The following is a 94,469-nucleotide window of genomic DNA, read 5'->3' on the forward strand; positions in this document are numbered from 1 at the left end:
AGTCGGTGATCTTGTTGCCGAGCACCGCGCCCAGCGCCGAGACGCCCACGGCACCGCCCAGGGACCGGAAGAAGGTCACCGTGGAGCTGGCGGCGCCCAGGTCGCCCGCCTCCACCTGGTTCTGCGTGCACAGCACCAGGTTCTGCATCATCATGCCGATGCCGAGGCCCATCAGCGCCATGAAGATCGCTATGTGCCAGTACTCGGTGTCATAGCGGATGGTGCCCAGCAGGCCGAGCCCGGCCGTCACCAGCACACCGCCGGCGAGCAGCCAGCCCTTCCAGCGGCCGGTGCGGGTGATGACCTGGCCGGAGACGGTCGAGGAGACGAACAGGCCCGCGATCATCGGGATGGTCATGACGCCGGACATCGTCGGCGACTTGTCCCGGGCCAGCTGGAAGTACTGGCTGAAGAAGACGGTGCCGGCGAACATCGCGACACCGACGAACAGCGAGGCCAGCGAGGCCAGCGTGATGGTGCGGTTGCGGAACAGCCGCAGCGGGATGATCGGCTCGCTCGCCTTGGCCTCGACCAGGACGAACAGGGCGAGCAGCGCCAGGGAACCGCCGACCATGGCGTAGGTCTGCCAGGACAGCCAGTCGTACTTGTCACCGGCGAAGGTCACCCAGACGAGCAGCAGGCAGACGGCGGCCGTGATGAAGAAGGCGCCGGCCCAGTCGACCTTGACCTTCCGCTTCACCACGGGCAGGTGCAGGGTCTTCTGCAGCACGATCAGGGCGATCACGGCGAAGGGCACGCCGACGTAGAAGCACCAGCGCCAGCCGAGCCAGTCGGTGTCGGTGATGACACCGCCGACCAGGGGGCCACCGACCATCGCGGTGGCGAAGACGGCGCCGAGGTAGCCGTTGTACCGGCCGCGCTCACGCGGCGAGATCATCGCCGCCATGATGATCTGGGCCAGGGCGGACAGACCGCCCATGCCGATGCCCTGGACGGCGCGGAACGTGATCAGCATGCCGGGGTTCTGCGACATGCCCGCCGCGGCCGACCCCAGGACGAAGACGACCAGCGCGATCTGGATCAGCAGCTTCTTGGAGAACAGGTCCGCCAGCTTGCCCCACAGCGGGGTGGTGGCGGTCATCGTCAGCAGGGACGCGGTCACGACCCAGGTGTAGGCGCTCTGGCCGCCACCGAGGTCGCCGATGATGCGGGGCAGGGCGTTGGAGACGATCGTCGACGACAGGATCGCGACGAACATGCCGAGCAGCAGGCCGGTGAGGGCCTCCATGATCTGCCGGTGTGTCATCGGAGCGTCGCCGGAGGAGCCGTGGGAGCCTCCCCCGTGCTTGGCATGAGCCCGCACACCGGCTGGTGTGGTCGTTGCCATGGGCTTCCTTTACTTACGTGCTTGCGGGTGTACGGGTGGTCCGTTCGAAAGCGGGCGGTGCCGAGCGGGCCGCGGGACGGCAGTCGAAGCTCTCCCGCAGCCGCGCCATCAGCTCCGTGAGCCGGCCGACCTCCTCGTCGGTCCAGTCGCCCAGGCGCTCGGCGAGGACCTCGGTGGTCCGCCGGGACAGCTCGTCGAGCTGCGCGTGGCCCTCGGGCGTGAGGCGCAGGATGCGCGAGCGCTTGTCCGCCGGGTCGGGGGAGCGTTCGATCCAGCCCCGGTCGACGACGTGCGCGACGTGGCGGCTGGTGACCGACATGTCCACCGCGAGCAGCTCGGCGAGCTTGCTCATGCGCATGTCGCCGTGCCGGCCCAGCAGCGTCAGTACGGCCGCCGAGCCGCCGGGGCACTCGGCCGGCATGATCCGGCCCAGCTCCCGCTTCACGGCGCCGAAGGCGCTGAACTGGCGCACCAGCTCTTCGTACTGCGCCCTCCCGGCCATGACACCACCCGCTTTCGTTGCTTAGGGCAACCATAGGAGCGGTTGGTTGCTGCAGGCAAATAAAAAGGGTCGCTGCGGGATCAAAACTTGGCAAAGGCAAGTATTGCGAGAGTAAATGTGCAGGTGGCGAGCCCGGACGGACAGGTCACGCGGCATCGAACGGAACGTCAGCCCCCACTTGGGGAGCCCCAGACGTTTTCGCTAGGGTCTCGGGCCATGGCTACCAACCAGGCCCCGCAGGGCAATCACGACCCCGCCGGCAACACCCAGATGTTCCGCGCCTTCGTGGACGAGGCGCCGCAGGGGCGCCAGGCCGCGACCACTTCCGGCGGACCGCGCATCGGCCTCGTCGTCGGCGTCGTCGTCGCGCTGGCGATCATCGCGGGCGTAGCCTGGCTGGCCATGTCGTAACCCGCACCCGCAGGGACGGCGCAAGGGGCCGTGTCGGGGGGCACATGAGCCGAAACGCACGCGCACCCGCAGGGACGGCGCAAGGGGCCGTGTCGGGGGGTGTCCGCCCGCAGCTGGTTGGCGCGTCAACGAACAGTCAGTCGGCACGCAAGTCGATCGCGCCGTTCCGAGGACGGACACCCCCCGGCGCGGCCCCGACCCACCACCCGGCGATAGGCGCAGGCGAACGGCGCGGTCACGAACGACCGCGCCCCAGCCCTCCGCTTCAGTGGGACCAGCCCGGGATCAGTCCGAGATCAGGCCTTCCCGCAACTGCGCCAGCGTCCGCGTCAGCAGCCGGGAGACGTGCATCTGCGAGATGCCGACCTCCTCGCCGATCTGCGACTGCGTCATGTTCGCGAAGAACCGCAGCATGATGATCCGCCGTTCCCGCGGCGGCAGCTTCGCCAGCAGCGGCTTCAGGGACTCCCGGTACTCCACGCCCTCCAGCGCCGTGTCCTCGTACCCCAGCCGGTCCGCCAGCGACCCCTCGCCGCCGTCGTCCTCCGGCGCGGGCGAGTCCAGCGAGGACGCCGTGTACGCGTTCCCCACCGCGAGCCCGTCGACCACGTCCTCCTCGGACACCCCGAGCACGGAGGCGAGTTCGGTGACCGTGGGCGAGCGGTCCAGCTTCTGCGAGAGCTCGTCACTCGCCTTCGTCAGCGCGAGCCGCAGCTCCTGCAGTCTGCGCGGCACCCGCACCGACCACGAGGTGTCCCGGAAGAACCGCTTGATCTCCCCGACCACCGTCGGCATCGCGAACGTCGGGAACTCGACGCCCCGTTCGCAGTCGAACCGGTCGATCGCCTTGATCAGCCCGATCGTGCCGACCTGGACGATGTCCTCCATCGGCTCGTTCCGCGACCGGAAACGCGCGGCCGCGTACCGCACCAGCGGCAGGTTCAGCTCGATCAGCGTGTCACGGACGTACGCACGCTCGGGGCTGTCCTCGTCGAGCGCCGCCAGCCGCAGGAACAGGGAGCGGGACAGGGTGCGGGTGTCGATGGCGCCCGCGGCCGGAAGAGCCGGGACGGGCTCGGCCACCAGGGCCGGAGCCTCGTCGATGGGGCCGAGTGAGTCGAGAGCATGGGGAGCTGTGTCGCTCTCCGCGAGCGTGAGCACCTTCGAGCTGCCCTGTTCTGCGGACATGCCACCCCCTTTGGGTCGCGGGACGGTCGCGGCGGGCGCTCCCGTCTGAGGAACGCAGCCTTCACCTGAATACCGGAGCCGAAGCTCCGGCAAACGCGCTTCCCGCAGAATGTCACATGTCGGCAACACGCTGTAGTGACTTGTCGACATGTGAGACGCGAATCAGCCCTGCAAACACCGGGCCTGACGGGGTGTCGGCCCCGAACTGTCGGCAACCGCCCTGATGAGCGATTCCCTCCCGCCGGTGACCTCTCGCTCGCGTTTGCGGTTACGCGTCGATCCTGTTCGCAGACCGCAACCGCTGGAAGCTACGCGCGAGTAGGCGCGAGACGTGCATCTGCGAGACGCCGAGCTCCGCACTGATCTGGGACTGCGTGAGGTTGCTGTAGTACCGCAGCAGCAGGATCCGCTGCTCCCGCTCCGGCAGCTGCACGAGCAGGTGCCGCACGAGGTCGCGGTGCTCCACGCCGTCCAGCGCCGGGTCCTCGTAGCCGAGCCGGTCCAGCAGCCCCGGCATCCCGTCGCCCTCCTGCGCGGCCTCCAGGGAGGTCGCGTGGTACGAGCGCCCGGCCTCGATGCAGGAGAGCACCTCGTCCTCGCCGATGCGCAGCCGCTCGGCGATCTCCGCGGTCGTCGGGGACCGGCCGAAGGAGGTCGTGAGGTCCTCCGTCGCGCTGTTCACCTGCACCCACAGCTCGTGCAGCCGGCGCGGCACGTGGACCGTGCGGACGTTGTCGCGGAAGTACCTCTTGATCTCGCCCACGACCGTCGGCATCGCGAACGTCGGGAACTGCACGCCCCGGTCCGGGTCGAAACGGTCGATGGCGTTGATCAGCCCGATCGTGCCGACCTGGACGACGTCCTCCATCGGCTCGTTGCGGGAGCGGAAACGGGCGGCCGCGTAGCGCACGAGCGGGAGGTTCGCCTCGATGAGCGCCCCCCGCACGCGGTCGTGCTCCGGCGTGCCCGGCTGGAGTTCCTTCAGCTGGGCGAAGAGGACCTGGGTCAGCGCCCGGGTGTCGGCGCCCCGGCTTCGCTGGGGGGTGGGTTCCGGGGCCTGCGCCTGAGGGGCCGGCCCTTGCGGGACGGGTGCCTGGGGAGCGGGCGCCTGAGGGGACGGTGCCTGAGGTGCGGTACTGGCCAGCACGGTCAACTCCACCTCGTCATCGTCAACTCATCGGTCAACTCGTCCATCAAAAGCGGTCATAGCATCACAAGACATGTGCACTGTGTGCAAGCACCCAATCACTCCGTGTTGAGGGATGAAAGCCCGCAAAACTGAACAGCGGCACGCGAGAGCCCCCCGTCGCGACGACGGGGGGCTCGGGGCGGCTCGGTGCGGGCGGGTCAGAACGCGTAGTCGGCGATCACCCAGGTGGCGAACTCCCGCCACAGCGCGCCACCGGCCTGGTGGTCGGGGTGCTCGACGTAGCGTCGCAGCGATTCGGCGTCCTCGAAGGCGGAGTTGATGGCGAAGTCGTACGCGATGGGGCGGTCGCTGATGTTCCAGCCGAGCTCCCAGTGGCGGATCTCGGGGATCGTGCCGTCGAGGGCCCGGAAGGCCTCGACCCCGTTCACGACCCGGGGGTCGTCGCGCTCGACGCCTTCGTGGAGCTTGAAGAGGACCAGGTGGCGGATCATCACTTTCCTCCCTTGGCGACCCAGGTCGCGAAGTCGCCGAGGGCCCCGGCGGCGTCCGAGATGCCCTGGAACCCTATGAGCACGTAGTCGGCCGCCGTCTCCGGGTCCGTGATGATCACGTACAGCGCGAAGACCACGAGGGCGTAGACGGCGACCTTCTTCGCGTTCACCGCCATCGCGGCCTCCCCTGTCACTGATGTCCCATGCAGCGCACATGATCGCACGAAGGCGCGCACACCCCGAAGGGGCGGAACGCACGAAGGGCCCCGTCTCGCGACGGGGCCCTTCTTCAGCGGTAGCGGAGGGATTTGAACCCTCGGTGACTTGCGCCACACTCGCTTTCGAGGCGAGCTCCTTCGGCCGCTCGGACACGCTACCGAGGGAGACCTTACAGCAAGGTGCCGCGTGCTTCGAAATCGGTTTGCGGCGACCTCCGGGCGGGCGTTCAGCGGTCGCGGAAGAACTGCGTGAGCAGCAGGGCGCACTCGTCCGCGAGCACGCCCTCGATCACCTCGGGGCGGTGGTTGAGCCGGCGGTCGCGCAGCAGGTCCCACAGCGAGCCGGCGGCACCGGCCTTGTCGTCGCGGGCGCCGTACACGAGCCGGTCGACGCGGGACTGCTGGATGGCGCCCGCGCACATCGTGCAGGGCTCCAGCGTGACGACGAGGGTGCAGCCGGCCAGCCGCCACCGCCCGAGGGCGGCCGCGGCCCGCCGGAGGGCGAGGACCTCCGCGTGAGCGGTGGGGTCGCCGCCGGCCTCGCGCTCGTTGTGCCCGGCCGCGATCACGGTCGTGCCGTCCGGCGCCAGGACGACGGCGCCGACCGGGACGTCCCCGCCCCGGACGGCCTCGGCGGCCTGGTCCAGGGCGAGGCGCATGGCGGGCCGCCAGGGGTCCCGTACGGGATCGGGTACCGGGTCCGGCGGCCGTGCGTCGGGGCGAGCGGTCAGCGGACCGTCTCCAGGGTCTCCGAGGCGCCCAGCGACTCGGCGATCTCGGTGACGGCGTCGGTGGTCATGGAGCGCAGCTCCTTCTCGCTCACGCCGAGGTCGTCGAGGACCGCGGCGTCGCCGACCGGGCCGTGCGGCACGGCGTCGGCGGAGCCGGCCGCCCCGTCGGCTTCGCCGTCGGCCTCCTCGTCGTCGGACTCGCCGTCCTCGGTGCCGTCGAGGTCGAGGGCGTCGAGGTCGTCCGAGTCGTCGGCGCCCGGGTCCCGGCCGAGCAGCTCGTCGGTGAGCAGGATCTCGCCGTAGCTGCTGCGGGCAGCGGCGGCGGCGTCCGAGACGTAGATACGAGGGTCTTCCTCGCCGTCCACGCGGACGACGCCGAACCAGGCGTCCTCCTGCTCGATGAGCACGAGCACCGTGTCCTCGTCGGGGGAGGCTTCACGGGCCAGGTCGGCCAGATCCGACAGGGTTTCCACATCGTCGAGCTCTGTGTCGCTCGCTTCCCACCCGTCTTCGGTGCGCGCGAGCAGTGCGGCGAAGTACACCGTGACTCTCCCACTGGTCTGAGGCGTGCCGGTTGGGGGTCCCCCCGGCGGAGGTTGCGGGCGGGAGTGCTCGTCCGAGCCCCGCCCACTCGGAATCGTGGCAGAAACAAGGCGTCCAGGGGGCGTCTTCGGCTCCCTGTGTCCGGCAGTTTCGATCGCACGCCCGTTGCCGCCACCTGCGGATCGTACGCGGCTTTCCCCCGCCTGAGGTGCGGTCGGCCGCGAAGAACGTCCGCGCGGTTCGTGATCTTCGCCGGCCCGTCGCCGGGCCGTGGTCGTCCGTTCCCTACCAGCGGAACGTGCGCATGCGCATCGCGTGCCGCAGCCGGGCCGTCTTGGCACGGCGCGGCTGCACGCGGTCGCGCAGGGCGCGGGCCTCCGCCAGGTCGCGCAGGAACCGGGCGCGGCGCCTGCGGCGCTCGGCGTCCGACTCGTCCGTCTCGTTCATCCGGTCGGTCTCCGGCATCCGATAGGTCTCCGGCATCCGGTCGGTCTCCGGCATCCGGTCGGTTGCCGGGTCCGTCACCGGCCGCACGCGCGGTGACGGAGTGTCTCGGGTATCCCGGTCGGGCATCTGGTTCACCACCCCCAGTCCGTCCCTCCCACCTTCCCCCGGACGGGCGGTTTGACGCCAGCGAGCGGGTGACGGGGCCGCGGGCGCCTTGCCGTGCGGCCGGGGTCACCCTGCCCGGTTAATGTTGTGGCCATGCGTCTCCACGTCGTCGACCACCCTCTGGTCGCCCACAAGCTCACCACCCTGCGCGACCGGCGCACCGACTCCGCGACGTTCCGGCGTCTCGCCGACGAGCTGGTCACCCTGCTCGCCTACGAGGCCACGCGGGACGTGCGCACCGAGCAGGTCGACCTCCAGACGCCGGTCGCCTCGACCACGGGCGTCAAGCTGTCGCACCCGCGCCCGCTGGTGGTGCCGATCCTGCGGGCCGGCCTGGGCATGCTCGACGGCATGGTCCGGCTGCTGCCGACCGCCGAGGTGGGCTTCCTCGGCATGATCCGCAACGAGGAGACGCTGGAGGCGTCCACGTACGCCACGCGGATGCCGGAGGACCTGTCGGGGCGTCAGGTGTACGTGCTGGACCCGATGCTCGCCACCGGCGGCACGCTGGTCGCGGCGATCCGGGAGCTGATCCGGCGCGGCGCCGACGACGTGACGGCCGTGGTGCTGCTGGCGGCGCCCGAGGGCGTGGAGATCATGGAGCGCGAGCTGGCGGGCACGCCGGTGACGGTCGTGACCGCCTCGGTGGACGAGCACCTGAACGACCAGGGCTACATCGTCCCCGGCCTCGGCGACGCGGGGGACCGCATGTACGGGGCGGCCGAGTAGCCCGTACGGGTTTGCCCGGGCCCTGCCGCCGGTGAGCCGGTGGCAGGGCCTCAGCAGTTCTTCAGCAGTTCTTCTTCGACTTGGGCGCCGGCTCGGGTCTGGCCATGTCGGTCAGGGCCCGGTCGGCGTCCGGCTTCTTCGCCAGTTCCTTGAAGGCGTCGCCGATGACGAGGTCGAGGGCGGTGCCCTTGCGGGTGGCGTCCGTGCGGCGTTCGGCACCGGGGAGCTGTGTGCCGAGCACCGGCAGCGTGGTGTCGAGGGCGGCCGAGGGGCCGAGCAGGACGCCGGTGCCCTTGACCTTCTTGTCGTACTGCTTGGTCGCGTTGCCCACGTCGCCGATCTTGAAGCCGCGCTTCTTCAGCTCGTCGGCGGTCTTCTTGGCCAGGCCGCTGCGGGTGGTGGCGTTGAGGACGTTGACGGTGATCGTGCGCGGCTGGGGCACGGTCCGGGCGACGGGCACGGCGCCGGCCTTGGTCGTCGGCTCGCACTCGGTGCCGCCGCCGGCCGCCGAGGCCTTACGGCCGCCGCCGGTGAAGACGTCGATGAGCTGCAGGGTGCCCCAGCCGCCCACGCCGAGCACCAGGACGGAGGCCACGCCGACGGCGACGAGCCTGCCGTGCCGCCGGGGCCGCCGCATCCGGGGGTACTTGTTGCCCGTGATGCGGTACTTGCCGCCCATGCCGGGGGGAGTCAGCATGCTCATGAGCGCAGCGTAGTGCGCCCGGGCGACGATGCCTACTAGATGATCATTCGACATCGCCCAGTGGAACCCGAAAGGGCCAACGCGCCCCCGGACCGGGAGCGCGGCGGCCTCCGCAGCGGGGGGTCAGTCGAGTTCGAGCACGCGCGCGTGCAGCACCTGGCGCTGCTGGAGCGCCGCGCGCACCGCGCGGTGCAGGCCGTCCTCCAGGTAGAGGTCGCCCTGCCACTTCACGACGTGCGCGAAGAGGTCGCCGTAGAAGGTCGAGTCCTCGGCGAGGAGCGTCTCGAGGTCGAGCTGCTGTTTCGTCGTGACGAGCTGATCGAGGCGGACCGGGCGCGGCGCGACGTCCGCCCACTGCCGGGTGCTTTCCCGGCCGTGGTCGGGGTACGGCCGGCCGTTTCCGATGCGCTTGAAGATCACACGGAAAGCCTACCGGTCAAGACCTTCCGGGCGCAGCCATGGCGCCGGAGTGCGACGCTGAAAAAAACCCCACAAGGCGGTATGAACCGGGAACAGGGGCGTCAACATGCCGGATCACGAGACCATGCCGTCCACTCCCGCCCCCGAGGTGTCCGCCCGCGCCGCCGCCCTGCCGCAGGAGGCCCTGAAGATCGCTTCCGGCTACGCCTTCTCCGGCCCCGCCCTGGAGCTGGGCGCCCTGCTCTGGGACGGACGGTGCCTGCCGGACGCGCAGATCCGCGTGCCGCTGTCGACGCTCAACCGGCACGGCCTGGTCGCGGGCGCCACCGGCACCGGCAAGACCAAGACGCTCCAGCTGATCGCCGAGCAGCTGTCCGCCCAGGGCGTGCCCGTCTTCCTCGCCGACGTCAAGGGCGATCTGTCCGGCATCGCCGCGCCGGGCCGTGCGGACGCCCGGGTCGAGGACCGTGCGGGCGAGGTGGGCCAGCGGTGGGCGCCGGCCGGGTGCCCCGCCGAGTACTACGCCCTCGGCGGCGTCGGCCGGGGCATTCCCGTCCGGGCCACGGTCACCGGCTTCGGTCCGGTGCTGCTGTCCAAGGTGCTGCGGCTGAACCGGACCCAGGAGCAGTCCCTCGCGCTGATCTTCCACTACGCCGACGGCAAGGGCCTGGAGCTGATCGACCTCAAGGACCTGCGGGCGGTGGTCGCGTACCTGACCTCGGACGAGGGCCGGCAGGAGCTGAAGACCATCGGCGGCCTGTCCGCGGCCACGGCCGGGGTGATCCTGCGCTCCCTGACCGCGTTCGAGGCGCAGGGCGCGTCCGGGTTCTTCGGCGAGCCGGAGTTCGACACGGGTGAGCTGCTGCGCACGGACGGGGACGGGCGGGGCGTGGTCTCGGTCCTGGAGCTGAGCGCCGTGCAGGACAGGCCGCAGCTGTTCTCCACGTTCCTGATGTGGCTGCTGGCCGACCTCTTCCACGACCTGCCCGAACTGGGCGACGTGGACAAGCCCCGCCTGGTCTTCTTCCTCGACGAGGCGCATCTGCTGTTCGACGACGCCTCCGAGGCGTTCCTGGAGTCGATCACGCAGACGGTGCGCCTGATTCGCTCGAAAGGGGTCGGGGTCTTCTTCGTGACGCAGACCCCGAAGGACGTGCCCGCGGACGTCCTCGCCCAGCTCGGCAACCGCGTCCAGCACGCCCTGCGCGCCTTCACCCCCGACGACCAGAAGGCCCTGAACGCCACGGTGAAGACCTTCCCGAAGTCGCCCTACGACCTCGAGGAGGTGCTGACCGGCCTCGGGACGGGCGAGGCGGTGGTGACCGTGCTCAGCGAGAAGGGCGCGCCGACCCCGGTCGCCGCGACGCGGCTGCGCGCGCCCGGGTCGCTGATGGGCCCGGTCGGCCAGGAGGCGCTGGACCGGGCCGTCCGGGAGTCGCCGCTGTACGCGCGGTACGCGCAGGCCGTGGACCGGGAGTCGGCGTACGAGCGGCTGGAGCGGGACGCGCAGGAGGGGCGCCCGCAGGAGGAGCGCGGCCGGGGAGCCAAGGGGCCCGACGAGATGCGGGACACCGCGCCCGCGCGGCGGGGCGGGGAGGAACCGTCGATGGTCGAGCAGGTGGTCGGGAGCGGGATCTTCAAGTCCCTGGCCCGCTCGGTCGGGACGCAGGTCGGCCGCGAGATCACCCGGTCGCTGTTCGGCACGGCACGCCGCTCGGGCCGCCGCCGACACTGACCCCCGCCCTGTCCGTCGCCCGCGGCGGCGACCGCCCGTCCGGACCCGTGCGCCTGACCCCACGAGCTGCCTGCCGCCCCCCGGGGCTGCCCCAGTGCCGCGGGTGCGGCCGTTGCCTGCCACGGCAACGGTTGTGAGTCGGGCCACCCCGCCCGTTCTCCGTGCGGACGGCGGCGGAGGCGCCGGTCGGTCGGGGGCCTCCGCCACCGGGGGTGGGTCAGTCGCGCTTGCGTCCCTCCGGGGGCCGGGGCGGTTCGGGCCTCGTGGTGCGGGAGTCCGGCTTGGGGGCGCTGCGGGCGGCCTCGGCGCGCAGCAGGGCGCGCAGGACCGCGTAGGGGTCTTGGAGCATGGCGGTGCCGTTCCTTCTGGTTGCGTACGGGCTGGTGGACCGGGGGCCGGTCCGTTCAGCAGCGCAGAACCCAGGAACGCGGGGGGCGCGGGGCGTGCGGCGCGTGCGGCGGCCAGGGCGCGGCGGGCCGGGCCGTGCGCGCGGGCCGGGAGGCGGCAGGGGCCGGGGCCGGGCGCGGGGCGGCCTCCGTGCGCCGGGTGGTGCGTGCCGAGGGGCGCAGGACGGTGTCGAGGACGTCGGCCTCGGCGGTCGTGCTCTCCCCGGCGACGGTGACGGCCACCGGCCCATCGGGACCCGTGGCGTGAGTGCCCGGCAGGAACAGGGCCAGCAGCAGGACGAGCACCCGCGGCCAGACGCGCCGGCGCGGGCCGCGGGGGACCGGCTGCGGTACGGGGGTCACGGGAGGTCACTCCCCGCCGGGCGCGTGCCGTTCATCCCGTCCACCGCGGGATCTACCCGCTCGGCCCAGTGCGTCCTCCCCGCCACGGGAACCCGGCTCGTCCTGCGGGTCGTGCGGGTCGTGCGGGCCGTGCGGGTCGGGAGGCCAGGCGTCCCCGGACGGCGCGCGCCGCCCGTGTCCCGCCGGCGCCTCGGGGTCACGGGGCCAGCGGCCGGAGGGGCCGGGCGCGTGGTGCCGGTCGGCGTCGGGCTCCGGATCGTCGGGGGAGCCGCCCGGTGGCTCGGTCATGCTCCATGCTCGGACCGCGCCACGGCCGTCCGCCATCCGGGCCGGTCCGGGAGACTGACGGGGTGTCCGGGCCGGGGAACCCGCCGGCCCGGCCGGGCCCGACGGCGTACCGCTACGAACCCGGCGGCTTCGTCGCCTTGCCCGCCTTCGCCGCCGCCTTCATCTCCTGCTTGTACGCCCGCACCTTCGTCAGCGACTCGGGACCGGTGATGTCGGCGACCGAGCGGAAGGAGTCCGCCTCGCCGTAGGAGCCCGCCGCCTCGCGCCAGCCCGTGGGGCGCACCCCGAGCTGCTTGCCGAGCAGGGCGAGGAAGATCTGGGCCTTCTGCTTGCCGAACCCGGGCAGCCCGGCCAGCCGCTTCAGCAGCTCCTGTCCGGAGCCGGCGTCCTTCCAGACGGCCTCGGCGTCACCGTCGTAGTGCTCGACGAGGTACTGGCACAGCTGCTGGATGCGCTTGGCCATGGAACCGGGGTAGCGGTGCACGGCCGGTTTCTGCGAGAGCAGCGCGGCGAAGGCCTCCGGCTCCTGCGCGGCGATCTCGTGCGCGTCGAGATCGCCGGTGCCGAGCCGCTGCGCGATCGTCGCCGGGCCCTTGAACGCCCACTCCATCGGGACCTGCTGGTCCAGCAGCATCCCGACCAGCGCGGCGAGCGGGCTGCGGCCGAGCAGCGCGTCGGCCTCGGGGTCCTGGGCGAGGTGAAGGGTGACGTCCATGCCCCGATCATCCCCCGGTGCGCGCCCGGCCGCGTCCGGAGCCGGTTCAGGGGCGCCAGTACCCGAGCGCGTGCACCCGCTGCTTGGGCAGCCCCAGTTCCTTGCGGACGTACGCGGCGAGCGTCCGGGTCGTCGCCGTGTCGCAGGCGATCCACACGTACGGGTCGGATGTCCCGGCGAGCAGCTCCGGCAGCTCCGACCTGACCCGGTCGACCAGGTGGGCGCCGGCGTCCTGGCGCGGCACCGTGCGCAGCTCGTGCCGGCCGGGGTCGGTGCGGAACGGCAGGTCGTCGTCGCCGCCCTCGAACCAGACGGTGGCCGGGGCGGAACCCAGGGCGTCGAGCAGGGAGTTGATGGCGGGCAGGGAGGCGGGGTCGCCCACGGCGAAGACGTGCGAGGGAGCCGGGGAGGGCTGCTCGAACCCGGTGCCCTGGACGGTGGCCTCGATGGTGTCGCCGGGCTTCGCCGCCCGGGCCCAGTCGCTGGCGCACCCCTCGTGCAGGGCGAACTCCAGGGCGAAGGTGCCGCTCTCGGGGTCGGGGTCCACCAGGGTGTAGGCGCGCTGGTGGGGCTTGCCCCCGTTGTCGAACCAGAGGCGCACCCACATGGTCGGGTGCACTCCGGTCGCGGCGAGCAGACCGCCGTCGGTGAAGCGCAGCCGCCGGTACTCCGGCGTGACGTCCTCGCCGTCCGTCACGGTGAACCGGAAATCCTTCGCGCGCAGCAGTTTGAGGACCGCGCCCTCCCAACCCCGCCCCTGCCCCATCGCGTGTTCACCCTTCACGTACGATTCCGCCACATTGACTTAGGCAAGCCTAACCTAAAGGTAAGTGAGGGCACAGCGTGGTCACCGAGATCTACCGTGACGCCTGGGGCATTCCGCATGTGCGCGCGGGCAGCGCGGCCGAACTCGCCCACGCGCAGGGCCGCGTCACCGCCCGCGACCGGGCCTGGCAGCTGGAGGTCGAGCGCCACCGGGCGCGGGGCACCTCGGCGTCCTTCCTGGGCGAGGGCGCCCTGCCCTGGGACCGGTTCGCCAGACGCGCCAGACTCGACGACACGGCCAGACGGTGCTTCGCGGACCTGGAGGGACGGGACCCGGAGACGGCGGCCTGGGTGCGGGCGTACGTCGACGGGGTCAACGCCGGTCTGGCGGAGCGCACCGGCGCCCCCGAGTTCGCCCGCACCGACCTCGCCCCCGGCCGCTGGGAGCCCTGGACGCCGCTCGGCGTCTGGCTCGCCACCCACATCCTGTTCGCCGGGTTCCCGGCCAAGCTGTGGCGCGAGCAGGTCGTGACCCACCTCGGTGCCGACGCGGTCGGGCTGTTCGCCACCGACGGCCCGGGCACCGCCGGCAGCAACGGCTGGCTGGTCGGCGGGGAGCGGACCGCCACCGGACAGGCCGTCATCGCCGGCGACCCGCACCGCTTCATCGAGGAACCCGGCGTCTACCAGCAGATCCGCCTGTCCTGCCCGGAGTTCGACGTCGTCGGCCTCGCGGTCCCCGGGGTCCCGGGCATCGCCCACTTCGGGCACACCGGCACGGTCGCCTGGGCCATCACCAACGCCATGGCCGACTACCAGGACCTGTACCGGGAACGGCTGCGGCGCACCGGCGCCGGGGTGGAGGCCCTCGGGCCGGACGGCACCTGGCACCGGGCGTCCCGGCACACCGAGGTCGTGGAGGTCGCCGGTGAGGAGCCGGTCGAGGTCGAGGTGGTCGAGACCGCTCGCGGGCCGGTGATCATCGGCGGCCCCGAAGGGCTCGACGGGGAACCGGCCGACCCGTCGGGGCCGCCCGTGGCCATCAGCCTGCGCTACCCGCCGCGCGTCACCTCCGACCTCGGCTTCGGCGCCCTGCTGCCGCTGCTGCGCGCCCGCCGCGTCGCCGACGTGGACCGCGCCCTGGACCTGTGGGCCGAGCCGGTCAACGTCGTCCAGGCCGCCGACACCGAGGGCGGTGTGCTGCACCGCGTGGCCGGACGGGTGCCGCTGCGTGCCGAGGCCGGCCGCGTGCGCCCGGTGCCCGCCTGGGAACCCGGTCACGACTGGCACGGCTGGCACGAGTCACCACGGGCCGGGCTCACCGAAGGCGTCGCCGTGATGGCCAACCAGCGGGGCCCCGCCGGACCCCTCGGCGTCGAGTTCGCCCCGCCCCACCGCCACGACCGCATCGCCGCGCTGCTGGCCGCGAAGGACCGCTGGTCGGCCGCCGACATGCCCGCCGTCCACGTGGACACCCACCTCGGCTCCGCCGCCCCGCTGCTGGACCTCCTCCGCTCCCTCGACGCCCTCACCCCCGACGGGGCCGCGCTGCGCGACCGGCTCCTCGCCTGGGACCGCCGGATGGACGCCGGCAGCGCGGACGCGGCCCTGTACGCGGCCGTCCGCTCGGCGCTCGTACGGCGGCTGGCGGCCCACCCGGCGTTCGCCGCGCTCACCGTGCCGCCGGCGTACCCGGAGGTCTTCCGGCCGTGGCTCGCCCTGCTCCCGCGCATCGGCTTCGCGCTCGAACACCTGCTGACCGCCGACGAGCTGTACGGCGTCGACCGCCCGGCGGCCGTCCGGGAGGCCGTGGAGGAGGTGGCCCTGCGGCCGCCCACCGGCGTCTGGGGGGACACCCACCGGCTCGCCCCCTGGCGGGCCCTGGAACCGGAGCGGCCCGTCGAGGAGCCGGGGCTGTCCGGCGACCACGACTGCGTGCTGTGCACCTCCGGCGTACCGGGCCTGACCGACCTCGCCGCCCGGGGCCCGGCCGCCCGTTACGTCTGGGACCTGGCCCGGCGCGAGGACAGCCGCTGGGTGGTCCCGCTCGGCGCGTCCGGTGTCCCCGGCTCGCCCCACCACCGCGACCAGCTCCCCCTGTGGCTCGGGGGAGACCTCGTCCCGGTCGTCACCGACTGGGACAAGCTGACGAAGGAGACCGATGTCTGACCCCTACGCCTCCCGCACACCCGTCCACGAGCAGGTGACGGACGGTCTCGGCACCGTCCGGATCCTGCCGCTGGACCCGCTGGCCGACGCCGGCGTGATCCACCGCTGGGTGAGCGAGGACCGGGCCGCCTTCTGGGGCATGACCGGCCTGACCGAACGACAGGTCGCCGAGATCTACGCCCACATGGAGACGCTCCCCGCCCACCACGCCTTCCTGGTCGTCCGGGACGGCGAGCCGGTCGCGGTCCTGCAGACCTACGAGCCGGAGGCCGACCGCGTCGGCGAGTGCTACGACGTCCGCCCCGGCGACATCGGCGTCCACCTGCTGCTCGCCCCCACCGGTCCCGGCGGCGCACAGCCCGGCTGGACCTCGCGCCTGGTGACCGTGATCGCCGCGTACGTGCTGCTGGGCCTGGACCGCCGGCGGGTCGTCGTCGACCCGGACGTGGCCAACGAGAAGGCGGTGGCGCGTTTCCTCAAGCAGGGCTTCACGCCGGGGCCGGTCGTCGTCCTGCCGGAGGTCGATTTGCCGGACGTGTACCTGCCGGAGAAGAAGGCCCAGCTCGCCTTCCTGGACCGGGAGATACTCTTCCCCGCGTGACGCCCGACGAGCTCATCGCGCACTACGGCCTCGAACCGATCCCCCGCGAGGGCGGCCTCTTCCGCCAGACCTGGGCCGGGCCGCAGCGTCCCGACGGCAGGCCGGAGGGCACGGCGATCGTCGCCCTGCTCACCGCGGACGACTTCTCCGCCCTCCACCGCCTGCCCACGGACGAGATCTGGCACCACTACCTGGGCGATCCCCTGGAGCTCCTGCTGCTCGCACCGGACGGCGGCACCCGCACGGCCGTCCTGGGGCCGGACGTCCTGGACGGCCAGCACGTCCAGTTCACGGTCCCGGCGGGCACCTGGATGGGCGGCAGGGTCCGCGCGGGCGGCTCGTGGACGCTCTTCGGCTGCACACTGGCCCCCGGCTTCACCTTCGAGGGCTACGAACACGGGGACGCGGCCGGGCTGACGGCGCGTTACCCGGCGGTTGCCGCCGGGATCGCGGCTCTGTCCCGCCCTCTGTAGGAGCGGGGTCCCGCCCCCTGCCGGAGCGGATGGGCGGGGCACGGATCGCGAACCTCGCGTGAGCAGAGCGCCGGTTCCGCCCGTACATAACCGGAAGCCGTCACCCGACCCCGACCCCGGAGAAGCACGTGGAGCACCGGCGGAACGCGGAGCGCACGGTCGGACGCCCCCGGCGGGTCCGGGCCCTGGTGCTGCTCGGCACCGTGCTGGCCCTGCTCCTCCTCGGCGCCGGTCCCGCCTCGGCCCACGCCGCCCTCAGCGGCACCGACCCCGACGACGGGTCCGTCGTGCAACGGGCGCCCCGCCACGTCACCCTGACCTTCACCGAGTCCGTCGGCCTGCTCGACGACTCCTTCCGGGTCTTCGGGCCCGACCAGCACCGCGTCCACACCGGGGGCGCCACCCACGCCGGCGGCCGGTCCGAGACGGCCCGGGTCTCCCTGCCCGCCGAACTCGCCCAGGGCACCTACACGGTGGCCTGGCGGGTCGTGTCCGCCGACAGCCACCCCGTCTCGGGCGCCTTCAGCTTCTCGGTGGGCAAGCCGTCCGCGACCACCGCCCCGGTCGACACCGGGCCCGCCGAGGACCCCCTCACCGGCCGCCTGTACGACGCCGCCCGCTACCTCGCCTACCTCGCCGCCGCCCTGCTCGTCGGCACCGCCGCGTTCGTGCTGCTGTGCCGGCCGGCGAACCCCGCCGCCCTGCGCCGTCCGGCGCAGGGCGCCTGGTGGGCGCTGCTCGGCGCCACGGCCGTCCTGCTCCTGCTGCGCGCCCCCTACGAGGCGGGCACCGGCCCGGCCGCCGCCTTCGGCACCGAGGCCCTCGGCCGCACCCTGGCCGGCCGCCCCGGCCGGGCCCTGCTCGCCCGGCTGGCCGTGCTGCTGCTCGCGGCGGCCTTCGCGCTGTGGCTGTCCCGGCGCCGCGCCGGCGGCCGCCGTCCGCTGCACCGGGACCCCGTCCCGCTCGCGGGGGCCGCGGTGCTGGCCGTCGGGCTCGCCCTGACGTGGGCGGCGGCCGAGCACGCCTCCGCCGGGATCCAGGTGCCGCTCGCGATGACGTCGTCCGTGGCGCACCTGCTCGCGACGGGCGTGTGGCTGGGCGGTCTGGTCGCGCTGCTGCTGGTCTCGCGCCGCGGCTCGGGCGAGGACCTGACGCCGATCGTGCCCCGCTTCTCGCGCATCGCCTTCGCCTCGGTGGCCGTACTGGCCGTCACCGGCCTCTACCAGTCCTGGCGCGGCCTCGGCTCCCTGTCCGCGATGAGCACCACCCCGTACGGCCGCCTGCTGCTGGCGAAACTGGCGGGGGTGGGTGCGCTGCTCCTGGTCGCCCGCCACGCCCGCCGCTGGACGGCCCGGATCGCGGCTCCGGCGCCCGCCGTCCGGGCCGCCGTCCCGGAGCGAATCCCGCAGCCGGTCGGCGTGGCGGCGGGGCGGCCGGGCCGTGACGGCGGTCCGGAGCCGGAAGGTCCCCCCACCACGCCGGCCCCGGCCGCCGCACACGCCACTCACGGCCCCGGCACGGCGCACAGCCGCCTCGACGGCCTCGGCAGATCGGGCGGGACCGGCGGGACCGGCGGGACCGGCCGCTCCGACACGGCGGACGGACCCGCAGACCAGGGCGGTTCCGGCGGCCCCGCAGGCCCCGGCCATGTCGGTGGACCCGGCGGTTCCGGTGGCCCCGGCGGCTCGGAAGGCCCCGACGGCTCGGAAGGCCCCGACGGCTCGGAAGGCCCCGAGGGCCCGGAAGGCTTCGGCGGCCCCGGCGGCCCCGGCGGCCCCGACGATCACGACGCCCGGCGGCGAGGTCTGCGGCGGTCCGTGCTCGCCGAGGTCGCCGTCGCGGCCGTGGTGCTGCTGATCACCACCGTGCTCACCGGGACGCTGCCCGGTCGCGCCCAGGCCGAGGCGGCGCGGCAGGCCCCGGTCGGCGCGCTGCCGCCCACCGCGGAGGTCGTCGTGCCCTTCGACACCGGCCGGGACGGCGTGACCGGCCGCGGCAACGTCTACGTCACGCTCGACCCGGCCCGGGTCGGCGAGAACGGCGTGACGGCCGTGGTCCACGGCTCCGACACCGGTCTGGTCGTCGTCCCCGAGGTCCGCATCACCTTCACCCTCCCCGCCCGCGAGGTGGGCCCCATCGACGCCGAGGTCAGGGACCGGGGCGGCTACTGGGGGACCAACTCCGTCAACCTGCCGCTCGCCGGGACCTGGACGATGAGGACGACCGTGCGGGTGTCGGACGTGGACCAGGTGACGGTGGAGAAGAAGGTGCGGATCGAGCCCTAGGCACCCGTCCCGCCGCCGTCGGCGCGGTGCCGTCGAGCAGCCCGGTCATGGTCTGCGCGGCGCGCACGGCGGCGTCGCCGCAGCAGTTGTTGAACAGCACGTGGACCCGGTCCGCCCGCTCGGCCAGCGCGCGCACCCGGGGCAGCCACTCGGCGAGTTCGTCCTCGCCGTACGCGTACCGGAACCGGTCCTCCTTGCTGCCGGTGCCCCAGGCGGTGCTGCGGCCGTGGAAGCGGACCACGGCCAGCCGGGAGGAGGACACCGGCGTCACGGGCGGCACGGAGGAGGGCAGCGTCTGCGTCATGTCGACGGCGACCGCGGCCATGCCGTACCGGGCCAGCAGCGCCACCGTGTCCTCGGCCCGCTCCGGCTCCCACCAGGACGGGTGCCGGAACTCCACGGCGAGCGGCCAGCCCCCGGTCCGGGCGGCGCACTCCGCGAGGAACGCCTCGGCGCGCTGCCCGGGGCGGAACCACGGCGGGAACTGGAACAGCACGCTCCCGAGCCGTCCGGCCCGCCGCAGCGGTTCGACACCGGCGGCGAAGCGGGCCCACACCTCGTCGAGCACCCGGGGATCGCGGGGGTCGGCCGGCAGCCCGCCGGGCATCACGGCCGGCCGGGTGGGGTGCCCGGTCAGCAGCGAGAACGCCTTCACGTCGAACACGAACCCGTCCGGGGTGCGCTCGGCCCACAGCAGGCTGTTCCGCTCGCTCGGCAGCGCGTAGTACGAGGAGTCGACCTCGACGACCGGGAACCGCTCGGCGTAGTGCCGTAACCGCCCCTCGGCGTCCCGGCGTCCGGCCGGGTACCAGCCGCTGGCGACCAGGGCCTTGTCGGTCCAGGAGCACGTGCCCACGAGGATCTCACCCATGGGTGGGCGGTTACCCGCGCCCGGCGCCGGCAGGCTCGCGCCCCTTCTGGCCGTGGAGCGGTGAGGGCCCTCCCGATCGGGGTAAACAGGTCATAACCGCGCATTTCCGGGGATACGACCGAGCCCCGGTGAGAGCGAGATGACCGATCATGGAGCAGCCCGTCACCCTCGGCCGGGCCACCACGTCGCCGTCCGGACCGGCACCCGAAGCCGTCGACGCCCTCGTCGGCGAGGCCCTCACGGCCCGCGTCACCCTCGACGAGGACGGCATGGTGACCGGCTGGAACGCCGGCGCCGAAGAGCTGCTCGGGTATCCGGCCGGACAGGTGACCGGACGCCGTGCCGCGGACCTGCTCGCCGAGCCGATCCCGCTGCGCGGCGGCATGCCCGCCCTGGCCGGGCTGCCGCGCTGGAACGGCGACGTCGCCCTGCGCCACCGCGACGGCCGGACGCTGACCGTCAGGATCCTCGCCCACCACCGGCCCCCCGGCTCCGGCGCCCCCGCCTGGCTGGTCGTCTCCGCCCTCCCGGGCCCCGGACCCGGCACCGGCCTGGAGGAGCAGCTGGTGGCCTGGAGCTTCGCCCAGTCCCCGTGCTGCGCCATGGCGCTCTACGACACCCGGCTGAGACTGCGGCGGGCCAACGCCGACATGGAACGCGCCACGGCCCTCACCGAGGAGGAGATGCGGGGCCTGCGGGTGTCCGAGATCATCGACGACGACTCCGGCGAGCGGGCGGAACGCGCCATGGCCCGGATCCTCGCGACCGGTGAGCCCGAGTACGAGGAGAACTTCCTGCGGGCCCCCGGCGAACGCCACGAGCACGCCTGGTCGGTCTTCATGTCGGCCCTGCGCGACCCGCGGGACGCCGCCGTCCGGGGCGTCTGCCTCGCCGCGCACGACATGACGGAGCAATTTTGGGCCCGCAAGCGCCTGCAGCTGATCGCCGAGGCGGGGCGGCGCATCGGCACCACGCTCGACGTGACCCGTACCGCCCAGGAGCTGGCGGACGTGACCGTCCCGGAGCTCGCCGACTTCGTCAGCGTCGACCTGCTGGCCACGCTGGAGGACCTGCCCGAACCGCCCGGGCGGACCGTCCCCGCGGAGGGCCCGCTGCTGCTGCGGCGGACCGCGCTGCGCTCGCGGATCCCCGGGGCGCCGGAGGCGGTCGTGGCCGCGGGCGCCGTGGACGCCTACCCCGCCGGTTCGGCACCCTACGAGAGCCTGCGCACCGGACAGCCGGTGCTGCACGCCCCGGACGACCCGGCGTTCGCCGCGTGGCTCGCCCGCGACGCGGCCCGCTCCGCGCGCTACCGGGCGTTCGGCATCCACTCGGTGATGAGCGTGCCGCTCGTCGCCCGCGGCACCACCCTGGGCGTGGCGTACTTCGTGCGCCACCACAACACCGAGGTCTTCCGCCACGACGACCTGGTGCTGGCCGGGGAGCTGACGGCCCGCGCCGCCGTCAGCATCGACAACGCCCGCCGCTACACGCGCGAGCGGGCCACCGCCGTCACGCTCCAGCGCAGCCTGCTGCCGCAGCGGCTGCCCAGGCAGGCCGCGGTCGAGGTCGCCTCCCGCTATCTGCCGGCCGGCGGGCACGCCGGGGTCGGCGGCGACTGGTTCGACGTCATCCCGCTGTCCGGGGCGCGGGTGGCCCTGGTCGTCGGCGACGTCGTCGGCCACGGGCTGCACGCCAGCGCGACCATGGGGCGGCTGCGCACGGCGGTGCGCACCCTGGCCGACATCGACCTGCCCTGCGACGAACTGCTGACCCACCTGGACGACCTGGTGGCACGCCTGAACACGGAGGACGAGGGAGGCGAGACGGGCGGGCCCGCGCCCCCGCCCGCCTTCGCCGGAGCCCCGGACCCCGCGTCCCAGACCTCCGCCGACGTCGGCGCCACCTGCCTGTACGCCGTCTACGACCCGGTCTCCCGGCGCTGCTGCTTCTCCGCCGCCGGGCACCCCCGGCCCGCCGTGGTGAGCCCCGACGGTGCCGTGGAGCTCATCGCCCTGGCGGCCGGCCCGCCGCTGGGCGTGGGCGGGCTGCCGTACGAGGCCACCCAGGTGGAGCTGCCCGAGGGCAGCCTGCTCGCGCTGTACACCAACGGGCTGATCGAGACCGGCGACCACGACCTCGACGCCGGGGCCGACCGGCTGCGCCGGGCCCTCGCCCGGCCGGCGGCCTCGCTGGACGCCCTGTGCGACGCGGTCCTCGCCGACCTGCTGCCGCCGCGCCCGGCGGACGACGTGGCCCTGCTCCTGGCCCGCACGCGGGCGCTGCACGGCGACCGGGTGGCCACCTGGTCGGTGCCGTCCGACCCGTCCGCCGTCGCGCAGGCCCGCAAGGACGTCGTGGCGCAGCTGGAGCGATGGGGGCTGTCCGAGGCGGTGTTCGTCACCGAACTGGTCGCCAGCGAACTCGTCACCAACGCCATCCGGCACGCCGAACCGCCGGTCCGGCTCCGGCTGATCCACGACACGAACCTGATCTGCGAGGTCTCCGACGGCGGCAGCACCGCCCCCCACCTGCGCCGCGCCCGCAGCTACGACGAGGGCGGCCGGGGCCTGCTCCTGGTGGCGCAGCTGACCGAGCGCTGGGGTACCCGGCAGACCGCGACCGGCAAGACCATCTGGGCGGAGCAGCTCCTGTCCCACTCCTGAGGAACCACCCGCCCCGCCCCCGTGCCAAGGCAAGGAGCGCCGACGACGGATGCAGACCTTCCTCCCCTACGCGGACTTCGAGGAGACGGCCCTCGCCCTGGACCGCCGCAGGCTCGGCAAGCAGCGGGTCGAGGCACTCCAGGTGCTGCGCGGCCTGGTCGTCCCGGACTACGGCTGGCGCAACCACCCCGCGGTGCGGATGTGGGTCGGCTACGAGGAGGCCCTGGTCCGCTACGGCCTGGAGATCTGCCGGGTCTGGCGGGAGCGGGGACACCAGGACACCTGCGCCGCTACGATGGTGGCCGATCTCGCGGCGGCCCGCCCGCACGCCCCGATCCGCGACCAGTCCGCTCTGGCAGCCGAGGGCGAACTTCCGCCCTGGCTGGGCGACGGCCCGTTCCACCGCAGCCACCGCTCGGCCCTGGTCCGCAAGGACCCGGAGACCTACGCGGCGCTCTTCCCGGGCGTCCCGGACGACCTGCCGTACGTCTGGCCCGACTCGGACCGCCGGCCGTAGACGTCCGTCACGGGCGCGGGAGCGGTGGAGCCGGGGCGGCGCACTGCGCCGGCGGTGCTAGGCGGCCCGGCGGCGCTTGGCCGGGGCGGGCTGCGGCGCCTCCTCGGGCAGGAACATGTCGTCCTCCCCGAAGTCGGGGGCCTGGAAGGGGTCCGTCGCCGGCGGCGGGGACGCTGCGGCGGAGCGGCTGGGGTGCCCTTCCACGGCGGAGAACAGCGAAGTCGATTCGATGAGAGGTCTCTTTTCCTGAGCGGGCCCGCGAGGGGCCCGTGCGTGCCGTGTCCCGGCACGGAGGACTACAGCTTGGTCATCTTGGCGTAGGGGCTCGGGATCCGCACGGGCGCGGAACCGAAGTCCACGAGCGCCGCGATTCCGTCCTCGATGCCGATGACCCGGCCGAGGCCGTACATGTCGTGGGTGACCTGGTCTCCCACGGCGAAGTGCTTGGGGGCCGGTGCGACCGGGGCCTTGAAGGGGCTGGTCGGCAGATGGCGCTTCGGAGCTGAAGGCTTAGTCATTGCCCCCAGTATGCGGCCAACGGCGCTCGGCGCACCGCCCCTGCCTGTTCCGGATCTCCCGAGGACGACGACACGGACACACCACGCAGCACGTCGAAGGGCCCCACCGCGAACGGTGGGGCCCTTCGACATCGTGCCCGGTGAGGCACTGGCGGAGGATACGAGATTCGAACTCGTGAGGGGTTGCCCCCAACACGCTTTCCAAGCGTGCGCCCTAGGCCTCTAGGCGAATCCTCCGCCGGAAACATTACATGACCGAGAGGAGTGCTCGCGAACTCGTTCCCTGCCCCCGACATCAGGTAGCCTTGGCGCAGCCCCTCACGCGGCGCTATCTGACTGAACTCCCCCAGGGCCGGAAGGCAGCAAGGGTAGGTCGGCTCTGGCGGGTGCGTGGGGGGCGTCTGCGTTCCGCGGCGGCCCGGGCTTCCTCCGGGCTCTCCGCCCCGCCCCCGGCTTCGTCTCCGGGTCGGGGCCCGATGTCACCGGCCGCCTATAACCTCGTAGGCGTGTCGTCTCTCGCTCTGTACCGCCGCTACCGCCCGGAGACCTTCGCCGAGGTCATCGGGCAGGAGCATGTCACCGACCCGTTGCAGCAGGCGCTGCGCAACAACCGGGTCAACCACGCGTACCTGTTCAGCGGGCCGCGCGGCTGTGGCAAGACGACCAGCGCGCGCATCCTCGCCCGCTGCCTGAACTGCGAGCAGGGCCCCACGCCCACCCCGTGCGGCGAGTGCCACTCCTGCCAGGACCTCGCGCGCAACGGCCCCGGCTCCATCGACGTCATCGAGATCGACGCCGCTTCCCACGGAGGCGTGGACGACGCCCGTGACCTGCGGGAGAAGGCCTTCTTCGGGCCGGCCCGCAGCCGGTACAAGATCTACATCATCGACGAGGCCCACATGGTCACGTCGGCCGGCTTCAACGCGCTGCTGAAGGTCGTCGAGGAGCCCCCGGAGCACCTCAAGTTCATCTTCGCCACGACCGAGCCCGAGAAGGTCATCGGGACGATCCGCTCCCGGACCCACCACTACCCCTTCCGGCTCGTCCCGCCCGGCACCCTGCGGGAGTACCTCGGCGAGGTCTGCCAGAAGGAGGGCATCCCGGTCGAGGACGGCGTGCTCCCGCTCGTGGTGCGGTCCGGCGCCGGATCCGTGCGGGACTCGATGTCCGTGATGGACCAGCTGCTCGCCGGTGCCGCCTCGGACGGTGTGACATACGCCATGGCCACCTCCCTCCTGGGGTACACCGAGGGCTCGCTGCTCGACTCCGTCGTCGAGGCGTTCGCCACCGGAGACGGGGCCGCCGCCTTCGAGGTCGTCGACCGGGTGATCGAGGGCGGCAACGACCCGCGCCGGTTCGTCGCCGACCTGCTGGAGCGGCTGCGCGACCTCGTGATCCTGGCCGCCGTGCCGGACGCCGCCGAGAAGGGGCTGATCGACGCCCCGGCCGACGTCGTCGAGCGCATGCAGGCCCAGGCGGGCACCTTCGGGCCCGCCGAGCTGAGCCGCGCCGCCGACCTGGTCAACGCGGGCCTCACGGAGATGCGCGGCGCCCACTCGCCCCGTCTCCAGCTCGAACTGATCTGCGCCCGCGTGCTGCTCCCCGCCGCCTACGGCGACGAACGGTCCGTCATGGCCCGCCTGGACCGCGTCGAGCGCGGCGTGAGCTTCTCCGCGGCTCCCGCGGGGGGCGTGCCCATGGGATACGCCCCCGGGCCGCAGGCCCATGCGCAGCCCGCCGCGCCGGTGCCGCCCGGTGGCGGTCCTGCCGCGGCCCGCGCGGCGGTCCGGACGCCCGGCGGCCCCGGCGCCCCCGCCGACCAGGGCAGCGGCGGTCCGGCGGCCCCGGCCCCGAACGGCCCGGGCAACCCCGAGGGCCACGCCCCGGCCGCGCCCGCCGACACCCCCTCCGCCCCCGCGTCCGGCCATGGCGGGGGGGCCGCGCAACCCGCGCAACCCGCGCCGCCACCGCAGGCCCCGGCACCCTCCGCGCCCGCCCCCACTCCCGCTCCCGGCGCGTGGCCCACGGCCGCGTCCGCCGGTGGCGGCCGCCGCCCCGGCGGCTGGCCCACCGCCACCCCGGGCACCCCCGCCTCCGGCGCCCCGGCCACGGGCCCTGCCGGGTCGAGCACCCCCGCGCCGAGCACCCCCACGCCCGCGCCGCAGCCGCAGTCCACGTCTCCTGCGCCGGCCGCGCCCCAGGCGGCTCCCGCCGCGCCTCCCGCCGCGCCTCCCGCCGGGGGGCTCGACCCGCGCATGCTGTGGCCGAACATCCTGGAGGCCGTCAAGAACCGCCGCCGCTTCACCTGGATCCTGCTCAGCCAGAACGCCCAGGTCACCGGCTTCGACGGCACGACCCTCCAGCTCGGCTTCGTGAACGCGGGCGCCCGGGACAACTTCCTCAGCAGCGGCAGCGAGGACGTGCTGCGCCAGGCACTGGGCGAGCAGTTCAACGTGCAGTGGAAGATCGAGGCGATCGTCGACCCCTCGGGCGGCTCCGCGCCCCCGGCCCCCGGTGGCCCGGCGGGCTTCGGCGGCGGCCCGGGTGCGGCCCCGGCCCCGGGAGGTTACGGCGGCTCCGCCACGGCCACCGGCTCCAGCACCTACGGCGGCGGCTCCGGCGGCGGTGGCGCCACGGCGACGGCCCAGCGCCCCGCCCCCGCGCAGACGGCCGCCCCGGCAACCCCCGCCCGGCAGTCCGCTCCCGCGCCCTCCGCGCCGGTCCCCCAGCCGTCCGCCCCCCAGCGGCGCCACGTCTCCGTCGAGGAGGACATCCCCGAGGACGACGACCCGGACCTGGACGAGTCGGCCCTCTCGGGCCAGGAGCTGATCGTCAGGGAGCTGGGGGCGACCGTGGTGGAGGAGTTCACCAACGAATAGCGGGCGTCGCTTCCGGCAGGGCCCCCGCCGGCGTGCCGTTCGTAGGATCCTCCAAGCCCGTTCGTCCCGGGCTTCGGAAGCCCGCACAAAGGAGAACCGGCGGCTGCCGTTAGGCTGACCCCGTGAAGGTCCTCGTCATCGGCAGCGGCGCCCGCGAACACGCCCTGTGCCACTCCCTGTCCCACGACCCCGACGTCACGGCGCTGTACTGCGCCCCCGGCAACGCCGGCATCGCCGAGGTCGCCGAGCTGCACCAGGTCGACGCCCTGGACGGCGCCGCCGTCACCGCGCTGGCCACCCGGCTCGGCGCGGAGCTCGTGGTCGTCGGCCCGGAGGCGCCGCTCGTCGCCGGTGTCGCCGACGCCGTGCGCGCGGCGGGCATCCCGGTGTTCGGCCCCTCCGGCGAGGCCGCGCAGCTGGAAGGCTCCAAGGCCTTCGCGAAGGACGTCATGGCGGCGGCCGGAGTGCCCACGGCCCGGTCGTACGTCTGCACGACGGCGGAGGAGGCCGAGACCGCCCTCGACGCCTTCGGCGCCCCCTACGTCGTCAAGGACGACGGCCTCGCCGCCGGCAAGGGCGTCGTCGTCACCGACGACCTGCGCACCGCCCGGGAGCACGCCGCCGCCTGTGAGCGCGTGGTCATCGAGGAGTACCTCGACGGCCCCGAGGTCTCCCTGTTCGCCGTCACCGACGGCGAGACGGTCGTCCCGCTCCAGCCCGCCCAGGACTTCAAGCGCGCCCTGAACGGCGACGAGGGTCCCAACACCGGCGGCATGGGGGCGTACTCGCCGCTGCCCTGGGCCGATCCGAAGCTGGTCGACGAGGTGCTGCAGACCGTGCTGCAGCCGACCGTGGACGAGATGCGGCGGCGCGGCACGCCGTTCTCCGGGCTGCTCTACGCCGGTCTCGCGATCACCTCGCGCGGTGTGCGCGTCATCGAGTTCAACGCCCGCTTCGGCGACCCGGAGACCCAGGTCGTGCTGGCCCGGCTGAGGACGCCGCTGGCCGGTCTGCTGCTGGCCGCGGCCACCGGCACCCTCGCCGACCTGGAGCCGCTGCGCTGGAGCGACGACGCGGCCGTGACCGTGGTCGTCGCCTCGCACAACTACCCGGGCACTCCCCGCACCGGCGACCCGATCACCGGACTGGACGAGGTCGCCGCCCAGGACGCCCCGCACGCGTACGTGCTGCACGCCGGCACCAGGCAGGAGGGCGACGCCGTCGTCAGCGCGGGCGGCCGGGTGCTGTCCGTCACGGCCACCGGCAAGGACCTCACGGAGGCCCGCGACCGCGCCTACACGGCCGTGGCGCGCATCCGCCTCGACGGTTCCCAGCACCGTACGGACATCGCCGCGAAGGCGGCCGGCGCGTGACCGCCCAGCGGCCGGCGTGCTGACCGCCACCGGCCGCGTCCCAGCCGGGCGGACACCGCCCGTCCGATCGCGATGAACCCCGCAGGCCCCGGATCCGTCTCAGGATCCGGGGCCTGACGTGTACCGGAAGGTGTCGGCGCGGGGTGACCCGATCGTTGTGCCGTCCGTCATCAGCTCTCCCCAAAGCCATTCCATCGAGTGACCGATGCCGTATCCGGCTGACGGGGGGAGGAGCCCCAACTATGGTGCCGCGCAAGCGTTCCGGCACTTGGCCCACCGGCATTGCGATGTCAGTGACGGGTGCCACAGTGGGGGAGTGAGCAAGGGAAGCGTCAGGTCTACGGGGAGGGGGTGAGGTCGGTCGTGACCGGAATGGGTGTGGAGGCAGGGGCGCAGGCCGCACGGGCGCGGGCACTGGTCGTGCTGCGCATGCGCAGCCGTGCGCTGGCCGTCGCCCTGCTGCCCGCCGCCGTCGCCGTGATCCTGCTGGCGGGCGCCGCGGGCGACCGTCTGGAGGGTCCCGGGTGGGACGCGGCCCGCTGGGCCCTGACGCCGGTCGCGGCGCTCGTCCTGCTCGCCGCCGGCGGGATCGCCCTGGTGGTGGCCCGCGCCCGGCCCGCCCTGAGCCCCACCGTCCCGATCGCCGAGGAGGCTGCCCCCGACCTGTACCGGATGGTGCGCGACCTGGCCGACCGCCTCGACGTCCCGGCGCCCTCCGCCATAGCGCTCACCCCGGACTGCGACAGCTGGCTCGAGGACCGGACGCATCCGGCCCACGGCCCGCCGCCGGCCGAGGAGCACGAGGACATAGCGGGCTCCGGACGGCACGCCCACCGCAGGCAGCCGGTCGCCCCGGTCCTGGTCATCGGCTCCCCGTTCCTGTGGTGGATGCGCGTCGGCGAACTGCGCGCGGTCCTCGCCCCGGTCGTCGCCGGTACGGGCCCCTCGGCCCACCCGGACATAGCGGCCGCCCGTCGCTTCGTCCGCGGCCTGGACGCCGCCGTCGCCGTGGCCTCGGCGCCCCGGCGCGACCCGGTGACCCGGGCCGTGCTCGCGGGGGTCGGCTGGGTGGCCCGGGCTCTGCTGCGCAGTTGCCGCGGACACGCCGCCGAGATGGAGCGGGGCGTGGCGGCGGCCGCCGCGGAGCGTGCACAGGCTGTGGACTACGGGCTGCGGATCGTCGCCCAGGAGCAGGTCGGCCTGGCGTACGCGGGCTGGGACCGGTTGCTGACCCGGGTCGCGCTGCCGGCCTGGCGGATGGGCCGCTGGCCGTCCCGGCTGGACGCCGGTGTGGTCGCGGCGCTCACGGAGCTGTCCCGGCGGGACCGCCTGGCCGAGGGTTTCGCGTCCCGGCTCGGCGAGCGCCCCGCCTGCGACCTGCTCGAGGAGCCGGGCACGGTCGACGAGGCCGCCTCCCTGCTCGCCGCCCGTCTCTTCCACGGCGGCCCGCCCGGATCCGGGCCCGACTGGTCCCCCGTGGCCTGGAGCGAGTACCCGGAGGAGGTCGTGGACCGCAAGTGGCGTCTCGACGCCGCCCGGCTGCACCGGGTCCTGGACGCCATGGGCGTCCGCCCGGCCACCGGTGACACACCCCCGGCCTCCGCGGCTCCGACCCTGTCCCGGGTGCTCGACCACCTCACCGAGCCGGACCCCGCCTGGCCCCCCGGCCCGCCGTGCACGATCACGGCCCCGGGGTACAGTCCGGCCGCTCCCGGAACCGCCCCCGCCACCCCGGCCCCCGCAGCCCCCGAGGCGGGCAGCGGCGCCACGCCGGGGGCCGGCGCCACCGGGCCGGTCCCCGGGTTCACCGGCACCGCGACCGGCAGCCCTGCCGGGACCCCCCGGTCCGGGGACACCGGCGCGACGGCCTTCGCCGACGACGAGGACCTCGCCGACACCACCCCCCGCAGCGCCGCCCTCGCCGCCCGGCTCAGCGCCGAACTGGCCCGCGAGGAGGCACCGCCCGCGCACGCGGCGTCCGCCGGAACCGGCCCGGCGACCACCACCGCGTCCCCGGCGACCGCCACCGCGGCCCCGGGGCCCGACCCCGCGGCCCTCTGGGACGACCGGGCCCTGCCCCTCTTCCCGCTCCAGCCGCCGCGCACGGCCCGCGAGCTGCTCGCCGATCACCTCACGGCGATGGTCTGCTGCGCCGCGATGGACAGCGCGGGTGCCACACCGGGCCTGGACTGGCTGGACGGCCCGACCCTGCTCGTCGAGGGCGAGCGCACGGCGGATCTGGCCCCCAAGGTCCTCACCCTGATCGAGGACGGCAACGCGGTCCCGCTGCGCACCTGGCTCGCCGAGCTGGGGATACGCCCGGAGAAGCCGGTCCGGCTCGGCTGAAGGGCCGGATCCGCCGCGGAGCAGCACCTTCCGCTTCTGGCCAATTCACAACGAACAGTGACGGAACCCGTGCGTCATGTGATGTGCTGGGAGCGTTCACGCGCATGGCAAGGGCGGGTGGAATACGACAAGCACATAAGCGCGCGGGGGCCGCACGCGCCTCACCCGGCCGCGGTCACCGCGGGACCGCAGGGACGGCACGGACCGCCCGGACGGCACGGACGGTACGGACCGCAGGGACGGCCCGCGACGGCACCGGGCCGGTCACCGGCACGGGAACCGCACGCCCGCCACGCGCGCACCGCGCCGCACGACAGGCACCACGTGCACCACCCGCACAGCACCAGAGAGCGCACACCGGCACGCACGATCACGGGGGCCAAGGGGAGGGGAAGCCACCATGGGTTCGGAGCAGACTCGGCGCTGGGAGTCGGGAGCACTGGCGCACGGCGTGACGGATCCCTTCGGGCAGGGTCCGGTGCCCTGGCTGCGCGGCAGCGTGACGTACTTCGACGACACCGGCCAGGTCGTCCCCTGGTACGTCGACCAGGACGCGGCCCCCGGGCGGGCGAAGGGGACCCGCTCCGGCGGCGGCCCCCGCGCGGCCGACGACGTGCGCCTCCAGATCAAGGGCTTCACCTCCACCGGCGCGGTCGCGCCCGGCGAGGCCATCGACTTCCACATCACCGTCGACCCGCCACAGGAGTTCGGCGTCGACATCTACCGCATCGGCCACTACGGCGGTGACGGCGCCGCGAAGATCACCACCAGCCCGCGCCTGTCCGGCATCGTGCAGCCCCCGCCGCTCACCGCCGACCGCACCGTCTCCTGCCACCACTGGTGGCTGTCCTGGCGCCTGCAGGTCCCCTCGTACTGGAACGTCGGGGCGTACGTGGCGGTCCTCACCACCGCCGACGGCTACCGCTCGCACGTGCCCTTCACCGTCCGGCACAACCAGCCCGCCGACCTGCTGCTCGTGCTGCCCGACGTCACCTGGCAGGCGTACAACCTCTATCCGGAGGACGGTCGCACCGGCGCGAGCCTCTACCACGCCTGGGACGGCGAGGGCCGGCTGCTGGGGGAGTCGCAGGCCGCCACCACGGTCTCCTTCGACCGCCCCTACGCGGGCGCCGGCCTCCCCCTGCACGTGGGCCACGCCTACGACGTCATCCGCTGGGCCGAGCGCTACGGCTACGACCTCGCCTACGCCCACGCCTCCGACCTGCACGCGGGCCGTGTCGATCCGGCCCGCTACCGCGGACTGGTCTTCCCCGGGCACGACGAGTACTGGTCGGCCGACATGCGCCGCACCGTCGAGGCCGCCCGCGACGCCGGCACCTCACTGGTGTTCCTGTCCGCCAACTCCCTGTACTGGCAGGTGGAACTGGGTCCCTCGCCCTCCGGCGTCCCCGACCGCCTGCTCACCTGCCGCAAGCGCAGGGGCCCGGGCAAGCCGGTGCTGTGGCGGGAGGTCGACCGGGCCGAGCAGCAGCTCCTGGGCATCCAGTACGCCGGGCCCGTGCCCGAGCCGCACCCGCTGATCGTGCGCAACGCCGGGCACTGGCTGTGGGAGGCGACCGGCGCCCACGAGGGCGACGAGATCGACGGTCTGGTGGCGGGCGAGGCCGACCGCTACTTCCCGCGCACCCCGCTGCCCGAGCACGAGGAGCGGATCCTGCTGGCCCACTCCCCGTACACCGACAAGGAGGGCACGCTCCGCCACCAGGAGACCTCCCTGTACCGCGCGCCCTCCGGGGCCTGGGTCTTCGCAGCAGGAACGTTCGCCTGGTCCCCGGCCCTGGACCGCCCGGGCCACGTCGACGAGCGGGTCCAGCGGGCGACCGCGAATCTCCTGGACCGCATCTGCAAACGCGACTGACCCCGTGTCCGTGACCGGCCTCCCATACGGGAGAATCGAGCCACTTGGACATCACCACGGGGAGGAACCGTGTCCGGATTCGTCGAAAAGCCCGAGCCGATCGAGGTTCCGGGTCTGGTGCATCTGCACACCGGCAAGGTGCGCGAGCTGTACCGGAACGAGGCGGGCGACCTCGTGATGGTCGCCAGCGACCGCATCTCCGCCTACGACTGGGTGCTGCCGACCGAGATCCCCGACAAGGGCCGGGTCCTCACCCAGCTGTCCCTGTGGTGGTTCGACCGGCTCTCCGACCTGGTCCCGAACCACGTCCTGAGCACGGACCTGCCCGCGGGCGCCCCCGCCGACTGGGAGGGCCGCACGCTCGTCTGCAGGAACCTCGAGATGATCCCCGTGGAGTGCGTGGCCCGCGGCTACCTCACCGGCTCGGGCCTCGCCGAGTACAACGAGACCCGCACGGTCTGCGGCCTCGCCCTGCCGGAGGGCCTGACCGACGGCAGCGAACTGCCCGCCCCGATCTTCACCCCGGCCACCAAGGCCGAGGTCGGCGAGCACGACGAGAACGTCTCCTACGAGGAGGTGGCCCGCCAGGTCGGCGCCGACACCGCGGCCCGGCTGCGCCAGGCGACCCTCGCGGTCTACTCCCGCGGCCGGGACATCGCCCGGGAACGCGGCATCATCCTGGCGGACACCAAGTTCGAGTTCGGCTTCGACGGCGACACCCTGGTCCTCGCCGACGAGGTCCTCACCGCGGACTCCTCCCGCTTCTGGCCGGCCGACCGGTGGGAGCCGGGCCGGGCGCAGCCGTCGTACGACAAGCAGTTCGTGCGCGACTGGCTGACCTCGGCGGAGTCGGGCTGGGACCGCAGGAGCGAGCAGCCGCCGCCCGCCCTGCCCCAGCAGGTCGTCGACGCCACCCGCGCCAAGTATGTCGAGGCGTACGAGCGCCTGACCGGCACGAGCTGGACGTGAGGCAGTAGCGCACGAAGAAGCCCCCCGGCCGGAACCGGGGGGCTTCTCACTGGAGCGAACGACGAGGTTCGAACTCGCGACCTCAACCTTGGCAAGGTTGCGCTCTACCAACTGAGCTACGTTCGCATGCGCCGTGGCGCGGGAACCACTATACCCAACCTCGCTCCCGCGCGAGCCGCACCGCCGCGTGCCGGTTCTCTGCCCCGAGCTTGGAGACGGCCGACGACAGGTAGTTCCGCACGGTCCCCTGGGACAGCGCGGCCCGCTCGGCGATCTCCGCGACGGGCGCCCCGTCGGCGGCGAGTTCCAGCACCTCGGCCTCCCGCACGGTCAGCGGCGAGTCCCCGGCGGCGATCGCGTCGGCGGCCAACTCCGGGTCGACGTAACGGTTCCCGGCGTGCACGGTGCGGATGATCTCGGCGAGCCGCTGCGCGCTGACCGTCTTCGGCACGAACCCCCGCACCCCCGCCTCCAGCGCCCGCTTCAAGTGCCCGGGCCTGCCGTGGCTGGTGACGATGAGGACCTTGCAGCCGGGCAGGTCGGTGCGCAGGGATGTGGCGACCTTCACACCGTCGGCACCGGGCATCTGCAGGTCGAGCACCGCCACGTCGGGCCGGTGCGCCCGGGCCATCGCCAGGGCCTCGGGCCCGGTGGCCGCCTCGGCGACGACCATGAGGTCCTCCTCCAGCGACAGCAGCGTGGCGAGCGCGCCCCGGATCAGGTGCTCGTCGTCGGCGAGCAGCAGCCGCACCGTCGTCCCCCCGTCCTTCATCGTGTGATCTCACCCACGCTCGCGTGGGCGTCGGTCGTCCCGGCGGGAGCGGCGGTCGCGGGCAGGGGGATCTCCGCGGTCAGCCGGAAGCGCCCCTTGTCCACCGGCCCGGCCTCCAGCGTCCCGTCGATGCCGGCCAGCCGCTCCCGCAGTCCGGCCAGTCCGGAACCGGCCGGGCCGGACAGGTCCTGCCTGGCCGCGGCGACCCCGTCGTTCTCCACCGACAGCACCACACGCCCCCGCGTCGTCGACAGCCGTACCCGGCACCAGCTTGCGTCCCCGTGCCGCAGGACGTTCGTCGCGGCCTCCCGGACGACCCAGCCCAGAGCGGACTGCACCCCGGCCGGCAGCCCCGCCGGGACCGGCCCGGTGACCGTGCAGTCGATGCCGGCCGCCGTGAGCACGCCCTGCGCCCCGGCCAGTTCCGACCCGAGGTCGGCCTCGCGGTAGCCGCGCACGACCTCCCGCACCTCCCGCTGCGACTCGTGCGCGAGCCGCTGCACCTCGACCATCTGCGCCACGGCCTCGGGCCGCCCGCGCTGGGCGAGCTGCACGGCCAGTTCGCTCTTGAGCGCGATGACGGCGAGGTTGCGCCCCATGACGTCGTGCAGGTCCCGCCCGAACCGGAGCCGCTCCTCGGCGACGGCGAGCCGGGCCCTGGTCTCGCGGGCCTCGTCGAGTTCGTACACGGCGTCGAGCAGCCAGACCGAGAACACGGCCGTGAAGGCGATGAACATGCCGCCGGCCAGCACGATCAGTGCCGTGAAGAGGGCCGTGAGCGGGGAGGCGCCGATGGCGAAGGTGACGATCCAGGTGCCCGCGGCGAAGGCGGCCGCGATGCCGAAGGCGCGCCGCCGGTCGCGGACGCCGAGCGCGATGATGCCGGGACCGAAGATCAGGATGACCCCGAAGACCCCGCCCGCGGCGGTGTCGAAGCCCTCGCCCTCCGGTCCGTGTTCGGCGAGGGCGATCGCGGCGGCGGCGATCACGGCGGTGACGGCGGCCAGCGTCCACAGCAGCCCGGTGGGCTGGGGCCGGCGACCGCGCGTCCAGTCCACCGCCGCCGAGACGGTCACGAAGCAGAGGGTGGCGTGCACGCCCACCACCAGCATGACGGCGGTGCCCAGCCGTGGCCCCAGCGGGGCGACGGAGGTCAGCCCGACGGAGAAGAACTCCATCACCGCGAAGAAGTGGAACGACCACCGGGTGTACGTCTCGACCTTCTCCGGCGTGGTCTTCCGCCGCCACCACCTGCCCGGCCCGCGCATCAGTCAGCCCTTCCCGGTTCGCCTAGCGCCGCGGTTCCCAGCGGAACCTCCGGCGTACAGCAAACACGGCGACGGCGGTCCAGGCCACCGCGACCGCGACCGCGCCGAGCGCCTCAGAGCCGGACAGATCGCCGGTCCAGCCCCCGCGCACCAGGGTGACGACGGGCGTCAGCGGCAGCAGTTCGCAGACGGAGGCCACCTTGTCCGGCAGCAGTTCCAGCGGGACGAACATCCCGGAGCCGACCATCGAGACCATCATCAGCGGCATCGGCGTCACCTGGGCGCTCTCACCGGTCCGTGTGAAGCTCGCGGTGGCCGCGGCCAGGGCGGCACACAGCACCAGCCCCAGCAGCAGGCCCAGGACGGCCAGCTGGGGCGCGGAGGGCGCGGCCACGTCCAGCAGCACGGTGCAGGCCGCCGCCAGCAGCAGGCTCTGCGCGAGCCCGGTGAGCACGGCCGGCAGGGCCGCCCCGGCGAGGATCTCGCCGTCCCGCAGCTCACCGGTGCGCAGCCGCTTGAGGACGAGTTCCTCCCGCCGCACGACGAACGTGCCGACGAGGACGGAGTAGACGGCGAACAGCAGGGAGAAGCCGATCGCGGCGGGCAGCACGAAGGTGCCCGTGTCGAGCCCGGCCTCGGCGAGGTCCATCTCCCTGGCCGCCTGCGAGGCGCTGACCGGCAGCACGAGCGGCACGAACAGCGCGGCGACGAGGGCGCCCCGGGTCCGGCCGAGCAGGGTGAGCTCGGCGCGGGCGAGGGCCGTCATCCGGCTGAGCGGGGTCGTCGCCGCCGTCGCGGGGCGGGGGGTGGTGCCGGTGGCGCTCATGCCGCGTACTCCTTCGTCGTCGTGCCCGCGGCGTGGTCCGCGGAGGCCTGCCGGGCGATCCCGAGGAACGCCTCCTCCAGGGAGGCCGAGCGCACGTCCAGGCGGCGCAGTTCGACGCGGGCCCGCGCGGCCCACGTCAGCAGTTCGGTGGCCGTGCGCTGCAGTTCGTGGGTGCGCAGCCGGACCATCCGGCCGTCGGTCTCGTGGCCGCTCACACCCAGCTCGGCCAGCGGCGGCAGGTCGCCGACGAAGTAGCCGTCGGGCAGTTCGAAGGAGATCCGCGAAGGCTCCGCCGCGGTCACCTCGGCGGGGGTGCCGGTGGTGGCGATGCGTCCCTCGTGCATGATCGCCAGCCGGTCGGCGAGGTTCTCGGCCTCCTCGAGGTAGTGCGTGGTGAGCAGCACGGTCGTGCCTCCGTCGCGCAGGGCGGCGACCAACTCCCAGGTGTCGCGGCGGCCTTCGGCGTCCAGGCCGGTGGTCGGCTCGTCCAGGAAGAGCACCTCCGGGTCACCGAGCAGCGCGAGCGCCAGGTCCAGCCGGCGGCGCTGGCCGCCGGACAGCTGCTTGACCCGGGTGCCGGCCCTGGACTCAAGACCGACCAGCGCCAGCACCTCGGCCGGCGGCCGGGCCCCGCTCACGCACCCCGCCCACATCCGCGCGGTCTCGGCGACGGTCAGCTCGGACGGGAAGCCGCCCTCCTGCAGCATCACGCCGGTGCGCGGCCGTACGGCGGCCCGGTCGGTGTGCGGGTCGTGCCCGAGGACCCGGACGCGGCCCGAGGCCGGCGCCGCGAGTCCCTCCAGCAGCTCGACGGTGGACGTCTTGCCCGCGCCGTTGGTGCCCAGCAGCGCGAAGATCTCGCCGCGCCGGACGGAGAAGCTGATCCCGCGGACCGCCTCGAACCCGCCCCCGTACACACGCCGCAGGTCGGTGACCTCGATCACGTGCTCGTGTCCGTTGGTTTCCATGCCTTCAGCGTTCCGCCCGTACGGGGCCGCGAGCAGTGCGCGCTGTCATCACTCGGCATGACAAATGTCAGAGCGGTGCGGGGACACGAAAAGACCCCGGTCCAGAAGGACCGGGGTCTCATTCCCGAGCGGACGACGAGGCTCGAACTCGCGACCTCAACCTTGGCAAGGTTGCGCTCTACCAACTGAGCTACGTCCGCATGTGCTCCCGACCGGCTTTCACCGATCGGTGCGGGCACCAGCCTACCTGATCCACAACAGTGGCCGGTACGGCGGTGCAGAGCGGGTGACAGGAATCGCACACTGCGCCTTCCCCCTGGAAGGGGGATGTTCTACTACTGAACTACACCCGCATGTCTCCGTGAGCTGGGCCTTTGCGGCCTTGCCCCTCGGCGTGCTCCAGACTCTAGCTGATCAGCAGGGGTGCTGCGCAAGTCGGTTGCCGCGAGGGGCCGGTGAGCGGCCGTCGGCCCGGCCCGGACGGACCGTCACTGGGCGGCGGTGAACGCCTCGTAGACCTTCTTGGGGATGCGGCCGCGCGCGGGGACCTCCATCTTGTGGGCCTGCGCCCAGGCGCGCACGGCCGAGGGGTCCGGCGCGACCTCCGTCTGCCGGTACGCCCGGCCCGAGCGGGAACGCGTACGGCCGGCCTCGACGTAGGGCGCGAGCGCCTTTCGCAGTTCGCCGGCGTGGACCTCGCTCAGGTCGATCTCGTACGACGTGCCGTCCAGTCCGAAGGCGATCGTTTCCGCCGCTTCGGAGCCGTCGATGTCGTCGAAGAGGGTGACCACGACCTTCTGAGCCACGAATATCGGTCCCTTCTTGCGGCACTTTGCCAATTCATTTGTACAGTGCCCGGCAATACTTGGCGAAGCCCGACTAAATCCCTTCTGCGTGTCCGTACGCAATGGGTTTCGGGTGTCGATCCGGAATCTTTCCCGAAACTTTCGTGTGCGCGGGCGCCGATGCCGGATCGTGATGGCTGTCACGTAGATTCCTACAAGTCAACGCGCGTAGAAATTTTGTGCGGGTAGTCTGAAGGAACCTGCTCAGCACCACACACCGGGAGTGCCAGTGGCACGCGTCGTAGTCGACGTCATGCTCAAGCCGGAGATCCTCGACCCCCAGGGCCAGGCGGTCCAGCGCGCACTGCCGCGGCTGGGTTTCGAAGGGATCTCGGACGTCCGCCAGGGAAAGCGTTTCGAACTGGAAGTTGACGGGCCGGTCGACGAGGCCGCCCTCGCCCGCATTCACGATCTTGCGGAGTCCTTCCTCGCGAACACCGTGATCGAGGACTTCACCGTCCGGGTCGAGGATGTCGCGGAGGCCGTGAAGTGACCGCTCGTATCGGCGTCGTCACTTTTCCGGGGAGCCTGGACGACCGGGACACACAGCGCGCGATCCGCCTGGCGGGGGCCGAGCCGGTCGCCCTGTGGCACAAGGACAAGGACCTCAAGCAGGTCGACGCCGTGGTGCTGTGCGGCGGTTTCTCGTACGGCGACTACCTGCGGGCCGGCGCCATCGCCCGTTTCTCGCCGGTGATGGACCCGCTGCTGGAGCAGGCGAAGGCCGGCCTGCCGGTCCTCGGCATCTGCAACGGCTTCCAGATCCTCACCGAGGCCCACCTGCTGCCCGGCACGATGCTGCGCAACGACCACCTGCACTTCATCTGCCGCGACCAGAAGCTGCGGGTGGAGAACGCCGGGACCGCCTGGACCACCGACTACACGGCCGGCCAGGAGATCCACATCCCGCTGAAGAACAACGACGGGCAGTACGTCGCCGACACGTACACGCTCGACAAGCTGGAGGCCGAGGGCCGGGTCGCCTTCCGGTACCTCGACTTCAACCCGAACGGCTCCCAGCGGGACATCGCCGGCGTCACCAACGAGGCCGGCAACGTGGTCGGTCTGATGCCGCACCCGGAGCACGCCGTGGAGCCGCTCATCGGCACCGGCCGCACCGACGGCCTCCCCTTCTTCACCTCGATCCTCAAGAAGCTGGTCAACGCATGAGCCGGACGCCTCTGGACACGGTCGAGCACGCGGCCGCGACCCCCGACGTCGAGCTGCCCTGGGCCGAACTCGGCCTGAAGAAGGACGAGTACGAGCGCGTGGTCGAGATCCTCGGCCGCCGGCCCACCGGGGCCGAGCTCGCCATGTACTCGGTCATGTGGTCCGAGCACTGCTCGTACAAGTCCTCCAAGGTGCACCTGCGCCAGTTCGGCGAGAAGGCGCCCGAGAACGACGCCATGCTCGTCGGCATCGGCGAGAACGCCGGTGTGGTCGACGTCGGCCAGGGCTACGCGGTCACCTTCAAGGTCGAGTCGCACAACCACCCGTCGTACGTCGAGCCCTACCAGGGCGCGGCCACCGGTGTGGGCGGCATCGTCCGCGACATCATCGCCATGGGCGCCCGCCCGGTCGCGGTCGTCGACCCGCTGCGCTTCGGTGCCGCCGACCACCCCGACACCAAGCGCGTCCTGCCGGGCGTCGTCGCGGGCATCGGCGGCTACGGCAACTGCCTGGGCCTGCCCAACATCGGCGGCGAGGTCGTCTTCGACGCCTGCTACCAGGGCAACCCGCTGGTCAACGCCGGTGCCATCGGCGTCATGCGGCACGAGGACATCCACCTCGCCAAGGCGTCCGGCGCGGGCAACAAGGTCATCCTGTACGGGGCCCGGACCGGCGGCGACGGCATCGGCGGCGCGTCCATCCTGGCCTCCGAGACCTTCGACGACGCCAAGCCCTCCAAGCGCCCCGCCGTCCAGGTCGGCGACCCCTTCCAGGAGAAGCTCCTCATCGAGTGCACCCTGGAGGCGTTCAAGGAGAAGCTGGTCGTCGGCATCCAGGACCTCGGCGCCGCCGGACTGTCCTGCGCCACCAGCGAGCTGGCCTCCAACGGCTCCGGCGGCATGCGCGTCACCCTGGACGACGTGCCCCTGCGCGACTCCACGCTCTCGCCCGAGGAGATCCTCATGAGCGAGTCGCAGGAGCGCATGTGCGCGGTCGTCGAGCCGGAGAAGGTCGACCGCTTCCTGGAGATCTGCGCGAAGTGGGACGTCATCGCCACCGTCATCGGTGAGGTGACCGACGGCGACCGCCTGGAGATCTACTGGCACGGCGGCAAGATCGTCGACGTGGACCCGCGCACGGTCGCACACGAGGGCCCGGTCTACGAGCGCCCCTACGCCCGTCCCGACTGGCAGGACGCGCTCCAGGCCGACGACGCGAACAAGCTGCCGCGTCCGGAGACCTCCGAGGAGCTGAAGGACCAGGTCCTGAAGCTGGTCTCCTCCCCGAACCAGGCCTCCAAGTCCTGGATCACCAGCCAGTACGACCACTTCGTGCAGGGCAACACCGTCCTCGCCCAGCCCGAGGACTCCGGCATGATCCGGATCGACGAGGAGACCGGCCTCGGTGTGGCCCTCGCCACGGACGGCAACGGCCGGTACGCCAAGCTCGACCCGTACCACGGCGCCCAGCTGGCCCTGGCGGAGGCGTACCGCAACGTCGCCACCACCGGCGCCAGGCCGCTCGCCGTCTCCGACTGCCTGAACTTCGGCTCGCCCGAGGACCCGGCGGTCATGTGGCAGTTCGCGGAGGCCGTGCGCGGACTGGCCGACGGCTGCCAGCAGTTGGGCACCCCGGTGACCGGCGGCAACGTCTCCCTCTACAACCAGACGGGCGAGGCCGCGATCCACCCGACGCCGGTCGTCGCGGTCCTCGGCGTGATCGACGACGTGGCCCGCCGCACCCCGGTCGCCTTCCAGGAGGAGGGCCAGCTGCTCTATCTCCTCGGCGACACGCGGGAGGAGTTCGGCGGCTCGGCCTGGTCCCAGGTCGTCCACGACCACCTCGGCGGCCTGCCGCCCAAGGTCGACCTGGAGCGTGAGCGCCTGCTGGCCGAGATCCTCATCTCCGCCTCCCGCGACGGCATGATCGACTCCGCGCACGACCTGTCCGACGGCGGTCTGGTCCAGGCGGTCGTCGAGTCGGCGCTGCTGGGCGGCAAGGGCGCGCGCCTGATCGTCCCGGACGGCCTGGACGCGTTCACCTTCCTGTTCTCCGAGTCGGCGGGCCGCGCGGTCGTGGCCGTGCCGCGCTCGGAGGAGGTCCGCTTCAACGACATGTGCGGCGCACGCGGCCTGCCGGCCACCCGCATCGGCGTCGTCGACGGCGACACGGTGGACGTCCAGGGCGAGTTCGCCCTCACCCTGGCCGAACTCCGCGAGGCCCACGAGACGACGATCCCGTCCCTCCTGGCCTGACCCGCCCCCCGAAGCCCCCACCCGGACGCCCGGGCGGGGGCTTCGGCCTGTCCGCCCGCCCTCTTGTGCGAGATTACGTACTTCCGTAATATCGAAGGGTGGATCTGGAACAGCGCGTCGCCGCCCTCGAAAGCCGTCTCGCCGCCCTGGAAGGTGCCGAGCGCACCGGCCCCCGCCTCGACGGAAGTGACTTCTGGGCCCTCAACGGGCTGAAGGAGCAGCTCTCCGGGGCGGACATCGCCGACGGAGGGGTTCTCTACACGGGCTCGGTGCGACTGCCGACGGGCGAGGAGTACGCCTGGCAGATGACGGCCCTGACCGGTGACCTGCTGGACGGCGACGGGTCGGCGGAAGCCGAGTCGTTCGCGGCGCTCGGCCACCCCGTCCGGCTCCGGCTGCTGCGCGAGATCCTCGGCGGCCGGCGCACCGCGGCCGAACTCGCCGAACTGGACGGCGTCGGCACGACCGGCCAGATCTACCACCACCTGCGCCAGCTCACCGGAACCGGCTGGCTGCACACGACGGGGCGGGGCCGCCACGAAGTGCCGCCGGGGCGGGTCGTCCCGCTGCTGGTCGCACTGGCGACGGCCCGGCCGTAGCGCCGACAGGGGGACGCGATGTCCGTACGCAAACTCGGCATGACGGCTTTCCGCAGCCTGCACCTGGCCTTCTTCGGGCTGGTGATCGCCCATGTCTGCTTCGGCTGGGACCACTCGATCCGGTGGGACTTCCTTCCCCTGGTGCTCGCGTACGCCGTCGTCACCGTGACCAACCGGTGGGGCGGCGCCCCCGACAGCGCGCGGGTGGCGCCGGAGCCCGTCGAGGTGGCCCCGCCCGTCACCGGTCGCTGGTCCGCGCTGAACAGCCCGGCCGACCGGACCCCGAGCCACGGCGTCCACGCGCACGGCCAGACGTACGCCATCGACGTCCTGGCCGAGCCCGCGCCGGGTGCCCGCCCCGGCTTCCGGTGGCTGTGGCCGCTCGCCCGCCGCCCCGAGGACTTCCCGGCCTTCGGCGCGCCCGTCCTGGCGGTCGCCGACGCCACCGTCGTGAGGGCCGTCGACCACCGGCGCGACCACCTCAGCCGCACGTCCCTGCCCGGGCTGCTGTACCTGATGCTGGTCGAGGGCTCGGTGCGCGAACTGGCCGGTACCGGGCACATCCTCGGCAACCACGTCGTGCTCGACCTGGGCGACGGCACCTACGCCGCCTACGCCCACCTCGAGCGCGGCTCCGTGACCGTCCGCGAGGGCGACCGCGTGCGGGCCGGGCAGGCCGTCGCCCGCTGCGGCAACTCGGGCAACTCCTCCGAGCCGCACCTGCACTTCCAGCTGATGGACGGCCCCGACCCGGACGCCGCCCGGGGTGTCCCCTTCAGCTGGCGCGGCATCGGCGTCCCCCGGAACAAGGAGGCCTTCGAGGTGCCCGAGGACGTGCCCGTCCTAGGCTGAGCCCCATGCCTCCGGCCAAGAAGCGCACCCGCAGTTACGACCCCGTCAAGATCCGCGCAGCCGTGCTCGGCCAGTTCGGGAACGTGCGGCAGGCCGTCCGGAGCCTCACCCCGGAGCAGCTAGCGCTGCCGACCCGGCTCGGCGACTGGACCGTGCGGGAGCTGGCGGCCCACGTGACCATGGCCGTGGAGACGGTCAGCCGCAACCTCGACCGCGAGGCGCCGGCCCGTGCGGAACTCGGTCTGCTCGACTGGCCCGCCGCCACCGCCGGCCGGGCCGCCGACATCGACGACGGCACCCGGCGGCTCGCGGCGGCCCACCCGGACCTGGACGCGCTGTACGCCGAGTCCGCGGAACGCCTGGCGAGGAAGCTCGCGGACGCCCCCGGCAGCCGCGTCCTCGCCACCCGCACGGGCGCCATGACCCTCGACGACTACCTGGTCACCCGCACGGTCGAACTCGTCGTCCACACCGACGACCTCAACGCCGCCGTCCCCGGCCTCGGCATTCCCGTCGAACGCCAGGCCCTGGGGGCCTGTACGCGCCTGCTGGCCGACGCGCTCGCCGCCAAGGCCGCGGGCGGCTCGACGGAGGTGCGGGTGCCGCCCTTCGCGGTGGTGCAGTGCGTGGCGGGCCCGCGGCACACCCGAGGCACCCCGCCCAACGTCGTCGAGACGGACCCCCTGACCTGGATCCGGCTCGCGACCGGGCGGCTGGACTGGGCCGCGGCGCTCAAGGAAGCGCAGGTCAGCGCCAGCGGCGAGCGCGCCGATCTGGCCCCGCACCTGCCCCTGATGGGGTGACGCCCCGGCCCGTCCGGGACGCGCGCGTCATCACAAGGGGAACCGATCCCCCCGGGTGTTCCGTCGAAGTGACATGGACAAGCAGAAGCAGCGCATGACCCTGACGGCCGCCGCCATGCTCGTCCCGCTCCTGGCGGCGTGCGGCAGCGAGAAGGCGGACGGCGGCAGCGGCTCGGCCGGTGCCGGGCGGCAGCAGGTCACCGGCGTGCGGTGGAGCGTGGACAGCGTCACCGCGGCCGGCCGGACCCACAAGGCCCCCACCGGCGCCCACGTGACCTTCGACAAGGGCCGCGCCGAAGGCAGCTTCGGCTGCAACGACTTCAGCGCGAAGGCCGAGGTCGACGGCGACCGCATCCGGCTCGGCAAGACCATGGCCACCCAGATGGCCTGCGCGGACCAGCCCATGGCCTTCGAGGCGACGCTGGCCCGCACCCTGTCCGGCCGGGAGCTGGAGACCGGGGGCGACAGCGGCCACCTCACCCTCACCACCGACGAGGGCGCCACCGTCCGGCTGAGCAAGGCGAAGGACGCCCCGCTGGCCGGCACCCGCTGGACCATCACGACCCCGGACCTCGACGGCCGCGCCCACCTCACCTTCGACGACGAGAAGGGCACCGTCTCCGGCAGCCTCGGCTGCAACAAGGTCAACGCCAAGGCCACCGTGCGCGACGGCCATATCACCCTGGGCCGTCCGGCCACCACCCGAATGATGTGCGAAGACTCACTCATGACCGGCGAGAAGACCCTGCTGCGCCTTTTCGAGGCGCGGCTGACGTACGCGGTCGATCAGCAAACCCTCACGCTGACCAGCGAGAACGGCACGACGGTCCGGGCCGGCGCCGCCCGGTGACCCACCAGGAAGTCCGGTTTCCCCAATTCGGACCAACGGTCGACCTCGCCTACACTCGGTGGCGTGCCACGTGGTGACGGACGACTCAACCACGACCTGCTCCCCGGCGAGAAGGGCCCCCAGGACGCTTGCGGCGTCTTCGGTGTCTGGGCTCCGGGCGAAGAGGTCGCCAAGCTCACGTACTTCGGGCTCTACGCCCTCCAGCATCGAGGCCAGGAATCCGCGGGAATCGCGGTCAGCAACGGCTCACAGATCCTCGTCTTCAAGGACATGGGCCTGGTCTCGCAAGTCTTCGACGAGACCTCCCTCGGTTCGCTCCAGGGTCACATCGCGGTCGGACACGCCCGCTACTCGACCACCGGTGCCTCCGTCTGGGAGAACGCCCAGCCGACGTTCCGTGCCACCGGGCACGGCTCCATCGCGCTCGGCCACAACGGCAATCTCGTCAACACCGCCCAGCTCGCCGAGATGGTCGCCGACCTGCCCAAGCAGGAGGGCGGCCGCGCCCCGCGCGTCGCGGCGACCAACGACACCGATCTGCTCACCGCGCTCCTCGCGGCCCAGACGGACGAGGACGGCAAGCCGCTGACCATCGAGGAGGCCGCGCACAGCGTCCTCCCGCAGGTCCGGGGCGCCTTCTCCCTCGTCTTCATGGACGAGCACACCCTGTACGCGGCCCGCGACCCGCAGGGCATCCGCCCGCTGGTCCTCGGCCGCCTGGAGCGCGGCTGGGTCGTCGCCTCCGAGTCCGCAGCCCTCGACATCTGCGGCGCCTCCTACGTCCGCGAGATCGAACCGGGCGAGTTCGTCGCCATCGACGAGAACGGCCTGCGCACCTCTCGATTCGCGGAAGCGAAGCCCAAGGGCTGCGTCTTCGAGTACGTCTACCTCGCCCGCCCGGACACCGACATCGCCGGCCGGAACGTGTACCTCTCCCGCGTGGAGATGGGCCGCAAGCTGGCGAAGGAGGCCCCGGTCGAGGCGGACCTGGTCATAGCGACCCCGGAGTCCGGCACGCCCGCCGCCATCGGATACGCGGAGGCCTCCGGCATCCCGTTCGGCGCCGGCCTGGTGAAGAACGCCTACGTGGGCCGGACCTTCATCCAGCCCTCGCAGACCATCCGCCAGCTGGGCATCCGCCTGAAGCTGAACCCGCTGAAGGAAGTCATCAAGGGCAAGCGCCTGGTCGTCGTCGACGACTCGATCGTGCGCGGCAACACCCAGCGGGCCCTGGTCCGCATGCTCCGTGAGGCGGGCGCCGCCGAGGTCCACATCCGGATCTCCTCGCCGCCCGTGAAGTGGCCCTGCTTCTTCGGCATCGACTTCGCCACCCGCGCCGAGCTCATCGCCAACGGCATGACGATCGACGAGATCGGCACCTCCCTGGGGGCCGACTCCCTGGCCTACATCTCCATCGACGGCATGATCGAGGCGACCACCATCGCCAAGCCGAACCTGTGCCGTGCCTGCTTCGACGGCGAGTACCCGATGGAGCTCCCCGACCCGGAGCTGCTCGGCAAGCAGCTGCTGGAGACGGAGCTGGCCGCCGGCCCGGCCGCCACGGCCGCAGCCGACGCGATCCGCCGCCCGTAGAGGCCCGTAACACCCGCCGTACGACACGAAGGTTCTCCCAGCCATGTCCGAGAAACCCCTTGCCGAAGGCGGCGCCAGCTACGCAGCCGCGGGCGTCGACATCGAAGCCGGCGACCACGCCGTCGAGCTGATGAAGGAGTGGGTGAAGAAGGCGCAGCGCCCCGAGGTCCTCGGCGGCCTCGGCGGTTTCGCCGGCCTCTTCGACGCCTCCGCCCTGAAGAACTACGAGCGCCCGCTGCTCGCCTCCGCCACGGACGGTGTCGGCACCAAGGTCGACATCGCCCGACAGCTGGGCATCTACGACACCATCGGCCACGACCTGGTCGCGATGGTCATGGACGACATCGTGGTGTGCGGCGCCGAGCCGCTGTTCATGACCGACTACATCTGCGTCGGCAAGGTCCACCCCGAGCGCGTCGCCGCGATCGTCAAGGGCATCGCCGAGGGCTGCGTGCTGGCCGGGTGCGCCCTGGTCGGCGGCGAGACGGCCGAGCACCCGGGCCTGCTGGGCGAGGACGACTTCGACGTCGCCGGCGCCGGCACGGGCGTCGTGGAGGCCGACCGGCTGCTGGGCGCGGATCGCATCCGTACGGGTGACGCGGTGATCGCCATGGCGTCCTCCGGTCTTCACTCCAACGGGTACTCCCTCGTCCGCCACGTCCTGCTGAACCAGGCGGGCCTGGCGCTGGACGCGCACATCGAGGAACTCGGCCGCACCCTCGGCGAGGAGCTGCTGGAGCCGACGAAGATCTACTCGCTGGACTGCCTGGCCCTGATGCGCACCACGGAGGTGCACGCCTTCAGCCACGTCACCGGCGGTGGGCTCGCGGCCAACCTGGCCCGTGTGATCCCCGACGGGCTGCACGCGATCGTCGACCGCTCCACCTGGACGCCGGCCCCGATCTTCGACCTCGTCGGCCGGACGGGCCGGGTCGAGCGCCTGGAGCTGGAGAAGACGCTGAACATGGGCGTGGGCATGATCGCGATCGTGCCCCAGGAGTCCGTGGACGTGGCCCTGGCGACCCTGGCCGACCGCGGTGTGGACGCCTGGGTGGCCGGAGAGATCACGGAACGGGGCGAGCACCCCACGGGTGCCGCCCTGATCGGTGACTACGCGAACTGAGGCACGGGGCCATCACCCGCACGCAGCACAGAACCCGGTCGGTGACCGACGGTCACCGACCGGGTGAGTGCTCAGTGCAAGGTCAAGCGCCGCGACGATGCTGCGAGGACTGGCCGTCCTCGTCCTCGTCGTCGTCCTCGTAGAGGTCGGCGTACCGTGCGTACAGGTCGTCGTCATCATCGTCTTCGAACGGCTCGCCGTTAGGCGGCTGCGGATTCGAAGGCGATGCACCCAGCTCCTCGGCCAGGCGTGAGAGATCAGTCCCGCCGCTGTTGTACTTCAGCTGGCGGGCGACCTTCGTCTGCTTGGCCTTGGCCCGGCCGCGCCCCATGGCTCGACCCCCTCAACGACGGGGCTCGACGGCCCCAGAGTCTTGACACGCGTTCATGGTCCGGCACGGACTCTCCACAGAGAGACCGGTCCGTAGGGCTTCCACGGTACCTGAGCCCGCGCCCATACGGTACGTCGCCCGCATGACGTGCCCGCGCCCAGGACCTTCGAGGCGCCCCGTCCTCGCTGGTCAACCGCGATTTTAACCACTTATCGGCGGTCGACCCGCCGGGAGAAGTGAGAGTTCTCTCTAACTGCCCTCCGGCGGGTACCGGTCAAACGTACGAGACCCCGGGGCCGGGCCGGGCGGGTCAGCCCGCCCGGCGTGCCGCGGCCGCGTCCTGCATGCGCTGCTCGGCGATCCGGTCGGCCGCGGCGGCCGGCGGGATGCCGTCCTCCTTCGCACGTGCGAATATGGCCAGCGTGGTGTCGAAGATCTTCGACGCCTTCGCCTTGCACCGGTCGAAGTCGAAGCCGTGCAGCTCGTCGGCGACCTGGATGACGCCGCCCGCGTTCACCACGTAGTCCGGCGCGTAGAGGATGCCGCGGTCGGCGAGGTCCTTCTCCACGCCCGGGTGGGCGAGCTGGTTGTTGGCCGCGCCGCAGACCACCGTGGCGGTGAGCGCGGGCACCGTGTCGTCGTTCAGGGCCCCGCCGAGCGCGCAGGGGGCGTAGATGTCCAGGCCCTCGGCGCGGATCAGGGTGGCGGTGTCGGCCACGGCCGTGACGCCCGTCGGGTGGGCGGCGAGGATGCGGCCCACGGCCTCCTCGCGCACGTCCGTGATGACGACCTCGGCGCCCTCGGCCCGCAGGTGCTCCACCAGGTGGTGGCCGACCTTGCCGACGCCGGCGATGCCGACCTTGCGGCCCCGCAGCGAGGGGTCGCCCCACAGGTGCTGCGCGGAGGCGCGCATGCCCTGGTAGACGCCGTAGGCGGTCAGGACGGAGGAGTCGCCCGCGCCGCCGTTCTCCGGCGAGCGGCCCGTCGTCCAGCGGCACTCGCGGGCCACGACGTCCATGTCGGCCACGTAGGTGCCGACGTCGCAGGCGGTGACGTACCGGCCGCCGAGCGAGGCGACGAACCGGCCGTAGGCGAGGAGCAGCTCCTCGGTCTTGATCTTCTCCGGGTCACCGATGATCACGGCCTTGCCGCCGCCGTGGTCGAGACCGGCCATGGCGTTCTTGTACGACATCCCCCGGGCGAGGTTCAGCGCGTCGGCGACGGCCTCGGCCTCGTTCGTGTAGGGGTAGAAGCGCGTACCGCCGAGCGCGGGGCCCAGGGCGGTGGAGTGCAGGGCGATGACGGCCTTGAGGCCGCTCGCGCGGTCCTGGCAGAGCACGACCTGCTCATGTCCTCCCTGGTCCGAGTGGAACAGGGTGTGCAGTACATCAGCAGGTGCGCCGGTTACGTCGGTCACTGTGGTGACTCCTGAGTAAGTTGCGGCGGGCGGAGGCGGCCCCCGTGCGGGTGGCGGGGACTGTTGAGCACGAGATTAGAGCCTGGCGGCCCTGCCGGGCGCACCGTGCTCAGGATCACCTCCGAGCGGAGTACACCCGTGCGACGATTTGCATGGATTTACCGTGCGACCGCGCGTGGGCCCGGCAGGTTTTCGCGGCGGCGCGCGGGGGAGGGAGCAGGCGTGCCCAAGGTGACCTCGGTGATCGTCCCGTACGCGACCTATCTGCGCGTGTACGAGCCGCTGGCCGCCTTTCCCGAGCCCGAGCGCAGCCACTGGGCGCGGTACGCCCGTCGCGGCGACCGTCCCTCCTACCAGGACGAACTCCGCCGTGCGCTGGCCGACTTGGCGCCCACGCCGCCCGTGCCCGTGCCGGTGCACGAGAGCGAGGACGCCTTCGTGCTCGACATCGACGGGGTGGTCTGCGTGTGCCCCTGGCGCACCCGGCTGCGCGGCTGGCAGGCCCTGGACGATCTCTCCGGCGAGCTGCCGCCCCCGGTCCTGGACGCGGTCCTGCCGCCCCTCCTGCGCGACCAGGCGGCCCAGGACTACGAGCGCTGGCTGACCGACCACCCGGACGCCCGGCCGTGGATCCGCACGGCGACCTGGCAGGTGCCCATCAACTGGTTCGTCCTGGTCTCCGACGAGGAGCGGGAGTACGACCAGGGCGCCGCCGCGGACAGCCCGCCCGTCCTGCGCTACCGCACCCCGATGGTCCAGGCCCGGCGGCGGGTGGCCCGAGGTCTGCGCGCCCTGCGCGAGGCGATGGACGAGGGGCCGCTGATCGACGGGCTGGTGGACGTCGGGCGGTGGCTCGAGGAGTTCCACCCGCGTTCGCTGGTGGAACTGGACTACGGCGGCCTCGTGCACGCCCTGCCGGCCGGGGCGCTGGAGGAGGACCACTCGGCGGCGGACGTGGCCGAGGGCATCGCCGCGCTGCGCCGGGGCGACGGCACGGCCGCCGGCGAGGCCTACGCCCGGCTCGTGGAGCGGTGGCGTTCCGTACGGGATCTCCGGTCCGCCAACTGACCCCTGACCTCGCCGTCGGCACGTACCGCTCGCGGTTGGTCACGAACTGACGTTTGACGAACCGCCCGATTTGGGGTTTCGTCCTCGCACCGAGTTCCTGAAGCGGGCCGAGCGTTTCCTGAGGCTTCGTCAACAAGGGACGTAGGACCCGATCCGGGCAGACCTCGCAAGTAGGCCAAGCGTGACGGACTGCACGTACGAGGCCCTTGCGCCGCTTGCCCCTCCTCATGCCAAAATAGGACAAGGAGTCCGGGGAGGGCTCCTCCGTCCTGTAGTGCTGCACTATGGGTGGAATCTCAGCATTGCACGCTTTGGGGGGTCTGGTGCCTTCCTGATCACCGCGTGACTGATCGTCACAGCGGTGTGACTGTCCGCTATGGCATGGTCCATCGGCTTCCGTCGCTGATGAACACCTGGAGGGGCAATTCCATCGGTTTGGCCGACGCGGCTGGACAGATGGTGTAGTTGTAGTGCCGAGGACAAGCCGTTCGTCCTATAACCGACTCGACTCGCGTCCGCCATTTCGGGCAACGCGGGTCAAGGTGCAGAATTTAGAGGAAAGAACCGAGAAGGTTCGGTTCTCCCGAGGAGGCCGCTCATGACCGCTCGCACCCCTGATGCCGAGCCGCTGCTGACCCCGGCTGAGGTCGCCACCATGTTCCGCGTCGACCCCAAGACGGTCACGCGGTGGGCGAAGGCCGGCAAGCTCACGTCGATCCGCACGCTCGGCGGGCATCGGCGCTACCGCGAGGCCGAGGTCCGCGCTCTGCTCGCGGGCATCCCGCAGCAGCGCAGCGAGGCCTGAACAACTGAATACCGGTCGAATCGGTCCGTCCCCCAACTGGCCGTGACGTCCGGGCCCACAGCTCCAAGCGACGCGGGGTGCTGCCCCAACAGCCCCCACGCCCACGCCAGTCAGAGCAGCACTACAGGCATATGACAGGGTGCGTCGTCGATCGCGCTGGACTCCGCCGGGTCCAGCGCGATCTTTTTTGTGCCCTCCTGCCGGTCCGCCGGCCTGCCGGTGAGCGGCCTTGTCGGAGTCTGGGGGGCGGGTGAAGCGCGGGCGCCGGATCCCCTTCGGGCGGGAGTCTCGTGAGGGGTGCAATTGCACATATTAAATTGACCGGTTGTAGGAGGGGCGTAAGTACCGCACTTCTCCCGGAACATGCGGTGACTCCCGTCACATACCGCACGGCTTGTTGGCTCGCCGCTCGGTGCGGTAGAGGGACGCGCGGCCCCAGCGGCCGCCGCCGGCACGGGCGTTGGGCGGCCGGGGGTCAGGCGGGTGCGGGGCTCTCGTCCTCCCGGGCCGGCGGCGGCTCGGGTGCGGTGGCCCCCGGGGCGGACTCCATCGCCAGCCGCAGCAGGCGATGGCAGATCGGGCAGTGCCGGGTGAGGTGCCGGTACGACGACGCGGCCGCCAGGTGTGCGCGGAGCAGCGCCCGCGTCTCGTGCCTAGCCGATGCCGCCATACGCCACCTCCGGGGAGCCGTGCAGGGAACGGCCCCTGGTTCCGGAGTACCGGCCGGTTGAGGGAGCGTCAAGACGGCGCGAGAGGCCCGGGGGCCCGTAGATGACGGGGCGTCGGCCAGGTGGCCCGGTTCCGGCGCCAGGGTGCATCCCGGGCCGTCGCCGGTTCGGCGGAGACGACGAGAGGCCCGGATCCGAAGATCCGGGCCTCTCTCACTGCGGTCCTGACGGGATTTGAACCCGCGGCCTCCACCTTGACAGGGTGGCGAGCACTCCAAACTGCTCCACAGGACCAGGTTTCGCTGCGCGATTCTTGCGTTGCGCTGCGAGAAGAGACTGTACAGGAGGGTGAGCCGCGGGTCGAACTCACCCTGCGTGTGCACGTCGTTACGGCACCGCCGCGTCGATCGCCTTCACGATCCGCTTGTCGGAGACGGGGTATGCCGTGCCCAGCGCGTGGGCGAAGTAGCTGACCCTGAGCTCCTCGATCATCCAGCGGATGTCCAGGACCGCCGACGGGACCGGCCGGCCCTGCGGCATCTGCTCCAGGAGCCAGGCGTACTCGTCCTGCATCTCGCGGACCTTCTCCATGCGCGTGGTGTCGCGCTGAACGTTCGTCGGCATCTGCTGCAGACGCCGGTCGGCGGCCACGAGATAGCGCATCAGGTCCGGCAGCCGGCGCAGACCGGCCTCCGTCACGAACCCGGGCTTCACGAGCGCGTCCAGCTGCTTCCGCACGTCCTGGAGGTTCGGCAGCAACGCGGGGCTGCGCACGGCCTTCAGCCGGCGTTCGCAGGCCTGCCAGGCGGCGAGGACCTGCTGCACCTGACCCACCGTGCGGACCGTCGTGTCGACGATCTCGGCACGCACCTTGTCGTACAGCTTCCGGTGGGACTCCTCGTCCCAGGCCGGTCCGCCGAGGTCGCCGATCAGCTTGTCGGCGGCCGCCATGGCGCAGTCGTCGAACAGGGCCTGGATCGAGCCGTGCGGGTTGGCCGACAGGGCCAGCTTCTGCGCGTTCGTCAGCCTCTCCGAGGCGAACTTCGCCGGGTTGACCGGGATGTTGCGCAGGATGAGCCGGCGCGTGCCCTTCCACATGGCCTCCGCCTGCTCGGCCTCGGTGTCGAAGAGGCGTACGGAGACGGTGTCGCCGTCGTCGACCAGCGCCGGGTAGGCCTTCACCGGCTGGCCGGCCCGGCGCGTCTCGAAGACGCGGGTGAGCGTGCCGATCGTCCAGTCGGTGAGGCCCTCGCGCTCCAGGGACTCGCCGCCCTGCCGCTCGGCCGTGGCCGCCGCGGCCTGCGAGAGGGCCTTGCGGGCCTTGGGCTTCAGCCGGAGCTTCAACGCCTCCAGGTCCTTGTCCTCGGCCAGTTTGCGGCGCCGCTCGTCGACGATCCGGAACGTGATCCGCAGGTGGTCGGGGACCTTGGTCCAGTCGAAGTCGTCCGGCTCGAAGGGGACGCCGACCATGAGCCGCAGCTCGCGGGCCATGGTCGTGGTCAGCGGCTCCTGGAGGGGCACCGCCTTGTCCAGGAACGCCTTCGCGTAGTTCGGCGCGGGCACGTAGTTGCGGCGAATGGGCTTGGGCAGGGAGCGGATCAGCTCCGTCACCAGCTCCTCGCGCAGGCCCGGGATCTGCCAGTCGAAGCCCTCGTCCGTCACCTGGTTGAGCACCTGGAGCGGGATGTGGACGGTCACGCCGTCGGCGTCGGCGCCGGGTTCGAACTGGTACGTCACACGGAACTTGAGGTTCCCCTGGCGCCACGCGTCCGGGTAGTCGGCCTTGGTGACCTCGCCCGCCTTCTCGTTGATGAGCATCTCGCGCTCGAAGTCGAGGAAGTCGGGCTGCTCCTGGCGCTTGCGCTTCCACCAGGAGTCGAAGTGCGCGCCGGAGACGACGTGTTCGGGGATGCGCCGGTCGTAGAAGTCGAAGAGCGTCTCGTCGTCGACGAGGATGTCGCGGCGCCGGGCGCGGTGCTCCAGCTCCTCGACCTCGGTGAGCAGGCGGCGGTTGTCCGAGAAGAACTTGTGGTGGGTGCGCCAGTCGCCCTCGACGAGCGCGTTGCGGATGAACAGCTCACGGCTGATCTCCGGGTCGATCCGCCCGTAGTTGACCTTCCGCTGCGCCACGATCGGCACGCCGTACAGCGTGACCTTCTCGTACGCCATCACGGCCGCCTGGTCCTTCTCCCAGTGCGGTTCGCTGTAGGTGCGCTTGACGAGGTGCTGGGCGAGGGGTTCGACCCACTCCGGCTCGATCTTCGCGTTGACCCGGGCCCAGAGGCGGGAGGTCTCGACGAGTTCGGCGGACATCACGAAGCGCGGGGGCTTCTTGAACAGCGCCGAACCCGGGAAGATCGCGAACTTGGCGTTGCGGGCGCCCAGGTACTCGTTCTTCGCGCCCTCCTTCACGTCCTTCATGCCCACGTGGGACAGCAGGCCGGCGAGCAGGGAGAGGTGGACGCGGTCGGCCGGGGCGTCGTCGTCGTTGAGATGGATGCCCATCTGCTTGGCGACCGTGCGCAACTGCGTGTAGATGTCCTGCCATTCACGGATGCGAAGGAAGTTGAGGTACTCCTGCTTGCACATCCGGCGGAAGGAGGACGAACCGCGCTCCTTCTGCTGCTCGCGCAGGTAGCGCCAGAGGTTGAGGTACGCCAGGAAGTCGCTGGTCTCGTCCTTGAAGCGGGCGTGCTGCTGGTCGGCCTGGGCCTGCTTGTCGGCGGGGCGCTCCCGCGGGTCCTGGATGGACAGCGCGGCGGCTATGACCATGACCTCGCGGACGCAGCCGTTCCTGTCGGCCTCCAGGACCATCCGGGCCAGCCGCGGGTCGACGGGCAGCTGGGCGAGCTTGCGGCCGGTGTCGGTGAGCCGCTTGCGGGGGTGCTTCTGCGCCGGGTCGAGAGCGCCCAGCTCCTGCAGGAGCTGCACGCCGTCGCGGATGTTGCGGTGGTCCGGCGGGTCGATGAAGGGGAACTTCTCGATGTCGCCGAGGCCGGCCGCGGTCATCTGCAGGATGACGGAGGCCAGATTCGTCCGGAGGATCTCCGCGTCCGTGAACTCCGGCCGGGCGTTGAAGTCGTCCTCGCTGTACAGCCGGATGCAGATGCCGTCGGACGTGCGGCCGCAACGGCCCTTGCGCTGGTTGGCGCTGGCCTGCGAGACCGGCTCGATCGGCAGGCGCTGCACCTTGGTGCGGTGGCTGTAGCGCGAGATGCGGGCGAAGCCGGGGTCGATGACGTACTTGATGCCCGGGACGGTCAGGGACGTCTCGGCGACGTTCGTGGCCAGCACGATCCTGCGGCCCGTGTGCGGCTGGAAGACGCGGTGCTGCTCCGCGTGCGAGAGCCGGGCGTAGAGCGGCAGGATCTCCGTGAAGCGGTAGTTCTTCTTGGTCAGGGCGTCGGCGGTGTCGCGGATCTCGCGCTCGCCGGAGAGGAACACCAGGATGTCGCCCTGGCCCTCCTTCTGCAGTTCCTCGACGGCGTCGGTGATCGCGGTGATCTGGTCGCGGTCGGCGTCGTCGCCGTCCTCCTCCAGGAGCGGGCGGTAGCGCACCTCGACGGGGTACGTACGGCCGCTGACCTCGATGATCGGGGCGTCGCCGAAGTGCCGTGAGAAGCGCTCCGGGTCGATCGTCGCCGAGGTGATGACGACCTTCAGGTCGGGGCGCTTGGGCAGCAGCTGGGCGAGGTAGCCGAGCAGGAAGTCGATGTTGAGGGACCGTTCGTGGGCCTCGTCGATGATGATCGTGTCGTAGGCGCGCAGCTCGCGGTCGGTCTGGATCTCGGCGAGCAGGATGCCGTCCGTCATCAGCTTGACGCAGGTGGACTCGGGGTCGACCTGGTCGGTGAAGCGCACCTTCCAGCCGACGGTCTCGCCGAGGGGCGTGTTCAGCTCCTCCGCGACGCGCTCGGCGACGGTGCGGGCGGCGATCCTGCGCGGCTGGGTGTGGCCGATCATGCCGCGCACGCCCCGGCCGAGCTCCATGCAGATCTTGGGGATCTGCGTCGTCTTGCCGGAGCCGGTCTCGCCGGCGACGATCACGACCTGGTGGTCGCGGATCGCGGCCGCGATGTCGTCCTTCTTCTGGCTGACCGGCAGCTGCTCGGGATACGTGATCTCCGGCACGCGGGCGCGCCGGGCCGCCAGCCGCTCCTCGCCCTTGGCGATCTCCGCCTCGATCTCGGCGAGGACGGCGGCCCGGGCCTCCGGCTTACGGATCTTGCGCGCGCCTTCGAGCCGCCGCCCGAGCCGGTGCGCGTCGCGCAGGGACAGCTCGGTCAGACGGGGGGCGAGGGCGCCGAGGGCGGGGGCGGGGTGCGTAGACATACGCGGTCCAGGATCTCATCCCGGCGAATTCCGTGGCGAACGCTTTTGCCCCGGCGCCGGCCCCGGGCGCCCGGAACCCCTCCCGGCGGCCTCGGCCGTAGGCTGAAGGCGGCCGGGGTGGGCCGAGCAGGTCGTGCGGCGGGGGGACGGGTTGGGGCGGCAGGAGCGATACCGCTGTCGCCTGCTCTCCTGGGCAGCAGCAGCCAGACGTTGTTGTCCAGGGCCAGCATGGCGAAGCCCGGGCGGCCGGCACGGGGCCCCCATGACGTCCCACCGTTCCAGCAGGCGGACCCGACGCACGACCTCGCCACCTCCTCCGGCCTGATCGACGGCATCCGTCCGCTCTAGTCGAGGAATCCGAGTGCGTTGTCCGGGCGGCACTGGGGGCAGGGTTTGACGCCGTCCGCCAGGGCCCGGCGGGCCTCGTCCCGTTCCAGGCTCCTGGACCGCTTCCCGGCGTTCCAGCAGTCGCCGACGTGCACGTACACCGGGTCGTGGCCGGACAGGCCCCGTTCGAGCAGCCACTGTGGCGCCGGCGGCCGTGCTTCGCGCCCTTGGCGCCGCTCGGCCTCGCGGGTCTCCTCGACCGCGATCCACCGGTCGATCTGGGCCAGGGCCGCCTTGGCCTGCCGGACCACCACACGGCGCGCGAAGCGCAGCAGCTCGAGCCGGGACGGCGGTTCCTCGTTCACATGTTCGATTCTAGGGTCGGGCGACCCACCCGTCACCCCGCCCCCGCGTACGGGCGGCGGCCCGGCCCGTAACGGGCTTCACAGGACATCCACCATGTGGGGCATCGTGGTCACAGACGTCGCTGTGCGACCGTGGACGGACAGTGAGACCGACCGGCACGCTCAGGTGCCGGTCTTTCGGGAAGCCGGGGGTTGCCCCCATCACGGGCACTCGGCCCCGCCATCGTCGCGACGCCCTCCCGGGGAGTGTTTCGCCGTTGGGCTCATCCACCCCCGGAGGGGGGCGTGCCCGCGTGACCATCACCACCACCGTCAACGGCACCTCCGCACGCATCCACGCACGCGGGGAGATCGACTCCCACACCCTCACCCCACTGCGCGCCGCGGTCGCCGCGCTGCCGCCGCAGGTGACCGACCTCCAGTGGGATCTGACCGGCACCGCCTTCATGGACGTGGCCGGCCTCCACCTGCTCTTCAACCCGGCCCTCGGTGACCTGGCGCTCCGCGTCACCGTGACCGGGCTGGGCCGGCAGCCGACCTGGCTGCTGCGCCTCGCCGCCGAGACGAATCCGGTCGTCTTCGACCTCTCCCGCCTGCTGCCCGACGGCTCTTCGGCCTGCTCTGCGGTCTCGTGAACGGTGCAACCCGGTCGGCGCCCACCGGCTGGCGTGGACGACACGAAAGAGCCCCTCTCCGGAATCCCGGAGAGGGGCTCAAGCCCTGGTGAGGGCTGCGGTGGCTGGGGCCGGGGTCGAACCGGCGACCTTCCGCTTTTCAGGCGGACGCTCGTACCAACTGAGCTACCCAGCCACGAGGTTTCACGTGAAACCTCAGCGGTCCTGACGGGATTTGAACCCGCGGCCTCCACCTTGACAGGGTGGCGAGCACTCCAAACTGCTCCACAGGACCAAGCTTTCGTACGACAGTGTCGCACAGGGTGGTGCGTGCCCCCAACGGGATTCGAACCCGTGCTACCGCCTTGAAAGGGCGGCGTCCTAGGCCGCTAGACGATGAGGGCTATCGGCCCGCCTGGGCGCTTCTCAGCGCGTCGGGGACGTGAGAAGCATATGGGATGGCGGGAGCTATCGCCAAAACGGTTTACGGGCGTGGGGTCGCGGACGGGGAGGGGCGGGCCGTTCCCGTGCCCGCTCCCTCCGACCCGGTGGGGCTCGGGGACGGGTTCGCGCCCGGCTGGTTCTCCTCCGGCAGATGGCGGCTCACCTCGGCGGTGGTGAGGCCGAGCCCGCCCAGTTCGATCTCGTCCCAGGCCTGGAGATGGCGCGTCTCCCGGTCGAAGTAGAGGATTGACGCCTCGATGGGGTCGGGGTGCTTGCCCTCGATGGCGCGCAGCCCGCTGCCGCCCGTGGAGCCCTCGATACGGAGCCGGGTGCCGTACGTCAGGACCTTCATCTCGTCGTGGTGCAGGTGCCCGGCCAGGACCAGGGGGACCTCACCGTCGACCTCGCGCGCGGCGGAGGGCTCGTGGGCCACGGCGATGTCCACCGGGGTGCCCGCGGAGCGCTGGTCGCGCAGGGCCGTGGCCAGACGGGCACCGGCCAGCTCCTGCGACTGCTCGGCACCGGTGCGGCGCGAGCGGTCCGGGGTGAACTGCGGGTCGCCCATGCCGGCGAAGCGCAGGCCCTTGATGGTCTCGGCCCGGCCCCCGTCGAGGACGTGGACGTTCTTCAGGCCCTCCAGGTACTCCTGGGTGATCATCGAGTCGTGGTTGCCGCGCACCCAGACGTAGGGCGCGCCGAGGTCCTCGACCGGGTCGAGGAAGCCGTTCTCGGCGGCCGTGCCGTGGTCCATCGTGTCGCCCGAGTCGACGATCACGTCCACCTTGTACTGCTCCACCAGCGAGGCGATGATCTTCCAGCTCGCCGGGTTCAGATGGATGTCGGAGACGTGCAGGACCCGGATCGTGGAGGGATCGGGGGCGTAGGCGGGGAGGGTGGAGGTGGCGTCGTAGAGCCTGGTGACGTTGGTGACCAGACGGGCCAACTCCTTCTGGTAGACGTCGAATTCCGTGACGATGCTGCGCGCGTTGCCGACCAGGGACGGGGCCGAGGTGAGCAGGCCGGAGAACCGGGGCTCCAGCACGGAGTCGGGGCGCCAGGTGGCGTACGCCGTGCCGCCCGAGGCGGCGAGCAGGGTGAGGGCGAGGCCGCCGGCGGCCAGAGCGCGCCGCGGCCGGCGGTAGACGGCGAGGCCGAGCGCGGTGGCTCCGGTGACGACGGCGACCCCGGACCGTAGGGCCAGGTCGAGGGTGCCGCGGCCGATGTCCTCGGTGACCTCGTCCTGGAGGCCGGAGAGGCGCTCGGGGTGGTCGACCAGGGCCCGGGAGCGGTCCGGGTCGAGCTGGTCGACGTTCACGTCCAGGCGGAACGGCGCGCTGTGGCTGTCCAGCTGCAGGGCGCCCAGCGGTGAGATGTTGATCTTCGTGCCGCCCGTGAAGGACGGCCGCAGGGTCATGGTGGTGTCCATGGGACCGACCGGGACCCGTACGTTGCCCACGACCAGCAGGCCGAGCCAGGCGCCGGCGAGCACCACCGTCACCAGCCCCAGCGCCCGGGCCCAGGGGTGCGGCTGAGGCACGAGGGCGATCGTGGCGGGCGCCTGGCGGGCGCGGTAGCGGCGGGCCAGGGCGTGCGGGACGGTGCGGACGGGCTTCAGGACACGCAGGACTGCGGCGGGGACGCGGGCCATTGATCCCGTATGCCCAAGTCGGCAGCCGGGTATGCGGCGCCGGGAGGCTCTCGCGGACCGGGGTCGTGGCGGACAATGGGCCTGTGCTGGAGATGACGCGCGAGGAGTTCGAGGAGCTGGTCGCCGAGGCGCTCGACCGGATCCCGCCGGAGCTGACCCGACTGATGGACAACGTCGCGGTGTTCGTCGAGGACGAACCGCCCGCGGACGATCCGGAGCTGCTCGGGCTCTACGAGGGGACTCCGCTGACCGACCGCGGCGAGTGGTACGCCGGTGTGCTGCCGGACCGGATCACGATCTACCGCAATCCCACCCTGCGGATGTGCGCGTCGCGCGAGGACGTGGTCGCCGAGACGGAGGTCACCGTGGTGCACGAGATCGCGCACCACTTCGGCATCGACGACGAGCGCCTTCACGCCCTGGGCTACGGCTGACCGGGTTGTGAATACGGGGCGCGTGTCCTCTTGTGGGCGGCGGGAGTTGGAGGTGTTGACTCCCTCACCCTTCCCGGAGGTGGCCCCGTGCGCCCCTTGTACGTACCCGTCCGCCTGGCCGCCACGGTCGTGGCCGTCGCCGCCGCCGCGGGCTGCATGAGCGTCGGCGACGACGGCGCGGGCGGGAGCGTCGAGCCGTCGCGTTCCGCCGGGCACCACGCCGGTGAGGGGCCCGGAGGCGGCGCGGGGCTCTCGGGCGGCTCCGGGCCCGGGGCCGTGTCGGCCGACGGCAAGCGGGGGCACGGCAAGGGCAAGAAGCGCGGCAAGGGCAAGGGCAAGGGCAAGGACGGCGAGGCGAAGGAGTCGGCGTCCCCCGCCACCTCGCCGTCCGCCCGGGCGAGCGCGTCCGCACCCGGGCGGGACAAGCCGGGCAGGCCGTCCCGGCCCACGGCCAAGCCGCCCGCCCCGCCCGAGCCCACCCGCACGGCCGAGCCGGACCCCACGCCGACACCCCCCGAGCCGACGACGAGCCCGGAGCCCACGCCCGAGCCCTCGTCCTCGGCGCACGAGCCGCCCGGACCGCAGCTGGCCCAGCGGGAACCGGCCCCCGAGGCGGGGGTACCGGTGTAGGCCGGGGCGCGGGGGTGTCCCGCGGGTCCCGGGCGGGCCGGGGAACAATCCGCGGGGGACGCTGGTTGAGGCACTACGGAAGGGCCCGGCGGTCTGCGGACGAGGGCGCCTTCCCGCTGTCACCCGCTCGGTCCGGTTTGCGTCAAGGGACCCGGACTGCGTATGGTGGCAGATCGTTTGATCCCATCTTGCCCGGCGCCACCGCAGAGCGCGCCGTGTGGCGCGTACTCTCCCTTGCCGTGGTGGACCGCATTGAGGCGGTCGTATTGCGAATCGCGAATCACGGAGTTGACGGGCGCGTGCCGACTTGAGACTCCGGAAGGTTTCGCATTCGCATGTCCATCGCCAGTACTGATCACGTCGTCGTGCCCGAGAACGAGGCAGTCGAGGACGCCCCCGAGACCACCTTCGCTGACCTCGGTCTGCCCGAGGGTGTCGTGCGCAAGCTCGCGCAGAACGGCGTGACCACCCCCTTCCCGATCCAGGCCGCGACCATCCCGGACGCCCTGGCCGGCAAGGACATCCTCGGCCGCGGCCGCACCGGCTCCGGCAAGACCCTCTCCTTCGGTCTGCCGACCCTGGCGCGTCTCGCCGGCGGCCGCACCGAGAAGCACAAGCCCCGCGCGGTCATCCTCACCCCGACCCGCGAGCTCGCGATGCAGGTCGCGGACGCCCTCCAGCCGTACGGCGACGTCGTCGGCCTGAAGATGAAGGTCGTCTGCGGCGGTACGTCGATGGGCAACCAGATCTACGCCCTGGAGCGCGGCGTCGACGTCCTCGTCGCCACCCCGGGCCGGCTGCGCGACATCATCAACCGTGGCGCCTGCTCCCTGGAGAACGTCGAGGTCGCCGTCCTCGACGAGGCCGACCAGATGTCCGACCTGGGCTTCCTGCCCGAGGTCACCGAGCTGCTCGACCAGGTCCCGGCCGGCGGCCAGCGCATGCTGTTCTCGGCCACGATGGAGAACGAGATCTCCACGCTGGTCAAGCGCTACCTCAGCAACCCGGTCACGCACGAGGTCGACAGCGCCCAGGGCAACGTCACGACCATGTCGCACCACATCCTCATCGTGAAGCCCAAGGACAAGGCGCCGGTCACCGCCGCGATCGCCTCCCGCAAGGGCCGCACGATCATCTTCGTCCGCACCCAGCTGGGCGCCGACCGCATCGCCGAGCAGCTGTGTGACGCCGGTGTGAAGGCCGACGCGCTGCACGGCGGTATGACGCAGGGCGCGCGCACCCGCGTGCTGGAGGACTTCAAGAAGGGCTACGTCAACGCGCTCGTCGCGACCGACGTCGCCGCCCGCGGCATCCACGTCGACGGCATCGACCTGGTGCTGAACGTGGACCCGGCCGGGGACCACAAGGACTACCTGCACCGGTCCGGCCGTACCGCGCGTGCGGGCCGCTCCGGCACCGTCGTGTCGCTGTCCCTGCCGCACCAGCGGCGTCAGATCTTCCGGCTGATGGAGGACGCGGGCGTCGACGCCTCGCGCCACATCATCCAGGGCGCCGGCGCCTTCGACCCCGAGGTCGCCGAGATCACCGGGGCCCGGTCGATGGCCGAGGTCCAGGCCGAGTCCTTGGGCAACGCGGCGCAGCAGGCCGAGCGTGAGGTCGCCCAGCTCACCAAGGAGCTGGAGCGCGCCCAGCGGCGTGCGAACGAGCTGCGCGAGGAGGCCGACCGGCTGCTGGCCCGGGTCGCGCGTGAGCGCGGCGAGGAGCCCGTGGCCGCCGTGGCCGCCGCGGACGCCGAGGCCGGGGACGCCACGGTCGCCGTCGAGGTGTCGGTGCCGGAGCAGCCCACCGCCAAGGACGTCGAGCGCGAGGACCGCGCCGAGGCCCCCGCGCCCTACGAGCGCCGGGAGCGGCGCGAGGAGCGCGGCGGGGCCGGGCGCGACCGGTACGCCGACCGGGACCGGTCCTTCGACCGTGACCGCGGTGGCCGCTCCTTCGACCGTCGTGACGACCGTGGTGGCCGTTCCTTCGAGCGTCGTGACGACCGCGGCGGCTTCAACCGCGACCGCGACCGTGACCGCGGTGGCCGTTCCTTCGACCGCCGGGACGACCGTGGCGGCCGTTCCTTCGAGCGTCGTGACGACCGCGGCGGTGACCGGGGCGAGCGCGGCGGCGGCTTCCGCCGTGACGACCGCGGTGGCCGTCCCTTCGAGCGCCGTGACGACCGCGGTGGCCGTTCGTTCGAGCGTCGTGACGACCGCGGCGGCTTCAACCGCGGCGGTGACCGGGGTGAACGCGGCGGCTTCCGCCGGGACGAGCGCGGCGGGCACCGGGGCAGCGACCGTCCCTTCAACCGCGACCGTCGTGACGACCGTCCGGGCTTCCGCTCCGGCGGCCACGACCGCCCCGGGAGCGACCGTCCGGGCCACGACCGTCCGTACGGCCGGCGTGACGACCACCGCGGCGGCGGTTCCTTCGGCCGCCGTGAGGACAAGCCGCGCTGGAAGCGCAACGGCTGACGCACACGCGTGACGAGCGCCGTGGTTCCGTCCCCCAGGGGCGGGGCCGCGGCGCTTCGCCGTCCGGTGGGTCAACACGCCCGGGACGGGCGACGCGTGGGACCCATCGGCCCTGTTCGTCCCTCCGGAAAGGCCCCGAGCCGGATACCCGATCGGAGACGCGGCGTCGTCCGGCTATGCTCGTGGGGGCAACATCGCCTGGGCCCTTAGCTCAATTGGCAGAGCAGTGGACTTTTAATCCATTGGTTGTGGGTTCGAGTCCCACAGGGCCTACCGCAGGCAGCCGGAGCAGACGGCCTCCGGCCGCTCGAAGAAGCGCCCCGACCGGGAAGACCGGTCGGGGCGCTTTCTCGTCCAGCGGGGCGGGGCCGGTCAGCTCGTGGCGAGCATGCCCGAGCGCAGCCGGGCCACCGTGCGGGAGATCAGCCGGGAGACGTGCATCTGGGAGATGCCGAGGCGGGCGCCGATCTCGGCCTGGGTCAGCTCCTCCACGAAGCGCAGGTGCAGGATCAGCCGCTGGCGCTCGTCCAGTTCGGCGACGAGCGGGGCCAGCGTGTGGAAGTCCTCGACGAGTTCGAGAGCCGGGTCGTCCTCGCCGATGAACGCCGACAGCGTCGCATCGCCCTCGTCGCCCTCGCCGGTGATCGCCGCGTCGAGGGAGGAGGACGTGTAGCCGTTGGCCGCGATCTGCGCCTCGACGACCTCTTCCTCCGACAGGTTCATCAGCGCGGCCAGCTCGGACACCCTCGGGGCGCGGCCGAGACGCGAGGCCAGTTCCTCGGTGGCCTTGGCGAGTTCCGTACGGGCCTCCTGCAGCCGGCGCGGCACGTGCACGGCCCAGGAGGTGTCGCGGAAGAACCGCTTGATCTCCCCGATGATGTACGGCACCGCGAAGCTCGTGAACTGCACCTCGCGGGAGACCTCGAAGCGGTCGATGGCCTTGATCAGCCCGATGACGCCGACCTGGACGACGTCCTCCATCGACTGGCCGTTCGCCCGGAAGCGGCGGGCCGCGAACCGCACCAGCGACATGTTCATCTCGATGAGCGTGTTGCGCGCGTACTGGTACTCGGGCGTGCCCTCCTCCAGTACCGCGAGGCGGTCGAGGAACTGGCCCGTCAGCTCGCGCGCGTCCTGCGGGGCGAGCTTCTGCGGTTCGGCGATCCGGGGCAGCTCCGCACCGGTCTCGGTGGCGGAATCCGTCGTCGTGCCGATGCGCATGGTCGCGGTCACGGGCCCTCCCTCGTAGTCCGGCCCGCTCCGGTCCCCCGACAGGCCACCTTCAGCGCCGCTACCCACAGTCTCCCCTCCCATGCCCCCCGGGTGTCCCGCCGAGACGTTGACCACAGTCGACGCAGGCCGGGGCGGTGCCGGGGTAACCGGACATGTGCTGCGACCGTACGGGCCGACCGGACGGGCAGGAGGGTGGGGACGGTGAGGGGCGCGGAAAGGGACCGAGGGACATCCGGAGCGGACAGTTGTCGTTTGACAACTATAGTTGGCGGACAACAACCTAGCCGTGCCGAACGTGCCGGGGGAGCGAACCGGAAGAATCGATCCCGGGCCGCGGCGGGCAGGTCAGGCAGTCCGGGATCCGGACGAGCGGGAATCGTCGGAGTCGTCGTGTATCTGGGCCGCCGCCGCTTCGCAGAACGCCTCCAGTCCTCGCACCAGTGCGCCCCGCTCGGCGGCGGGCATCTGGTCCAGCACCGTGCGCAGTGCCTGCTCCCGGCGCCGGCGCAGGTCGGCGAGGAAGGCACGGCCGCGCCCGCTGAGGTGCAGCCGCACCTCGCGCCGGTCCGGGGCGCTGACCTCGCGCTCGACGAAGCCGGCCGCCTGCAGCCGGTCGCAGAGCCGGCTGGTCGAGGGCGGTGTGGAGGCGAGGGAATCGGCGAGGGTGCGCAGGTTGATGCCGTCGTGGTGTTCGAGGATGAACAGCACGCGCAGCTGCGAGGCCGAGGCCGGCGCGGTCGAGGCCCGGCCCCACAGGACCTCCAGCAACTCCGCGGCCGTCGAGGTCACACGGGCGACCTCGGCAGGCTCAGGACGGGGTCGGAGGGAAGTCACAGTCACACTCTCGCAGGCACCGGGGTGGCCGTCAGCGTACTAGGCGCGCCGGGAGCCGCGGGGTGACGGCCAGGCAGCTGCCCGTGTCCGCTGCCGGGGCCGGGGCCGGTAATCGTCGACTTACTGAACAGAGACAGGTGTTCCGACATCGTGAGTGCGATCGACAACAGATTCGTCGCCGCCGAGCGCGCCCTGCGCACGGCGGCACCCCATCAACTGCTGGACGCGGTCCGTCGTGTACTGACCGATCAGTACGCGGCGGACTCCGTCGAGCTGTTCCTGGCCGACTACGGCATGTCGGTGCTCCAGCCCGTGTCCGTGCTGCCGCACACCCTGGAGCCGGTGCCCGTGCACAACAGCCCGGCGGGCCGGGCCTTCGGCGCGCAGGAACCGTACCTGGAGAGCGTCGCGGGCGGATCGGTCCGCGCGCATCTGCCGGTCAGCGTGCGGGGCGACCGGCTCGGGGTGCTGACGGTGACCCTGCCCGGCACCGAACACGCCGAGGACTGCGTGGGCGAACTGGCCGAGGTCGCCGAGGTGCTCGCGCACGAGGTCGTCGTGGCCGAGCGGGACACCGACCTCTACCTCCAGGCGCGCCGCCGGGACCGGCTCACGCTGGCCGCCGAGATGCAGTGGCAGCTGCTGCCCGCCCGCTCCTGCGCCCGTCCCGAGTACGAACTGGGCGCGCAGCTGGAACCGGCGTACGCCATCTTCGGGGACAACTTCGACTGGTCCGCCTCGGCCGACCGGCTCAGCCTGTACGTGACCAACGGCATGGGCGAGGGCATCGAGGCGTCCCTGCTGACCAGCCTGGCCATCAGCGCCCTGCGCAACGCGCGCCGCGCCGGCCTGGCCATCGACGACCAGGCGGCGCTGGCGGACCAGGCGGTGTACGCGCACTACCGGGGCCGCTGCTACCTCTCCGTGCTGATGCTCGACATCGAGCTGGCCACGGGGCGTGCCCGGGCGGTGGACGCGGGCTCCCCGCAGTTGCTGCGGCTGCGCCGGGGCACGGTGGAACGGGTCGCCTTCGAGGCCCAGCTGCCGCTCGGCATGTTCGAGGAGACGGACTACGTCGTGCAGGAGTTCGCCGTGGAGCCCGGTGACCGGCTGGTGTTCGTCAGCGACGGCGTCTACGACGTCGCCTCCCCCGGCGGCGAGGCCTACGGCGACGCCGCCCTGGCCCGGGCGATCCAGTCGACCCGGCTGCTGCCGGCCACCGAGGTGCCCCGGGCCCTCCTGCGCGAGCTGTCCGGCCACCGCGGCCGGCCCGTCCCGGACGACGACGCCCTCGTGGTGTGTCTGGACTGGCGTGGCCGGTGAGGGATGGGGGAAGGCGCCGGTCAGGGACGTCGGTGTACGACTGTTTGGTGGTGCCGACCGTCGGCACTAATGTTTGTCATAGGGCAAGTAATGAGTGAGGGCGCCGTGATGGACCTCGGTTCGGCCCGTGCGAGGGAGCGATGCAAGTGACGGTGTCGGAAGCACATGCCGGGCAGGGGCCGGCCGCGCACGAGGTGAGCGCCTTCCTCGAGCGGCGGCGGGAGCAGATCGCCCAGCGGTGGGCGGACGCCGCGCTGTTCCGCACCGTCTTCACGGTCTCACGCGACGAGGCGGTCGAGGCGGGCCGGGCCGTACTCGCCGCCCTCGCGGCCGTCGCCGCCTCCGAGCGGCTGGACGACATCCGCGCGCCCGGATTCGAGGCGGTGCGCGACCAGTTGGGCCGCATGGCCGCCTCCCGCGCCCGTACGGGCACCGACCCGGACGGCGTCGCCGACGAGGTGGCCGCGCTGCGGCTCCCGGTGGTGGACCTGCTGCGCGCCGAGTTCGAGGACCCCGGCTCCCCGGACGCGCAGGAGTGCGTGGTGGCGCTCACCGTGCTCATGGGCACGCTGCGGCTGGTCGTGATGGAGACCACGCTCAGCGCGGGTGAGGCGCTGATCGCCCGGCAGCGCGAGCAGTTGCACGAGGTGGCCACCCCCGTGATCAAGCTGTGGGACAGCACGGTCGCCGTCCCGCTCATCGGCACGCTCGACAGCGCGCGCAGCCAGGTGGTCATGGAGAGCCTGCTGAACGCGATCGTCGCCGAGCGCGCCCGGTACGCCATCCTGGACATCACCGGTGTGCCCACGGTCGACTCGCTGGTCGCCCAGCACCTGATGAAGACGGTCGCGGCGGCCCGGCTGATGGGCGCCGAGTGCATCGTCTCGGGCATCCGGCCCGCCATCGCGCAGACGATCGTCCACCTGGGCATCGACCTCGGCACGGTGATCACCCGCGCGAGCCTGGCGGACGCGCTGGCCTACGCGCTCAGCCGGCAGGGCGTGGAGATCGCGCCGCTGCGGGCGGCCGACCCGGCGGACGCGGGCGCGCGGTGACGCTGCCCGCGGGGGACGGGTCCCCGCTGTCCGCGCCGGTGCACGGTCACGCCTTCACCGTGCCGGTGCTCCGGCTGGGCGACGTCCTGCTGGTCACGCTCCAGGGCGAGTTGCACGACGCCATGGCCGAGCAGTTGCAGCACGACGTCGCGGCCCGGATCGCCGGATCCCGAGTGACCGGGGTCGTCATCGACATCTCCGGCGTGGAGATCGTCGACTCGTTCCTGGGCCGGGTCCTCGCCGAGATCGCCGCCGCGGCGAAACTGCTCGCGGCGCGCACGGTCCTGGCCGGGATGCGCCCGGCCGTGGCGATCACCCTCGTCGAACTCGGCCTCACACTGCCGGGGTTGAGGACCGCCCTGGACGTCGAGCGCGCCATGGAGCTGCTCGCCGCCGACCCGCGCGACGGAGGGGGGAGTCCTTGATGCAGGCTTCCCGCCACGCCGCCCCGGCCACCCTGCCGATCGGCTCGGACGCCGATCTGGCCTGGGTGCGGCAGCAGGTCCGGCAGACGGCCGCCGAGCTGGGCTTCGGTCTGGTGCAGCAGACCAAACTGGTCACCGCGGCCAGTGAACTGGCCCGCAACACCCTCGTCCACGGCGGTGGCGGCCATGTGGAGATGACCCCGCTGGTCACCGGGCCGGCGCAGGGGCTGCGGCTGGCCTTCGTCGACACCGGGCCGGGCATCCGCGACCTGGACCTGGCGATGACCGACGGCTACACCAGCGGCGGCGGGCTGGGCCTGGGCATGAGCGGGGCCAAGCGGCTCGTGCACGAGTTCCGGGTGGACAGCCGGCCGGGTGAGGGAACCACCGTCACCGTCACGGCCTGGGCCACGGCCGTGCCGCCCTCCCGGCCGGAGCCCTGATGAGCAGGGTCTGGGACGTGCCCGTGGACGACTCGACCCGGGTGCGGGACGTCCGGGTCGCCGCCGAGGAGGCCAGCGCGTGCGCCGGACTGCCGGCGAACCGCACGGCGTCCGCCGCGCTGGTGGCGACGGAACTGGCGACCAACCTGCTGCGGCACGCCGAGGGCGGCCACGTGCTCATCGGCCTCGTCGAGCGGACGGACGGCGGCGGTCCGCGCACCTGTGTGCAGCTCCTCTCGCTGGACCACGGGCCCGGCATCCCGGACGTGGCCGCCGCGATGCGCGACGGTTACTCCACGACCGTCGCGGCCTCCCTGGGCGCGGGGCTCGGCACCTGCCGCCGGGTCGCGAACGACTTCGACCTGCACAGCGCCGTCGGCCGGGGCACCGTCGTGCTGGCCCGGATCGACCACGAGATCGCCGTCCGCCACCCGGGGACGTCCGCGCCGCCCCCGCGCGCCGGCGGTGTCAACGTCCCCCTGGGCCGGGCGGCCCACTCCGGCGACGCCTGGGCCCGTGTCCGCGCCGGGGACCGGCTGACCCTGCTGCTCGCCGACGGGCTCGGGCACGGGGAGAAGGCCGCCGAGGCCTCCACCGCGGCGGTGACCGCGCTGCGCGGCCTGGCCGAGCTGCCGCCGCCGGAGATCCTGCGGCGTCTGGGCCCGGCTCTGCGCCCCACCCGGGGGGCGGCCGTCGCCGTGGCGCAGGCCGATCTGTCCACGGGACGGCTGGACTTCGCCGGGATCGGCAACGTCGGCGCCCGGCTGCGCACCGGCGGGGAGTGGCGGCCGCTGCTGTCCCGGCCCGGCATCGTGGGGGCCCAGGCACCGGCCGACGTCCCCGTGCAGAGCGGGCCGTGGCACGACGACAGCCTGCTGGTGCTGCACAGCGACGGTCTGCCCAGCCGCTGGAGCACGCCCGAGGACGTGCTCCTGACCTGCGACCCGGCGGTGGTCGCCGCGGTGGTGCTGCGCGACTCGGGCAGTGCGGCCCGCCCGGTGCGCGACGACACGTGTGTGGCGGTGCTGAAGGGGGGCTCGCCCGGGGCTTGACGGCCGGGCGGGGGCGTGCGGACCGGGCGGGGGCGTGAGGCCGGGCCGGGGCGAGGGGACCGGCCGGTCCCTCGGATCCCTCACGGGCCGGCGGGTGGCTCGCCGGCTCGGGGCGGCGCGTGGTCCTGGGCGGCCAGGAAGGCGCGCAACCCCCTTCTCAGTGCCTCCCGTTCGGCAGGCCGCATCGCGGCCACGGCGACGGTGAGGGCGTGGGTGCGGCGACCGGCGACGTCGCTCAGGACGTTGCGGCCGTGCGTGGTGAGCCGGAGCTGGACCTCGCGGCGGGTGTCCGGGTGCGGGGCCCGTTCCAGCAGGCCGGCCGCCGCGAGCCGGTCGCAGAGGCGGCTGGCGGTGGGCAGGCCGATGTCCAGCCGCTCCGCCAGGGCGGTGAGGTTGAGTCCGGGTGCCCTCTGCACCGTGCGCAGCGCCCGCAACTGATGCGGGGACAGCCGCAGGGACGCCTCCTGGGCCGCGACCGTCCACAGGACCGCCAGGCTGTCCACCGCGTCGGCGATCTGCGAGGCGACGGCTTCCGGGCCCTCGCCCGGCCCCCTGGCCCGGTGGTCACCGGGCCCGCCGAATCCGGTCACAAAACGGTCACTTTCCATAAGCTCCGGGTGCTGTGGAGGTCGCCCTCTTGCAAAGGCTGTACCCGAAGAGCCGAGCGGCAAGCAGACCGTTGCACGGCCGTCACCGGCCTGACGGCGGCTCAGCCCGCGCCGGGTTCCGCCGGTGCGGCCGGCGGCGGGGGGGTGCCGTCCCCGTCCGGCCGGGTGACCGCGTAAGACTTGGCCACGTCCCACTCAGCCCGGCCAGCCCGTCCAGTCCCATCCAGGCCCATCCAGTCCCGCTTTTCCGACCAGCCGCGGAGCGTCGATGCCTCACCCGTACGTCCTGCTGTCCGCCGCCGTCTCCCTCGACGGCTACCTGGACGACACCGGACCCGAACGCCTGTTCCTGTCGAGCCCGGCCGACTTCGACCGCGTCGACGAGGTGCGCGCGTCCGTCGACGCGATCCTGGTCGGCGCGGGCACGATCCGGGCCGACAACCCCCGCCTCCTGGTCAACTCCCCGGAGCGCCGCGCCGCCCGCACCGCCGCGGGCCGGCCCGAGTACCCCCTCAAGGTCACCGTCAGCGGCACCGGCGACCTCGACCCGGAGGCCCACTTCTGGCACACCGGCGGCGAGAAGGTCCTCTACACCACCGACGAGGGCGCCGGGCGCGCCCGCGCCCTCGGCCTCGCCACCGACGTCGTCCCGCTGGGCGCGGCCCTCGACTGGCGCCGGCTCCTCACCCACCTGCACGACGTGCGGGGCGTGCGGCGGCTGATGGTCGAGGGCGGCGGCCTGATCCACACCCAGCTGCTCACCCAGGGGCTCGCCGACGAGATCCAGCTGGTCCTCGCCCCGCTCTTCGTGGGTGACCCCGACGCGCCCCGCCTCTTCGGCCCCGGCGGCTACCCGCCGGGCCGGCTGCGGCTGGTCGACAGCCGCCGGATCGAGGACGTCGTCCTGATGCGCTACGAACCGACCGCCCCCGGCACCGGGCCGCTCCCGGTCGCCGCCGACCACCGCTGGCTGGCCGCCGCCTGCGAGCTCGCGGAGCACTGCCCGCCCTCCGCGACCGCGTTCAGCGTCGGGGCGGTGGTGGTCGCGGCCGACGGCACCGAACTGGCCCGCGGCCACTCCCGCGAGGGCGGCGACCCGGTGGTTCACGCCGAGGAGGCGGCCCTGGCCAAGCTCGATCCGGCCGACCCCAGGCTCGCCGGGGCGACCGTCTACAGCAGCCTCGAACCCTGCGCCCGCCGTGCCTCCCGCCCGGCGCCCTGCGCCCGGCTGATCCTCGACGCGGGTGTGCGGCGGGTCGTCACGGCCTGGCGCGAGCCGGACACCTTCGTATCCGGGGCCGACGGCAGCGGTGTCCTGGCCGCCGGGGGAGCGCAGGTCGTCCTCCTGCCCGAGCACGAGGAGCGGGCCAAGGCCCCGAACCGGCACCTGCTGCCCTGAGCGCGGCGCTCCGGGCCGGGGTGTGCCGGGGCCGGTGCCGGGGGCGCCGGACCGGGGTGTGCGCGAGACGTCCCGCGGATGGCGTACACTGGTGAACACAACGACGCGGGGTGGAGCAGCTCGGTAGCTCGCTGGGCTCATAACCCAGAGGTCGCAGGTTCAAATCCTGTCCCCGCTACTGAAGGCCGAGGGCCGGAATCCGAAAGGGTTCCGGCCCTCGGTGCGTTTCCCTCCGGTCGTCGACCGGCCGTCACACACGGTGAGTGAACCGCCCCGCTGCGCATAACAACTGACACACCGTCAAGTCCCGTGCGGTGTCCGGGAGGCGGTCAACTCGCCCGATTCACCCCGGTCGTGGCAGGTTGGTCCGCGCGAAAAAGGTTAATGATCAAGCGGAAGCGCTGGAATACGCACCGCGCCATCCATTAACGTTCGATAACGCAGCGCGGTCGTCCCAGCCGTCACAGAAGGCGGCTCCGTGCGCACGCGCCGAATCCCGCAAGGGAACCGGGGAACCACCACTTGGGGTGAATCGAGCGGATGCCGCCGTGGCAGCACGGCAGGTATACGCGCGTAGGAGACCTTCCTGCTCCGAACCCGTCAGCTAACCCGGTAGGCGAGAAGGAAGGAAAGGAGCACGCCCACGTGGCGTCCAACCGGCCTGCCCCCGCTGCCCCGTTCGCGGCGGACCAGCGCGACCCCGAGACCTTCGGCTTCGGCCGTCAGCGCACCGACGAGGGCCCGTTCCAGGAGTGGAACCCCACCGCGGAGTCCATCCGCCCCGTCCGTGGCCGGCACCGCGTCTCCAAGCAGCGCGGCGGAGGACTCGCCCGCAGCTCCACCGTCCTCGGCGTCGGTGTCATAGCCGCCGTCGGCGCGGGCGGCATGGCCAGCGCCCAGACCGGCAAGCCGCCGGTGTCGATCTCCGTCCCGGACCTTCCCTCGGTGGGTTCCCTCCTCTCGGACGACGACACCCCCGAAGGCTCCGCCACCCCGCTCAGCAGCCTGGGCACCACGACCGCCGAGGCCGAGCCGGGCGCCGACGGCGCCGGTGAGGCCCTGCGCGCCCGGATCATGGCCCAGGTCGAGCACCAGCAGGACCAGATCGACACCAAGGCCGCCCAGGAGGCCGCGGCCGCCGCCGAGAAGGCGGCCCAGGAGGCCGTCGCCAAGGCCGAGAAGGAGGCCAAGGCCAAGGCCGCCGAGGCGAAGAAGAAGGCGGAGGAGGCGGCCGAGAAGAAGGCCGAGGCCGAGCGGCTCGCCGCCCTCGCCAAGCAGTACACGCTGCCGACCTCCTCGTACACCCTCACCTCCAGCTTCGGCCAGGCCGGCGCCTACTGGTCCTCCGGCTACCACACCGGTCTCGACTTCGCCGCCCCCACGGGCACACCGATCAAGGCGGTCCACAGCGGCACCATCACCGAGGCCGGCTGGAACGGCTCCTACGGCTACAAGACCGTCCTCACCCTCGACGACGGCACCGAGATCTGGTACGCGCACCAGTCGTCGATCGGCGTCAGCGTCGGCCAGAAGGTCGGCACCGGCGACGTCATCGGCCGTGTCGGCGCCACCGGCAACGTCACCGGCGCCCACCTCCACCTCGAAGTCCACACCGGCGGTTCCGCGAGCGGCATCGACCCCATGGCGTGGCTGCGGGGCAAGGGACTCAACCCGTAGACGCACCGCGCCCGTCGAAGCACCGGCAGCCCTGACGACGACCCCCCGGCGTCAGGGCTGCCGGTCTTCGCCGGCCGGGGTGTTCGCCCGGGGTCGTGCGCAGCTTGCGGAATGGGCCGTTCCGCGCGGTCGTTGACCCAGGGTATGACTGCTACGACGAATCTGCGCAAGCTCGGCTCCTCCGACCTCGAGGTCTTCCCGCTCGCCCTCGGCGGCAACGTCTTCGGCTGGACCGCCGACGAGGACCGTTCCTTCGCCGTCCTCGACGCCTACACCGCGGCCGGCGGCAACTTCGTCGACACCGCCGACGTCTACTCGGCGTGGGCCGAGGGCAACCGGGGCGGGGAGTCCGAGACCATCCTCGGCAGGTGGCTCCGGGCGCGCGGCAACCGCTCCGAGGTCGTCGTCGCCACCAAGGTGAGCCAGCACCTCGACTTCCAGGGGCTGTCCGCCGCCACCATCAAGGCCGCCGCCGACGCCTCCCTGCGCCGGCTGGGTACCGACCACATCGATCTGTACTACACCCACTACGACCGGCCCGAGGTGCCCGTCGAGGAGATCATCGGCGCCCTCGACGAGCTCGTCAAGGCAGGCAAGGTGCGGCACATCGCCGCCTCCAACATCTCCGCGGAGCGGCTGCGGGAGTCCCTGGAGTTCTCCGACCGCGAGGGACTGGCCCGCTACGTGGCCCTCCAGCCCCACTACAACCTGGTCTCCCGCGACACCTACGAGGGCGGGCTCCAGGACTTCGCCGAGCGCAGCGGCCTCGCGGCCGTGCCCTACTACGCGCTCGCGTCCGGCTTCCTCACGGGCAAGTACCGCCCCGGTACGACCGTCGAGAGCGCGCGGGCCGGGGGCGCGGCCAGGCACCTGGAGACGGAGCGCGGGCGCCGGGTGCTCGACGCGCTCGACGAGATCGCCGCGGCGCACGAGGTGCCGGTGGCGACGGTGGCCCTGGCCTGGCTCGCCGCCCGCCCGACCGTGGTCGCGCCGATCGCCTCCGCGCGGACGGTGGAGCAGCTGCCGGCGCTGGTGGGGGTGGCGCAGCTGACCCTGACGGACGCGGAGACCGCCCGGCTCGACGAGGCCTCCGCCTGACGGGACGCGGGGGAGCGGCGGCGCGGCTCAGGAGCGGTAGGGGTTGTACGGGCTGTACGCCGGGTGGGGAGCCGGCTGGTGGACCTGGCCGTACGCGCCGTGCACCCCGTGCACCGGCCAGGGCTGCACCATGGCCGGAGGCGGCGGGGAGGTGATCCGGGCCGCGTGGACCAGGGCCGGGCGGGCCGCCTCCCGGCGCCGCCACAGCTCGCCGAGCAGTTCCAGCTCGCGGACCGTGAAGCCGGCGCCGGCCCGGCCGCGGCGGGCCCGGTGGCGGAGGAACGCGAGGGACGTCGCGTATGCCTCGTACCGCGCCACCTCGCGCGCCGCGCCCCTGCCCGCATGGCGCCGGGCGTGGGCGCGGGCGATCCGCCGGGCCCGCATCGAGCCCAGGGCGTACGGCTCCGCCGGGTCCAGCCAGCCGGCCACCGCGTACGCGGGCAGCTCCTCGCGCACGGTCCGCAGCTCCCGCTGCCGGGTCCAGATCACCAGCCACGTCAGCAGACCGAAGATCGGCACCATGAACGCCGCGTACACGGCGAAGAAGCCGTACTCGCCGAACGACGAGGAGCCGTTCCACATCGCGTGCATGCCCATCGCCAGCAGCAGCCCGGCGAGCGGGAACGCCACGCCGCGGACCCGGCCGCGGTCCCCCCGGAGCGCGGCGACGCCGAAGCCGATGCCGGTGAGGACCGTGAACAGCGGGTGGGCGAACGGCGACATGATGATGCGGACGAAGAAGGTCGCCGCCGTGACGGACGCGATGCCCCTGCCGCCGGTCATCTGGTCCGTGCCGAAGGCGGTGCCCAGGTAGAGGATGTTCTCGGTGAACGCGAAGCCGGTCGCCGTGACGCCGGCCACGACGACGCCGTCGATGATCCCCGTGAAGTCGCGTCGCCGGAACAGGAAGACCAGCAGGACGGCCGCCGCCTTGGCGGACTCCTCGACCACCGGCGCTATCACCGTCGCGCCGAGCGTGTCCGCGCCGGACGGGTCCGCGGTGGCCGTGGCTATCCATCTCGTGGCGAAGCTGTTGGCGACGATCGCTATCAGCGCGGCCGCGCAGGCCCCCCAGGCGAAGCAGAACAACAGGTTCCGCCAGGGGCCCGGTTCGACCCGGTCCAGCCAGCGGAACGACGCCAGCAGCAGGGGGACCGGGAGGACGGCCAGGCCCAGCCCGACCAGGAACCCTTCCGTACCGGTCTCCTCGCGCACCAGGGCGAGGATGACCAGGCCGGATATCGCGAGGAGCGTGCTGGGCGCGCCGTAGCGCACCCAGGGCCGCTGCCACCAGTGCGCGTGCCGCAGGGACCCGCCGACGGGGGTGCCGTCGGCGGGTCCGCTGGGATACGGATGCGGGGAACTGGTGGCCACGGCTTCGACCCTAACGACGGAGGGGCGCCGTCCGCAGGCGGGAAGGTGACGGGCGCGGTCAGGCGCCGGCGGAGGGCTGGGGTTGGTCCGCGTGTGGTACGCGCCGGAACAGGAGGTCGTTCACGACATGTCCCTTGTCCAGTCCCTGGCCCTCGAAACGGGTCAGCGGCCGGAAGTCGGGGCGCGGGGCGAAACCGCCGTCGGCCTGGGTGTTCTCGAAGTCCGGGTGCGCCGTGAGGACATCGAGCATCTGTTCGGCGTACGGCTCCCAGTCGGTGGCGCAGTGCAGCAGCGCGCCGGGTCGCAGCCGGGTGGCGGCCAGGGTCAGGAAGTCGGGCTGGATGAGCCGGCGCTTGTGGTGCCGCTTCTTGGGCCACGGGTCGGGGAAGTAGACGCGCAGGCCGTCGAGGGAGTCCGGGGCGAGCATCTCGCGCAGCAGGATGATCGCGTCGCCGTTGCCCACGCGGATGTTGGACAGGCCGTTGTGGTCGGCGAGGTTGAGCAGGTTGCCCTGGCCGGGCGTGTGGACGTCGACGGCGAGGACGTTGGTCGCGGGGGCCGCCGCGGCCATCTGGGCCGTGGCCTCGCCCATGCCGAAGCCGATCTCCAGGACGACGGGGCGGTCGTCACCGAAGAGGTCGCGCAGGTCGAGGGAGCGGCCGTCGATGTCCAGGCCCCACTTGGGCCACAGCCGCTGCAGGGCGTCGGCCTGGCCCGCGGTCACCCGGCTGCGCCGGGGCTGGAAACTCCGGATCCGCCGCTCGAAGTGCGACCCGGCCGGGTCCGGCTTCGGCCCGTCGGGGAAACGCGGCTCGCCCTTGGCCCGGGTGTGGCGGAGGGCGGCGCCGGGCGTCGGCGTCTCGGCGGCGCCGGACGTCCCGGGCTGCGGGCTTTCAGGGGTGTTCGCGGAGTCAGACACAGTGCCCTGATTTTACGGCCGCGGTGCTTCGCCTGGCGCCGGTGGTGGGTCGGGGCCGCGCCGGAGGGTGTCCGTCCTCGGAACGGCGCGATGGGGTGTCGTACCGACTCACTGTCCGTCGACGCGCCAACCAGCTGCGGGCGGACACCCCCCGACACGGCCCCTTGCGTGGGACGGCGGCACCCCGCTACGCCGGGCTGCGGACCTACGCGGCCTCGGCCTGGTCGCCTGGCTGCGGAGGCCTCACAGTGCGCTCAGTGCTCTGCGGGCCACCTCGCGGCCGATCGGCAGGGACGCCGTCGCCGCCGGGGAAGGGGCGTTCAGCACGTGGACCGTGCGCGGGCCCTCGCGGATCAGGAAGTCGTCGACCAGGGTTCCGTCGCGCAGGACTGCCTGGGCGCGCACGCCCGCCGCCGCGGGGACCAGGTCGTCCTCCGTCACGGCGGGCAGCATCCTGCGCACCGCCTGCGTGAACGCGCTCTTGGACAGGGAACGCCGCAGCTCCCCCGCTCCGTACCGCCAGTGCCGGCGGGCGATCCGCCAGGAGCCGGGCCACGCCAGGGTCGAGGCCAGCTCCCGCGGGCGGACCGTGGTCCAGCCGTACCCCTCGCGGGCCAGGGCCGGGACGGCGTTCGGGCCGAGATGGACCTCGCCGTCGATGCCGCGGGTGAGGTGCACGCCGAGGAAGGGGAACGCCGGGTCGGGGACGGGATAGACCAGGCCGCGCACCAGCTCCGGCCGTGCCAGCTCGTAGTACTCGCCCCGGAACGGCACGATCCGTACCTCGGGGCCGTCCCCGGTCAGGCGCGCGATCTCATCGCAGTGCAGGCCCGCGCAGTTCACCAGGACGCGCCCGCGGACGATCTCGCCCGCAGCGGTGAGCACGGCGACACCGCGCTCGGGGCGCCGGTCGACGCGGACGACCCTGGTGCCGTAGCGGATCTCGGCGCCCGAGGCGTGGGCCAGCCGGCGGGCGACCTCGACGTAGTCGCAGACGCCGGTCGTGCCGACGTGTATCGCGGCCAGGCCCCGGACCTCCGGCTCGTACTCGGCGATCTGGGAGGCTCCCAGCTCACGGACCGGGATGCCGTTCTCCCGGCCGCGCTGCACGAGTGCGTGCAGGCGGGGGAGCTCCGTGCGGTCGGTCGCGACGATCAGCTTGCCGGTGACCGCGTGCGGGATGCCGTACTCGGCGCAGAACTTGACCATCTCGGCCGCGCCGCGCACCGCGTAGCGCGCCTTGAGGGAGCCGGGGCGGTAGTAGATGCCGCTGTGGATCACGCCGCTGTTGCGGCCCGTCTGGTGGCGGGCCGGGCCCGGCTCCTTCTCCAGGACGGTGACCCGTGTGCCCGGCGCGGCGCGCGTGATCGCGTAGGCCGTGGACAGGCCGACGATCCCGCCACCGATCACCAGCACGTCACCGTCGTATGCGGTCCCCACGCGCACCACCTCCCGCCTCGATAGTGCACTGCGCCACTGACAGCGGGTTCAAACGCGGGGACGGCGGACGCTCACGCGGGGGTCACCAGCAGGGGCCGGGCCCGCTCGCGCAGCTCGACCACCCGCGGCTCGTCGCCGTAGGGCTCCAGCCGGTGCAGGAGATCCTTGACGTACTCCGTGGTGCGGGCCGAGGAGATGCGGCCGGCGACCTCGACCGCCCGCACGCCCTGCTCGCACGCGGCGTCCAGGTTCCCCGACTCCAGTTCGGCGACGGCGGAGACGACCAGGCGCAGGCCGTGCGAGCGGACGAACTCCTCCGTCGGCCGCGACAGCGCCTGCTCGGTGAAGCGGCGGACCTGGCGGGGTGCCTTGAGGTCGCGGTAGCACTCGGCGGCGTCGGCGCAGAACCGGTCGTAGGAGTAGAAGCCGAGCCAGCTCGGGTCGTTGTCGCCGGGCCGGGCCCGCTCCAGCCAGCTCTCGGCCGCCTTCAGGGCGCCGCCCGCCGCGTGGGCGTCACTGGCGCGCGCGTGCGCGCGTGCCTCGACGAGGCGGAAGAAGCTCATGGTGCGGGCCGTGGCGAGGCCGCGGTTGCGCTCGAGGGCGGCCTGGGCGAGGTCCACGCCCTCGTCACCGAAGCCGCGGTAGGTGGCCTGGAGGGACATGGAGGCCAGGACGTAGCCTCCGAGGGGGACGTCGGCGGCGGCCCGGGCCAGGCGCAGGGCCTGGATGTAGTAGCGCTGGGCGGCTTCCTGCTGGCCCGTGTCGAAGGCCATCCAGCCGGCGAGACGGGTGAGCTCCGCGGAGGCGCCGAACAGCGCACGGCCGACCTCGTCGGAGTAGGAGCCCAGCAGCAGGGGGGCCGCCTCCACCCGTAAGCACTCGGGCACCATCGACGAACGCCAGTCGCCGCCGCCGTACTTGGAGTCCCAGCGGCGCGCGTCCTCGGCGGCCTCCCGCAGCTTCTGCACATCGCTGTGGCCGACTTTGAGCGGTGCGCCGGAGTCCTCGCCGGAACCCACGTCACGCGCCACCGAACTGTCGGCCGGGGTTATCAGCCAGCGCGAGGCGGGCGTGGCGTACGCGCTTACTGCGAACGATCCGGCCAGCGACTGCCAGATGCCGCCGGAGCCGGCACGGCGGCCGGCGAGGTCGAGGCGGTAGAGCTCGGTGGCGGACCGCACCGCCTGGCCGACGTCCCGGGGGAAGGCGAGCCCGACCTCGGGCGCGGGGTCGGCGTCCGCGAGGCCGATCTCGTGCAGCGGCACCGGGCGGCCGAGTTTCTGGCCGATGGCCGCGGCGATGAGGTGCGGCGCCGCACCCTGCGGCACCATGCCCTTCGACACCCAGCGCGCCACCGAGGTCTTGTCGTAGCGAAGCGTCAGTCCCCGCTGGGCGCCAAGATCGTTGACGCGCCGCGCGAGGCCGGCGTTGGAAATTCCCGCGAGGGCGAGAACGGCGCCGAGCTTTTCGTTCGGCCCGCGTTGCTCCCTGGACATGCGCCACCCCTCGACACAGACGGCTGCCGCGCTGGCATAACCGTGCGGCATTCGTAAACCCAGCGTAGTTCGCCGCATCCCAAGCGTTAAGGGGCATTCTTCCGGTTGGCGGGATTGTGGTCCGTACTGAAGTGCGGTTCAGATACGGGCAGTTGCAACGTGCTCCCGGTGTGTGGCCGTGCGCCCGCCCGTGCGCTCTTCTCCGGCCATCCCGGGAGCGGTTCCATGGTTCCCGCGTGGGTCGGCCCGCTGTACTGGATCCAGTGGGCTGGGGGACACCGCCGCCTTCATCCCCGCGGGCGGCGGAACGGTCCGGGAGGCGCGTTCCGTCTCCCGGACTGCGCGACCGGGCAGTCGTGCGCGGAGCCTGTACGGAGCGTGTTCGACTCCGGTCGCACGTCGGCTATTTGGCCGAAAATCGACCCCGCCTTCCGGGCTGTGCCGACGCTCCGACCACGGTACTTGAGGGCGCTTCGGGCGTGATTGGGGCGCATTTCGGGGGCGCATTCGCGTCGCGGTCCTCCCGCGGACATGTCGCCGGCCTGCCTTGCATGTTGGCCGGACTTCTCTTCCCGCTCCCGGTCTTCTCGCGTTCTCGTCGTTCTTCTGGCGCCGGGCGTACGTTCGTCTTCGTCTTCGTCGTCGGTCGTTGTCCGTTGTCGTCCGCCGTCCTCCGTCACCCCTCCGCGGCGCCCGTATCGTCCTGCCGTGTGCGGGCGTTGGGGGTGCATCGGATCGTGCGGGCGGCTCCGCCGGGGCGCATCCGGCGGAGCGCGAGCGGCGCGGGCACCCTCCGGAGCGCTTCCTTCATGGCAGCATGGTGAACCGGTTCGTGCGGTGCACTGGTTGTCCACAGCCTGTGGAGGCGGCGATGCGGTGGTTGGTGGGATGGAGCAGCACCGCCGCGGGAGCCGTCGCTGCCGGCACGGCGGGGGCGACGGGGAGCGACGGCGAGACGCTGCACCCGGTGGGGTCCCAACTCCTGTGGGGCGACCCCGATCCACTGTGGGCGGTCGGCGACTGGCGTCCCGACGAGGTGCGGGTCGTGAAGGCCGACGAACACACCCGGATCGCCGTGCTCGGCATCTGCGGAGCCACCGACGAGCAGTTGCGCGTCGCCCTGTTCGCCGCGCGGGGCGGGGCTCTGCGCCACCTGACCGCCTGGCCGGGCAGCTACACCGCGATCGTCCAGGTCGGCAGGAGGATCACCGTCTGCGGTGATCTCGCGGGCGTCCGGCCGGTGTTCCACACACCGTGGGCCGGCGGCACCGCGTACGCGACCGCCGCCCTGCCGCTGGCCGACCTCATCGAGGCCAACCTCGACTTCGGGCACCTCGCCGCACTGCTGGCCGCCCCGGACGTGCCCGCCGCGCTGCACGACTCCACGCCGTACGACGGCGTGAAGCGCATTCCGCCGGGGCACGCCCTGATCCTGCGCGCCGGGGCCCGCGAGATCGCCGGGTACGAGCCGCGGGCCTCACTGGCGGTGGCCGCCCCGCCGGCCGACCCCGACAGCGCCGTCGACGCCGTGCGCGACGCGCTCGTGGAGGCCGTCCGCACCCGCCTGTCCGCACCCCGGCACGTCCCCGGCGCGGACATCGACCCCGGGCCCGTGCCCGGCATGGGCCCGGCCGAACGGCGTGCCGCCCGGGGGATGCCCGTGCCCGGCATCGGGGCCGACCTGTCCGGCGGCCCGGCCTCGGGCGCGCTGGCCCTCCTCGCCGCCGGGCTCCCGGGGATGCCCGGCACCGTCCTCGGGCACGGCACGGGTGCGGGGGAGCGGCTGCTCGCCGTCACCTTCAACGATCTGGCCGTCAAGGCGCCCGAGGCCGAGCTGGAGCAGGCCGGGGCGCTGGCCGCGAACCCGCGGCTGCACCATGTGGTCGTCGCGGGCGGCGAGGAGACCCTGCCGTACGCCGACCTGGACGGACCGCTGACCGACGAACCCGGGCCGTGCCTGGTCACGGCGGCACGGCACCGCGCCCGGCTCGCTGCGGGCAGCGCGGACCACTTCACCGGCTACGGGGCGCGGCAGGTGCTGGACGCGCACCCGGCACGCCTGGCCGACCTGCTGATGGACCGCAAGCGGCGCCATCTGGTGCGCCCCGTCGCGGCGTTGACCAAGGCGGACGGGTCGGTGCTGGTCCCCGCGCGCGTGTACGCGGCGGCCCGGCGGCTGTCCCGTACGCCCTACCGCACGGGCCTGGAGTCCCTCGCCGAGCGGCTCCTCGACCCGCGGCCGGACGACGGCCTCGGCGCGTCCGGCGGGGCGGTGGAGGCGTCCCTCGCCGCGCTGAGCTGGGGCAGACCCGGGCCGGCGGCGCGCTGGCTGACCGGTGAGGCGCTCGCCGAAGTATCGGTTCGCCTCCAGGCGGCCACGCACCGGTCGGAGCTGGTGGGGCCCGGGCAGCGGCCGGGCGACTTCCGCGCGCGTGCGGCCCTGGCCCGGTACGCCGCCGACCTGCGGGTGCTGGAGCAGGCCGCGGAGATCCGCTTCCAGCGGCTGCACGCGCCTTTCCTCGACAACCAGGTCGTCCGCGCGGCCCGCGCTCTGCCCGAGGCGCTGCGGGTACGGCCCGGGGCACGGGCGGCGATCCTGCGCACGGTGCTGGAGGGCGCCGGCGTGCGCGAGCTGCCGCCCGGCTGGGGCGTTCCGGCCCCGGCGACGACGGCGGCCGCCGCACGCACGGGGCTGCGGGTCGCGGCGGACTCCCTGATCGGCCTGTTCGAGACGCCGTTGCTGGCGGAGGCGGGACTCGTGGAGGCCCGTGTGGTCCGCAAGGCGCTGCGCGGAGCGGCGGCGGGCGAACCGCTCCCCCTCGACGGTCTCGCCGAGCTGGTCTCCCTGGAACTGTGGCTGGGCCGCCTGCTGTCCCGTCGCGGCACGTGCTGGACCGGCACCCCGGCGAGGGCCCGGGCGGTGCCGGCGGGAATCGCCCCGCGGCGGGGGGCGCTGGGAGCGGGAGCCGGGGGGCCACGGGGGTGACAGGCCCACGCCCGTCCCGAGAACCTCCCCGGGCCTGCCCGTCCCCGACAGCCCGCTCGACCACCGCCCGCCTCGCCCCCGACCCGCGCTGACCGGCTCCGGACAGGCAACCGGCCCCGTGCCTTCTCTCTTGTGCTGCCTGCCGCGTCGCCTGCGCGTCCCGTCCTGCCACTCGGCACCGGCAGGGGATTCGCCCGCGGCCGTCTGCCTGCCGCTCTCCACCAGCGGGGTCGCCCGGCGCTTCCGGGCACCGTGCTGGTTCGGGCCCGTTCGACCGGCCCGTTCGACCGGCTACTCGTCATGACCCACCGCTTGGCCGACGCGGTCCTCTGCCGTCCCACCCGGCACCGCCTGCCATGCCGCCTGGCACGGCAGGAGCGTCGGCGGCCGCCCGCCAACCGACCGCCCGTCCGTGCTCCGCCGCACCGCCCGTCCATGCGCCGCCGCACCGCCCGGCAAGGCAAAAGCTTCGGTCCGTTCCGGGGCCCCGGTGACAATGACCCCGTGCGGTACAGAATCCTGGGTGTCACCACGGTGGAGGATGAGCACGGCGCTGTCGTGTCCGTCGGCGGGCCGCGGCTGCGCGCGCTGCTGGCCGCCCTCGCCCTGCGCCCCTCCCGCTTCGCCACCCCGGGCACGCTGATCGACGAGGTCTGGGCCGACGACCCGCCCCAGGACGCCCCCGCCGCCCTCCAGGCCCTGGTCGCCCGGCTGCGCAGGGCGCTCGGCAGGGACGCCGTCGTCTCCGGGACCGGCGGCTACCGGCTCGCGGCGCACCCCGACGACGTCGACCTGTTCGTCTTCGACCGGCTCGTCCGCCACGGCACCGACGCCCTGGGCGGCGACGACCCCGGCCGGGCCGAACAGCTTCTCGACGAGGGCCTGGCCCTGTGGCGCGGCCCCGCCCTGGCCGATCTCCCCGACCGCTCCGCCGCCACCCGGGCGGAGGCCACCAGGCTGGAGGCGATCCGCGCCCGGGCCGAGGCCCGTCTGCGGCTGGGACGCGCCCGGGACGTCGTACCGGAACTGCGGGAGCTGACCGCCGTCCACCCCTACGACGAACCGCTGCACGCCCTCCTCGTCCGGGCCCTGCGCGCCACCGGCCGGGACGCCGACGCGCTGCAGGCGTACGAGTCCGTCCGCCGGACGCTCGCTGAGCGGCTCGGCACCGACCCGGGGCCCGAACTGCGCGCCCTGCACGCCGACCTGCTCGGCACCGGCGCGAGGAACGAGCAGCCCGGAGCCCCCGCGCCCGGGCAGGGACCGGCCCGCGCGCGCACCGGCAATCTGCGCCCCCGGCTGACCTCCTTCGTCGGCCGGGAACCCGAGATCGACGCCATCCGTTCCGACCTGCGCGGGGCCCGGCTCGTCACCCTCACCGGCCCGGGCGGCTCCGGCAAGACCCGTCTCGCCGAGCAGGCCGCCTCCGGGCTCCCCCAGGCGTGGCTGGCCGAGCTGGCCCGGCTCGACCGGCCCGAGGCGGTGCCGGACGCGGTGGTCAGCGCGCTCGGCCTGCGCGAGACCGCCCTCATGACCGGCGAACGCGCGGCGGCCGTCCAGGAGGACCCCGTCGCCCTGCTCGTGGAGTACTGCGCCCCGCGCGACCTGCTGCTGATCCTGGACAACTGCGAGCACGTCATCGGGGCCGCCGCCCACCTCGCCGAGACCCTCCTCACCCGCTGCCCGCGGCTGAGGATCCTCGCCACCAGCCGGGAACCGCTGGGCGTCCCCGGGGAGTCGGTGCGCCCGGTCGAGCCGTTGCGGCAGGACCACGCGCGGCGGCTGTTCGCCGAGCGCGCCGCGGCCGTGCGGCCCGACGCCGATGCCGTGCTCCGTGACGAGCGTGCGGTGGCGGAGATCTGCCGGCGGCTGGACGGACTGCCGCTCGCCATCGAACTGGCCGCCGCCCGGCTGCGGTTGCTCACCCCCCGGCAGATCGCCGACCGGCTCGACGACCGCTTCCGCCTGCTCACCTCCGGCAGCCGCACGGTCCTGCCCCGCCAGCAGACCCTGCGGGCCGTCGTCGACTGGTCGTGGGACCTGCTCGACGAGGCCGAGCGGCGCGTGCTGTGCGAGGTGTCGGTGTTCGCGGGCGGCTGGGACCTCGAAGCGGCGGAGGCCGTGTGCACCGGTCCCGCCGCCGAACTGCTCGGAGCGCTCGTCGACAAGTCCCTGGTGGTGGCCGCCCCGGGCCCGGAGGACGGTCCCGGCGGCATGCGCTACCGGTTGCTGGAGACCATCCACGAGTACGCCGTGGAGCGCGCGGCCGGGACCCCGGGCCTGCGCGCCGGCGCCGAGTCGCGGCACCGGGCGTGGGCGGGCGCGCTGGTCGAGCGGGCCGGTCCGCTGCTGCGCTCCGGCGGCCAACTGCCCTGGATCGCCCGACTGGAGACCGAGCTGGACAACATCCGCGCGGCCCTGGACCGGGCACTGACGGCCGGGGCGGAGGAGGAGGCCGGGAACCTCGTGCTGGCCATGGGCTGGTTCTGGTGGCTGCGCAACTACCGCCACGAGGCCATGGAGTGGCTGGAACGCGCCCTGCGCCCCGGTCGGAGCCCCGGCACCGACGGCCCCCGGCCGTCCGGGGACGGCCCGCCCCGTCTCCTCGCCGTACCGGACGACGAGGAGACCGGGCATCCGCTGCACGATCTGCGGATGGACCTGCGGATGCTGCACCTGTTCTTCCTGAGCGACGCGGCGTCCGTGGACCCCTCCTCGGACGCCTGGCGCCGCCACCTGGCCCGCATGCGCGCCCACTACGAGACCGGCGGCCCGCGTGCGGCCCGCATACCCGGCCTGGTCTGGCCGATCGTCGTCGCCTTCTCCGACGACCAGGACGACGTCTGGTCCGTCATGGACGCCGCCGTCGCCAACTGCCGTGCCCACGGCGGCGACTGGGAGACGGCCGTGGCCCTGTTGTTCCGCACGCACACGATCGTCGACGCCCCCGGTGACCTGCTGTGCGTCGACGACGACCTCACCGAGCTGCGCGCGCTCGGCCGCCGCTGCGGCGACCGCTGGCTGCGCGCCCAGGCGTGCGGCGCGGCGGGCGAGGCCGCCATGGCACGCGGTGCGTACGACGAGGCCCGCGGGGAGTACGAGGAGGCCCTGCGCCTGGCCTACGAGGTCGGCGCGTACGCCGAGTCCCCGCTCCTCATCGCCCGGCTCGCCGAGATCGCCTACCGCGCGGGCGACCGGGCCGGCGCGCTGGCCGCACTGGACGAGGCGAGCGCGGCCGCCGACCGGTACGCGGTGACGGACTCCAAGGCGTTCGTCTCCCTGCTGCGCGCTCAGATCGCCGCCGACGACGGGGAGATGCCGCTGGCGCGCACCCTGTGCGAGGAGGCGCGGGCCGCTGCCGCGCGGGGCACGCCGCCGCCCCAGTTCACGGTGACGCTGCACCTGATCGACGCCGTGATCACGGCGGGCGAGACCGGCCCGGAGTCCGCCCTGGCGAAGCTGTCCGGGGTGCTGCGGGAGGCCGTGGACAAGCGGTGCTCCGGCGCGGTCCGCGCCGCGGTGGCGGACGCCGCGGCGGCCGTGCTGGCCGACCTCGGCGACTGCTCCCGGGCCGCCCGGCTGCTCGCCGCCGGTGACCGGTGGCGGGCCTGCCGCGCCCGCCCCCTGCCCGAACGCGCCCCGGCGGAGCGCGCGGCGGCCACCGCGAGCGCCGCCCTCGGCGCCGGCAGGTACGCCGCCGAGCGCGCCTCGGGTGCCGCCCTCAGCCCGCAGGACGTCCTGCGGGAGCTGGACGAGGCGCGCGGTGCGCACGCCGCTAGCGGCAGGTGAACGTCGACTCCGCCCAGTCCGCGAGCGTCACGTCGTCGAGCACGCCGCGCGGTTCCACCACGAGGCGCACCGTGCTCCGGCCGGTGAGGTCCACGTGGACCGGCACGGCCGGGTCGCCGCCCTCGACCAGCCCGGACCGCCACAGCCGCACGCCGTCGGCGTAGACGGAGAAGTAGACCCTGCCGAGCCCCAGGGCCAGGTCGTCGACCCCGGCCTTCGCGTCGTAGGAGGTGCAGGAGCGGTTGAGGTCGATGGTGACGGAGGACCGGCCGTGCACGGTGACGCCGTGCGCGTACCGCCGGCCGTCGACGGACGGCCCGGACCGTTTCCAGACCCAGCTGCTCGCGCCGATCCGCATCTCGGGCCCCGTCCCGTCCCCGGCGACGTCGTACGACAGGTCGCTCCACCGGTAGACGGCCGGTGCCGGGAGCGGCGGGGGTGGTGCGGGTGGTGCCGGTGGCGCGGACGGTGACGGGGGAGCGAGCGTGGGATCGGGGGTGGGGGTGCGCGGAGGTGTGGGCTTCGGGGCGCCGGGAGGCGGGGTGGGCGCCGGGGTGCGGGAGGCCGAGGGGGACGGGCTCGGGCTGGTCCGGGGGGCCGGGGTGGGCGCGGGTGCACCGGCGCCGACGGGCAGCAGCGCGGGCGGCTCGGGCCCGGGCTTCGAGGCGGGGGGTGTGGGGTCACCGGGTCGGACGGCCGACGAGGGCGGAGCAGCCGGCCGGCCCGGCGCGGCCTCCTTCTTCGGCGTCTCGCTGCCGGCCAGCGCGAGCACCACCGCGACGGCGACACCCACGGCGACCACACCGGCCGCCACACCGGCCTTCAGCGGCGCGCCGAGCCCTTCGGACACCGCACCACCACCGGCGCCACCGGCGCCCCCGGCTCCGCCGGACGAGCCGCCCACCGCCGCGGCGGCCCCCGCAGCACCGGCCGCTCCCGTGCCCCCGGCGATGAGCCCGGCCGCCTTCGCGTATCCGGCGGCACCGAACCAGCCGATGACGGCGACCGGCACGACGGCCGGGATGCCCCCGGCCACCTCCGCGATCTGGCTCGCCGCCAGCCGGCACTTGGCGCACTCCTCCAGATGCCTGCGCAGACCTCGCTCGGCCCGGGTGCGCAGCCGGCCGCGCGCGTAGGTGCCGAGCTGGTCGGCCCAGCGGGCGCACTCCTCGTCGGCGGTGAGCGTGGCGCTGACGTGGGCCTGGAGGTACGCCTGCCTGAGTCCCTCGCGGGCCCGGCTGGCCAGGACCCGGGTGCCGTTGGCGTCGAGCCCGAACAGCGTGGCGACCTCGCTGGGGGACTCGTCCTCCACCTCGGTGTGCCACAGCACGGCCTGCCACCGCTCGGGCAGCGACCGGAAGGCCCGCATGGCCATCGACTGCTCAGCCTCGTGCATCGCCCGTACGTCCGCGCCGAGTTCGAGCGTGTCGCCGTCGGACACGTCGGAACCCCGGGCGGACTGGGTGGCGAACACCGCGAAGTCGTCCACGAGTTGCTCGCGGCGGGCGGACCGCGTCCAGGAGGCGGCGACGCGCCGGACGGAGGTCAGCAGATAGGCCCGTACCGCGTGGGCCGGTCCCGCCCCGCCGCGTACCGCCTGCAGCATCCGGGCGAAGACCTCGGCGGTGAGATCGTCGGCGGTGTGGGCGTCACGGCAGCAGGTACGGGCGTACCGGCGCACGGCCTGCGCATGGCGCCGGTAGAGCTCCTCGTACGCCGTGTCGTCGCCCGCGCGCATCCGGTCGATCAGATCGGCGTCGGAGGGCGGCAGTTCGCGCGGCGGAGGCAGGACGCCGTCCTCGCGTCCTTCGCGCTGGGCCGGGACCGCACCGTCGTGAGGCGCGGGGGGTGGCGCGGCCGCGCGCCCGCCCTGGCTCGGCACCTGGGGCGGTACCCCACCGCCGGCCGTGACGTCGCCGCCGCTCCCGCCCGACTCGTCCCGCTCGTCACCGCTCATCGCGGCACGCCCCCGCCAGCCGCCCAACCCGTCCAGACCACCGGGTCAGAGTGCCACAGCGGCCCTCACCGGGAACGCTTGCGCCAGCAGCGTCACCCGTCCGAGGGGATTCGCCGCACGCCAGTACTGAACGGCACCCGCCCGGGGAAGGATCGCGCCTTCGTGCTGCCTCCGAGCTGTCGCCCGGACCACGGCGACCGGGGCTCACCGGCGCACGCCCCGGGCCGCTTCGCGCCATGGACCTCACGGACCCCGGTGCGCCCGGACCCCGGTGCGCCCGGGGCCCGTACGCACCGCGCCGGTTCACGCCGGTCGCGAGCGCAGTCCCTCCAGCAGGATGTCGAGCAGCCGGGCCGAGGCCGCCGCCTGCTGGGCCGCGTCCGGCAGCGAGGGCGCCGCCGTGGCGATCACCAGCAGGACGTCCGCGACGGACACGTCCGCCCGCAGCTCGCCCGCCGCACGGGCCCGCTCCACGAGCCGGCCCACGACCTCGAGCAGCGCCGCCGCGCCGGCGTCGTCCTCCTCCGCCCCGACCGCCGGCACCGCGGCCACGGCGGCCGGTTCGTCGGGGACGAGCCGCAGCTCCGCCGGTCCGGGCTGCGTCCGCTGCTGCGGCACCCGCGCACCGCCCGCACCGTCCTCCACGGGAACCCGCAGCACCTGCGGCGGCAGCAGCCGCCCGGCGCCGGAGGCCGCCGACGTCCGCAGGAAGCGCGACAGCGCCGACCACGGCTCGTCCTCCTGCCCGAGCGCCGCACGCGCCTGGTCGGTCAGCCGGGAGATCTCCTCCTCGGCTATCCGGCGCACCAGGACGTCCTTGCTCGGGAACCGCCGGTAGACCGTGCCCACGCCGACCCGCGCGCGCCGGGCCACGTCCTCCATCGGCGCGCCGTAACCCAGCTCGCCGAACACCTCGCGCGCCGCACGCAGCACGTGCTCCAGATTGCGCTGCGCGTCCACGCGCAGCGGTGTGGTCCGCGCCCCGTCCGGGCGGGCACCGCCCGGCGCCGCGCTCATCGTCGCGCCGCCCGCGAGAGCGGACACGGTCGACCATCGAGAATCCTGAACATGCATATGCATTCCCCCGGTAATGACGTCTCCCCCCGGAGACACTCCCCGTCATGCCTTGGCGGGACGGGGGAACAGCCCGGGTCCGCGGGCCCGCCCGTCGCGGACCCGGTGAGCACATCCCCCTACACCCCGTCGACAGACGAACATAGTTGAGAGGGAGTCAATTCAGAAGGGGCAGGTTCCGCACAGAGCGCCCACCGATCGGAGCACGGGCCGCATACGTCCGGAATGTTCCTGCGCGCGCCCCCCGCACCACCCACCCTGACCTGGGGCGACTCCCGCCGACCCGCCCTTTCGGCCAACTACGCGCCGGCTCCCGCCCCGGTCACACAATTCGTCGAGGCTGTGGACAAACGCAAGCGGCGGGTGCGTCATGGGAGGGTGAAGGAACGTGCGCGCATTCTCGTTGTCGGTGGCGGCTACGTCGGGATGTACACGGCCCTGCGCCTGCAGCGCAGACTGGGCCGGGAACTGGACCGCGACGAGGTGGAGATCACCGTCGTCACCCCCGACCCGTACATGACGTACCAGCCGTTCCTCCCCGAGGCCGCCGCCGGGGCCATCTCGCCCCGCCACGTCGTCGTACCGCTGCGCCGCGTCCTCGGCCGGTGCCGCGTCATCATCGGCGAGGTCACCGCCGTCGACCACGACCAGCGCACCGCCACCGTCACCACCCTCGCCACCGAGGAGGAGGGCACGGGCGGACAGCGGTTCACCTACGACCACCTGGTGCTGGCCCCCGGCTCCGTCTCGCGCACCCTGCCCGTCCCGGGCCTCGCCGAGCACGGCATCGGCTTCAAGACCGTCGAGGAGGCCATCGGGCTGCGCAACCACGTCATCGAGCAGATGGACATCGCCTCCTCCACCCGCGACCCCGCCATCCGCGACGCGGCCCTCACCTTCGTCTTCGTCGGCGGCGGCTACGCGGGCGTGGAGGCGCTCGGCGAGCTGGAGGACATGGCCCGTTACGCGGCCCGGCACTACCACAACGTCCGCCCCGAGGACATGAAGTGGATCCTGGTCGAGGCCTCGGGCCGCATCCTGCCCGAGGTCGGCGAGGAGATGGGCCGCTACACCGTCACCGAGCTGCGCCGGCGCAACATCGACGTCCGCCTGGAGACCCGCCTGGAGTCGTGCGCCGACCGGGTCGCCGTGCTCAGCGACGGCGCCCGCTTCCCCACCCGCACGGTCGTCTGGACGGCCGGCGTCAAACCGCACCCCGTGCTCGCCGCGACCGACCTGCCCCGCAACGAGCGCGGCCGCCTCAAGTGCACCCCGCAGCTGTCGGTCGAGGGCACCACGCACGCGTGGGCCGCGGGAGACGCCGCCGCCGTCCCGGACGTCACGGCGAGGGAACCCGGCCGCGAGTGCGCGCCCAACGCCCAGCACGCCGTCCGCCAGGCCGCCGTCCTCGCCGACAACATCGTGCACACCCTGCGCGGCGAACCCCTGACGACCTACGAGCACTCCTACGCCGGATCCGTCGCCTCCCTCGGTCTGCACAAGGGCGTCGCGCACGTCTACGGACGCAAGATCAAGGGCTACCCGGCCTGGTTCATGCACCGCGCCTACCACCTCAGCCGCGTGCCCACCTTCAACCGCAAGGCGCGTGTGCTCGCCGAATGGACCCTGGCCGGGCTGTTCAAACGGGAGATCGTCTCCCTGGGCTCACTCGAACACCCGCGGGCCGAGTTCGAACTCGCGGCCGGTGGAAAGCCTTCCCAGGACCCCCCGCACAACCCGAAGGGGTCGTCCTGACCCGCTCCAGGAACTCCCGCGGCCGGCCCGGCGTCTGACGGATGTCGGTCCGGTCAGCGCCCTGCCAGACTGGTCCACCACCGCGGGCGTGCCACCCACGTCCCGGTGCGGGCCCCCGGGCCCCGGCCGGTTCCGGCCGCCGACCACTACACGAGGCAAGGATTCGTGAACTTCACGCGCTGGAGCGCCCGGCTCCCCGGAACGCAGCGCCGCGCCGCAGCGCGGACCGAGCAGACGGCCTCCCCCGACCGGCGGGGGGACGGCTCCGTCCCCGCCGCCCGCGCCGAGCAGCTGACCGGCGGGGCCCCGCCCGTCCCCGCCGTCGACGACCTGCGGGTGCGCGAGGTCCTCGACCGCGTCCCCTCCCTCGTCGCCCTGGTCCACGGCCCCGACCACCGCATCGCCTACGTCAACGACGCCTACACCACCGCCTTCGGCGTGCGCCCCCTGGGCGAACGAGCCCGCGAGGCCCTCCCGGAGCTCGACGGACTCGGCCTGTTCCCCCTGCTGGACCAGGTCCAGCGCAGCGGCAAGCCCCGGACGGTCAAGTCCCGCAAGGCACCCGACGGCCGCTGCTACACCTTCACCTGCACCCCCGTCGCCCAGCGCGACGACGGCAAGGGCGGCGGCGACGGCCGCGGCGTCCTCGTCTTCGCCACGGACGTCACCGACCACGCCGAAGCGGCCGAACGCCTGCGCGCCAGCGAACGCCGCCAGCGCGAGACGGCCGTCACCCTCCAGCGCTCCCTGCTCCCCCAGGAGCTGGAACAGCCCGACGACCTGCGCATCGCCGCCACCTACCACCCCGGCGGCACCGAGGCGGCGGTGGGCGGCGACTGGTACGACGTGATCACGCTGGGCGGCGGCCGCACGGCCCTGGTCATCGGCGACGTCATGGGCCGCGGCGTCCGCGCGGCGGCGGTCATGGGCCAGCTCCGCACGGCCGTCCGCGCCTACGCCCGCCTCGACCTGCCCCCGCACGAGATCCTCCAGCTGCTGGACGGCCTCGCGGCGGAGATCGACGCCCACCAGATCGCCACGTGCGCGTACGCCATCCACGACCCGAACGAGGGCAGGCTCGTCTACTCCTCGGCGGGCCACCTCCCGATCCTCGTCCGCGACGAGAACGGCACGGTCCTGCGCGCCGACGAACCGACCGGCCCCCCGCTCGGCACCGGCGGCTGGATGCACACTTCGGGCTCGATCCCGCTCGCCCCCGGTTCCACGGCCGTCCTCTACACGGACGGCCTGGTGGAGCGCCGCGACGCCGACCTCGACGAGGGCATCGCCGCCCTGGAGCGCGCCCTGGCCGGCGCCACCGGCACCCCCCAGGTCGTCTGCGACCGCCTGATCCGCTCGGCCGGCGTCACCCCCGACCACGACGACGACGTGGCCGTCCTGGTCCTGCAGCACCCCGCCCGCACGGGTCCGGACAGCGAGCTGTTCCGCAACGCCGCCCTGGAACTGCTGGGCGGTGTGGAGGCGGCCCCACGCGCGCGTGCCTTCGCCTCCGGCGTCCTGACCAGCTGGCGCTTCCCCGCGGACCTGCACGACCTGGGCGTGCTGGCGACCAGCGAACTGGTCGCCAACTCCCTGCAGCACGGCACGCCGCCGATGCGGCTGCGCCTGCGCCGCACCGACCGCCGGCTGATCATCGAGGTCACCGACGGCGACGACCACCTCCCCAGACGCCGCCGCGCGGAGCCGGGCGACGAATCGGGCCGGGGCATCGCCATCGTCGCCACGATCGCCTCGAACTGGGGCTGCCGTCGCACACCGGGCGGCGGCAAGGCGGTGTGGTGCGAGTTCGTCCTGCCCCGCACCACACTGTCCTGACGGGGACGGATCAGACGTCCGCCGAGACGGGCGCCCCGCCCCGCGCCACGACCCGGCTCCTCGCGACCCAGGGCTGGTCCTGCGCGTCCGTCAGCTGCCGCCCCAGCCGCACGGCCAGGACGGTGATCCCCAGCGAGAACAGCAGGAACGCCACGATGTAGGGAGCGTGCAGCGACGCCCCGAGCGGTCCGCCCACCGCCGGTCCGACGGCCAGCGCGAGCTGCTTGACCAGGGCGAACGCAGAGTTGTACTGACCGGCCATGCCCTCCGGCGCCAGATCGGCCACCAGCGGGGCCACGGTCGGCGACAGCATCGCCTCCCCGAGCCCGAACAGGGCGTACGTCGACACGAACGCGGCCGTGGCCATCTCCTGGCTCCCGTGACCGAGCCCCGCGTACCCCGCGACGATCCACGCCACGGCCCAGATCAGACCCACGGCGGCGATCACCCGCGACCGGCGGCGCCGCTCCACGAACCGCAGGACGGCGAACTGCGCCACGACGATCACCAGCGTGTTGGCGGCCAGCGCGGTCCCCAGCGCGGACGTCGAGATACCGGCGGCCTCGACCCCGTAGGCGCTCAGGCCCGACTCGAACTGCCCGTAGCAGGCGAAGAACAGCACGAAGCCGAGCACACACAGCTGCACCATGGCGCGGTTGCCCAGCAACTGCTTCCAGCTGCCCCGGTCCGAGCCGACGGGCGCGTCCATCCGCGGCGCGTGCGGCATCCGCACGGTCGCCATCACCACGACCAGCAGCAGGAACATCGCCGCCTCGATCGCGAAGAGCAGGGTGAAGGACGCGGCGCTGCTGGTGTCGACCAGGTGGCCCCCGATGAGCCCGCCGACACCGAGCCCGAGGTTCTGCAGGAAGAACTGCATGGCGAACGCACGCGAGCGGGTGTCGGCGCTGGAGCAGTCGACGATCATGGTCGCCAGCGCCGGCTGCATCACGGCCTGGCCGGCTCCCAGCAGGGAGGCCGAGACCAGCACGGCCGCCGCGCTGCCGGAGATCCCCAGGCTCAGCGCCCCCAGGGCGGCGGTGACGAGGGCGGTGAGCAGCACCGGCAGCGGACCGCGCCGGACGATGGCCCGTCCGGCGAACGGCAGCACGATCAGTGCGGCCACAGCGAAGACGGCGAGCACCAGCCCCGCCGTCATGGCCCCCAGCCCCCGCACCTGCGCCACATAGACGTACAGATACGGGACCGTGAAGCCGAGCCCGAAAGCGCTGAGTGCGTTGCCCACGTGGATCCGGCGCATCGCAGCGCCCATCGCCCTGGTCACGTTCACCTCTCTCACAAGTTAGGAGTGAAGACTTCGAAGCTAAAGTTCGATGCTAAAGAGTACATACTCAAGGACTTCAAGGCAAAGGAGGGCCGTGCCATACTGCGGCCCATGGGCGACACCCCCGGCCCCCGCGAGCCGACCCTCGAAGAGCAGATCGCCGCGTACCAGCGCGAGTTCCAGGACCTCGACCCCCAGGTGGAGCAGATCGTCTCCGCCCTGTCCCGCCTGAACCGCCGGATGAACGTCGCCTACGGCCGTCAGACCGCGGCCCTCGGGATCAGCAACGCCGAGTGGGAGGTCCTCAAGGCCCTCGTCCTCTCCGGCGCCCCCTACCGTCTGGGCCCCAGCGACCTGGCCAAGCGCCTCGGCCTGACGCCGGCCGCGATGACCCACCGGATCGACCGCATGGTCGCCGAGGCATTGGTGACCCGGGAACGGGACGAGACGAACCGCGTCCGCGTCATCGTGGAGCTGACACCGGAGGGGCGAGAGAAGTGGCTGGAGGCGATGCGCCTGGCGTCGGTCTTCGAGGAAGACCTGCTCCAGGACCTGTCCCCGCGGGAGCGCACGGCGCTGGGCGAGGTGCTCACGCGCCTGCTGCGCCGGGTGGAGCACGCCCAGCCGGACGCCGGCGGACGCCTCACCGACCTGGACTGACGCACTGCCAAAAGTTCTTGACAGGGGAGGCTTGACACCCTCCCGCCCGGTCCGTAAAGTTCTTCGGGTTGCCGCGGAGCCGTAACGGTTCTTCGGCAGCACTTCCGCCGCAGCAGCGGCACCCACCACAGCAAGATCGATCCCAGCGGGGTTGTATTCGGCGTGCCCGAATTCAATTCGAATGGGACTCGACGCCCTGATCGAATCCGCATCGGCTTCGATTTTGGATCGCCGAGAGACCGCGCTAAGGTTGGACACGTCGGAACGGCCCAACAGCCGCGAGGACAAGCCCCCCTGACTGGGAATCAGGCCCGAAAGGATCTGATAGAGTCGGAACCGCCGGAAAGGAAACCGCGAGAGCGGAAACCTGGAAAGCACCGAGGAAATCGGATCGGAAAGATCTGATAGAGTCGGAAACGCAAG

At 73.1% G+C, this 94,469-nt stretch carries 81 protein-coding genes, 11 tRNA genes, 1 other RNA gene and 1 riboswitch (1 of these 94 only partly in view); of the genes, 45 read left to right on the forward strand and 48 right to left on the reverse strand.

Annotated elements, in window-relative coordinates; translation table 11 throughout:
* Positions 1-1,267 carry the 5' portion of an MFS transporter gene (locus ACZ4M5_RS26205; RefSeq protein ID WP_467740325.1) on the reverse strand. It extends 1,196 nt beyond the left edge of the window, so only the first 1,267 of its 2,463 coding nucleotides appear in the window; it begins with the start codon at positions 1,265-1,267; the stop codon falls past the left edge of the window.
* 94 nt (positions 1,268-1,361) lie between these two features.
* Positions 1,362-1,850 (reverse strand): MarR family winged helix-turn-helix transcriptional regulator, encoded by a 489-nt coding sequence (locus ACZ4M5_RS26210; protein WP_467740253.1) that lies wholly within the window; start codon positions 1,848-1,850, stop codon positions 1,362-1,364.
* 216 nt (positions 1,851-2,066) lie between these two features.
* Here ACZ4M5_RS26210 and ACZ4M5_RS26215 point away from each other — a divergent pair, with 216 nt between their 5' ends.
* On the forward strand, positions 2,067-2,261 hold the full coding sequence (locus tag ACZ4M5_RS26215; RefSeq protein ID WP_467740254.1) for a hypothetical protein: 195 nt from the start codon (positions 2,067-2,069) through the stop codon (positions 2,259-2,261).
* 285 nt (positions 2,262-2,546) lie between these two features.
* On the opposite strand, the gene ACZ4M5_RS26220 is transcribed toward ACZ4M5_RS26215, so the two are convergent.
* The 8 genes from ACZ4M5_RS26220 to ACZ4M5_RS26255 all read right to left on the reverse strand — a co-directional run bounded on the left by ACZ4M5_RS26220 (position 2,547) and on the right by ACZ4M5_RS26255 (position 7,155).
* Positions 2,547-3,449: an RNA polymerase sigma factor SigF gene (locus ACZ4M5_RS26220; RefSeq protein WP_451876028.1), complete on the reverse strand. Its 903-nt coding sequence runs from the start codon at positions 3,447-3,449 to the stop codon at positions 2,547-2,549.
* 268 nt (positions 3,450-3,717) lie between these two features.
* Positions 3,718-4,608 (reverse strand): SigB/SigF/SigG family RNA polymerase sigma factor, encoded by an 891-nt coding sequence (locus ACZ4M5_RS26225; RefSeq protein WP_467740255.1) that lies wholly within the window; start codon positions 4,606-4,608, stop codon positions 3,718-3,720.
* A 188-nt stretch (positions 4,609-4,796) separates the two neighbouring features.
* Positions 4,797-5,090: a Dabb family protein gene (locus ACZ4M5_RS26230; RefSeq protein WP_467740256.1), complete on the reverse strand. Its 294-nt coding sequence runs from the start codon at positions 5,088-5,090 to the stop codon at positions 4,797-4,799.
* Entirely contained in the window at positions 5,090-5,266 is a 177-nt protein-coding gene (locus tag ACZ4M5_RS26235; protein WP_107308349.1) for a hypothetical protein, read from the reverse strand. The genes ACZ4M5_RS26230 and ACZ4M5_RS26235 overlap by 1 nt, the downstream gene beginning before the upstream one ends.
* Positions 5,267-5,383: 117 nt before the next feature.
* Positions 5,384-5,468 (reverse strand) — tRNA-Ser (locus tag ACZ4M5_RS26240).
* A gap of 67 nt (positions 5,469-5,535) precedes the next feature.
* Positions 5,536-5,967, reverse strand: coding sequence for a tRNA adenosine(34) deaminase TadA (gene tadA, locus ACZ4M5_RS26245; protein WP_467740257.1), 432 nt, complete (start codon positions 5,965-5,967; stop codon positions 5,536-5,538).
* Between the two features lie 68 nt (positions 5,968-6,035).
* On the reverse strand, positions 6,036-6,581 hold the full coding sequence (locus ACZ4M5_RS26250) for a tRNA adenosine deaminase-associated protein (protein WP_467740258.1): 546 nt from the start codon (positions 6,579-6,581) through the stop codon (positions 6,036-6,038).
* 286 nt (positions 6,582-6,867) lie between these two features.
* Positions 6,868-7,155, reverse strand: a complete 288-nt coding sequence (locus ACZ4M5_RS26255; protein WP_467740259.1) for a hypothetical protein — start codon at positions 7,153-7,155, stop codon at positions 6,868-6,870.
* A gap of 132 nt (positions 7,156-7,287) precedes the next feature.
* Here ACZ4M5_RS26255 and upp point away from each other — a divergent pair, with 132 nt between their 5' ends.
* Positions 7,288-7,923 (forward strand): uracil phosphoribosyltransferase, encoded by a 636-nt coding sequence (gene upp, locus ACZ4M5_RS26260; protein ID WP_467740260.1) that lies wholly within the window; start codon positions 7,288-7,290, stop codon positions 7,921-7,923.
* A 61-nt stretch (positions 7,924-7,984) separates the two neighbouring features.
* On the opposite strand, the gene ACZ4M5_RS26265 is transcribed toward upp, so the two are convergent.
* Together ACZ4M5_RS26265 and ACZ4M5_RS26270 are read right to left on the reverse strand one after the other, a co-directional pair.
* Positions 7,985-8,602, reverse strand: a complete 618-nt coding sequence (locus ACZ4M5_RS26265; protein ID WP_467740326.1) for a LytR C-terminal domain-containing protein — start codon at positions 8,600-8,602, stop codon at positions 7,985-7,987.
* Between the two features lie 147 nt (positions 8,603-8,749).
* The gene (locus ACZ4M5_RS26270; protein WP_004943146.1) at positions 8,750-9,046 is read right to left on the reverse strand and encodes a type II toxin-antitoxin system VapB family antitoxin; all 297 of its coding nucleotides are present in this window, start codon (positions 9,044-9,046) and stop codon (positions 8,750-8,752) included.
* Between the two features lie 106 nt (positions 9,047-9,152).
* Here ACZ4M5_RS26270 and ACZ4M5_RS26275 point away from each other — a divergent pair, with 106 nt between their 5' ends.
* Positions 9,153-10,781: a helicase HerA-like domain-containing protein gene (locus tag ACZ4M5_RS26275; RefSeq protein WP_467740261.1), complete on the forward strand. Its 1,629-nt coding sequence runs from the start codon at positions 9,153-9,155 to the stop codon at positions 10,779-10,781.
* Between the two features lie 217 nt (positions 10,782-10,998).
* Here ACZ4M5_RS26275 and ACZ4M5_RS26280 read toward each other — a convergent pair whose 3' ends face one another.
* The 4 genes from ACZ4M5_RS26280 to ACZ4M5_RS26295 form a co-directional block, all read right to left on the reverse strand.
* Positions 10,999-11,130 carry a hypothetical protein gene (locus ACZ4M5_RS26280; protein WP_467740262.1) on the reverse strand — a complete coding sequence of 44 codons (132 nt, stop codon included), beginning with the start codon at positions 11,128-11,130 and terminating at the stop codon, positions 10,999-11,001.
* Between the two features lie 55 nt (positions 11,131-11,185).
* Positions 11,186-11,530, reverse strand: coding sequence for a hypothetical protein (locus ACZ4M5_RS26285; RefSeq protein ID WP_467740263.1), 345 nt, complete (start codon positions 11,528-11,530; stop codon positions 11,186-11,188).
* 400 nt (positions 11,531-11,930) lie between these two features.
* The gene (locus ACZ4M5_RS26290) at positions 11,931-12,533 is read right to left on the reverse strand and encodes an HhH-GPD-type base excision DNA repair protein (RefSeq protein ID WP_467740264.1); all 603 of its coding nucleotides are present in this window, start codon (positions 12,531-12,533) and stop codon (positions 11,931-11,933) included.
* Positions 12,534-12,579: 46 nt separating this feature from the next.
* The gene (locus ACZ4M5_RS26295; protein ID WP_467740327.1) at positions 12,580-13,299 is read right to left on the reverse strand and encodes a siderophore-interacting protein; all 720 of its coding nucleotides are present in this window, start codon (positions 13,297-13,299) and stop codon (positions 12,580-12,582) included.
* A 77-nt stretch (positions 13,300-13,376) separates the two neighbouring features.
* Between ACZ4M5_RS26295 and ACZ4M5_RS26300 the strand changes: the two genes are divergently transcribed.
* The 4 genes from ACZ4M5_RS26300 (at position 13,377) to ACZ4M5_RS26315 (ending at position 18,826) form a co-directional block, all read left to right on the forward strand.
* The gene (locus tag ACZ4M5_RS26300; protein ID WP_467740265.1) at positions 13,377-15,467 is read left to right on the forward strand and encodes a penicillin acylase family protein; all 2,091 of its coding nucleotides are present in this window, start codon (positions 13,377-13,379) and stop codon (positions 15,465-15,467) included.
* Positions 15,460-16,068, forward strand: coding sequence for a GNAT family N-acetyltransferase (locus ACZ4M5_RS26305; protein WP_467740266.1), 609 nt, complete (start codon positions 15,460-15,462; stop codon positions 16,066-16,068). Before ACZ4M5_RS26300 ends, ACZ4M5_RS26305 begins: the two co-directional genes overlap by 8 nt.
* Positions 16,065-16,541, forward strand: coding sequence for a cupin domain-containing protein (locus tag ACZ4M5_RS26310; protein WP_467740267.1), 477 nt, complete (start codon positions 16,065-16,067; stop codon positions 16,539-16,541). The genes ACZ4M5_RS26305 and ACZ4M5_RS26310 overlap by 4 nt, the downstream gene beginning before the upstream one ends.
* Positions 16,542-16,669: 128 nt before the next feature.
* Positions 16,670-18,826, forward strand: a complete 2,157-nt coding sequence (locus ACZ4M5_RS26315; protein ID WP_467740268.1) for a copper resistance CopC/CopD family protein — start codon at positions 16,670-16,672, stop codon at positions 18,824-18,826.
* On the opposite strand, the gene ACZ4M5_RS26320 is transcribed toward ACZ4M5_RS26315, so the two are convergent.
* Positions 18,726-19,697 (reverse strand): DUF72 domain-containing protein, encoded by a 972-nt coding sequence (locus ACZ4M5_RS26320; protein WP_467740269.1) that lies wholly within the window; start codon positions 19,695-19,697, stop codon positions 18,726-18,728. The two genes, ACZ4M5_RS26315 and ACZ4M5_RS26320, sit on opposite strands and share 101 nt — an antisense overlap.
* Positions 19,698-19,846: 149 nt before the next feature.
* Here ACZ4M5_RS26320 and ACZ4M5_RS26325 point away from each other — a divergent pair, with 149 nt between their 5' ends.
* Both ACZ4M5_RS26325 and ACZ4M5_RS26330 read left to right on the forward strand, forming a co-directional pair.
* Positions 19,847-22,363, forward strand: coding sequence for a SpoIIE family protein phosphatase (locus tag ACZ4M5_RS26325; protein ID WP_467740270.1), 2,517 nt, complete (start codon positions 19,847-19,849; stop codon positions 22,361-22,363).
* Positions 22,364-22,412: 49 nt separating this feature from the next.
* Complete coding sequence (locus ACZ4M5_RS26330; RefSeq protein WP_467740271.1) at positions 22,413-22,880, forward strand: MSMEG_6728 family protein; 468 nt, start codon at positions 22,413-22,415, stop codon at positions 22,878-22,880.
* 57 nt (positions 22,881-22,937) lie between these two features.
* Here ACZ4M5_RS26330 and ACZ4M5_RS26335 read toward each other — a convergent pair whose 3' ends face one another.
* The 3 genes from ACZ4M5_RS26335 to ACZ4M5_RS26345 form a co-directional block, all read right to left on the reverse strand.
* Positions 22,938-23,084: a hypothetical protein gene (locus ACZ4M5_RS26335; RefSeq protein ID WP_467740272.1), complete on the reverse strand. Its 147-nt coding sequence runs from the start codon at positions 23,082-23,084 to the stop codon at positions 22,938-22,940.
* A 92-nt stretch (positions 23,085-23,176) separates the two neighbouring features.
* Positions 23,177-23,398, reverse strand: a complete 222-nt coding sequence (locus ACZ4M5_RS26340) for a hypothetical protein (RefSeq protein ID WP_333931599.1) — start codon at positions 23,396-23,398, stop codon at positions 23,177-23,179.
* Between the two features lie 149 nt (positions 23,399-23,547).
* Positions 23,548-23,635: transfer RNA gene (locus ACZ4M5_RS26345), tRNA-Ser, on the reverse strand.
* Positions 23,636-23,708: 73 nt separating this feature from the next.
* Here ACZ4M5_RS26345 and ffs point away from each other — a divergent pair.
* The 6 genes from ffs to ACZ4M5_RS26375 all read left to right on the forward strand — a co-directional run bounded on the left by ffs (position 23,709) and on the right by ACZ4M5_RS26375 (position 32,844).
* Positions 23,709-23,803: signal recognition particle sRNA small type (ffs, locus tag ACZ4M5_RS26350), an RNA gene on the forward strand.
* A 101-nt stretch (positions 23,804-23,904) separates the two neighbouring features.
* On the forward strand, positions 23,905-26,277 hold the full coding sequence (locus tag ACZ4M5_RS26355; RefSeq protein ID WP_467740273.1) for a DNA polymerase III subunit gamma and tau: 2,373 nt from the start codon (positions 23,905-23,907) through the stop codon (positions 26,275-26,277).
* Between the two features lie 122 nt (positions 26,278-26,399).
* Entirely contained in the window at positions 26,400-27,650 is a 1,251-nt protein-coding gene (gene purD / locus ACZ4M5_RS26360) for a phosphoribosylamine--glycine ligase (protein ID WP_467740274.1), read from the forward strand.
* 372 nt (positions 27,651-28,022) lie between these two features.
* Positions 28,023-29,996: a hypothetical protein gene (locus tag ACZ4M5_RS26365; protein ID WP_467740328.1), complete on the forward strand. Its 1,974-nt coding sequence runs from the start codon at positions 28,023-28,025 to the stop codon at positions 29,994-29,996.
* A gap of 400 nt (positions 29,997-30,396) precedes the next feature.
* Positions 30,397-31,875 carry a N,N-dimethylformamidase beta subunit family domain-containing protein gene (locus ACZ4M5_RS26370; protein WP_467740275.1) on the forward strand — a complete coding sequence of 493 codons (1,479 nt, stop codon included), beginning with the start codon at positions 30,397-30,399 and terminating at the stop codon, positions 31,873-31,875.
* A 69-nt stretch (positions 31,876-31,944) separates the two neighbouring features.
* A complete protein-coding gene (locus ACZ4M5_RS26375; protein WP_467740276.1) occupies positions 31,945-32,844 on the forward strand; it encodes a phosphoribosylaminoimidazolesuccinocarboxamide synthase in 900 nt (299 codons plus the stop codon).
* A gap of 50 nt (positions 32,845-32,894) precedes the next feature.
* Here the strand turns inward: ACZ4M5_RS26375 and ACZ4M5_RS26380 are convergent.
* From ACZ4M5_RS26380 to ACZ4M5_RS26415, 8 genes are all read right to left on the reverse strand, one after another.
* Positions 32,895-32,970, reverse strand: a tRNA-Gly gene (locus ACZ4M5_RS26380).
* 22 nt (positions 32,971-32,992) lie between these two features.
* Positions 32,993-33,616 carry a response regulator gene (locus ACZ4M5_RS26385; RefSeq protein ID WP_467740277.1) on the reverse strand — a complete coding sequence of 208 codons (624 nt, stop codon included), beginning with the start codon at positions 33,614-33,616 and terminating at the stop codon, positions 32,993-32,995.
* Positions 33,613-34,884 carry a sensor histidine kinase gene (locus tag ACZ4M5_RS26390; RefSeq protein WP_467740278.1) on the reverse strand — a complete coding sequence of 424 codons (1,272 nt, stop codon included), beginning with the start codon at positions 34,882-34,884 and terminating at the stop codon, positions 33,613-33,615. Before ACZ4M5_RS26390 ends, ACZ4M5_RS26385 begins: the two co-directional genes overlap by 4 nt.
* Before the next feature lie 22 nt (positions 34,885-34,906).
* A complete protein-coding gene (locus ACZ4M5_RS26395) occupies positions 34,907-35,710 on the reverse strand; it encodes an ABC transporter permease (RefSeq protein ID WP_467740279.1) in 804 nt (267 codons plus the stop codon).
* Complete coding sequence (locus ACZ4M5_RS26400) at positions 35,707-36,678, reverse strand: ABC transporter ATP-binding protein (protein ID WP_467740280.1); 972 nt, start codon at positions 36,676-36,678, stop codon at positions 35,707-35,709. Before ACZ4M5_RS26400 ends, ACZ4M5_RS26395 begins: the two co-directional genes overlap by 4 nt.
* A gap of 127 nt (positions 36,679-36,805) precedes the next feature.
* Positions 36,806-36,878: transfer RNA gene (locus tag ACZ4M5_RS26405), tRNA-Gly, on the reverse strand.
* Between the two features lie 81 nt (positions 36,879-36,959).
* Positions 36,960-37,031: transfer RNA gene (locus ACZ4M5_RS26410), tRNA-Gly, on the reverse strand.
* A gap of 135 nt (positions 37,032-37,166) precedes the next feature.
* The gene (locus ACZ4M5_RS26415; RefSeq protein ID WP_467740281.1) at positions 37,167-37,484 is read right to left on the reverse strand and encodes a histone-like nucleoid-structuring protein Lsr2; all 318 of its coding nucleotides are present in this window, start codon (positions 37,482-37,484) and stop codon (positions 37,167-37,169) included.
* Positions 37,485-37,752: 268 nt separating this feature from the next.
* On the opposite strand from ACZ4M5_RS26415, the gene purS reads away from it, so the two are divergent.
* The 9 genes from purS to purM all read left to right on the forward strand — a co-directional run bounded on the left by purS (position 37,753) and on the right by purM (position 46,768).
* Positions 37,753-38,016 (forward strand): phosphoribosylformylglycinamidine synthase subunit PurS, encoded by a 264-nt coding sequence (gene purS / locus ACZ4M5_RS26420; protein ID WP_467740282.1) that lies wholly within the window; start codon positions 37,753-37,755, stop codon positions 38,014-38,016.
* On the forward strand, positions 38,013-38,693 hold the full coding sequence (purQ, locus tag ACZ4M5_RS26425) for a phosphoribosylformylglycinamidine synthase subunit PurQ (protein WP_467740283.1): 681 nt from the start codon (positions 38,013-38,015) through the stop codon (positions 38,691-38,693). The genes purS and purQ overlap by 4 nt, the downstream gene beginning before the upstream one ends.
* Positions 38,690-40,948 (forward strand): phosphoribosylformylglycinamidine synthase subunit PurL, encoded by a 2,259-nt coding sequence (gene purL / locus ACZ4M5_RS26430; protein WP_467740284.1) that lies wholly within the window; start codon positions 38,690-38,692, stop codon positions 40,946-40,948. The genes purQ and purL overlap by 4 nt, the downstream gene beginning before the upstream one ends.
* 98 nt (positions 40,949-41,046) lie before the next feature.
* Positions 41,047-41,547, forward strand: coding sequence for an ArsR/SmtB family transcription factor (locus ACZ4M5_RS26435; RefSeq protein ID WP_467740285.1), 501 nt, complete (start codon positions 41,047-41,049; stop codon positions 41,545-41,547).
* 18 nt (positions 41,548-41,565) lie between these two features.
* A complete protein-coding gene (locus ACZ4M5_RS26440; protein ID WP_467740286.1) occupies positions 41,566-42,399 on the forward strand; it encodes a M23 family metallopeptidase in 834 nt (277 codons plus the stop codon).
* Positions 42,400-42,404: 5 nt separating this feature from the next.
* Positions 42,405-43,202 carry a maleylpyruvate isomerase family mycothiol-dependent enzyme gene (locus ACZ4M5_RS26445; RefSeq protein WP_467740287.1) on the forward strand — a complete coding sequence of 266 codons (798 nt, stop codon included), beginning with the start codon at positions 42,405-42,407 and terminating at the stop codon, positions 43,200-43,202.
* A gap of 73 nt (positions 43,203-43,275) precedes the next feature.
* A complete protein-coding gene (locus ACZ4M5_RS26450; protein WP_467740288.1) occupies positions 43,276-44,052 on the forward strand; it encodes an META domain-containing protein in 777 nt (258 codons plus the stop codon).
* Between the two features lie 63 nt (positions 44,053-44,115).
* Positions 44,116-45,645, forward strand: a complete 1,530-nt coding sequence (purF, locus tag ACZ4M5_RS26455; RefSeq protein ID WP_398109301.1) for an amidophosphoribosyltransferase — start codon at positions 44,116-44,118, stop codon at positions 45,643-45,645.
* 43 nt (positions 45,646-45,688) lie between these two features.
* Positions 45,689-46,768: a phosphoribosylformylglycinamidine cyclo-ligase gene (purM, locus tag ACZ4M5_RS26460; RefSeq protein ID WP_467740289.1), complete on the forward strand. Its 1,080-nt coding sequence runs from the start codon at positions 45,689-45,691 to the stop codon at positions 46,766-46,768.
* Positions 46,769-46,850: 82 nt separating this feature from the next.
* Here purM and ACZ4M5_RS26465 read toward each other — a convergent pair whose 3' ends face one another.
* Together ACZ4M5_RS26465 and ACZ4M5_RS26470 are read right to left on the reverse strand one after the other, a co-directional pair.
* Positions 46,851-47,099, reverse strand: coding sequence for a DUF3073 domain-containing protein (locus ACZ4M5_RS26465; protein ID WP_369197575.1), 249 nt, complete (start codon positions 47,097-47,099; stop codon positions 46,851-46,853).
* 310 nt (positions 47,100-47,409) lie between these two features.
* A complete protein-coding gene (locus tag ACZ4M5_RS26470; protein ID WP_467740290.1) occupies positions 47,410-48,516 on the reverse strand; it encodes a Leu/Phe/Val dehydrogenase in 1,107 nt (368 codons plus the stop codon).
* A 222-nt stretch (positions 48,517-48,738) separates the two neighbouring features.
* Between ACZ4M5_RS26470 and ACZ4M5_RS26475 the strand changes: the two genes are divergently transcribed.
* Both ACZ4M5_RS26475 and bldC read left to right on the forward strand, forming a co-directional pair.
* The gene (locus tag ACZ4M5_RS26475) at positions 48,739-49,584 is read left to right on the forward strand and encodes a DUF8083 family protein (protein ID WP_467740291.1); all 846 of its coding nucleotides are present in this window, start codon (positions 48,739-48,741) and stop codon (positions 49,582-49,584) included.
* A gap of 598 nt (positions 49,585-50,182) precedes the next feature.
* On the forward strand, positions 50,183-50,389 hold the full coding sequence (gene bldC / locus ACZ4M5_RS26480; RefSeq protein ID WP_003949541.1) for a developmental transcriptional regulator BldC: 207 nt from the start codon (positions 50,183-50,185) through the stop codon (positions 50,387-50,389).
* Between the two features lie 475 nt (positions 50,390-50,864).
* Here bldC and ACZ4M5_RS26485 read toward each other — a convergent pair whose 3' ends face one another.
* The 4 genes from ACZ4M5_RS26485 to ACZ4M5_RS26500 all read right to left on the reverse strand — a co-directional run bounded on the left by ACZ4M5_RS26485 (position 50,865) and on the right by ACZ4M5_RS26500 (position 56,081).
* Positions 50,865-51,059, reverse strand: coding sequence for a DUF6274 family protein (locus ACZ4M5_RS26485; protein WP_467740292.1), 195 nt, complete (start codon positions 51,057-51,059; stop codon positions 50,865-50,867).
* A gap of 217 nt (positions 51,060-51,276) precedes the next feature.
* Positions 51,277-51,351: transfer RNA gene (locus ACZ4M5_RS26490), tRNA-Asp, on the reverse strand.
* Positions 51,352-51,444: 93 nt separating this feature from the next.
* The gene (hrpA, locus tag ACZ4M5_RS26495; RefSeq protein WP_467740293.1) at positions 51,445-55,389 is read right to left on the reverse strand and encodes an ATP-dependent RNA helicase HrpA; all 3,945 of its coding nucleotides are present in this window, start codon (positions 55,387-55,389) and stop codon (positions 51,445-51,447) included.
* 344 nt (positions 55,390-55,733) lie between these two features.
* The gene (locus ACZ4M5_RS26500; protein ID WP_467740294.1) at positions 55,734-56,081 is read right to left on the reverse strand and encodes a DUF6233 domain-containing protein; all 348 of its coding nucleotides are present in this window, start codon (positions 56,079-56,081) and stop codon (positions 55,734-55,736) included.
* 293 nt (positions 56,082-56,374) lie between these two features.
* Here ACZ4M5_RS26500 and ACZ4M5_RS26505 point away from each other — a divergent pair, with 293 nt between their 5' ends.
* Positions 56,375-56,716, forward strand: coding sequence for an STAS domain-containing protein (locus ACZ4M5_RS26505; RefSeq protein WP_467740295.1), 342 nt, complete (start codon positions 56,375-56,377; stop codon positions 56,714-56,716).
* Between the two features lie 101 nt (positions 56,717-56,817).
* Here ACZ4M5_RS26505 and ACZ4M5_RS26510 read toward each other — a convergent pair.
* The 4 genes from ACZ4M5_RS26510 to ACZ4M5_RS26525 all read right to left on the reverse strand — a co-directional run bounded on the left by ACZ4M5_RS26510 (position 56,818) and on the right by ACZ4M5_RS26525 (position 58,787).
* Positions 56,818-56,891, reverse strand: a tRNA-Phe gene (locus tag ACZ4M5_RS26510).
* Positions 56,892-56,915: 24 nt separating this feature from the next.
* A tRNA-Asp gene (locus tag ACZ4M5_RS26515) sits at positions 56,916-56,990 on the reverse strand.
* 36 nt (positions 56,991-57,026) lie between these two features.
* Positions 57,027-57,099, reverse strand: a tRNA-Glu gene (locus ACZ4M5_RS26520).
* A gap of 80 nt (positions 57,100-57,179) precedes the next feature.
* The gene (locus ACZ4M5_RS26525) at positions 57,180-58,787 is read right to left on the reverse strand and encodes a metallophosphoesterase family protein (RefSeq protein WP_467740296.1); all 1,608 of its coding nucleotides are present in this window, start codon (positions 58,785-58,787) and stop codon (positions 57,180-57,182) included.
* 83 nt (positions 58,788-58,870) lie between these two features.
* Between ACZ4M5_RS26525 and ACZ4M5_RS26530 the strand changes: the two genes are divergently transcribed.
* The 4 genes from ACZ4M5_RS26530 (at position 58,871) to ACZ4M5_RS26545 (ending at position 62,601) form a co-directional block, all read left to right on the forward strand.
* The gene (locus ACZ4M5_RS26530; RefSeq protein ID WP_398109312.1) at positions 58,871-59,221 is read left to right on the forward strand and encodes a metallopeptidase family protein; all 351 of its coding nucleotides are present in this window, start codon (positions 58,871-58,873) and stop codon (positions 59,219-59,221) included.
* Between the two features lie 87 nt (positions 59,222-59,308).
* Positions 59,309-59,851, forward strand: a complete 543-nt coding sequence (locus ACZ4M5_RS26535) for a hypothetical protein (protein WP_467740297.1) — start codon at positions 59,309-59,311, stop codon at positions 59,849-59,851.
* A gap of 335 nt (positions 59,852-60,186) precedes the next feature.
* Positions 60,187-62,328 (forward strand): DEAD/DEAH box helicase, encoded by a 2,142-nt coding sequence (locus tag ACZ4M5_RS26540; RefSeq protein ID WP_467740298.1) that lies wholly within the window; start codon positions 60,187-60,189, stop codon positions 62,326-62,328.
* 200 nt (positions 62,329-62,528) lie between these two features.
* Positions 62,529-62,601, forward strand: a tRNA-Lys gene (locus tag ACZ4M5_RS26545).
* Between the two features lie 99 nt (positions 62,602-62,700).
* Here ACZ4M5_RS26545 and ACZ4M5_RS26550 read toward each other — a convergent pair.
* Together ACZ4M5_RS26550 and ACZ4M5_RS26555 are read right to left on the reverse strand one after the other, a co-directional pair.
* Positions 62,701-63,549, reverse strand: coding sequence for an RNA polymerase sigma factor SigF (locus ACZ4M5_RS26550; protein WP_467740329.1), 849 nt, complete (start codon positions 63,547-63,549; stop codon positions 62,701-62,703).
* Positions 63,550-63,906: 357 nt separating this feature from the next.
* On the reverse strand, positions 63,907-64,401 hold the full coding sequence (locus ACZ4M5_RS26555) for a MarR family transcriptional regulator (protein ID WP_467740299.1): 495 nt from the start codon (positions 64,399-64,401) through the stop codon (positions 63,907-63,909).
* 144 nt (positions 64,402-64,545) lie between these two features.
* Between ACZ4M5_RS26555 and ACZ4M5_RS26560 the strand changes: the two genes are divergently transcribed.
* From ACZ4M5_RS26560 to ACZ4M5_RS26580, 5 genes are all read left to right on the forward strand, one after another.
* Positions 64,546-65,718 (forward strand): PP2C family protein-serine/threonine phosphatase, encoded by a 1,173-nt coding sequence (locus tag ACZ4M5_RS26560; protein ID WP_467740300.1) that lies wholly within the window; start codon positions 64,546-64,548, stop codon positions 65,716-65,718.
* Between the two features lie 140 nt (positions 65,719-65,858).
* Positions 65,859-66,773: an STAS domain-containing protein gene (locus ACZ4M5_RS26565; RefSeq protein WP_467740301.1), complete on the forward strand. Its 915-nt coding sequence runs from the start codon at positions 65,859-65,861 to the stop codon at positions 66,771-66,773.
* Between the two features lie 2 nt (positions 66,774-66,775).
* Complete coding sequence (locus ACZ4M5_RS26570) at positions 66,776-67,198, forward strand: STAS domain-containing protein (protein WP_467740330.1); 423 nt, start codon at positions 66,776-66,778, stop codon at positions 67,196-67,198.
* Positions 67,198-67,641 (forward strand): anti-sigma regulatory factor, encoded by a 444-nt coding sequence (locus tag ACZ4M5_RS26575; RefSeq protein ID WP_467740302.1) that lies wholly within the window; start codon positions 67,198-67,200, stop codon positions 67,639-67,641. Before ACZ4M5_RS26570 ends, ACZ4M5_RS26575 begins: the two co-directional genes overlap by 1 nt.
* The gene (locus tag ACZ4M5_RS26580; RefSeq protein WP_467740303.1) at positions 67,641-68,693 is read left to right on the forward strand and encodes a SpoIIE family protein phosphatase; all 1,053 of its coding nucleotides are present in this window, start codon (positions 67,641-67,643) and stop codon (positions 68,691-68,693) included. Before ACZ4M5_RS26575 ends, ACZ4M5_RS26580 begins: the two co-directional genes overlap by 1 nt.
* 80 nt (positions 68,694-68,773) lie before the next feature.
* Here the strand turns inward: ACZ4M5_RS26580 and ACZ4M5_RS26585 are convergent, their stop codons facing one another.
* The gene (locus ACZ4M5_RS26585) at positions 68,774-69,283 is read right to left on the reverse strand and encodes a MarR family winged helix-turn-helix transcriptional regulator (protein WP_467740304.1); all 510 of its coding nucleotides are present in this window, start codon (positions 69,281-69,283) and stop codon (positions 68,774-68,776) included.
* A gap of 286 nt (positions 69,284-69,569) precedes the next feature.
* Here ACZ4M5_RS26585 and ACZ4M5_RS26590 point away from each other — a divergent pair, with 286 nt between their 5' ends.
* The 4 genes from ACZ4M5_RS26590 to ACZ4M5_RS26605 all read left to right on the forward strand — a co-directional run bounded on the left by ACZ4M5_RS26590 (position 69,570) and on the right by ACZ4M5_RS26605 (position 73,475).
* Positions 69,570-70,700 carry a dihydrofolate reductase family protein gene (locus tag ACZ4M5_RS26590; protein ID WP_467740305.1) on the forward strand — a complete coding sequence of 377 codons (1,131 nt, stop codon included), beginning with the start codon at positions 69,570-69,572 and terminating at the stop codon, positions 70,698-70,700.
* Between the two features lie 104 nt (positions 70,701-70,804).
* A tRNA-Met gene (locus ACZ4M5_RS26595) sits at positions 70,805-70,878 on the forward strand.
* 299 nt (positions 70,879-71,177) lie between these two features.
* Positions 71,178-71,334, forward strand: a riboswitch (cyclic di-AMP (ydaO/yuaA leader).
* Positions 71,335-71,345: 11 nt separating this feature from the next.
* Positions 71,346-72,377 carry a M23 family metallopeptidase gene (locus ACZ4M5_RS26600; RefSeq protein ID WP_467740306.1) on the forward strand — a complete coding sequence of 344 codons (1,032 nt, stop codon included), beginning with the start codon at positions 71,346-71,348 and terminating at the stop codon, positions 72,375-72,377.
* Between the two features lie 144 nt (positions 72,378-72,521).
* Entirely contained in the window at positions 72,522-73,475 is a 954-nt protein-coding gene (locus ACZ4M5_RS26605; RefSeq protein WP_467740307.1) for an aldo/keto reductase, read from the forward strand.
* A 27-nt stretch (positions 73,476-73,502) separates the two neighbouring features.
* Here the strand turns inward: ACZ4M5_RS26605 and ACZ4M5_RS26610 are convergent, their stop codons facing one another.
* The 4 genes from ACZ4M5_RS26610 to ACZ4M5_RS26625 form a co-directional block, all read right to left on the reverse strand.
* The gene (locus tag ACZ4M5_RS26610) at positions 73,503-74,849 is read right to left on the reverse strand and encodes a PrsW family intramembrane metalloprotease (RefSeq protein WP_467740308.1); all 1,347 of its coding nucleotides are present in this window, start codon (positions 74,847-74,849) and stop codon (positions 73,503-73,505) included.
* A gap of 58 nt (positions 74,850-74,907) precedes the next feature.
* Positions 74,908-75,768: a tRNA (guanosine(46)-N7)-methyltransferase TrmB gene (gene trmB / locus ACZ4M5_RS26615; RefSeq protein ID WP_467740309.1), complete on the reverse strand. Its 861-nt coding sequence runs from the start codon at positions 75,766-75,768 to the stop codon at positions 74,908-74,910.
* A gap of 243 nt (positions 75,769-76,011) precedes the next feature.
* Entirely contained in the window at positions 76,012-77,217 is a 1,206-nt protein-coding gene (gene lhgO / locus ACZ4M5_RS26620; RefSeq protein ID WP_467740310.1) for an L-2-hydroxyglutarate oxidase, read from the reverse strand.
* Positions 77,218-77,279: 62 nt separating this feature from the next.
* The gene (locus ACZ4M5_RS26625) at positions 77,280-78,704 is read right to left on the reverse strand and encodes an MFS transporter (RefSeq protein ID WP_467740311.1); all 1,425 of its coding nucleotides are present in this window, start codon (positions 78,702-78,704) and stop codon (positions 77,280-77,282) included.
* Between the two features lie 871 nt (positions 78,705-79,575).
* On the opposite strand from ACZ4M5_RS26625, the gene ACZ4M5_RS26630 reads away from it, so the two are divergent.
* Together ACZ4M5_RS26630 and ACZ4M5_RS26635 are read left to right on the forward strand one after the other, a co-directional pair.
* The gene (locus ACZ4M5_RS26630; RefSeq protein WP_467740312.1) at positions 79,576-81,690 is read left to right on the forward strand and encodes an asparagine synthase-related protein; all 2,115 of its coding nucleotides are present in this window, start codon (positions 79,576-79,578) and stop codon (positions 81,688-81,690) included.
* A 504-nt stretch (positions 81,691-82,194) separates the two neighbouring features.
* A complete protein-coding gene (locus ACZ4M5_RS26635; RefSeq protein WP_467740313.1) occupies positions 82,195-85,479 on the forward strand; it encodes an ATP-binding protein in 3,285 nt (1,094 codons plus the stop codon).
* On the opposite strand, the gene ACZ4M5_RS26640 is transcribed toward ACZ4M5_RS26635, so the two are convergent.
* Together ACZ4M5_RS26640 and ACZ4M5_RS26645 are read right to left on the reverse strand one after the other, a co-directional pair.
* Positions 85,466-87,436, reverse strand: coding sequence for a sigma-70 family RNA polymerase sigma factor (locus ACZ4M5_RS26640; protein WP_467740314.1), 1,971 nt, complete (start codon positions 87,434-87,436; stop codon positions 85,466-85,468). The two genes, ACZ4M5_RS26635 and ACZ4M5_RS26640, sit on opposite strands and share 14 nt — an antisense overlap.
* 303 nt (positions 87,437-87,739) lie before the next feature.
* Complete coding sequence (locus tag ACZ4M5_RS26645) at positions 87,740-88,510, reverse strand: TetR/AcrR family transcriptional regulator (protein ID WP_467740315.1); 771 nt, start codon at positions 88,508-88,510, stop codon at positions 87,740-87,742.
* A gap of 378 nt (positions 88,511-88,888) precedes the next feature.
* On the opposite strand from ACZ4M5_RS26645, the gene ACZ4M5_RS26650 reads away from it, so the two are divergent.
* Together ACZ4M5_RS26650 and ACZ4M5_RS26655 are read left to right on the forward strand one after the other, a co-directional pair.
* Entirely contained in the window at positions 88,889-90,265 is a 1,377-nt protein-coding gene (locus tag ACZ4M5_RS26650) for an NAD(P)/FAD-dependent oxidoreductase (protein WP_467740316.1), read from the forward strand.
* A 165-nt stretch (positions 90,266-90,430) separates the two neighbouring features.
* Positions 90,431-92,101, forward strand: a complete 1,671-nt coding sequence (locus ACZ4M5_RS26655; RefSeq protein ID WP_467740317.1) for an ATP-binding SpoIIE family protein phosphatase — start codon at positions 90,431-90,433, stop codon at positions 92,099-92,101.
* 10 nt (positions 92,102-92,111) lie between these two features.
* Here ACZ4M5_RS26655 and ACZ4M5_RS26660 read toward each other — a convergent pair whose 3' ends face one another.
* Complete coding sequence (locus ACZ4M5_RS26660; RefSeq protein WP_467740331.1) at positions 92,112-93,374, reverse strand: MFS transporter; 1,263 nt, start codon at positions 93,372-93,374, stop codon at positions 92,112-92,114.
* A 123-nt stretch (positions 93,375-93,497) separates the two neighbouring features.
* Between ACZ4M5_RS26660 and ACZ4M5_RS26665 the strand changes: the two genes are divergently transcribed.
* Positions 93,498-94,046, forward strand: coding sequence for a MarR family winged helix-turn-helix transcriptional regulator (locus ACZ4M5_RS26665; RefSeq protein WP_467740318.1), 549 nt, complete (start codon positions 93,498-93,500; stop codon positions 94,044-94,046).
* The last annotated feature ends 423 nt before the right edge of the window (positions 94,047-94,469 follow it).

The sequence above is a fragment of the Streptomyces sp. NPDC026246 genome (assembly GCF_055567995.1).

What these genes read in the sequence shown, in the direction of transcription:
- ACZ4M5_RS26575 (WP_467740302.1), top strand. Translation starts at nt 67,198, where the DNA reads ATGCAGGCTTCCCGCCACGCCGCCCCGGCCACCCTGCCGATCGGCTCG.
- ACZ4M5_RS26580 (WP_467740303.1), top strand. Translation starts at nt 67,641, where the DNA reads ATGAGCAGGGTCTGGGACGTGCCCGTGGACGACTCGACCCGGGTGCGG.
- ACZ4M5_RS26385 (WP_467740277.1), bottom strand. Translation starts at nt 33,616, where the DNA reads ATGAAGGACGGGGGGACGACGGTGCGGCTGCTGCTCGCCGACGACGAG.
- ACZ4M5_RS26365 (WP_467740328.1), top strand. Translation starts at nt 28,023, where the DNA reads ATGGGTGTGGAGGCAGGGGCGCAGGCCGCACGGGCGCGGGCACTGGTC.
- ACZ4M5_RS26640 (WP_467740314.1), bottom strand. Translation starts at nt 87,436, where the DNA reads ATGAGCGGTGACGAGCGGGACGAGTCGGGCGGGAGCGGCGGCGACGTC.
- ACZ4M5_RS26465 (WP_369197575.1), bottom strand. Translation starts at nt 47,099, where the DNA reads ATGGGGCGCGGCCGGGCCAAGGCCAAGCAGACGAAGGTCGCCCGCCAG.
- ACZ4M5_RS26220 (WP_451876028.1), bottom strand. Translation starts at nt 3,449, where the DNA reads ATGTCCGCAGAACAGGGCAGCTCGAAGGTGCTCACGCTCGCGGAGAGC.
- tadA (WP_467740257.1), bottom strand. Translation starts at nt 5,967, where the DNA reads ATGCGCCTCGCCCTGGACCAGGCCGCCGAGGCCGTCCGGGGCGGGGAC.
- ACZ4M5_RS26330 (WP_467740271.1), top strand. Translation starts at nt 22,413, where the DNA reads ATGCAGACCTTCCTCCCCTACGCGGACTTCGAGGAGACGGCCCTCGCC.
- ACZ4M5_RS26645 (WP_467740315.1), bottom strand. Translation starts at nt 88,510, where the DNA reads ATGCATGTTCAGGATTCTCGATGGTCGACCGTGTCCGCTCTCGCGGGC.
- ACZ4M5_RS26525 (WP_467740296.1), bottom strand. Translation starts at nt 58,787, where the DNA reads ATGGCCCGCGTCCCCGCCGCAGTCCTGCGTGTCCTGAAGCCCGTCCGC.
- ACZ4M5_RS26445 (WP_467740287.1), top strand. Translation starts at nt 42,405, where the DNA reads ATGCCTCCGGCCAAGAAGCGCACCCGCAGTTACGACCCCGTCAAGATC.
- ACZ4M5_RS26275 (WP_467740261.1), top strand. Translation starts at nt 9,153, where the DNA reads ATGCCGGATCACGAGACCATGCCGTCCACTCCCGCCCCCGAGGTGTCC.
- ACZ4M5_RS26255 (WP_467740259.1), bottom strand. Translation starts at nt 7,155, where the DNA reads ATGCCCGACCGGGATACCCGAGACACTCCGTCACCGCGCGTGCGGCCG.
- ACZ4M5_RS26305 (WP_467740266.1), top strand. Translation starts at nt 15,460, where the DNA reads ATGTCTGACCCCTACGCCTCCCGCACACCCGTCCACGAGCAGGTGACG.
- ACZ4M5_RS26325 (WP_467740270.1), top strand. Translation starts at nt 19,847, where the DNA reads ATGGAGCAGCCCGTCACCCTCGGCCGGGCCACCACGTCGCCGTCCGGA.
- ACZ4M5_RS26440 (WP_467740286.1), top strand. Translation starts at nt 41,566, where the DNA reads ATGTCCGTACGCAAACTCGGCATGACGGCTTTCCGCAGCCTGCACCTG.
- ACZ4M5_RS26395 (WP_467740279.1), bottom strand. Translation starts at nt 35,710, where the DNA reads ATGAGCGCCACCGGCACCACCCCCCGCCCCGCGACGGCGGCGACGACC.
- ACZ4M5_RS26235 (WP_107308349.1), bottom strand. Translation starts at nt 5,266, where the DNA reads ATGGCGGTGAACGCGAAGAAGGTCGCCGTCTACGCCCTCGTGGTCTTC.
- ACZ4M5_RS26210 (WP_467740253.1), bottom strand. Translation starts at nt 1,850, where the DNA reads ATGGCCGGGAGGGCGCAGTACGAAGAGCTGGTGCGCCAGTTCAGCGCC.
- ACZ4M5_RS26370 (WP_467740275.1), top strand. Translation starts at nt 30,397, where the DNA reads ATGGGTTCGGAGCAGACTCGGCGCTGGGAGTCGGGAGCACTGGCGCAC.
- ACZ4M5_RS26340 (WP_333931599.1), bottom strand. Translation starts at nt 23,398, where the DNA reads ATGACTAAGCCTTCAGCTCCGAAGCGCCATCTGCCGACCAGCCCCTTC.
- ACZ4M5_RS26265 (WP_467740326.1), bottom strand. Translation starts at nt 8,602, where the DNA reads ATGGGCGGCAAGTACCGCATCACGGGCAACAAGTACCCCCGGATGCGG.
- ACZ4M5_RS26540 (WP_467740298.1), top strand. Translation starts at nt 60,187, where the DNA reads ATGTCCATCGCCAGTACTGATCACGTCGTCGTGCCCGAGAACGAGGCA.
- ACZ4M5_RS26630 (WP_467740312.1), top strand. Translation starts at nt 79,576, where the DNA reads ATGCGGTGGTTGGTGGGATGGAGCAGCACCGCCGCGGGAGCCGTCGCT.
- ACZ4M5_RS26280 (WP_467740262.1), bottom strand. Translation starts at nt 11,130, where the DNA reads ATGCTCCAAGACCCCTACGCGGTCCTGCGCGCCCTGCTGCGCGCCGAG.
- ACZ4M5_RS26485 (WP_467740292.1), bottom strand. Translation starts at nt 51,059, where the DNA reads ATGGCGGCATCGGCTAGGCACGAGACGCGGGCGCTGCTCCGCGCACAC.
- ACZ4M5_RS26660 (WP_467740331.1), bottom strand. Translation starts at nt 93,374, where the DNA reads ATGGGCGCTGCGATGCGCCGGATCCACGTGGGCAACGCACTCAGCGCT.
- ACZ4M5_RS26665 (WP_467740318.1), top strand. Translation starts at nt 93,498, where the DNA reads ATGGGCGACACCCCCGGCCCCCGCGAGCCGACCCTCGAAGAGCAGATC.
- ACZ4M5_RS26625 (WP_467740311.1), bottom strand. Translation starts at nt 78,704, where the DNA reads ATGTCCAGGGAGCAACGCGGGCCGAACGAAAAGCTCGGCGCCGTTCTC.
- ACZ4M5_RS26550 (WP_467740329.1), bottom strand. Translation starts at nt 63,549, where the DNA reads ATGCGCATCGGCACGACGACGGATTCCGCCACCGAGACCGGTGCGGAG.
- ACZ4M5_RS26390 (WP_467740278.1), bottom strand. Translation starts at nt 34,884, where the DNA reads ATGCGCGGGCCGGGCAGGTGGTGGCGGCGGAAGACCACGCCGGAGAAG.
- ACZ4M5_RS26290 (WP_467740264.1), bottom strand. Translation starts at nt 12,533, where the DNA reads ATGGACGTCACCCTTCACCTCGCCCAGGACCCCGAGGCCGACGCGCTG.
- ACZ4M5_RS26565 (WP_467740301.1), top strand. Translation starts at nt 65,859, where the DNA reads ATGCAAGTGACGGTGTCGGAAGCACATGCCGGGCAGGGGCCGGCCGCG.
- ACZ4M5_RS26590 (WP_467740305.1), top strand. Translation starts at nt 69,570, where the DNA reads ATGCCTCACCCGTACGTCCTGCTGTCCGCCGCCGTCTCCCTCGACGGC.
- bldC (WP_003949541.1), top strand. Translation starts at nt 50,183, where the DNA reads ATGACCGCTCGCACCCCTGATGCCGAGCCGCTGCTGACCCCGGCTGAG.
- hrpA (WP_467740293.1), bottom strand. Translation starts at nt 55,389, where the DNA reads ATGTCTACGCACCCCGCCCCCGCCCTCGGCGCCCTCGCCCCCCGTCTG.
- ACZ4M5_RS26230 (WP_467740256.1), bottom strand. Translation starts at nt 5,090, where the DNA reads ATGATCCGCCACCTGGTCCTCTTCAAGCTCCACGAAGGCGTCGAGCGC.
- ACZ4M5_RS26605 (WP_467740307.1), top strand. Translation starts at nt 72,522, where the DNA reads ATGACTGCTACGACGAATCTGCGCAAGCTCGGCTCCTCCGACCTCGAG.
- ACZ4M5_RS26320 (WP_467740269.1), bottom strand. Translation starts at nt 19,697, where the DNA reads ATGGGTGAGATCCTCGTGGGCACGTGCTCCTGGACCGACAAGGCCCTG.
- purL (WP_467740284.1), top strand. Translation starts at nt 38,690, where the DNA reads ATGAGCCGGACGCCTCTGGACACGGTCGAGCACGCGGCCGCGACCCCC.
- purM (WP_467740289.1), top strand. Translation starts at nt 45,689, where the DNA reads ATGTCCGAGAAACCCCTTGCCGAAGGCGGCGCCAGCTACGCAGCCGCG.
- ACZ4M5_RS26295 (WP_467740327.1), bottom strand. Translation starts at nt 13,299, where the DNA reads ATGGGGCAGGGGCGGGGTTGGGAGGGCGCGGTCCTCAAACTGCTGCGC.
- ACZ4M5_RS26215 (WP_467740254.1), top strand. Translation starts at nt 2,067, where the DNA reads ATGGCTACCAACCAGGCCCCGCAGGGCAATCACGACCCCGCCGGCAAC.
- ACZ4M5_RS26450 (WP_467740288.1), top strand. Translation starts at nt 43,276, where the DNA reads ATGGACAAGCAGAAGCAGCGCATGACCCTGACGGCCGCCGCCATGCTC.
- upp (WP_467740260.1), top strand. Translation starts at nt 7,288, where the DNA reads ATGCGTCTCCACGTCGTCGACCACCCTCTGGTCGCCCACAAGCTCACC.
- ACZ4M5_RS26400 (WP_467740280.1), bottom strand. Translation starts at nt 36,678, where the DNA reads ATGGAAACCAACGGACACGAGCACGTGATCGAGGTCACCGACCTGCGG.